This is a genomic window from Segatella copri, from assembly GCF_019127135.1.
In the GTDB taxonomy this organism is placed as follows: Bacteria; Bacteroidota; Bacteroidia; order Bacteroidales; family Bacteroidaceae; genus Prevotella.
The window spans coordinates 1-103,664 of the sequence record NZ_JAHOEA010000004.1 but is presented as its reverse complement, the minus strand read 5'-3'; the positions used below and the strand labels follow the sequence as shown (position 1 = coordinate 103,664).

Here is a 103,664-nt window from a genome sequence, read left to right as displayed (position 1 = left end):
TCGCACACGTATTTTAAATATGCGTGCAAAGATACAAAATCAAATCGAATACACTATAAAAAGTCCGTAAACTTTTGAGTATTAATAACTTATTTAATAATCGTCTCGTTTTAACGGGACACTAGTGTAAACATTTATAAAAGAAAATAGAAAGAATGGAAATTAAGAAATCAGAATTTACAATATCGGCTCCACGAGTGAGCATGTGTCCGAAAGATACGAAGGCTGAATATGCTTTCATCGGCAGAAGTAATGTGGGAAAATCGAGCCTCATCAATATGCTCTGCAACCATAAAGGTTTGGCTAAGACTTCTGCCACACCGGGCAAGACGCTACTTATCAACCACTTTATCATCAACAACGAATGGTATCTGGTTGACCTTCCGGGCTATGGTTTCGCAAAGCGCTCGAAGACCGTACAAAAACAGCTGGAACAGATGATAAGCAGTTATATTCTGCAGCGCCAGCAGTTGGCTAACGTCTTCGTGCTCATCGATGTGCGCCACGACCAGCAGAAGATAGACCGCGAGTTTGTTGACTGGCTGGGCGAGAGCGGCGTTCCCTTCTGCATCGTCTTTACCAAGGCCGACAAGTTGGGTCCGGTCAAGGCTCGCATGAATGCAGAGAAATGGATGCATGCGCTGGAAGACCGCTGGGAAGCGCTTCCACCTTATTTCATTACCAGTAGTGAGAAGAAGACGGGACGCGACGAGGTGCTCGACTATATTGACGAAATCAACAAATCGCTCGCCGGAGAATAATCTTTCGGGAGAGAATAAACCAACAGAGAATGAAACAGATTAATTGGGGATTTATCGGCTGCGGAGAAGTAACCGAAAAGAAGAGCGGACCGGCTTTCAACGAGGTGGAGGGTTCGCAGGTAGTGGCTGTGATGAGCCGAAGCGAGAACAAGGCACGCAGCTATGCTGAGCGCCATCATGTGCGCAAATGGTACACGGATGCATCGGAGTTGATAGAAGACCCCGATGTGAATGCTGTTTACATCGCCACGCCACCATCTTCTCACGCCACCTTCGCTATCATGGCGATGCGTGCAGGCAAACCTTGCTACATAGAGAAACCGCTGGCTGCGAGCTACAACGACTGCATCCGCATCAACCGCATCAGCGAGCAGACGGGTGTTCCATGCTTTGTGGCTTACTATCGCCGTTATCTTCCTTATTTCCAGAAGGTAAAGGAGATTATCGAGAGCGGAACCATCGGTAATGTGGTAAATGTGCAGGTACGCTTCTCGGTTCCTCCACGCGATCTCGACTTTCAGAGCGGTAAGGAAATGCCTTGGCGACTGCAGCCGGATATTGCGGGCGGCGGCTATTTCTACGACCTGGCTCCTCATCAGATAGATTTGCTCCAGAATCTGTTTGGTGTGATTACCCGTGCGCACGGCTATCCTGCCAACAGAGCGCATCTTTATCAGGCAGAAGATACGCTTTCGGCGTGCTTCTTCTTTGAGAGCGGAATTCCGGGCAGCGGAAGCTGGTGCTTCGTGGGACATGAGAGTGCGAAGGAAGACTGCATCGAGGTGATTGGCGAGAAAGGTTCGCTCTCGTTCTCGGTGTTCACTTACCAGCCGATAGAAGTGATTACGAGCGAAGGAAAGAACTCGATTACGGTTCCGAATCCGCCTTACGTGCAGCTGCCACTCATCAAGAGTGTGATTGAGCATCTGCAGGGAATAGGCAAATGCGACTGCACCAGCGTTTCGGCTACGGCTGTGAACTGGGTGCTGGACCGTGTGTTGTGGAAGAACTGATTTTTTTACAAAATCATCTCGAAAGCATACATCAAGGAAGCATCATCATCTGGAATAGAGAGTAAGTTATGAAGAGAAGTTTCTGTATAGTTGCAATCATCTGTTCTCTTGTCTGCACTTCGGCAAGGGCAGGGGAGCCTGTGGATTCTACCATGCTGGGAACGCTCTTCAACAAGACGATGTTCATGCACAATTCCAAGGACAGCCTTGTGAAAGAGCGCCATCGAAAAACTTTCTTCCATCAGGTAGGAAATGTATTCACCCGGTTCTTCAGAGAATTCAACAGTACGGATTCTTCTTATATCGAAGACCAGCACTACAATTATACGGTGATGCTGCAGAACACCAATACCTACGAGAAATATACGCTCAGAAACCGCGAAGGACAGAGCATTTCCTTTGCTCCTGATCCTTCTTACCGACTGGGGCCTTATCTGGGCTGGCGATGGGTGTTCCTGGGTTATACGTTCGACCTGAAGCACATCAATTTCGGAAACAACCACACCAACAAGAAGGAGTTTGACCTGAGCCTCTACAGCAGTCTGCTGGGAATAGACCTGTTCTGGCGACAGACGGGAAATGACTATCATGTTCAGCGGATGAATCTGGGTGAGCACATCAATTGCGCCCCTATCCACAAAACTCCTTTCGACGGTTTCAAATCGAGTATCAAGGGATTCAATCTTTATTACATCTTCAACCATCGCCGCTTCTCTTATCCTGCTGCCTATTCGCAGAGTACGGTGCAGCGGAGAAGTGCCGGTTCCATGCTTCTGGGAATCGGTTACACGGAGCATGAACTGGAGGTGAACTGGGATAAACTGACCAATCTTGTAGATGAAAAGTTGAACAAAAATCTGACAGACGGGGGAACTCCTGAAGCCAAGATAGACAGTTCGCTGATGTTCAGCAAGGTGAAATACAGCGATGTGAACGTAACCTGCGGCTATGCTTACAACTGGGTTTTCGCCAAGAACTGGCTCTTTAATGCTTCGCTCTCGGTAGGTGTGGCTTACAACAGCTCGAAATCGGATAATGAAAGTGAACATCTGGACATTATCAACTTCAGTTTCAAGAATGTGAACCTGGATGGAATCGGGCGCTTCGGCGTGGTGTGGAACAATACGCATTGGTACGCGGGCGCCAGCACCATCAACCATTCTTACAACTATAAGAAAAAACAGTTTTCTACCAACAATTCGTTTGGCTCACTCAATATTTATGTGGGCGTGAACTTTGGCAGGAAACGTCATCATTAACATATAAAAAAGAAGAGATGAAAATATTTACGAAAATGGCAGCCGCCATACTGGCTTGTCTGCTGGCTGTTCCGGGAGAAGCCAGGGTGAATGTGGTTTATCAGCGGCAGGACAGTCTGCGGATTGTGGGGCTGCTGCAACAGGCAAGGGCGATGAAGAAGAAGCCAGCCAGTTGGACGCTCTGGTTTGGCAAGCAGATGGCGGGCGTTCCTTATGTGGGCGGCACGCTGGACCGGACGAAGGAAGAGGTGCTCATCGTGAACACCCGTGAGCTGGACTGCACCACATACGTAGAGATGGTTACGGCGCTCACCCTATGCGCCAAGAAAGATGAGACTTCTTTCTCGGCTTTCTGCAAACATCTCCGGAATGTGCGTTATGTGGGCGGAGAGGTTTCCTATGTTAAACGCCAGCATTATTTCACGATTTGGATGGATGCAAACGAGCGCGAGGGAATCGTGAAGAATATTGCGCCCAATCCTCCTTTCTCGGCCGTTCAGACCGTGAACATCAACTGGATGAGTACACATGTTTCGAGTTATAAGATGCTCAAGGCTCATCCGGAATGGCAATCAGGAATCAGAAAACTGGAACAGAGTGTGAACGGCAAGCGTTACCGTTATGTTCCGAAGGGCAAGATTGCCAACACGGCAGTTTTCCGCAACGCCATCCACGACGGCGACATTATCGCCATCATCACCAACAAGAAGGGGCTCGACACAACCCATATCGGTATTGCCTCCTGGCACAAAGACGGTTTGCATCTGCTCAACGCCAGCAGCATTCACAAGAAGGTGATTGATGAACCGATGACACTTTATACTTACATGCACAAACATCCGGTACAGATAGGAATCAGGGTTTGCAGAGTTCAGTAATTTACGCCTCTCGCCCTGAAAGGGCAGAAGCTCCTAGCCCAGGGCAACACCCTGGGTATAAGAGAAAATCAGCAAGGCGCCCTATAAGGGCAAAAGCTTTATATAAATAATATTCGAAAAAGATAAATGGAAGAGAAAAAGAATTTTGAAGCGATCTTCAAGGAAGATCTTTATCGATATCTGCTGGGTATTGATAAGGTAGATGCTCATTTGCCGGAGGCTCCGGATTTGGAAGAGCTGTGGCAGAAAGTAGGCGAGAGTTATCTGCCTGATGCGATTCGCGAGTTTGCCAAATATCCAACGGTTTCATTGGGTTGGATCATGTATGTAGGAATGGCACTTGCCAAGTATTGGGATGAAGATTGGGAACTCTACAGCAAGGTAGAAAATCATTATGAATATCTCCGTGACAGAATAGATTTCGACCACATGGATGATTACATCTGCGAAAAGGTTCTGCTGCTGAACGGGGAAGCGCATAAGGCTGTGACGAATGTGGTTGCAGAATGTGCTTCGCGTTCTTACAGCAAGCTGATTCATCTGAATCTGCAGCCTGGAAGCGAGGAGGCCTTCCGTGGTTTCGTTGCTGCCCTCCACCAGATGTTCCTCATGGGAATAGCTGTAGAATTAAAAATGCTGGGTTACCACATGACAAAAATGTAAAAACTGAACTTTCGCATATCAGGAAGTTAAAGGAGTTAAGGAAGTTAAGGAGTTAAGGAAGTTAAGGAGTTAAGACGTATGTCTTGCTGCGTAAAAAAATACGCCAAAAAGACTGTTGTCTTAACTCCTCAGCGACCGTAGGGAGCGATAACTTCTTTAACTCCTTTAACTTCTTTTACTCCTTTAACTCCTGAACTTGCGAAACTTGAACACCTATCTATTATATATGGTACTTATTCTGGTAATGGCGCTTTGATTTAATAGGAGCTCCATGGAAGGAGCCGCTGCCCATACCGCTGCCTCTAAGACTCTCATGGAAGCCCGAACCACCGCTGTATTCACCCCAGCGGGCTCTGATTCTATCCACATAATCTACCGTCTCCGTGCCTCGCATGTAACCATATTTCACCACCGGGTCTGTGTAATAAGCCGGTTGCGAAAGGCGCAGAATATAACCGCGGATCACGCCCCAGTTGTGCGGATTCTGACCATGTTTGCGAGCCAGCGACATTGCATCTCTGATGTGGAAATAGCCACCATTATAAGATGCCAGGGCAAAAAGCATGCGCTGGAACGGGTCGCCTACATCCGCAAAATGGCCTTGCAGTTCCGCCATATATCTGGCTGCCGCAGCCACATTCGCCTCTGGTTCATGAATCATACTCATAGGCAAACCCAGATGGGCAGCCGTGCTTGGCATAATCTGCATCAGTCCGCATGCTCCAGCCCATGACTTCGCATTCGGGTCGAAACAACTCTCCTGATAACATTGGGCAGCCATCAGGCGCCAATCCATGCGAGCCGTTCCACTATAGCGCTGGAAGAGGTGGTCGTAGCGTGAAATAACACCCTTGGAACGGTTCAGGAATGGTGAATAAACGTGGCGACGCACGCTGGCAGAAGAAAGCAGCCACGATTCTTCCTGCTTGACCTGAGCAATCAGCTTGGGCTTAAACCAGCCGTTCAAGGTGTCGGCAAGACTCTTGTTGCCGTTCTGCACAGCCCATTGGGTTCGGGTGCTGTCGGGCGTAACTCCACAGAACAGCAGGTTGCCTCTGGTCAGTTTTCGGGGAAGGGGCACGGCAATCACATCGCCTTCTCCCTTCTCCAACTTGCGCACCATTTCAGCCGTATCCTTACATTCTTCTACACGTAACGACACGCCAATCTGCTGGGCAAACTTCTCGCAGAGCAGATATTGAAGTCCCATTCCGTGGCTGTGATAATCATAATAGGTAGTAGGACCATTAACGGTAAGCATGATGAGCTCACCATTGGCCTGAATATCTTCGAGCGAAAGCCCTTTGTTGGTTGAAGCAGGTTTCTTTTCATCGCCATCAGCCCCATCAGAGTTATCCGCATACTCCATTTCGCCTACGGGAGTTCCCCATGGCGTAAGCTCCTGCTGCGGTTTCTTGTCGGCACAGGCAGAGAGCAAAAATAGTGCATATAATGCGTATAAATATCCTTTATTCTTCATTTCAGCTGCAAAAGTACGAAATATTTTGCACATAAGTGAAAAATTATTTGTTTATTCTAATAAAAATGTGTACTTTTGCAATGTTTTTCAAACAAAATATAGAAATATGTTACGAATAGCAGTACAAAGCAAGGGTCGTCTTTTCGACGACACCATGAATCTTTTATCAGAGGCAGACATCAAGGTAAGTGCCTCTAAACGCACCCTCCTGGTGCAGTCAAGCAACTTTCCTCTCGAGGTTCTCTACCTTCGTGATGATGATATTCCTCAGAGCGTAGCCTCTGGTGTGGCAGATATCGGTATCGTGGGCGAGAACGAGTTTGTAGAGCGTGGAGAGAATGCGCAGATTATCGACCGTCTGGGTTTCAGCAAGTGCCGCCTGAGCCTCGCCATTCCTAAGAAGATTGATTATCCGGGATTGCAATGGTTCAACGGCAAGAAGATTGCCACTTCTTACCCTAACATCCTACGCAAGTTTATGAAGAAGAACAACATCAATGCCGACATCCATGTTATTACGGGTTCTGTAGAAATCAGTCCAGGCATCGGTTTGGCTGACGGCATTTTCGATATTGTAAGTTCAGGTTCTACTCTGGTCAGCAACAATCTTGCTGAGGTTGAGGTGGTGATGAAGAGCGAGGCTCTGCTCATTGGCAACTGGAACATGGACGAGGAGAAGCATGAGATTCTGAACGAGATGCTGTTCCGCTTCGAGGCTGTACGTTCTGCACAGGACAAGAAATACGTGATGATGAATGCACCTAAGGCAAAGGTTCAGGAGATTACTGAAGTATTGCCAGGCATCAAGAGTCCTACGATTATCCCATTGGCTGATGAGGAATGGTGCTCTATCCACACCGTGCTTGATGAGAAGCGTTTCTGGGAAATCATAGGCAAGTTGAAGGAACTCGGTGCACAGGGCATCCTGGTAACACCAATCGAAAAGATGATATTGTAACTTGATTACTTTGAACTTTGAACATTAAACATTGAACTTTATGAATAGCCCTGCTGTTGTAATACAGTTATAAATGTATATCATACAGTTCTAAGTTCAAATCTCAAAGTAAAAGTAATCATACAGTTCAAAGTTCAAATCTCAAAGTTCAATGTATAATAATTAAACATTAATAAAAGGAATGAAGGTAATAAAGTATCCTGCAAAGGAGGAATGGAGCGAGATTGTAAAACGCCCACACCTGGATGTTTCGCAGCTTAATGCGACCGTACAAGGTGTACTCGACGATGTGAAAAACCATGGCGACGAAGCCGTGAAGCGTTACGAGGAGAAGTTTGATCATGCCGATCTCGATTCTTTGGCTGTGACTGAAGCTGAAATCGAAGAGGCTGAGAAAATGGTTTCTCAAGAACTGAAAGACGCTTTGCACCTCGCCCATCATAACATTGCCGCATTCCATCATAGCCAGAAGTTTGAAGGTGTAAAGGTTGAAACTTGCCCTGGTGTAACCTGCTGGCAGAAGAGTGTGGCTATTGAGAAGGTGGGATTGTATATCCCGGGAGGTACTGCTCCTCTCTTCAGCACCGTTCTGATGCTGGCAACTCCTGCCAAGATTGCAGGATGTAAAGAAATAGTACTCTGCACTCCTCCTAACAAAGAAGGCAAGGTGAACCCGGCTATTCTCATGGCGGCAAAGATTGCAGGCGTGAGCAGAATCTTCAAGGCGGGTGGCGTTCAGGCTATCGGAGCCATGGCTTACGGTACGGAGAGCGTGCCTAAGGTTTATAAGATTTTCGGTCCGGGCAACCAGTTTGTCATGGCTGCCAAGCAGCAGGTTTCCCTGCACGATGTGGCTATCGACATGCCTGCCGGTCCGTCTGAAGTTTGCCTTATCGCCGACGAAACAGCCAACCCTGTGTTTGCTGCAGCTGACCTCTTGTCGCAGGCTGAACATGGCTTCGATTCTCAGGTTTTCTTCATCACTACATCTGAAAAGGTGTTGAACGATGTAAAGAATGAAGTTGAAGCACAACTTGAACGTTTGCCACGTAAGGAAATGGCACAGACCTCATTAGACAACTCTAAGTTTATCCTTGTAAAGACCGAAGAGGAGGCAATAGACCTCTGCAACACTTATGCGCCGGAGCATCTGATTATCGCCACAGCCGATTATGAGCAGCTGGCAGAAAAGGTAGTGAATGCAGGTAGTGTATTCCTCGGCAACTATGCGTGCGAAAGTGCTGGCGACTATGCAAGCGGCACGAACCATACGTTGCCAACCCACGGTTATGCTTTGGCTTACAACGGAGTGAACCTGGACAGTTATAATCGCAAAATCACCTTCCAGCATCTTACAGAAGAAGGTATTCGTAACATTGGAAATGCTGTAGTGACCATGGCAGAAAATGAGCAGCTAGAAGCTCATGCCAACGCGATGAGGCTGAGAGTGAACAGTTTGAAATAATAGGGTGAAACGGGAAGTAGTAAAGATACTTCTTAATAGCTTTTGAAAGAAAAATGAAAGAATTGAAAGATTTGTGCCGAGAGAATATCTGGAATCTGGCACCTTACAGTTGCGCCCGTACGGAGTTTGCAGGCAGAAATGCCCGCGTCTTCCTCGACGCCAACGAAAATCCATATAATGACCCTTACAATCGCTATCCTGATCCGCTGCAGGTTGAACTGAAGAAGCAGATCAGCAAGATTAAGGGTGTGAGTGAAGAGAAAATCTTCCTGGGCAATGGTTCAGACGAGGCCATTGATTTGGTTTACCGTGTATTCTGCCGCCCGGGCAAGGATAATGTAGTGGCGATTGCGCCTACTTACGGAATGTATGAAGTATGCGCAGACATCAACGATGTGGAGTATCGCTCTGTGCTGCTCGATGAAAACTATCAGATTTCTGCAGAAAAACTGCTGGCAGCCTGCGATGAACAGACGAAAGTAATCTGGATCTGCAGTCCGAACAATCCTACAGGCAATCACATCAACCGCGAGGCAATCGTAGAGGTTTTGCAGAAATTCCAGGGTATTGTCATTATCGACGAAGCCTACGCCGATTTCTCTTCGGAGCGCACATTCCGCAGCGTACTCGACAGATTTCCTAACATGATTGTACTCAACACCATGAGTAAGGCGTGGGGCTGTGCAGCCCTCCGTTTGGGAATGGCTTTTGCAAGCAAGGAGATTGTTGACATATTCAATAAGGTGAAATATCCTTATAACATCAATCTGCTTACTCAGGAACATGCGCTGGAAGTGATGAAGAATCCGCTGAAGGTTGACGAATGGGTGAAGAACATCCTGCAGGAGCGTTCTAAGGTAATGGCTGCGTTCCTGGATCTGCCTATCTGCGAGAAGGTTTATCCTACTGATGCAAACTTCTTCCTGGCTAAAATGACCGACGCCAACGCCATTTACAATTATTTGGTGATGCAAGGCATTATCGTAAGAAACCGCAACAAGGTTCAGTTGTGCGGCAATTGTCTGAGAATTACTATCGGAAACAAGAGCGAGAATGCAGAATTGCTCGGTGCTTTGAGACAGTACTAAACTATTTTGGAAAAGTTAAGTATATAATATGAAAGAGGGTGAGTCATAAATATATGATTCACCCTCTTTTTGGCTTTAAAAGTATAAAGCAGGCTAGCAGTCCACTAATTACTTCATTTTCTTGAGATACCCTTCAGCACGTGAATCGCCGAGTTCCTGGGCTTTCTTCAGGTTCTTGATGGCCTCTTCCTTATTTCCTTTCTCCTTCTGGAGCAAACCTAAGAGAAGGTAGCCGTCAGCATATTCAGGAGCCAACTCAATACAATGGGTGGCTGCGCTGATTCCCTCATCATAACGCTTTACACGCAAGTCGAGACTTGCCCATTCTGCAAAATATGTAGGCTCTTTAGGAGCCAGGTAACAGGTGCGGGCAATATCGAGCAGGGCTGGCTGCCACATGCGCAACTTGGTTTCACATTGGTAACGGGTGTAGAAGAAGGCTGGCGAAACAGGACGGGCAATGGAATCGTACATATTATAATCCTGAATTGCACGACGGAATTCACCCTGCTCTTTCAGAAATTCTGCACGAGCCAGATAGTAATTCGCAACCATTCCGGTCTTGTTTCCAACGCTTACCGCACTATCGAGCAAAACTTCAATCTCCTTGGCAGGAGCCTTGAGATTCTTCTTGGCCTGGGCAGCCTCTAAATAGAGTTCGCCGCTGAGAAGTGAAGTGTTAGTAAGATCCATGAAAGTATCGTAAGCTTTCTGATACTCACCCTTTAAGAAATTAATCTGCGCTTCCTGATGGCGGTAAATAGGCTGTGCCTTGATTTCGTAAGCCTTCTGAGCCTCAGCAATCGCCTTGTCGAGCGTCCAGTCTTTATAAACAGAATCGCCCTTGTAAATAATCTTCTGATAAATCAGGTCGGCATAGTTGGAATGAGCCTCATCCTTGGCAGCCGATTTCTTAATGCCTTCTTCCATCAGTTTGGCAGCTGCATCATATTCTGCCTTATCCGTCAGATAAGTGGCTTTCTCCTTGTAACCGAAGGCTGAAGTAGGGAATTTGCTGATAAACTCATCGCTATATTTCTCATACTCATCAGCTGTAGTCTGGCCCTTCTTCAGAGTCATCATCGTCATCGCTTCGTTCTCTGTATCAGGAAGAGCTGTACGGATGGTGGTTTCGCGAAGTGCTGCGTCAAGACTAGAAAGACCGGTTACCTTCAGCTGCTTGGCGTAGTTGGCGTCGATGGCCGTAACCTGACCATTGCTGTGCATCAGACCGATGACCTGGCCGTTCTTGTTGGCAAACGGACAACCTACTGCATTTTCGGGAGCACTATTCGAGAAGATGTAATAGTTGTACGTAGTCTTGAACTTCTCTACGCTACTGATGTCCTCCTGCTGGTAAGCCGGCTTCTTGATAGAATAAGGAACCAGCCAGACTTTGTCGCCAGCAGCCGATTCCTTGGTTGCAATAGGGGCGGCAACTGTAGAGGCGTTGATGCGGAATTTAGCCACATCATAGAGTTCATCGGCTCCCATGATGGCCTCAACAGGAATCGATTTGCCGGAAGCGTCAACAACGCTTGCCTTTACAGCTCCGACAAATGGTTTGAAGGTACTGATAGCCGTTCCCTTGTTGTCGATAAAAACACCTTGGGTAGAGGCGATAATGTCGCCTTTCTGATTGAAAGTAGTCAAGGTGAAAACGCTCTTAGCCAGTTTCTGGACCGAACCCGGCTGGGCATAGAGGGACGATGCTCCGAGCATCAGTCCCATCATGATCATATTTATTTTTTTCATAATCTTATTTTTGTTGCTTGTGCTTATTGAGCAACTCCTTAGCATTTGCCAGGGCAGCAGGCGTAATGTCGCTTCCGCTGAGCATCTGGGCGATTTCTTCTATGCGCTGCTGCTCGCTGAGTTCCTTCATGTGAGAAAGAGTTCCCTCTTCGGTTTCTTCTTTCAGAACCTTGTAATGATGGGTTCCCATGGAAGCAATCTGCGGCAGGTGGGTGATGGAAATAACCTGACGGTTCAGGTTGCCCATCTCTGTCATGATTTCAGCCATCTTTTCAGCAATCTTACCGCTTACTCCCGTGTCGATTTCATCGAAGATGATGGTTGGCAGTTTTACGGCTCCGCTGATCATGGCCTTCAGAGAAAGCATGACGCGGGCGATTTCTCCACCGGAAGCAACCTGACTCACCGGCTGGAGAAGCGTGCTCTTGTTGGCGCTGAACAGGAAATTTACCTTGTCAACACCATCAGGACAGAGCGGCTTGGCGGAGAATGAAATTTCGAAGCGGACATTCGGAATTCCCAGAGGAATGAGACGTTTCTTCATTTCTTCTTCTATCTTTCTGGCCGATTTTGTTCGGATGGCAGTCAGTTCACCAGCCAGCTTTTCAGCCTTGGCAAGCAGAAGGGCAACTTGCTTTTCCTGTTCTTCTATGTCTTCATCACCATTATCGATGTGCTGCAACTGTTCGTTGATTCGCTCGCGAGTGGCGATGAGTTCTTCTACATTTTCCACATGGAATTTCTGCTGGAGCGAGTAGAGCTGGTCGAGACGGGAATTGATGGTTTCAAGCCGGTTCGGGTCAAACTCAACATTGTCAACGCTTCCGCTTATTTCCTGGGCAATATCCTTGAGCTCTATATAGCTGCTCTGCATTCGCTCAGCCACCTCTTTTACATCCGGATAAACCTCCTTGATATTGTCAATCTGCTGGGCTGCATTCTTCAGCTTGTCGAGGATACTGCCGTCTTCGCCCGAGAGTGCATTATCTGCCTCATAGAGCGCAGTCTTGATGTCTTCAGAATGGCTCAGGGTTTCTGCTTCCTGTTCCAGTTGCTCAAGTTCGCCTTCCTGCAGGTTAGCGTCATCCAGTTCCTTAAAGTGGAAGCGCATGAATTCCTCGTTCTCCCTGTTCTTTGCGATTTCCGCTTTCAGGTCTTCCAGCTGCAGCTTAGCCTTTTTATAGTTCTTGTATTCGTCAAGATAAGCCTTCTTCTGCTTTTCATCGTGGGCAATAATATCAACCACGCTGAGCTGGAAGTCTTCCTTCTGCAGCAGGAGATTCTGATGCTGCGAATGAATATCGACGAGCTGTTCGCCCAGTTCTCTCATCTTGGTCAACGGAACAGGCGTATCGTTGATGAAGGCACGGCTCTTTCCGGCAGCAGTCAGTTCGCGGCGGATGATGGTGTCTTCTGCATCATAATCAATATCGTTAGCATCGAAGAAATTCTGCATTCCGTATTTTGACAGGTCGAAGTGGGCTTCTATCACGCATCGGTCTCTTCCAGCCTTGATGGCTTTGCTGTCTGCACGGTTGCCCAGAAGCAGTCCGATGGCTCCGAGAATGATGCTCTTTCCGGCACCCGTCTCGCCCGTGATGACTGAGAATCCTGGATAAAAAGGAATGTCCAACTCGTCAATCAACGTGAAATTCTTGATGTATAATTGCTTGAGCATAATTTCTTATCTTATTGTTTTAAAGGAACTTAATCTAAAAGAACCAGCTTTTATTCCATCATTTGGATTTTCCCGAATGATAAAGCATGTAGGCTTATTCCTTGATTTTGTCCCAATATGAGTTTTGAGAAGGATTGATGGAGAAGAGCAATTCATAAATGCTTTCTTTCTCCTTCTGAGTGCCATGTTTCTGATAGATGTTAGCAAGCTCGTCCTTCTTGTAGTCTGTCCAGATTTGTGGCAGCAGACTGAGCGGTCTGTCCGTACGGGCTTTCTTCAGATCCTGGAGCAGAGTGTTGGTGATTTCAGTTCTGCCTCGTTCCACATTATTCGCCATTTCATCGAGCCCTTTTCTGTAATAGTTGTATTGCAGCATTCTGAAAGGTTCCATGGCTCCGTCGAGATAATCGGAAATGATAGCGAAACGGTTTCTGTTGTCACTAAACGCTTTCCAGCCCGGAAAATCAAGATTCTGGGCGTTGTTGGTGAGGTTCATGCAACGTTGCAGAATGTCCTCCCCACCTTTAGGCGCAAAACTGTCAAGATCTAAACCGATGATGAGGTAAGCATAGTAGGCAAGCAAAGCCGTAAGCTGGTTGTCAATCCGCTCTTCGGTAAACTCCAGCTGGTCGAACTCAGCAAACTTGAACGTGAAGTTTTCATCCACATTATTATATAAGGTGGACGTATAGGCTGAATTGTAGACGGGACGGTTGGCCTGGATGAGCGCCTTGCAGGTAAAGATATTCTGGTCTTTATCATACTTGCTTACCGTGATGTTGAAGTTGCACACGATGCGCTCGTTCTTCCTGAATTGAAGATTCGTCCATTGCCTGTCGTTCACAAACTGCTCAAGAGTTTGTTGCAGATTATCGAATACACGTTTTTCCGTGCCTTGAATCTGGGCATGGTTGATGGTAATCTTAGCCTGCAACTCCTGAGCGGCTGATGTGATGGGACTACAAGAGATGAGCCAGCTCGTTGATAATGTCACGAGCCACTTCAGTTTTCGGTTTCTTCTCATATTCTTTCTTACCCTCTTCAGAAATAATCGTTATCTGGTTATCATCCGTACGGAATGTGGTTCCCGGATTGCGAGTAGAGTTAAGCACGATGAAATCGGCATTTTTCTTTTTGCGCTTTTTCTGTGCGTTAGCCTCTTCGTCGTTGGTTTCCAGGGCGAAAGCCACGATTCGTTGATGTTTTTGTTTCATTTTGCCAAGGGCTGCGGCAATATCGTGAGTAGGGACGAGTCGGAGTTCCAGATCATCTTTCTCGCGCTTGATTTTCCTGTCAGCAATCTCACTTGGCTTGAAATCAGCAACAGCAGCACAGAGAATGGCTGCATCGGTAGAGGCAAAAGCTTTAGTGGCTGCCTGATACATTTCCTCGCAACTTTCTACATCGATGCGATGAATAGCTTCAGAACAGCTGAGCGAAACCGGACCTGCAACCAGCGTAACCTCAGCACCACGGCGGCAGCACTCTTCAGCAAGGGCAAAGCCCATTTTGCCGGAAGAATAATTACCGATGAAACGCACCGGATCAATCTTTTCGTAAGTCGGTCCGGCTGTAATCATAATCTTCTTGCCTTTCAAATCGAGCTTATCGCTTTCTTTTTCCTCGCAGTTTTCTGCTTCATCGGGTTCTGAATTCTGCTGAGCCTGTTCATCGAAAAATCTGTCAAGGCATTCTACGATAATGTCAGGTTCTTCCATGCGTCCCTTTCCTTCCAGTCCGCTTGCCAGGAATCCCACTTCCGGTTCTATAATATGATTTCCGTAGCCCAGAAGTGTTTTCATGTTGGCTTGGGTAGAAGGATGCTTATACATGTCGAGGTCCATAGCTGGAGCGATAAAAACTGGCGCTTTCATCGACAGATAGGTCGTGATGAGCATGTTGTCAGCAATTCCGTGAGCCATTTTTCCCAGGGTAGAGGCTGTGCAAGGAGCGATGAGCATGGCGTCGGCCCACAGACCTAAGTCTACGTGCGAATTCCAGGTTCCATCGCGCTGCGAGAAAAATTCGCTTACCACAGGCTTATGGGTAAGAGCCGAAAGGGTGATGGGAGTGATAAACTCCTTTCCTGCAGGTGTAATGACCACCTGCACTTCTGCTCCTCGCTTGATGAGACCTCGTATGATGAGACAAGACTTATAAGCAGCAATAGAGCCCGTAATGCCCAATACGATTTTTTTTCCTTTTAACATGAATTTTTCTAACTGTTAAGTAATAAATCCGAGTTTCGCAAGCCTGTTATTCTGCGACTTGCGAAAGCCCGGTAACAATTATTTACCCATTCTCTTGTTGAATTCACGAAGGCGGATGCGGGTAAGCACCTGCTTGGTATTATTGGTGAAATCGCTTCCCAAGACCCATGTAAAGTAACCCGGGTCTTTGGTCAGAATTTCAGCCACATCCCATCCTTTGTATTTACCGAAGTTGAATACTTCGTGCTTCAAAGGATTTCCGTTCTCATCGTTGACGATATTGCCTTGGGCGTCTTTTACCTCTTCCCAAACGATGCGTCCGGCGAAATCGACATTATCCTTCTGCTTAGAGAATTCGGCAAGTTCATCCATATTGTTGTTGAGCACGCGCTCAGGTTCATCCTGTACACCTGGAGCATACTTATCGAGCTCGCCCATGAGCACGCGGTAAGTAGCCTCTGTATCCTGATCAGCCCGGTGAGCCTCGAAATCTTCCTCCATCTTTCTGCCGCAATAGAACTTGTAAGCAGCAGCCAGGTTACGGCGTTCCATCTTCATGAAGATGGTCTGCGCATCGATGAGACGGCACTTGTTGAAATCGAAGTCAATTCCAGCGCGCAGGAATTCTTCTGCGAGCATAGGAACATCGAAATGGTTGGAATTGTAGCCTGCGAAATCACAACCTGTAAATTCCTTCTCCAATGTGGCAGCCAGCTGCTTGAAGGTTGGCGCATCTTTTACATCTTCGTTACTGATGCCTGTAAGGGCAACTACTTCGGCAGGAATCTCCTTGCAAGGATTTACGAAGAGGTTCTTGCGGTCTTCTGTTCCATCAGGCATTACCTTGATGTAAGAAATCTGTATAATACGATCCTTGATCATGTCAAGACCCGTTGTCTCCAAGTCGAACACAATCAGAGGCTTTGTCAAATTGAGTTTCATTTTTATAGAAATACTTTTCTTTTTGTTGTTTCAGAGAAAGCCCTTGCTCCTTTAATCATTAAGGAGCATAGGCATGATGAGCATCAGAATATCTTCGTTCTCAGGCTGTTCTGCAGGAACGATGATTCCGGCACGGCTAGGGTCTGCCAGCTGGATGATGATGTTGTCGCTGGTGATATTGCCCAGGATTTCCATCAGACTGCTTCCCTTGAAGCCAATGCTGATAGGAGAGCCGTTGTATTCGCAAGACAACTGCTCCTTTGCAGATGTTGAGAAGTCAATATCCTCAGAAGAAACCTCGAAACGACCTGACTCGATGTGGAAACGGATAAGCTGGCTGCTCTCGCTTGCAAATGGCAATACGCGGCGCAAAGCACTCTGTAAGCCTCTGCGGTCTACAGTAACCTCGTTAGGGTTGTTTGGAATGACAGAGTTGTAGTTAGGGTAACGGCCGTCAATCAGTCTGCATCTCATGACGCCATCTGTAAACTGGATTTCTGCGCTTCGGTCATCAAACTTGATGATTGCGTCGTCGCCGTCCTTGCTCAGAATGTTCTTCAGCAGAGAAGCTGGCTTCTTAGGCAAGTTGAATGCAGAAGGAGATTCGCTCTTGATTGTGAAGTTCTTGCTGCGAACCAGTTTGTGACCATCGCTTGCTACAATAGCGAGTGCATCTGCTGTCAGGTCGAAGTAAATACCGTTCATGACAGGACGCAACTCATCGTTGGCAGTAGCGAAGAGCGAGCGTGAAATGTTATTGATCAGCATTTCTGTAGGCAAAGAAACGGTGGTACAAGCATCAGTCATGCTCTGTGTGCGAGGATATTCCTCTGCGCTCTGACCTGTGAAGTTGTAAAGACCGTTCTGGTAAACAATCTTGATGGCAATGGCTTCTCCGGCAGCATCCACATCGAAGTGAAGAGGCTGTTCAGGCAGTTCCTTCAACGCATCGAGGATTACGCGGTTAGGCACACAAAACTCACCTTCTCCATCGTGGTCGGTAAGAGCGAGTGTACTCTTGATGACATTATCACTATCGCTAGCTGTGATGCTCATTTCACCGTTAGCAACTTGGAAAAGGAAACAATCGAGGATTGGCAACGAATTCTTGCTTCCAATCACTTTTGCGAGCATGTTGAGCTTGCTGCTCAATGCAGAACTTGATACTGTAAATCTCATGAGTATTTTATTTAAATTTTATTTTGTTTTCTGTTTCACCTTATTAAATTAGGCAATATCACCTAATTGAGCACAAAAATACAAAAAATATCGCTGATAAGCAAAAATAATTGGAGAAAAGTTCTAGTTTTTGAACTATTTTTAGTAATTTCGCAGTCAGAAAGAAAAAAACACCCTTTAAACAAAGGAAAAACTTTAAATATTATCATATGGAATTACAAGGAAAAGTTATTGCCGTTTTGCCTGAAAGAAGCGGCGTCTCTGCAAGAGGAGAGTGGAAAGCTCAGTCGTTCGTAATTGAAACCCACGAGCAGTATCCAAAGAAATTGTGCTTTGATGTTTTCGGAGCAGATCGTTTGGCTCAGTTCAACATTCAGAGTGGTGAGGAACTTCTGGTTTCTTTCGATATTGATGCTCACGAGTATCAGGGCCGTTGGTTCAACAGCATCCGTGCCTGGAACATCCAGCGTATTGACCCTAACGCCGTAGCTGGTGCTATGGGCGGAATGCAGCCAGGTGCGTTTCCTCCAGTAGGTGCTCCTGCAGCTCCTGCTCAGCCAGCAGCTCCTGCTAATGGCGCAACTGCAGCATTCCCTCCAGTTCAGCCTGCAGCTCCTGCAGCAGAGGGTGGCAGCGCCGATGATCTTCCTTTCTAAAATAGCAAAGTAAGATAAAAAATAAGAGCACTTCGCCTGAGACTTTCTTCTGTCTCGGATGAAGTGCTCTTTTTTTATTCATAATCTTATATTTCTCTTTTTATCAACCGTTTTCTATTCTCTGCGTCTCTTCTCAAAGAATTGTTTCGAAGCGGCAAAGAAGAGGAGAACAGAAGCTGCATTTTCTATCGCAACCATCCAGAATGTTCCGTTGTAACCGAAATGTTCTGCCACAACTCCGCCTAGCAGACAGCCGATTCCGAAGCCCAAATCCCAACCTGTAAGAATGCTGCTGTTTGCCGTTCCACGCTGGTTGTGACGAGCCACATTAATAAACATGTTGAGGAAGGCTGGGTAAAGATGACCATTGCCCAGGCCGATGAGACAAGCCGAAAGATAATAAGCTACCGGGTGCTTGACGGCAACAAAGATGATGAAACCGACAAGCGAAAGCAGCATTCCTTCGGCCGCATTCTGGGTAAGTTTGCCCTGGCTCAAGGCTTTTCTGCCTTGAAGTCTTGAGAGGAACAGACCCATGGAAAGAAGGGCGAAATAAGTGCCCGTTCCACCCGTAATTCCGAGTTCCTCCTTGCTGTAAATTGCAAGATAATTGCTCAGAACGCCCCAGCAGAAACCGAACATGGCGATATTGATGGCAAGGAGCCAGGCACGCGTCAGGAAGAAGCGGTCGAGAGAAAGCTTCTCCTTGTTCTTTACGATTTCCTTTTCGGGAAGGCGGATGGTTCCTGCAATCACAACAGAGGCTATCGCCACGATGAAAGCTATCCAGAAGAGAATCATATAACTGTCTACCGCATTATGCAAATAGATTCCGATGGATGGAGCAATCGCCATGGCAAAATTGTTGCTCAGTCCGTAGAGTCCGATTCCTTCATTTCTCCGGCTTGCCGGAAGAACGTCGATGGCGCAGGTGCTATTGGCAACCGTTACGGCTCCGAACGGACCTCCGTGCAAGGTTCTGCAGATGGCAAACATCAGGATGGTGCTGGCTGCAATATAGCCGACAAAGAAGATGGCGAAGGCCGAGAGACAGACCATCAGAACCTTCTTGCGCGAAAAGCTGTCAACCACATATCCGCTGAATGGACGAATGATGAGGGCGGCAACCGTATAGCCGCTCAGCACAATTCCAATCACATCTTTCGTGGCTCCAAAATTTTCGCTCAGATAGAGTGGGAGCAAGGGTGTGAGCAGATAGAAGGCGAAATACAACAGAAAGTTGGTGGTCATCACCTTGATGTAATTTGCATTCCAAAGTTTCTCTTTCATCATTTTTTAGAGTTTATCCTCACTTTTAGAGTTTGTCCGCATTTTTAGAGTTTGTCCGCCAGCCAGGCGTCGATGAGTTTTCGGGCGATGGAAAGTTTCTCGGGGAGAATAGGGAGATTCTCCTTCGTAAACCATTTACCACGCGAAAGTTCTTCTTTCTGAAGATGAATTTCTCCATCTACATATTCTGCCGAGAAGCCAATCATCAGACCGCTCGGGTAAGGCCAAGGCTGGGAACCGAAATATTTCAAATTCTTGATAGTCAGACCGGTTTCTTCCATCACTTCACGATGAACCGCCTCTTCCAGATTCTCACCAGTCTCTACGAAACCAGCCACGAGACTGTCGAAATTTCCCTTGAAATTACGGGCGTGAACCAGCAATACCTGATCATCTTTCTTAATCAGTACGATAATGGCTGTGGCAAGCGAAGGCCAGACCTGTTTGCCGCATTCTGTACATTTCTTACTGATGTCAGTTGCCATTTTCATCGGAGCTCCGCAAACGCCGCAGAATTGGGTATTCATATCCCAATAGTTGAGTTCCTGACACTTTCCTGCTTTCTGGTAAAGGGCGGGAGAGAGTTTGTAGAAACTAGGGCGCAAGCCGCACATTTCGTACTTCGGATTGTCGGTAACAGGCTCAGGAATGGTGAAGGTCTTCACCTCTGTTCCATCTTCCATCGGAGTAATGTTGAGAATGTGAGTCCAAGGCTTTGTTGGGATTGGACTCTCTTCTGAACAAGGAATCGTATAGGTTCCGTCTTCTTTCTTTTCGAGCAAGAGATCGGTCTTGCAAAATATAAACCAATACTTCATTCTTTATTTTGAACTTCTTTATTTTGAACTTTATGATATGCTTTTCTTAATGTGTTCTGAGGGGCTATTGCTTCTTTCCGAACAGCAATTCGAAATCGCGCTGGGCAGCAGGCTTGGTCCATGCTTCCGGCACAAACTTCCAGTTGTTGTTTGGTTTCGCATCTACCGTTCCCATCTTTTCGATTTCTTCCATCAGATAGTAACGCTGGTCGCGCTTGCTGCGATAGATGATACGGCTTTCAAGACTGTCTTTCGGGATTCCGGCACCCTTGGTAAGGAGTTCGCCGCCACCATTTCCACGATAGCTGTTAACCGCCACCTTGTACCATTTTTTCTCATCGAAAGGCTCGCCGTTGCTCATGCGCAGAATCTTCACCTTCTCGCCATCTGGCTTCGTTACGTCAACTTCGTAATCGATTCCGGCAGCACTATCAAAGTTGAACGAGAGATTCTTGAAACCGAGTCGTTGCTGGTCGCCAACGGTCTTCTCATCGAGCAACAGGAGATGGTCGTCCGGACTCTTCATGGTGTTCACCCAGAGGTCGTAACTCATTTCCAGATGCTTTCTGATTTCTTCGCCCGTCATGCGCATTACGTAGAGCTGGTTCTCGTATTTATAGAGATTGAACATGTCGCTCACACAGATTGGGCCGGCTTTCAGAATCGCGTTGAACTGAAGAGGAGCGTTGAACGAAATGTCGGCTTTTGTAATCTGCAACTGGAGGTTGAGGATGAAATCGTTGAAGGCAGAACTGCCGAAGAACTGGTCGCGGCTGTAGATGGTAGTCTTGAAGTTACCAATCTGCTTGCCCACATATTCCTTCACTTCCGCAATCTGAGGTTCGAAAGTCTTCATGAAATCCTCGTCGATAGGACAATCTGTCACATCCACAATCTTGCCTGTCACCTTTTTGTCAGTTACCACCATCTGCTTCTTTCCGTTCACCTTTTTCTTGTTGAGGGTGAGGGTAATTTCTGCATCTGCCACGCTAATGGCGTTGTTGGCAGGATCCAGACAAACCACCTGCTTTCCATCAGTATTGGTTACGGTTTCGTTGTCGCGCGTATGGTCGTGGCCGAAGAGAATCAGGTCGAAGCCCGGCACTTTTTTTGCCACCTTGATAGAGGCGTCTTCATCATATTCGGCAGTCTGGATACCTCCGTCTTTTCCGCTATGGAAAAGGCCGATGATGACATCCGGTTTCTCATTCTCCTGAAGATACTTCACCCATTTACGGGCGTTTGTTACCATGTTCTCAAATTTCAGTCCGCTCCAGAGATTCTCCGTGAGCCAGTTTGGAATGGCAGGAGTAATCATTCCCAAAACAGCCACCTTCACGCCCTCGCGGTTCAAGATGAGATAAGGCTTAACGTATGGCTCGCCTGTAGAAGTGCTGATGATGTTGGAACCCAAGACTGGGCAGTTGAGTTCTTTTATCCATTTGTCGTAAACCGGATGACCCGTTTCAACATCATGATTTCCAAATACTTGCGCATCATACTTCAAGTAGTTTACCACATCGGCAGCCACGTTTCTAGCCTCAGTATTTACATAATTATAATAATAGCAGGTAGGCTGGCCCTGCAGAATATCGCCATTCTCCAAGAGGATGAGGTTATCCTTGTAATCTTTTCGCAAATTGTTTACGTAGGAAGAAACGCGCGCCAGAGTTCCTGCTTTTGGCTTACGGTTGATGAAATCGTAAGGGAAGAAAGAGCCGTGCACATCGCTTGTCTCTATCACTCTCAGTTTTACGGTACGTTGTTGTGCCATCGCTTGTGAATTGAAAGTTAGCGCCAGAAGAAGCGCAGCAAATAATTGTTTCATATTAATAATATATTACTTTTGAGTAATGAAAGCCCATCTGATGAGCTCTGTTTCTTATTTTCTCTGCAAAAGTACAAAAAAGAACTTAAATAGGCATACTTTTTGTTGGATATTTTTTAAAAACTAAAAAATAGGAGGTTTTATAATATGGCATTTGTTGATTATTACAAGATTCTCGGCGTAGACAAGAACATTCCGCAGAAGGATGTGAGAGCTGCGTATCGTAAACGTGCAAAACAGTTTCACCCAGATTTGCACCCTAACGACCCGAAGGCGAAGGCTAAGTTCCAGGCGCTGAACGAGGCGTATGAGGTGATTTCTGACCCAGATAAGCGTGCAAAATACGACCAGTATGGCGAACAATGGAAGAATGCTGATGCATTCGGCGGTTTCGGCGGAGCTGGTGGTGCAGGCGGTTCTGGAAGCTATGGTGGAGCAGGTGGAAATCCATTCGAGGGTTTCGACTTCAGCCAGTTTGGCGGAGGCGGAGGTTTCTCCAGTTTCTTCGAAAATCTCTTCGGAGATCGTGGCAGAAGTCAGCAGTCGGCTGATGGATTCGGTTCCGGCAATTTCGGCGGATTTAATGGTTCTGCCGGTTTTGGTAGCGGCTTTAATGGGGCAGGCTACGGAGCTGGTGCTGATTTCGGTACTGGTGGTTGTAGCGGCGGTTGCGGTCAGAACGGGCGTGCCAATAACGGCGAAATGAACATGAATGTGAACATCGACCTTTACACGGCTCTGCTAGGAGGCGAAGGAATCATCAAACTGAGTAATGGTTCTAAAATCAAACTGAAGATTAAACCGGAAACGCAGAATGGTACGAAGGTTCGTGTTCGCGGAAAAGGATACGACCGGGGTGATGGAACCTTTGGCGACCTGATGATTACTTATAACGTGAAGTTGCCAACCGGGTTGAACGAAAAGCAGAAAGATTTGCTCCGTCAGATGAAGGATGCAAAATAATTTCTAAAAGAAGGGATTGGTTTCTCAGACATGGGAACCTTCCTGAAACATGAAGGTAAAAAGAAACGCCCTGCAAGAAGGGAACATTCAGAAATGAAGTTCCTGATCTTGCAGGGCGTTTTTTTATTCTATTTAATCTTGCAGGGCGTTTCTTATTCTATTCTGCGGCATTAATTTTCGACATGTTGAACGCAGAAACCTTACCGTCTGGCGAAACGGTTGAGTTGATTTTGAAAAGGTTTGTTTTCTTAGTACCGTCGGTAAGTTGAACTTCCTCACGTGCAGAGAACTGAACCTGATATTCATAATTTTCGTCACCCACCTCGCGCTTCTTAATCTTATAATCGTTGGTGAGGAACCAATTCAGGTTGGTCACATCGTCCTTATAAAGCTTATTCATAAAGGTAACAACATCTGCCTTGGTGGCAGAATTCTTACCCAGGAGCGAAGAGAGAATGTCTTCGCATGAAGCCTGCAAGCCATCTGCATCGCGGGTGTTGATGCTTTGGAAGAAATGGCGGAACAGACTGCTTACCATTTCTTTCTCTTCTGGTTGCAGATCTCTGCTCTTGGCTTTCTTCATCGCATTCTCAGCCTCTTCGATATGGGAACCGTCAGCATGAGCGGCAAGATAAGCCTGATAAGCTTCCACATTATCAGCATTCTTGGCCACATTCCAGTCGATGGAATCTATCTTGTTCAAAACCTCCTGCTTGTGCGGACTGTCTGGGTATTTATCGAGATAAGCCTGTAGAGCCTCTTTCGAACCGCTGACTACGGCGTTGGTCCAGTCCTGATCCGTCTGTTTCAGGAGTTCGAGGTGAGCCATGATAGAGTCACGATGCGCCTCGTCTGCATCTTTGTAAGTATCGAGGTAACTCTGCAGAACCATCGGGTCGCTACTCTGCATCGCATATTCGTAAGCTTCCAGCTCCTTATTCTTATTGGCATTATCATAGAAATAATAGAAAATGCCACAAACGAGGAAGGCGAAAATCAGAGAGATGATGATGACGCCACGAGCGCTCTTTTTCTTTGCCTGCGTTCCTTCTCCGTTTCCGCCGTTCTGAGAATGGGTTTGCTGTGGCCGAACAGGTGGAGTAGGAGGAGTTGTGGTTCTGACAGATGTCTGAGGACGTTCCTGCTGTCTGAGAGCCTCCTGTCGGCGGATTTCTTCTTGTCTGATAGCATTCTGTCTGGCTACATTTTCAGCATCTTGCTGCTGAGTCATAGAAGGAGTCTGCTGGCTCATTCCTGCCGAAGAAGTCATTTTTGTGAGCGAAGGATTCAGCTCGTGGCAGTTTGGACACATTTCCAGATTGCTGAAATAAACCTCGCCGCAATTTGGACATTTGGTAATTTTGCCTGCTATTTCTACTCCGCAACTAGGGCAAGTAGGTGCTTTATCGCTAATTTGGCGTCCGCATTCCGGACATTTAATAATTGCCATAATTCTATTTTGTGTTTATTAATTTACTTATATTATTCATGTTTCTATACTTCCAGACCTTATCCACTCTTTACCTTGAATCTAATCATAAAGTTCAAAGTAACTATCGATGCCTGAATCTGATTTCTCTGAGTTTGTGGCGCCCCATGAAACGGCTCTTGTCCACATAGCCGTTTATTCCGTTGAGCCTGCCCTTACCCGTATATTGCCACATTTCGAAATCTCTCCCATCTCGCAGCACAGGGATGCGCTTCGTATACTGGGCAATCATCAGCTTGTAGCTGTCGAGCTTGCCCAGAAGATAGTTGTCATAGAAATTGGCTCCTGTATAGATAAGGGGTTTTTGCTTGTATGCCTTCTCTACGAGATGCAGAAACTTGAAGAGCGAATCGCAGAATTCTTCTGTATTCATGCCGCTTTTCGTCTCCACGTCAATCATAGGCAAGAGGTCCTGATCTCCCGGTCGGCATTGGGCCATGAAATTTTCCAGCTGCCTCTGCTGCGGGATGCGTGCTCTGTAGAAATGATAAGAACCTACTTTCATTCCGTAGCGATGAGCCAGGTCGATATTCTGCTTGTATTTGCTGTCGATGTTGGATCCTCCCTCGGTAGCTTTGAGATAAACGTAAGCCATCTTAGAGTTGTCGCCCACGGTTTCCCAGAACACGTTGCCCTGATAATGACTCAAGTCGATGCCGTGAACGTGCCGACAAGTGTCTTCGCATTGCACCTGGGCATGGGCTCCCAAGGCAATAATGGATGCTATAATAGAGATAAATAACTTTTTCATAGATGCAAAGATACGAAAATCAGATGAAAATCGTACTACTAGGAGATTAATTTTATAGATATTTTACTCTTCGTCCTGATGAATCCCAGATTAACCCCTTCAATCCTTTCTGAAATTTACTCTTCAATCTCAGATAACGAACGGAAGAAATTGTTCATGAAATTGCTCATGGTTTCTATCGGAGCGTATTGCAGATAGCGCATGCTACGGCGCAGATTCTTGCGCATGGTTCCACCCGTGGTGCGTACAAAGCCGCTGCTGGTCTGCTCAAACTGAATGGCCTGCTGGTCCATGATGTTATAGTAGAGCGAGCGGAGCGTCAGCTTGTAGGCGCCTCTTTCTATATGATGAACGAATGGGATTTCGTCCTGTTCGAAATCGAAGAAGGTGATGAGAACGCTTCCTTCCAGCTGGGCGATACGCTGGATGCGGAGCTTGGCAATCCACTTCTCCAGTTTTACGAAATCTACCTTGTCACCTCGGGTTCTCAGGTAGTCTCCCAACTGGATGATTCCTCTGAGATTGATTCCGTTAGCCAGCATTCCATTTACGTTTGCCACGATGATGCGCAGCAGATAAATGGTCTCGATAGAGGTATCGATGGCGTGGCGTTCGTCTTCCTGAATCTTGCTGAGACGCCGGTTCAGAAAACTGTTGTTCATCTTCACCTCTCCGGCAGGAACACCATTCACGTTCTTGAGCATCTGAGCTATCTTTTTCTTCTTAAAGGTAGTCATCGGTTCCATTTCTTCCTTGGTGCCGAAGTTATCGGCACGGAGCTTAGTAAAAAGGTTACGCTGAAGAAAATTCATATGCCTTGATAATTAATAGTCAATAATAAAGTTTTGTTCTTCCTAACTGAATCTCTTAGGATAGCGGAAGAGGATGGCCAGCAGGGCTGCCACACCTATCGCCAGCGGATAGTAGAGATAAGGAAGAATATCCATCGGACTGAGATTGGCAAGACCGGCTGCCAGGAGCATCTGCACGCCATAAGGAATCAGTCCCTGAACCATGCACGAGAAGGTGTCGAGAATGCTGGCTGCCTTGCGGTTGTCTACGCCAAACCGGTCGCCTATTTTTTTCGAAATATTTCCTACTGTCAGAATCGCTACCGTGTTGTTTGCCGTACAGATGTTTACCATCGAAACGAGGGCGGCGATAGAAAGTTCGGCTCCACGCTTGCTGTTCACGTGGGCTGTAATCTTGTTGATGATGAAATCGATTCCGCCGTTTTCGCGGATGATTTCGAGCATACCACCTGCCATCATGGCGATGATAATGAGTTCGCCCATGCCGATAATGCCGTTGCCCATGGCTGCAAACCAGCCGAAAAGGTCGTAGCTTCCGGAGGCACCCAGAAGATGACTGCCTATGCCGATGGCGCCGCAGAGTAGGGTGCCCAGGGTGAGAACAGCCATTACATTCATGCCGGCAATAGCGGTAATGAGGACGATGAGGTAAGGCAATACTTTCATGTATTCTACCTCGTTGATGTGGGTAGGAGCCTGAAGACCGATTCCCATGACAGAATAGGCGATGAGCACGAGTACGGCGGCCGGAACCACAATCATGGAGTTGACCTTGAACTTATCGCTCATCTTGCAGTTCTGCGTCTGCGTAGCAACAACAGTCGTATCGGAGATGAACGAGAGGTTGTCGCCGAAATAAGCGCCACCTACGATGATGGCGGTCATCATGCCTACGTTAGCATCCATTGAGTGGGCCAGTCCGGCGGCTATCGGAACCAGAGCCACAACGGTTCCCACACTTGTTCCAATGGATACGGAGATAAAGCAGGCAGCCAGGAAGAGTCCTGGCAGAATCATGCTGGCTGGCAGGATGCTGAGCGCCAGGTTGACGGTTGCATCAACGGCTCCCATCGCCTTGGCTGATGCGGCAAACGAGCCAGCCAGTACGTAAATCCAGAGCATGAGCATCAGGTTGTTGGCGCCGGCTCCCTTGCTGTATGTGTCCACTCGTTTCTTGACAGGCATTCCGCCGGATATAGCCACGGCATAAATGCTCGAAATCATGAACGCTACTGTGAGCGACAGACTGGTGTCCTTATGGCTGCTGTCTACCGAATAGGCGGTAAAAGCCACGATGAGGACAATCAGCAAAAACAATGGCGACAACGCCAGCAAACCTTTTTTGTTACTCATACTTCTTTTTCTTTCTTATTAAAGAGTTACTCCATTCTTGAAGATGGAGATTTCACGATAGCCATTATACTCGTTGCGAGCTTCCTCGCCACTTGCTACGGCTATAATCTTATCAATAAACTTACTTACCAAGTCTTTCATTTCAACACCCTCTACCAGAGGGCCGGCGTTGAAGTCAATCCAATTTGGCTTGTTCTTTGCCAGATTGCTGTTGGTAGAAATCTTCATCGTTGGCACGAAGGTTCCGAATGGGGTTCCGCGACCTGTGGTGAAGAGAACGAGCTGGCAACCTGCTGAAGCCAGAGCTGTGGCTGCAACGAGGTCGTTACCCGGAGCTGAAAGCAGGTTCAAACCTGTTGTCTCCAAACGGTCGCCATACTGGAGCACGCCGCTTACCGGAGCACGACCGCACTTCTGGGTACAACCCAAAGCCTTATCTTCGAGGGTAGAAATACCACCAGCCTTGTTACCTGGAGAAGGGTTCTCGCCAACTGGCTCACCATGGCTCAGGAAGTATTCCTTGAAGTCGTTAATCAGGTGAACAGTCTTGTCGAAGAGTTCCTTGTTCTCGCAACGGTTCATCAGAATGGTTTCTGCGCCAAACATTTCAGGCACCTCTGTCAGGATGCTTGTACCGCCCTGTGCTACGAGCCAGTCGCTGAATTCACCTACCAATGGGTTGGCTGTAATTCCGCTGAAGCCGTCAGAACCGCCACACTTCAAACCTACGCGCAGCTTGCTTACCGGAACATCCTCGCGCTTGTCTTCCTTAGCCAGGGCATAGAGATTGCGCAGAATCTTCATGCCTTCCTCCAGCTCATCACCTTCAACCTTCTGTGTTACAAGAAGTTTGATGCGGTCATGATCATAATCGCCGAGCATCTTCATGAAATCATCTGGCTGGTTGTTCTCGCAGCCGAGAGAGAGAACGAGCACGGCACCTGCGTTTGGATGCAGACAGATGTCGCGAAGCACCTTGCGGGTATTCTCATGGTCGCCCGAGAGTTGTGAGCAACCGAAGTTGTGGTGCCATGCGTGGATGGCATCGATGCCTTCGCAGCCTGTTTCTTTCTTGAGGAGTTCTACCAGTTTCTCAGCCACGCCGTTAACGCAGCCTACGGTAGGAACTACCCATACTTCGTTTCTTACACCTACTTCGCCATTCTTGCGAACGTAGCCCTTGAAGGTGCGGTTTTCCTTAGCGATATTCAACTGCTCGTCTACCGGGTTGTAGGTATATTCGAGTGTACCTGCAAGATTGGTCTTGAGGTTGTTCTCGTTAACCCATTCGCCCGCCTTGAGGCTGGTCTTTGCGTGACCGATAGGGTAGCCATACTTCAGGATGTCTGTACCCTCGGCTGCATCGTTGATGAGCACCTTGTGTCCTGCAGGAGTATCCTGCAATAATGTGATGGTCTTGCCATCTACTTCAATCGTTTCACCCTTCTTCATAGGGCGCAAGCAAACCACTACCGAGTCGGCAGGGTTAATCTTGATAAAACTTGATTGTTCCATACGTAGTCTGTCTTTTATTTATTGTTTATAATTTATAATGTTCCTGTATGAATTGTCTTCCATGCAGAAGCCCCGTTCTGCCAGGTTGCCTTAGAGCTGGGTTCTGCGATAGAAATCTACATTTTCCTTCATCAGCAGCTCGATAGGCATATAGTTTACCGGCGTAACTTTCTTCTTCAGCACGATGGCCTGGAAGAGCGTATCTACGCAGGAGTACCCTTGCATGTAGGCGTGCTGGGCGATGAGGAAGGAGATGCTTCCTTCGCGCAGACAGCGGGCATTTTTCTCCACCATATCGTAGCCCATAATCTGTACGTCGCGGCGGTTGGTCTTCAGCAGGAAGTCGCCCACGATGTGCGCCTTCGAAGTCATGGTGATACAATGGTGGATGTTCGGATGCCCGGCAAAGAACTTCTCCAGCATTTTGGCGAATTCAGCACGTGTGCCGCTCAACGGCAGGTCGAGCATGGTAATCTTCACGTTAGGGAAGTGGTCGTGCATGTAATGGCGGAATCCTACCTCTCGGTTGTCCTGCTGCTTGCTGACCACTCTTCCGTCTTTGGTTTGCCTCATGAGCATGATTTCATCTTCCTTTGCGGCAAGCATCATCAGCATCTTGGCTGAGAAGAAGCCCGAACAGAACGAATCCTGACCGAAGAAAGAGAGCGGACGCAGATCGGGCATGTAGGAGTCGAGCAGGATGAACGGGATGCCTTTGTGGTGCAACGCCCCGGTAAACTCGCGGGTCACGTCGAGCGATGAAGGCACCACGATAACTCCTTCCGGACTGGCCTCAAGAATCTTGTTGCCTTCTTCGCGGAACGATTCCTCGCTGGAACGCTCATAGAAACGAATCTCTACATCGATGTGGAAGTCACGTCGGATATCTTCACATTTTCTTGCGCCTTCCTCTATTTCCTCCCAGTAAGCCTCCGATTCGTGTTTCGGAATCAGCAGGTAGAAGGTATAGGATTTGTTGTAAGCCAGAGCGCTGGCGTACACATTAGGCTGATAATTCATTTCCTTGAGGGCTTTCTCGACCTTGTCGCGTGCAGGTTTCGACACGTTTGGGCGGTCGTGCAGAACTCGGTCTACGGTTCCAACGGATACGCCAGCTCTCTCGGCAATATCCTTGATTCTGATTTTTTCGGCCATTGTTTTTTAGCATTACGGGTCTGGTTGCCTCGCGTGTACTTATTATATAAGGAGCCTCTCCTGGGGGCTACGATAGATAAAAACGTCGCAGGTACTTCCTAGCTGTGCACAGACCACAATTAGTATTAAGCAATTCTGTTGTGTGCGACCACAAGTACGAATTTTGCCGCAAATATACAACAATTTTTTGAATTGTGCGAAGACACAGCAACTTTTTTGCACGAAAAACAAAAAAAAATGCGATTTTATTTCGTTATTCGAGAAATTATGGTTATTTTTGCCCCCGAAATTGAATGACAACTGAAAATTGAACTTCATTTCTTGACTGAAAAGTGAAATTTAATTTGTTACTCATAACAAACAAAATAAAAACAAAAAAATTAAAACTATCAAACATGGCAAAAATTGTAACATTAGGCGAGATCATGCTTCGTTTGTCACCAGAAGGCAATGATCGTTTCATTCAGAGTGAATCACTTCGTATCATCCCTGGTGGTGGTGAGGCTAACGTAGCTGTAAGCTTGGCTAACTATGGTCATGATGCTTACTTCGTATCTAAGCTCCCTAAGCACGAGATCGGTCAGATTGCTGTCAACGGTCTCCGTCGTTACGGCGTTAACACAGAGTTCATCGCTCGTGGTGGCGACCGCGTAGGTCTCTACTATGCAGAGACAGGTGCTTCTATGCGCCCATCCAAGGTAATCTACGACCGTGCACACAGCGCAATTGCTGAAGCTGACCCATCTGATTTCGATTTCGATAAAATTATGGAGGGTGCCCAGTGGTTCCATTGGAGCGGTATTACTCCAGCTATCAGCGACAAGGCTGCTGAACTTACAAAGTTGGCTTGTGAGGCTGCTAAGCGTCACGGCGTAACAGTTTCTGTTGACCTCAACTTCCGCAAGAAGCTCTGGACTTCAGAGAAGGCTATCTCTGTTATGCGTCCTCTGATGAAGTATGTTGATGTTTGCATCGGTAATGAGGAAGATGCTCAGCTCTGCCTGGGCTTCAAGCCAGATGCTGACGTAGAGGGCGGTAAGACTGATGCTGAGGGTTACTACGGAATCTTCAAGGGCATGATGAAGGAGTTCGGTTTCAAGTATGTTGTTTCTACTCTCCGCGAATCTCTCTCTGCTACACACAACGGCTGGAAGGCTCTTATCTATGATGGCAAGGAATTCTATCAGAGCAAGCACTACGACATCAACCCAATCATCGACCGCGTTGGTGGTGGCGACTCTTTCTCTGGTGGTCTGATCCACGGTCTTCTTACTAAGGAGACTCAGGGCGAGGCTCTTGAGTTTGCGGTAGCTGCTTCTGCTTTGAAGCATACTATCCCTGGAGACTTCAACCTGGTATCTGCTGACGAGGTAGAGAGCCTGGCTGGTGGTAACGCTAATGGTCGCGTTCAGAGATAATTATAGTTTAAAGTTTATAGTTGATAGTTTATAGGCAGTCTTGCTTACGGCGTAGCTCCTATAAACTATAAACTATTCATTGTTAATTAATATAAGGTAATGGCAAAGTTTAGCAAAATGCAGGTTATGGCAGCCATGAAAGAGACTGGTATGGTACCTGTTTTCTTCAATAAGGATGTTGAAATCTGCAAGAACGTCATCAAGGCTTGTTACGAGGGTGGCGTACGTGTTTTCGAGTTTACTAACCGTGGTGACTTCGCTCACGAGATTTTCGGTGAGTTGGTAAAGTGGGCCGACAAGGCTTGCCCTGAGATGATTCTGGGTGCCGGTACAGTTGTTGATGCCGGTACTGCTTCTCTGTATCTCCAGCTCGGCGCTAACTTCATCGTAGGTCCTAACTTCAACCCAGAGATTGCTCCAGTTTGCAACCGTCGTCTGGTTCCTTATTCACCAGGTTGCGGTTCTGTAACAGAAATCAATAATGCTCAGGCTGCCGGTTGCGACGTAACCAAGGTATTCCCAGCAGGTAACGTAGGTGGTCCTTCATTCGTCAAGAACGTAATGGCACCTTTGCGTTGGAGCAACATCATGGTAACAGGTGCCGTAGAGCCAACAGAGGAGAATCTTACTCCTTGGATCAAGGCTGGCGTTCTCTGCGTAGGTATGGGCTCTAAGCTCTTCCCTAAGGAGACAGTTGCTGCTGGCGACTGGGCTGCCATCACAGCCAAGTGTCAGGAGGCTCTCGGTTACATCGCGAAGGCTCGCGCTTAATTTAGACTATTTTTCATTAGAGATGCAACTTTTCGCATCGTTTTGTTTCAAGTCGCCATCATCAATTCTGGTGGTGGCGACTCTTTTTCTTTCAACTTGTTCTCCTGCGAATAAGGCAAGGGTAGATGAGCTGAACGAGCAATCCTATGCTTATCATTATCGCAATCTAGATTCCACTAAAGTGTTGGCTGAGAGGGCTTTGAAGCTTTCAGAAGATTATTCATCAGGCCGTGCCGAAGCCTATAACAACCTTGCCTTCGTATGTATAGCCAAGATGGATTACAAGGGTGCCAAGGGATGGCTGAAGAAGATTGAAAAGGAGAGCGATAATCAGATTGAACTCGCCATTGCCGATGTTCAGAACATGCGACTCTGCCAGAGAGAATCGCACAACAAAGATTTTTATGCTTATCGCGAAAAGGCGATGAGGCGTTTGCGCAGAATTCGCGAAGAGGTGAATTCCATGCCCCCGAGGGAAAGCAAACGTGTGATTTATGCGAAATCTGAATTCAGTATTGTTGCCGCCACCTATTTTTATTATGTGGGCTTAGACGAGCCGATGTTTCAGGAGCTTAACCGTCTGGACCCAGATGAGCTGGAACAGGATTCGGCACAATATCTCAACTATCTTTATAATATAGGTTCGGGCGGAGCTATCGTCAAGGGAACCGAAAACGAAATCAATCAGGCGGAATTCGACCGGCTGATCAGCTGCTACATGCTGGCTAGCGACCCTGCCCATCCTTATCCTTACTGGCAGGCTAACGCCCTGCAATCTATAAGCGAGCACCTCAGAAAAGGAGAGGTGAGCGAATTCCTCATCCGTAACAACCTGCCTGCTTTCCAGTATCTCAACATCGAACAGATGCCGAACAATCTGCTGGCTGGCAACTTTGCCCAGCGTGCCCTCAACCTCTTTTCGAGCTACGGCGATGTTTATCAGACCGCCGGAGCCAACCGTACGCTGGCAGAATGCTTTTGGGATATCCATGATTATTCTTCCGCACTCGACTGCCTGAATCATGCCCTGAACGACAACAAGGCGATAGAGCAGGCACCCGACCTCGTAGCTTCGATACGTGAAAGACTCTGTCTGGTTTATTCGGCTATAGATGATAAGCAGCAGAGCGATTACAACCGCAATATCTATCTGGATTTGCAAGACCGTTCGCGTCAGGACCGCCAGCTTGAAGCACGTGCGGCTGCGCTCGACGAAAACGCCCAGCAGCTCAACGTGATGATTGCTGCCGTGGTGGCGATGATTGTACTCGTGGTGGTGCTGCTCTACGTTTTCGACCATATGAAGCGCAAGAAGATGAAGAACCAGTCGATGGACGAGCTGCTTGCACCTTTGCGTGAATGGAGCGAAAGTAACACTAAGAAAATCAACGAATTAAAAGATAAGCAGGAGGAAGTTCAAGATGAGCTGAGCGTAACCCGTCTGCACATCGAAGAAAACAAGAAACGCAATCTGGAACAACGGGCTAAAGTTTCGCTCGTAAACAGTATTACGCCTTTCATCGACCGCATGATTCATGAGGCAAACCGACTCTCCGAAGGGGGCGAAAGCGATGAGGTGCGGCAAGAACGCTACCAGTATATCGCCGAACTCACGGATAAGATAAACCAATATAACAACGTGCTTACGGAGTGGATTCAGATGCGTCAGGGCTCACTCAGCCTGCGTATCGAAAGTTTCCCTCTCCAGCAGCTTTTCGATATTGTTGCTAAGGGCAAGATGAGTTTCCAGATGCAGGGCGTGAAACTGGAAGTAGAGCCGACCGATGCCGTGGTCAAGGCCGACCGCATCCTTACGCTCTTCATGATCAATACCATCGCCGATAATGCCCGGAAGTTTACACCCGAAGGCGGAAAGGTAACCATTAGCGCCAAGGTTTCAGACTTCGTGGAAATCAGCATCTCTGATACCGGAAAGGGTATGGACGAGGAGCAGCTGGCTCATGTCTTCGACCGGACCTATACGGGCGGTCATGGCTTCGGACTGCTCAACTGCAAGGGCATCATCGAGAAATATAAGAAGGTGAGTTCGCTCTTTGCCGGCTGTCAGATTAAGGCAGAAAGCAAGTTGGGCGAGGGGAGCCGCTTCAGTTTCCGTCTGCCTAAGGGCATCGCCCGCCGAACCCATCAGCTGTTGGGCATCATCATCATGCTCTTCGTGCTGCTGTCGGCTTCGGTCCAGCCTTGTGAGGCAAAGAAGACCAACGGCATCCGCCATCGCCACAATCATCTCAAGACGAACGTAGATGCCAATCTCCAGCGTGCCGACGATTTTGCAGATAGTGCCTACTTCAGCAATATCGCCGGCACCTACCAGCGCACCCTGGCTTTTGCCGATTCTTCGCGCCATTATCTCAACGCCTTCTATCTCTCGAAGTATCCCGACGGAAAATATCTCATGGTGGCTCATCCGGAGGTAGGAATGGCGGCAGAACTCTATTGGATGCGCGAAGGGCTTAGAACCAATTATCACGTCATTCTCGACCTGAGAAACGAGTGTGCCGTGGCTGCCCTGGCGTTGCACCAATGGTCGCTCTATCAGAGCAACAACAAGGTTTATACCCAGCTGTTCCGCGAGATAAGTGCCGATAATACGCTCGATAATTATGTGCACACCATGCAGCAGAGCGAGAACTCCAAGACCGTGGCCGTGGTGCTGCTCATCCTGTTGCTGCTGCAGTTGCCGCTGGCTTATTATCTGCTCTATTACCGCCACGTGCTGAGCTACCGGTTTGCCATGATTGAGCAGACCAAGGCTAAGCGGACAGATGAGGCTGAGCAGGAATCCCTGAAACTGGAGCTGATGACAGATGAGCTGCATCGGGCTGAATATGAGAATGATAAGCTTCATATCTCCAATTCCGTGCTCGACAACTGCCTGTCCACGCTCAAGCACGAAACGATGTATTATCCGTCGCGCATCCGCCAGCTCATCGATTCGCAGCCCGATGATGTTGATTCGCTCAAGGAACTGGTAGATTATTATAAATCGCTCTATTCTCTGCTTAGCGCCCAGGCGATGGAGCAGGTAGAAGGCAACATCAAGGCAGATGATTTTCTGAACCACTATCTTGTCTCTCTGATGCGCGGTAATTCCAAGGATTATCATGCCGGGGTGGCTGAGATTCCGGGTTCTGCCTACGTGCGCTATTGGGTTGACCAGCAGGATGTGGCTTATGATGCTGCGCTCCATGCCCAGCTCTTTACCCCTCTGACGGGCGATTTGCGCTATCTCCTGTGCCGGCAGATTGTGAGGGAACTGGGCGAGATAACCAATCTCCGCGGCTGCGGCATCAAGGCTTGCCAGAGCGATAAGGGCTACCTCAGGATAGAGGCTGTACTGCCGGCACGCATGAAGTGGGAAAGCTTAAAATCATAAGAAAAAGAATAAAGAATAAAAATATCAGAAAAATGGAAAATTTTAAAGTCATCATAGTAGAAGACGTGCCTTTGGAACTGAAGGGCACAGAGGGTATCTTTAAGAATGATATTCCCGAGGCTGAAATCATAGGTACTGCCGAGAGCGAAATAGCCTATTGGAAACTCATCAAGCAGCAGTTGCCTGATCTGGTTCTGCTCGACCTCGGACTGGGTGGTTCTACCACGGTTGGCGTAGAAATCTGCCGCCAGACCAAGGAGAAATATCCTAACGTGAAGGTGCTCATCTTTACAGGAGAAATTCTGAACGAAAAACTCTGGGTAGATGTGCTCGATGCGGGCTGCGACGGTATCATTCTGAAGAGTGGCGAACTCCTTACGCGTGGCGATGTGGCAAGCTGCATGGGCGGTAAGAAACTGGTGTTCAACCAGCCTATCCTTCAGAAGATTGTAGACCGTTTCAAGCGGAGCGTAAACAGTCAGCTGATGCGTCAGGAGGCTCTGGTGAACTACGAGATTGATGAGTATGACGAGCGTTTCCTGCGCCATCTTGCGCTGGGCTATACCAAGGAGCAGATAACCAATCTGCGCGGAATGCCTTTCGGCGTAAAGAGTCTGGAGAAGCGCCAGGCAGAACTGGTTCAGAAACTCTTTCCTGACGGCAACCACGGCATGGGCATCAACGCCACCCGTCTGGTGGTGAAAGCCTGCGAGCTGCGCATCCTCGACATCGACCATCTGCAGGCAGATGAAGAATAAAGTTTATATATAAGTTCATTTTAAAGAATGTATAAGAAAGTATTGGCCTATCTGGCATTAACATTGGGAATTGCCGAAGTAGGGGTGGTTCTGGTTTCGTGGCTGCTTACAGCCGCGATGCCCGAGTCGTTCACCCATTCGCTTACTAGCCCCGAGGGCATCCGCTGGTTTACGGGCCATTTTGTAGACCATCTCACCTCTGCCTGGCTCGTATGGCTGGTGCTCATCAGCATCAGTATCGGGGTGGTAAGGCAGAGTAGGGTGCTCCATTTCGACCATACCCAGTATCGCCAGCGCACGGCCTTGCGCCTGATGCTCTTCGAGCTGGTCTTTTTTGTGGGCATCCTGCTGGCGCTCACCCTCATGCCCCATGCCATTCTGCTGAATGCCGTAGGCACCCTCTTTCCGGGTCCATTCACGCAGAGTCTCATTCCGTACATCTGTTTTTCGGTTGTGGTGATGAGCATGAGCTATGGCATCATGAGCGAGAGCATCAAGGGCATCTGTCAGGTTTATGATGCGATGAATCAAGGCATCCGTCTCCTGTCGCCGTGCTTTCTTTTCTACATTCTCGTGATGCAGCTCTATACATCCGTTCTCTATGTGATGGGATAAAATAAAAGCCCCCGATGCATTTTTTCTTTGCATCAGGGGCTTCTTTTATCTAGGTAGAATCTGGGTTCTTAATCCTTGCAGATTTGCTAGCCCATATTTCCACCCTGGTTATCGCCTTCTCCGGTAGTTCCACCGCCTTCAGTAGTTCCACCGCCCTGGCTGGTACCGCCGCCTTCGGTATTCGAACCGCCGCCACCACCTGGGGTGTTGTCTGGGTCTTCCACATCGCCCTTGTCGTCGGAGGTAACGTTTTTCAGCACCTTGCCGTTGCGGTCGTAACAGGTAATCTGGATAGAGGTATCCTGCAGCTCGCGCTTGATGTCAACGCTTGGGGTGAAGATGACGCGGCGGTTGGTAATCAGACTGGTTGCCACTTCGCCTACGGTAGGCACACTCTTGGCTCTTACGCCGAATCGCATGGTTCCCAATCCCGGAACGGCTACGGAATGGCCCTCGGTACACCATGCCTTGATAACCTCGCCTGCTGCATCCCAGCAAACCTGCATCACGCCCACGCTTACGCCGCTTCTGAGGGCAGCCTCCTTGATAACCTTGTTCTCGGAGAGCTTGTTGTAAAGTTCGGTACCGAGGATGAATCTGTACTGACCCTTCATTTCGCCTACCTGGATAAGGGTCTCTTTTGCTTTCAAATTAATTGCCATAATCTCAATAAATTTTAATGGTGAATACTATAAACTATTAACTATCAACTGTTAACTCTAAAATCACCTGATGGTGATGGTTGGCACGCAGTAGGTAGAATCAACTTTGGTGGAGATGTTGTTCTCCTGATGTTGCCGCTGGTTCTTTCCGATCACGAGTCCCGCCGTGCAGGAGCTGGATAGGAAGGTGACGATGGCTGAGCAAATCGCCACGATAAGATACCGGATGAATGCCTTCATGTTCTGGTTCATGATTTTTTCTGCCCCCTGTTAAGTTTCGTTTTTCCTCTTTCCTCAGATTTCTCTTATTTCCTCAGATTTCTCTTAGAAGAAGTACTTTGCGAAACGACTCGTTTCGAGGCTTGGAGTCTTGGTTTCATTACTCTTGTTTTTCTGAAAAGCCTTGCTGTGAGAATCGTGGCTGTTGTCTTATTTTCCTGTGCTCCATCTTTCTCTTTCCGAGGCCTTTTTATTTTCCCAATTAGGGAGATATTTTTCTCCAACTGGGCAAGTGATTTTGCGCGCTTTCTGAATCACGATGCAAAGATACGAAATCCCGATTTGTCAGGTGTGCGATAGCATGCGATACCATGCGATAGCGGAACATTTTTACTCTAAACACTTAACATTCAACATTGAAAAAGCCTCCGTTTCCAGCGATTCTATCGCTGGTCCGTCACCCGCCAAGTTAACACTAATCACTAATAACTCCCCCTTATCCCGGTTCCCCGAGGTATTCTATGATAGCCTTAACCTGTTTGGGAGTAAACGACTTGCAAGTCTTGTCATATTCCATCTGCTGCAGCTCATCCCAGAGCGGCCGGCAACGGCGAATCCAACTCATGAGATGATTCACGGCCGTGCGTGGCATACTCTCAGGAAAGTACATCAGGCTCAGTTCCTTCTTCGTATACGTGCGGTTTATAAAATCTTCCATAATCTCAATTTTTAAATCATTTGTTCTTCGGCTCCTTGCTCCCTGAAGGTGCAGCAGCCCCTAAAAGATAGTATTCGCTGAAGTCCTTGCATCCTGGTGGCAACCGGTGGTGCACCAGCTGGGGTAGCATCTCCCTGAGTTGCATAAAGAGGCTTTCGCCCGGCACATCCTGATCAGGAAACATGTGGAATTCCACCTGATAATGTCTTCCGATATCTACCAGCAGCTGCTTATCCTCGGGTTTGAGGAGTGTGGCAGAAGGAATGGCTATCGCCTTATGACCGGCAGAAAGCATCGCCCAGCAGTCGCTACATCCCTCCGTAATAAACAGCCTCTCGCCCTGTTTCAGTCTCTTCACTACCGGCAGATTATAGATGCTGCATCGGGCGCCATAGGGAAAGCGGAATCGGGGAGCATCCTGCTCCTTTTCTTCGCCCGGACTTTTTTCTTCAGAAGAAACATTCCCCTCAGAAGAACAACCTCCCGATGAAGATTTTTTCTTCGTGTAATCCAGATTTCTGTTCTGGATTCCGATAAGCCACCCATCAGTATCGAAGTAAGGAATCTGCAGCCAGTTGATGCCCTTCTTATCCGTCCAGGAAGTCAGTCTGCACCAGTTCACCACTCTCCAATCAATCTTCCTCTCCTCGAAGAGAAATCTTTTAGCCGCCTGGTTAAGCCAGGGATGCTCGAAGAATCTCGCATACCTGCTAGCATCGAAGGAAGATTTCGCCGAATTGTCACCCGAAGAAGAACTGCCAGATGAAGAGCCCGAAGAAGCCCCTCTGCCCGAAGAGCCCCCAAAGGAAGAGTTTTTCCCCGAAGAAGAATCCTTTTCCAGCTGAATCTGATGTTCCCCTGCGAGCCATCGGCAAGCCGCCGGAAAATCCTTCCCCAGGTATCGCATCACCAGGTCGATGGTGCCGATGGAGTTCCTCATGCAGACATAACATCTGCAGCTGTTCTTGGTCTTGTTGAACGTGAGGCTGGCGTGGTGATCGTCATGGAAGGGGCAGAGCGCCTTATGGTGCTCCACCTTCATCCCCATCTCTTTCGCAACCTTCTCTATCGGAAGCTCGCGCAGTTTCTGAATTTCATATTTCTCCATCATATCTTATTCCCTTTCTTTTTTCCAACCGGCATACCTGTAAGATATTCCTTCGTTTTGGTATAGAGTTTCGTCTGGCTGTTATAAGTAATAAACTGGCGGTTCTTCCATACGTTGAGCTGATGCTTGGTACCTTCCTGATTCTTGCCCAGACTCAGGCGCAGGGTTTCCAACTGCAGTTCGTTGAAGGAATTCTCCAGCTGGTCGAGCATGTTTTTCGGACCGCTTCTCTGAGCCTCTTCCTGCCCATCGCCCGCTTTAAACATGTCGCCGAACACCTTAACCTTCGACCACAAATCGTAGTAGCAGAACCATTCAACGAAGTCGCCGATGGATTTCGACCAGTTCTGATCGTTCAGAATCCACAGCACGGCTCCCTTCTTCCATGCCGAGAAGATGCTGCGGTGGGAGAGTTCCCAGAGCGTATCATCATCAGCAAGGTCGGCAAGGCGTGCCATATCCTCTGCCAGCTTATCGGCTATTTTGTTGAGCGGCTTCACCACAAAACTGCCCTTGCAGTTGTCCAGCCTCAGCAGATAGCCATCGAGCTTTTCAAGGAAATCTTTGTTGTACGTTCCCTGTCTCGGAATCTTTCCGCTTCGCTCGCCACGGGCTTTGTAGGCGAAAGGTATGCGCCCGAAGAAACCATTGGTCAGGTCTTTCTTGTAGAAGAGTCGGGCCGCCTCAGGAGTAGAGGTAAAGGTGAGGTTCACACGGAGCAGAGGGTTGCCCGTTACGCCATCAGCCGTGGCGCGCAAGGCTCCAGCCCTCTGACAGTCGAAGATATTTCTTACCATCTGGCTCACCTGCTTATGCCCACCACACATTCTGTCGGCCATCTCCACCTCAGGCAGATTGATGTACTGGGTTCTGCCGCCCAGCTGTTCGCAAGCCATAGCGTTCTGGATGAATGCAGGATTGGTAACATCAGAAGGTGGAAACCAGAAACTCACGTCCGGGCGCTCCGGTTTTTCCTTGTTGGCGCCCTTGGTTTTCATCTGTCGCTGCCAGTCGACCAGTTTCTTGAACTCAGTCTCATCATGCTTTCTAAAAGGTCTCATGATGGCCTCTACAAGATGACCCAACTGTGCCTTTCCGATACCCGACGGACCTATCAGATGGCCCATTTGCCCGCACATTTCGTAATATTTGTTGTCGGAATACATGAATCTTACGTCTGTGAGATGAGCTGCTAATGCCGGAATTGCCATCGGAATGAGCACTTCCTGCATGTCTTTTGATGCCTGAGAGATGGCAAATTTTACAAATTCAGTACCCTTGCTGGGTTTTGGCATCGCCGGAGCGATGTTGCTAAAAATATTATAATCCATTGCTTTTTAGAGAGTTAAATCAAATTTCATGTTCATTTTTTCTTGCTTGCAGTCTCAGTCTCAGAGTCTCAGTTGTTTTTTTATGGTCTCGCTTCCTATATATATTATATATAACTAATTAATAATCAATAAGTTATAAAGACTTAAGAAGCGGGTTTAAAGTTGGATTGTGACATTTATCCTAACTGAGACTGAGATTTGAGACTGTTTTGAAGAGGAAATGAGGGTAGGGATAATCCTGTTACCGGCACCCCCGAAGTCCCCATTTCCTCTAGAAAGCCTCGACTCCGTTTATCTGTCATCACTCTTGCCGCTAATGATGCGCAGCTCGTTGGCGGCACCCTGGCAGAAGTCCTGGAAGGTGAAGCGCTCTGAGAACTGCGGGCGGTTGAAGGTAGGGTAGAGCGTACCGTCTTTCTTGCGGTTCACGTTGATGTATTTTCCTTCATACACATGCGGATTTCTCTGCACCACCTTCTGCAGTTTCTTCTCTTGGTCATTCTGCACAAAGGTGAAGTGGTCTTCGCCGTCGTGCGTAATGGCTCCATCCAGATACTCGCCAACAGCCATGCGCCCTGGCTCCTTAGTCATCAACTTGAGGTCGATACCCAATTCTGTGTTTGGGTAGAAATTATTGAAATTAAAATTCTGTGCCATAAGCTTATCAGAATTTGGGCGGTTTGACCATCTGCTTAGCCCATAGCGTAAGATGGTCAAAAACTGAATTGTTCAGCTTCTGACAATGGGGTAAAGAATGCCGATTTTGTTACCAAAAAACTATAAAATGGTAACAAAAAAGTGGTAACATAAAAAAACAAACCCGAAACTCCGTATGACGCACACAGAATTCCGGGATAAAAAAAATAAAAATAATATCGATATGGTAACACAAATTGAAACCTTATTTATTTATATGTTCGATGAAGAGTTTTTTTACATGCAACTCTTTTTTATACGCATCTCTTTTTTATACACATCTTGAAGGACTGCGTCTCTAATGTCAATATCTTCATCATTTTCTTTTCGTAAAAGTGGTAGCTCTTTTTTGTAATCTAAAATATATAAAATAGTGTTGATTTGCTTCTCTGCATTCTCATCCAATCTGTCGGTATTGCTACTACGGTTTTTCCCAAATTGTTTTTGAACGATAGATGAGGCCGAAACGCCTTTCTGCTCATCCATATAAGATTGCTTGAGAAGACGCTTAGTTAATTCGGTTAGAATAACCAAAGGTTTCCCTATCCATTTAATGTTACAATTTCTGTTTTCTCCATCAAACAAATGTTCGAAATCTTCAGCATATCTTGGCTCTTCTATCCATTCCCACTCTTGCATTTTTCTCATAACAAGATTTATCCGTTTCACTCTAGTTTCTTGATTCTTACAATTATAATAGAACGTAGGATACTCTTCTGAACTTTTACAATTCTTCTTCGGATGATTTTTTTTCTTGGAAGATAGAGTTTCATTAATTTCTTCTGTTAGATTTGATTGCGAAACAAAATACTCGTTCATCCATCCCATCATCTCCTCTGTATATTGATTTACCGACTCCTTCAACTTGATTTCTATTGCAATACAGGTTGATTGGTTATTACATTTCCACATTTTATGAATACTTTCATGCAGAGTCCTTTGAAGTTTTCCTCTATAATGAGAATGGTTGACAGCATTAATACCAAACATAATGGTATATAATAACATAGCAACCTCTGCTTGACTTGTTGCGACTTCGGCAAGAGTATTATCTTGTTCTCGATAAATAGCTAAAGAATTGGTCCACATATCTTTACAATAATCTGCGTCGATATCGCCATCACTTAGTATTATGTCTAGTTCTTTTGCTGCATCAACAAACAAATTCTCGGTAGAGATAATGATTGCAGGATATTGCTGAAGAAACACATCACGAACTTCACGACATAGCCTGTAAAAGATGTGATTTTTGAAATGTTCTTTCAGTTTATCTCTTTGGTTTTGTTGGAATCTCTTTGTCATCTTTTCTTTCTTTTACTTTGTAAAACACCTCATCTAGCCATTTGGTCAAATCAAAATCGCTAGTTTCAATTTCTGGAGTCATATATTCCTTATAATTGCTGATAACTATATCATTCATCGGATATTTGGCTATGATATTTTCGTTGCATGTATACTCGCCATAATTGCGAAATTTCACAACCAAATCAAACGCATTATCGCTGCTATAACCTACTACAGCAGAAAGTTGTTTCAGCTTATCAGTTTTAGAGCCTGTACCTAATTTCATAGTTGTGGTGGCACTTAGAGCTCCATATGTTTCTAATATCTTTGAGCGCATTTCCATCTCCTCCGTCAACTCTTTTGGAATTCTTGTCGTAGGACAATGTTTAGTATTTACATATTTGAATGTAAACTCTTCAATTATATCTCCGTAATCAATAGTTCTACAATCAATAAAATCTTCAAATTGAGTTCTTATAGTTTTTTCTTTTATCGTAGTATGTATGCCCATGCTGCTATATAATTTATCATTAAAAAAAATCTCTAGACCATTCCTAATGGTTTTTGTGTTTCTGTCCCATGCCGATGATTTTTCAATGGCAATTTGGCATCTCTCATTGCGATAATCTACGATTACATAAGCATATGGATAACTATACTGAGAAGTACCAATACAATCCTGTACTTCTTTCTCAGTACTATCAGGCAAATCATAGATTGTAAGATTTTCCTTATTATGGATTCTTATTAAGGCAATACCATTTTCGTTTCTTAGAACACAATTGGGAATATGTTCTTCTCCTTCTCCACGTCTGGTTCTATTTATACTCAATTCGCTTCCCTTTTTCCCAATGATTTTGCCCAGGTAAAAGTTAGGAAACAAGGATACTGGCTTATCTTTCTCTTCGTTTTCATCAAAATCAAACTGTGGGACGACAGTTAAACCAATGTTGTGAATAATGTATTCGCTCATTCTTTTTAAGATTTTAAGATTTTATCAATATATTAATATCTCTCCTTGAAGAAGGATAGGGGATAGAATTATTCTATTTCCCCCATCACTCTTCCTAGAACTGTGTTTCTATAGGTGTTGAAGATATTAGGCTTCAGCATCATGTAGTTTGGCAAGCTCTCTAAATATTCCAGTTCGAACACAAGGCGTGGGTCTTTATCATTTGACTCTGGATGAATCTCTGCCTTGCAGCCTATGCGAGCTATGCGGATGAGATACAAATCCTTGACACCCTTGCCCTTGATATAAGGCATGAAATAGTAAAGCTTGTTGAGCGCAACAGTCGATGGGAAAGACTTGGTCTTACCGGTATAGTAAATCTTTGTCTGACCACCATCTAGGAAATAATCTGTATTATCTTCCTTGACAAAGCCTACCAAGAGACTTTTGTTCATATCCAAGGTGTAGCTTTTCTTCGGCTTATTTATTTTCAACTCAGGATTCAATTCTGAGAATAAGCCAAAATTCAGCTTTGGTTGAGAGTCACGCTTAATATCTATCGGATGGGTAGAAACCGGTTCCTTCTCATAGATGAAGCGGTAAAGGCTCTTGCCAATCTGCTGAATGATTCCGCACACCAAAGCATTTCCCATCAGGAAGGCCCGACGAGCATCCGTAACATCGGGATGCAAGGTGTGGTTGTCTGGGAACATATTCAGACGCTCCAATTCTATAGGTATCAGTCGGCGATAGCGACCTGATGCAGTCTTGATGACATGTTTGAAGCGTGATGCACCAGCCCCTCCTTCACCTGTAATGATTGTACGTGAAGGCTTATCCAGGGAATCAGGGAACGCCATTCCGCCCTCAGAGAAAAGATACTTGAAACCTTCCTTGGTAGTGCGTTCTATTTTCTTTGCACCCTTTTCGTATTCCCATCTTGCAACTTCATCTTGCGGAATAAAGAACTCCTCTGGTACCAGGGACTCATCAACGATATTGCCGCCAAGTGTCATAACTGGGCCATCATAAACCGCCTCAGCATCTACCGAATATACGCAACGGTTGCGCATGATACCGGCATTTCCAAATGGACTGTCTTTTCCTTCCTTGTTGAAATTATCCGAAACCTCCTTAATAGTTCCTTTAATCTCAAATTCAGAGAGGGTTTTGTCCTTCGGTTTAAAAGGAAAAGCCTTTGCCAGCACGCCTTCATAAAGCACCCAATCCTTCAACTCTTGTACTTGCCTTGAAACATTTGAATTCTCACGGTAACCGACAATATAAGTACGGCGTCTGCGCTGAGGCATTCCGTATTCTGCTGCGTTGATTACTCGCCATTCTACCGTATAGCCCAAATCTGCGAGTGAAGCAAGAATGATTGCAAAATCACGTCCACGTTGCTTGGCAGGCGAACCGAGCAAACGGTCGACATTCTCAAAGAAAATGTAGCTTGGACGATTATCACCCTTCTCGTTTAAGATGCGATAGATTTGCCACCAAAGCACACCCTTCTTACCCTCAATTCCACCAGAACGGCTAAGAGTTGAAGCTACAGAATAATCTTGACAGGGGAAGCCGCCTACCAACAAGTCATGATCAGGAATATCAGCTGTTGGTACTGTATTAATATCTTGGTTGCTATGACCTTTTGAACCAAAGCGTGCTGTATATACGAGCGAAGCATCTTGGTGTTTGGTTGATGGTTCCCATTGGTTGTTCCAAATGGTTTCATAGGCATCAGAAGCTCCCTCTAAACCTATGCGGAAACCTCCTACACCTGCAAATAGTTCTACTACCTTTATTGTATTTTTAGACATATTTATATGTATGGAATTTCTTGTAATTTTTTAGCAATATATGAACCCTTGAGCCAGAAAAACTGCGGAAGCATTCTTATGCCGTTCACACTTTCTGTTCTTGTTTTCTCTGTCGAAACATTAGCTCCTCCTCGGAAGAATACTTTATATTCGGAACACTTAGGAAAGTTTGGGGCTCCCATATAAGAACCGCTATTGTTCATACGTTTATTACCCTTTTTGTCATAAACGTATTCCCATTCCAACTCATTCCTATGAATCAGATTTCTGGAATCCTCCCAGGTACGCCGAACTTCATTCTCGATGAATTCTTCATCAAATGCAAAGCGTTTAAAACCTTCAAAAACGGTCTTGCTCGGGTCTTTACTATCATGCTCACAGAAGATAGGGCAGAGGAAGCTGTGCTCACAGAAGTAATCGTACACATCGGAATCTTCAAAGTCTGCATCTCTATCTGCCCATTCTTCAAAGTCGATGTGCTTGAGCTTCATATCCTCTGTTCTTCCACCTTGGGGCGTAATCGTGATGGTCTTCGCTATGATACCAGCTTTGTTAAAGTCTGAAATCTGATTTAACCTATTACAATCGGTTCCGAACATACGGATAACGCATTTAGCTGAAATATCCTTGACCTTAGCATCTATTCCGAGCATTTCTCTTAGCTCAGGCAGAGTCTTACCCTTATACTTTAATGTAAGTGCATGGCAACGAGCATCCAGCTGGGCGAAACTTGAAAAAGATTCTTTCAGTACGATTTCGTTCTTTGCTCTGCTTTTGTCAAAATGTCCTCGTACGATGTAATCAACAAAAGTTTGTTTCAATCTATATCGGGGCTTTTGGTAAGAGCCTGTTGCTGTACGCTTGAATCCTGGTACTAATTCTATCAGCAAGAGATTTGGACGAAGAAGGTGAGTGAAACCAACCAGTTGTTCGTTACGCTTTTCTGCATCCTGATAATCATGATAAACCTGTTGCAGGTGACTACTTACAATCTCCCAGTCATTTTGTAATTTGTCTTTTTCTTCTTGTGAGAAAGAATTGTAGCAGTAGTCAACAATAGGGAACTTAGCATAGCCGGAAGCAGGTACAACCTCGTAAGATTTATATTCATAGAAGATGATTAAAAGCCGTTCTGTTTTTTCCCAAAAATGAGATGTATCGAAGTCAGTCTGAATCGGCGGTTCAAAGGTAACATGTGTAATACTGATACCTTCCTTTGCACCTAGGTAAACATTATAAGCTTCACCAGTCTTTCCATTAGCATTCTTTTGGTCTCTTTTGGGAACACGTACTCCGGTGGTCTTAACTTCCGTAAGAACACCATCAATCTCAATATCACATTCCTGTTTGCTGTCTTTTTTGTAACCAAAAACAGATTGTTCTATTACGTCTCCAGCGATACCTGTAATCTTTTTACTTTCTAAGGTACGAGCAAACTGGTGGGATTTATCAACCTCACCAAGAGTCTTGCCCTTTGCTCCTTCAAGTAGAGTATAGACTTGTTCTTTCGTAAATTTTCTATCTTCTGATACAGCCATCTGCTAAGTTTTAAATTGTTTTCATCGGTTTATGCATATGTTGACCGAAGTCAATTTGCAAAGGTACTAAAACTTTTCATAAACTTGGCGTCTGATCACGATCTTTAACTCTAATCCTTAGAAAAATTCTGATCTTTTGATTGACATTTTTCTGTTTTCTACTAATCTTTATCTTGATGTTGGCTTCCTAGGGATGGTAAATTTATCTAATCTCTTTCGTATTCCCATCTTGCAACTTCATCATCTTTCGAAATAAAGAACTCCTCTGGTAGCTAGGCGTAATAAGTAACGGAAAAATTCCTCCTTTTTTATTTTCCTCTTTTTAATTCTAACAGGTATTATGGTAAATAGGCGTTATAAGATAAAGAAAGAGGTGAAATTTGGAGCCTGAAAATGGAACCTGTTCACCCCTTTCTGATCATTTCATTCTTTTACTTCCTTTCTGCCTGTTCTGAGATTAATTCTCATTTCAATCAAAAAGAAATATCTCAGAACAGAATCTTACATCATGCCCGTAAGCCGCTGGATGGCGATGACTGCCTGGTTGTATTCATTAATCGCATCAGCATGCTTCATCAGAACATCGATGGTTTCCTCGATGGCATTCACGTATTCTACATACGAAATTTCGCCATTTTCATATTCTATCGCACTCAACTTCGAAATCTGCGCAGAATGAGCCTGGTTGTTCTGCTCGTAATATTTCAGACGGTTGGATGCTGCCTGCAGGCGCTTCGTACAGAGACGGTAATCGCGCTCTTTTTCTGTCTGCTCCTGGCGCATTTCGATTTCAGCCAATTCGCGGTCTTTTTGGGCTGCCTTGACCTTCGCCTTCGTAGAACCATAAAATAAAGGAATGCCTACGCCAATCTCAAAACCGAAGAAATTGCCCTCGGCAAATCTCGAACGGTCTATGTTGTATGGATTCCAACTGGAAATGACACATTGGGTGCGCAAAGATAAGGATAAACTCGGAGCAAAACCTGTCTTGGCTGCCTTGATTTCCTTATCGAGAGCGATGAGTTTATCCTGCCGGTAAATGCCGTCGGCAGACTGCTGATAATTATAGGAACTGAGATTCTGGGCTGCGATGGCCGAGAGATTCTCTTCTGCCGGTTTTACGGGCTCCTGCGTGTTGAGTTGCGACATGAGGTCGATTTGCAGACGCTCGATTTCGCTCTTCACATCAGCCATTTCCAAGCGGTTTTCGTTGCATTTGCGGTCGGCTGAGAGATATTCCAGCTGGCGGCTCTCTCCAGCCTTGTAACGCATTTCTGCTATTTTGCTGTAACGTTCTAATACAGAGTCGATTCGCTGCAATATCCGGAGTCTGTGAGACTGATAAAGCATCTGATAATAGGTGTTGGCGATTTCAGCCTTCAGTTGCTGGTTGACCACATTCAAGCGGCTCTTTTCTGCCTGGGTTTCAGCCTTGAGCTGGTTGCGGCGCGAGGCGTAGACGGTAGGAAAATCGAGGCTCTGGGTGAAGGTAAAGCCGTTGTCCGATTCGCCTCCCGTGGCTGGGTTTTGCGAGAAGGAAACCTCGGTTTTATCCAGCTCCCAAGCCGTGCCTTGCATCACCTGCGCACGCTCTACCGACTTCTTTCCAGCCTGCATCTGAAGGTTCTGTCGGGCAGCCAAATCGAAACATTCCTGCAGGGTAACTTTCCTGCCCGCAATATGAGCATCAAAATGCTGGGCTCCAGCTGTGACTGGCAGCAGGAGAAGGATGGCGGCAAAGCAAGCCACCACCCTATTTTCTGTTATTTTTATTCTGTTCATTATTTTCATATCTTGAAATCTTACTTTTTCGTAAACATCTTGTAGATGGCTGGCAGAACCAGGAGCGTGAGAAGCGTGCTGGTAATGAGACCGCCAATTACAACCGTGGCAAGAGGACGCTGGACTTCTGCTCCGTCGCCATGAGATAAAGCCATCGGGAGGAAACCCATAGAAGCTACCAGAGCCGTCATCAGAACCGGACGGAGACGTATCATGCAACTGTCAATAATTCTTTTCTGAATAACAGCCGACCTATTTACGTCATCTTCCGCAGAAACCGCAGCCGTCTGCTTCTGCATCTGGTTCATCTGACCTATCAGCACGATGCCGTTGAGAACCGCCACACCAAAGAGGGCGATGAAACCTACGCCCGCCGAAATACTGAAAGGCATTCCGCGCAACCAGAGAGCCCAGACGCCACCTATCGCGGCAAGCGGAATGGCGGAGAACACGAAGAGTGATTCGCGCAGATTCCTGACCGTGGCATAGAGCAGCAGCAGAATGATGATGAGCGCTACCGGAACCACGATGAGCAGGCGCTGGGCGGCACTCTGAAGATTCTCAAACTCGCCACCATAATTATAATAGTAGCCCTCAGGCAGCTTCAGTTTCTCATCAAGAATGGACTGAATATCCTTCACGGTACTCTGCACGTCCCTACCCTTCACGTTGAAACCTACGTAAATGCGACGGGCGCCATTCTCATGAGAAACCTGAGCCGGAGCCGGTTCGTAAACCACATCAGCCAACTGGGAAAGCGGAATGCTCTCGCCACCAGCCAGCGGAATACAGAGCGACTGAAGCGACTGGAAGTTGCGTTCCTTAGGATCAAGACGCAGAACGATGTCAATTTTTTTATCGCCTTCGTAAACTGCTCCAGCCGTAGCGCCCGCAAAGGTGGTTTCAAGAATGCGGTTGATTTCGTCAACAGTTACCCCATAAGCCGCCATGCGTTCATGGTTGTATTTTACCTGAATCTGAGGCAATCCGGAAACCTCTTCAACGAAGATTCCACTCACGCCCGGCACATTCTTTATCATACGAGAAACCTTATCAGCCTGCTGGATAAGCACATCTAGATTGTCACCAAAAATCTTAATCGCCACATCCTGCTTGATGCCCGTAAGCAACTCGTTGTTACGCATCTGGATAGGCTGCGAAATCTCAGCCTCCAAGCCCGGAATCGTCTTCAGGGTTTCTTCCATCTTCTCCATCAGCTCGGCGGTAGTTTCTGCCGAAGTCCATTCGGCTTTCGGCTTGAGCGCCACCATGATGTCGGCTCTTTCTACCGGCATCGGATCGGTAGGAATCTCGGCGCTACCTATGCGGCTCACCACCTGCTTGATTTCAGGATATTCAGCCTTCAGAAGTTTCTCCGCCTTGGAGCAGCTCTCTACCATCTGCGAGAGCGACGTGCCTTGCGACATGGTCATTTCTACCGCAAAATCGCCCTCTTCCAGGCTCGGAATGAATTCTCCACCCAGAAAATGGAAGGCTACGGCACTCATGCAGAAGAGCGAAACGGCGCCGGTAATCACATCCTTATATCGCGCCAAGACCCATTCCAGAACCGGTCGGTACCAGCCCTGCAACTTCCCTATCATTCTATCGCTGAAAGTTTTATGCACATGTCCCTTCTTGCTCAGGAAGAGCGCACTTGCCATCGGAACATAGGTGAGCGAGAGGATGAAGGCACCCAGGATGGCGAAGAAAACGGTAAGCGCCATCGGACGGAACATCTTGCCCTCGATGCCCACAAGCGTCATCAGCGGAATGTAAACTATCATAATGATGATTTCGCCAAATGCCGCACTCTTGCGGATGCGCGAAGCGGAATCATGAACCTCCTCATCCATCTCTGCCTGAGAGAAACGGATGGGAGTATCGGAAGAATTTCTCGCTCTCCGCTCTATACTCTTCACGCCCAGATGGGCCACAACAGCCTCTACGATAATGACGGCAGAATCGACTATCATACCGAAATCGATGGCTCCGAGCGACATCAGATTGCCGTCGATTCCGAAGGTCTTCATCATGCCGAAAGCAAAGAGCATGCTGAGCGGAATGACACTCGCCACAACCAGTCCGGCCCGCCAGTTGCCCAGGAAAATAACCAGCACGAAGATGACGATGAGTCCGCCCTCAATCAGGTTTCGGGCGATGGTTCCCTCCACACGGTCAACCAGGTTGGTTCGGTCGATAAACGGTTCGATAACCACGCCCTCGGGCAGAGATTTCTGAATCTGCTCTATACGCTGCTTCACATTCCTGATAACCTCCTGAAAGTTTTCGCCTTTCAGCATGATGGCAATTCCGGCTACCACTTCGCCCTCGCCATTTCGGGTAACGGCTCCGAAACGGGTGGCGTGACCCAGCTGAACCTTCGCCACATCACCTATCTTAACAGGAGTGCCGTTCACGGTCTTGACGGCGATGTTCGCCACATCTTCCAGAGTCTTCACCACGCCAATGCCGCGGATGAAATACTGGTTGGAGTTTTCCTCTATGTAACTTCCGCCCGTGTTGGCGTTATTCTTTTCGAGCGCATCAAACACCTCGCTCACGGTAAGATTGCTGGCGTTGAGCTTATCCGTATTGATGGCCACTTCGTATTGCTTTACGTAGCCTCCCCAGCCGCTCACTTCCGCTACGCCCGGGGTTCCCGAGAGCTGCTTTCTCACAATCCAGTCCTGGATGGTTCGCAGCTGGGTTAGCGAATATTTGTGCTCGTAACCCTTCTCGGCGCGCACGGTATAATGGTAAATCTCGCCCAGTCCGGTAGCAATCGGTCCCATCTCGGTTTCCACATTCTTGGGCAAATCTTTCTCCACCTGGGTCAGCATCTGGCTCACCTGCGAACGTGCCCAGTAGATATCTACATCATCATCAAAGACGAGGGTGATGACCGAGAGTCCGCTTCGCGAGATGCTTCTTCGCTCCTTGAGTTCGGGGATGTTGGCAAGCGCCATTTCCACCGGAGTAGTAACGTATTGCTCCACCTCCTGCGCTCCAAGCGAAGGCGCCTGAGTGATGACCTGAACCTGATTGTCGGTAATATCTGGCGTAGAATCGAAAGGAAGATGGATGAGCGAAACGATGCCCCAGATGATAAGGGCTATCGTGAAAACTCCCACAACCAGCTTGTGGCGGATGGAGTAAGTAATCAGTTTCTGAAACATAATCTGTCTTTCTTTTAAAAGCTCTTTATTGATGAAAAAGCTTACCTTATATTAATGCTCATCTGCATGCTCGCCCGTGAGCGAAGCCAGATAATACGCGTTTTCTGTCACAATCTTCTTTCCTTCCTGCTTCAGGTGCTTGCAGAGTTTTACCTCGGTATAAGTACCGTCCGAAACGCCCGTAATGACCTCATGGCGGGAGAAACTGTACTCGCCCTTCTTTGGTTTGCCATTCAGAGCAAAGACAAACTGCTTGCCGTCGGTAGTGACGATGGCCTTGGATGGAAGGGCGATGCACGACTGGCTGCCCGTAGCTATCTTGCCGCTTACATACATTCCGTCGAAGAGTCGGGCTGAGCCGTGGACACCACTTGTTTTAAGAGACTGCGCATCAATTTTTACGTGAACAGCAACAGATTTCGAATTATCGTTAAAGTATTGGTTTAAGCCGTAAACATGACCTGCGAGTTTTACGCCCGGCTGATTGGTAAGCGAGAGATAAACCTTATCGCCCGGCTTTACCTTCTGCAGATCTTTCTCAAAAATGTTCAGATCGCACTCTACAGCCTGGTTGTTCTGAATCTTCATGAGCGGCGTCTGCATATCGGCAAAGCTGCCCAGGCTGGCTGTAATCTGCGAAACCGTACCCGCAATCGGAGCACGCAAAGGGAAGGCTGTGGTAAACTTACCCCTGGCAACGGCGGCGGTAGAAATGCCCATCTGGGCGAGCTGCTTGCCGATGCCGATGAGGTTGGCGTGGGCCACATGATACTCCTTGGCAGCCTGTTGCGCATTCTTCTTGACGCCAGCTCCTGTCCTATTCAGCAGTTTCTGTCGTTCCAGGTCGGCAAGTGCCAGTTCGCACTCCTTGCTGGCAGAATAATATTCGCGTTGCAGACTGACCACATCGGTATTTTCAACCAGAGCCACAACCTGTCCGCGCTTCACATTCTGTCCTTCCTTTACATAGATAGCCTTTACTACACCCCCCATGAGCGAAGCCACATCGCCCTTGTTCTGGGCGCGCAAAACGAGCTGACCGTTGGCTGCAATCGTAGCATCCATCACACGGTCAACCGCCTCGCCCATCTTCAAATCTACAGCATCTACCTGTTTCTGAGAGAGCGGAATGTTGTCGAAATCCACCTCTTCATGTTCATGCTCATGTCCGTGTCCGGCAGCATGAGCCTCTGCTCCGGCGTGGTTTGAGAAAAAGGTGAAACCACACCAGGCCAAGATTGCCGCAACGGCAACCACCAATATTCTTTTCATTTTTTCTTCTTTTTATTGATTAATAATTTCGGGTGCAAAAGTACGCAACTTTCCCTGCAACCCGGTTGCAAAAGCTGCATCCTGGTTGCTCTAGCTACAGAAAATCAACAAAAAAAGGAGGTCCTCGCCTACTGAAAGGCGCTTCATCTACGCAAGGAAGGCTGGCTGCAAACTGCTGCCAACGCACGCTAATGAGCGACGAGGTTGGGACAAACAAATACTCAGAAGAAAGCATGGAAAGCAGATGGTTGCCATCGAAAAGCTGTTTCTGAATGCCCTTCATAATCTTGCCGTTGGTTACGAAATGGTGCAGCTGATGCACGCGGCAACTATCGGCTTCTTTCTCATGATGCTCAGTATGCTCATCGTTGAAATTACCATCCTGCTGACAACGTTCTACAACCATACAGATACGCCCCATGTGGTGATGATGCATCACCACCGTAGAGAGCAGCACACTCATCGTGGCCACAAAGAGGCTGAACAAGTATAGTTTCTTCTTTGCCATTTTATTCTGTTTCCAAATTTTAGGATTGCTTTATTCCGTCCGCAAAATTACATTAAAAGTACGAAAGAGCCAAGTAAAACAAAGAAAATTAGCATTTTTTCTTAAAAATATTAAAACCATGTACCCTTAAAGCCCTTTGAATACGTAATATGATTAGTTTTTAGTAACTTTGCAACATAAAATTCAAAAATAGAAATGAAAAAAGTATTTTTAATCTTTCAATTACTCCTTGTAGTAATGTTGGCCCAGGCGCAGATGATGAACCCTGTGAAGTTCACCAGTTCGCTGAAAACAGACGGAAGTGCTGTGGCCGAAATCGTGTTTAGCGGAAAAATCCAACCGGGATGGCACGTCTATTCTACCGGATTGGGAGGCGACGGACCTATTTCCGCTTCGTTCAACGTAAACAAGCTTGAAGGAGCTGAACTTGTAGGAAAACTTCAGCCACGCGGCAGAGAAATAGCAAAGTTCGACCCTCTCTTCGAGATGAAACTCCGTTATTTTGAGGGAAGCGTTACCTTTGTGCAGAAGGTGAAGTTTACCCAACCTAATTATCATATTGACGCCTATCTGGAGTATGGCGCCTGCAACGACCAGAACTGTCTGCCACCAAGCGAGGCTGGTTTTAAGCAGAGTGGCAAATCGCCAGCCGTTGATGCTCCTGCAGCTGGAGCAAAAGACGCCCTGAACACGAAGGCGATTGATCCTGCTCTTGCAGCCAAGATGAAGGCCGATTCGCTGGCAAAGGTTGCAGCTCTGGCTCAGACCGACAGCGCTACTCAGCCTGTAGATTCCGCAGCTTTGGCATCAGCTATGGAAAATCTGAACGTCAAGGACTTATGGAAACCTGTCATTAAAGAACTTCAGGCATTTGGCGGAGCTAACGACATCGCCAACCATTCGCTCTTCTATATCTTCTTCATCGGTTTCGTGGGCGGTCTGCTTGCGCTCGTCATGCCTTGCATCTGGCCTATCATCCCGATGACCGTAAGTTTCTTCCTGAAGCGTGCTAAGAACGATAAGAAGAAAGGTATCCGCGATGCGATTACTTATGGTTTGAGCATCGTCGTCATCTATCTGGTTTTGGGTCTTGCCGTAACAGCCATCGCAGGTCCTAGCACCCTGAATGCGCTCAGCACAAGTGCCGTGTTCAACATCATCCTCTTCCTCCTGCTGGCAGTTTTCGCCTTCTCGTTCTTCGGTTGGTTCGAAATCAAATTGCCTGACAGTTGGGGAAATGCTGTAGACAACAAGGCTTCCAGCACCACGGGTATGATTTCTATCTTCCTGATGGCTTTCACCCTGGTATTGGTCAGCTTCTCCTGTACAGCTCCTATCATCGGTTTGCTGCTGGTTCAGACCGTTACTTCCGGCGACTGGCTCGCTCCTACCGTTGGAATGTTCGGTTTCGCGCTTGCTCTGGCGCTCCCATTCACCCTCTTCGCCCTCTTCCCATCATGGTTGAAGTCGGCTCCTAAGTCGGGTTCGTGGATGGAGACCATCAAGATTGTGCTCGGCTTTATCGAGCTTGCCTTCTCTCTGAAGTTCCTCTCTGTAGCCGATCTGGCTTACGGCTGGCACATTATGGACCGCGAGGTATTCCTCTCTCTCTGGATTGTCATCTTCGGCCTGTTGGGTCTCTATCTCATCGGCAAGCTGAAGTTCCAGGTTGATGCAATCGGCGGCGACATCAACAAGCCTATGCCTGTAGCCTGCATCATGTTGGGTCTCTGTTCTTTGGCATTCTCGGTTTACATGATTCCGGGTCTCTGGGGCGCTCCTTGTAAGGCTGTGAGCGCATTTGCTCCACCTATTAATACACAGGACTTCAACCTCAACACCAAGACCGTAGAGCCTGCTTACAAGGATTACGAGCTGGGAATGGCTGCGGCAAAGGCTGCCGGCAAACCGGTATTGCTTGATTTCACGGGTTATGGTTGTGTAAACTGCCGCAAGATGGAGGCTTCTGTCTGGACAGATCCTTCGGTTGCAGATAAGCTGACAAAGGATTATGTTCTCATCTCTCTTTATGTAGATGACAAGACTCCTCTTCCTGAGCCTATGGAGGTTACGTTTAATGGCGAGAAGCGCACCCTGCGTACCGTTGGCGACAAGTGGAGTTATCTGCAGGCAAGCAAGTTTGGAGCCAATGCTCAGCCATTCTATGTGGCTATTGACAACGATGGCAATCCTCTTGCAGCAGCCTTCAGTTTCAAAGAAGACGTTAGTGCTTATCTCGACTTCCTGAACAAGGGTCTTGATAATTACAGAAACAAATAATATGATTTGATTTAGCAAGATAGTTCATTAAGGTAAATTTTTTCAGGATTAATATTCCCCCGACAGGTATGGTTTCCAAGCCATCCTGTTGGGGGATTTTTTTTGTAAAGGCACAAACGAAAATAGGGCCTGTTTCACAACAGACCCTAAACATACTTACTAAAACTAAATTAACCACTAAAAAAACTAATATTTCTAAATTAGAAGATGAGATAATAACCTCCCATCTTGAAATCTAACCTATGACACGAAATCATCCCGATTTCTTGATTGCAAAGGTAGGGCTTTTATATGAAACTACCAAATTTTTGCCCAACTTTTTTTCTAAGAACGGGCTTTTTTATATGGATTTCACATTATTTAATTAATAAGCCCCCTACCTTCACATTTTAGAACTTATAACCAACAGTCATCAGCAACTGATGGCGCTTGTTGTCAACCTTGGTTGCAGGAGCTGCTTTCGCACCAAGTTTCTCCCAGGCTGCAAATGGATAGAAGTCACCATTCTGACAACTGTACTGGTAAGCCACATCAATAGAAAGCTTCTCGTAGTTGAAACCTACGCCGGCTGTAAATCGGTTAGTCGCCTTCCAGTTGGTGTAATCTGTAGAAGTGGCATAGATAGTTCCCTGAGAAGGGATTGTCTGGTCACGGTCTGCGCTCTCCTTGAACATCGGAGAAACGTAATTGTAACCCAGGCGGAGCGCCAACATACTAACAGGCTTGTATTCCAGACCCAGCTTCAGCGTGCTCACGCCCTGCAACGACTGCTTGGTATGGTCATTCATGAGGTCATCGCTTGAACTGGTTTCATAATATTCGTCCCAATATCCATCATAATAACCGCCATCCTTCACACGATTATCCATGTGATTGTACCACGCATACTCGTAAGTAGCACCCAGGGCAAGATTGCTGCCAATGGTGTGACCCAAGCTGATACCCGTCTTCCAAGCCGTATTCAGACGATAATCGAGACTGGAACTGTTCGTATTGCCAGCCTCAGCATAATTGCCGTTATCGTCCGTTATGTTCTCGTCAACGAGTTCCAGGTCAGCTGTTCCATCCATCGACAAATCATAAAATACTGGCGAATTGACATAAGCACCAATACGGAAAGGAGAATCTTCTACCGGACGGAAGATAATACCCAGTTTTGCATCATAACCCGTACCCGTGATACGCTGGCTTTCCCAAGCTGTTCCGTAAGCCTCCTTATCTGCCACATAATTCTCTGTATAAACAGAATTGCTGCGGTAATGAACATCATGAATGCCCAAGGTGAAACCCAACCATACGCGGTCGTTGAAACCCACGCTAATATTGAAATCATATTCGCCTATGTAGCCCTTCTGATACTGGCCAAAGAGGAATGAACGGCCATCGTAGGTCATCTGGTTTCCATCCTCGTCTTTACCCATCAACGCATTATAGTTGGCGTCTACAGCATTCCAAATCTGATCACCTGCATCTTTACCATGTTTCTCTTCCAATTCTTTAGCGTAAGCCGTCTTGGCAGAAGCCCATTTGGTTTGAGATGCTCCGTTGAGATAATTGGCTGCAGAAAGAATCTGAGAGAAATTCGTGCTCTTATGATAGTTGAAACCGAAGTTGAGCTTTACATTCGAATCGCCATTTGTAGCAGCCCAAACGAAACCAATCTGGTCGAAACTAGGAACCGATTTCTTTCCGTCGAAACCGAGGCGTGTATTATCAAAGTTGAGTTCCGTATCTGCTCCAGGCTGAGCCACAACGCCAGCAGAGAAACTTGCCATGCTCTTTCTGAACAGACCCAAACCGGCAGGGTTGCTGGAAATGGTAGAAATATCTGCGCCCAGGGCTTCCATAGCTCCACCCATACCTACATAGCGTGCAGTACCCGTGAGGGAATTTTCTGCAAACTTAGTATCCTGATAAGTTTCCTGAGCCAACATTGGGGCTGACATGAGTCCCAATGAAGCCAGGAATAAATATTTTAAATTCTTCATAATCTCTTAATTCTTTACCTAATTCTTAAGGTCTTCATTCCCAGAACAAAGCCCAAGCTATTAACTATTAACTTCAGAACTTTCGCAAGTTTTGTTCCATACGCCCTGAAAGGGCAGAAGCCCCTAGCCCAGGGCATCGCCCTGGGTAATTACGGACGCAAAACTGTCGCCCTGTAAGGGCAAAAGCTTTAAAACTCCAGACAAAACATAAAGCTTTTGCCCTTACAGGGCGCCTTGCTGATTGCCATTATACCCAGGGCGATGCCCTGGGCTAGGAGCTTTTGGGCCTTCAGCCCGTTCTTGAACCACATGCGAAAGTTCAGTAAACTATTAACTATAAACTTTAAAAGCGGCTATCTTCTTCCGCCAAAGCCGCCGCCACCTGAGCGACTGCCGCCTCCGAAGCTACCGCCTCCTCCGCCAAAGCTTCCGCCACCGGAATGCGATCCGCCTCCGAAACTGGCTCCACTACGGTTTCCGAAACCGCCAAAGTTGCTGCGGTCGAAGTTGTTGGTATTATTATTGTTGCGAACGCTATTGTAACGGCCATTATCGTTGATACGACCACCGAAATTGCGGTTTCTGTTGCTTCGGTAGGTACTGTTGCCAGCATAGCCTTTATCGCCATTATAGCGGTAAGTTCTGCTTCCTGCATAACCGCCCGAATTGCGACCGCCATAGCTAACATGCCCAATTACCGGACCACCCCAATACCAAGGATTGTAGTAGCCGCCCCAGCCATAATACCAAGGGTCGTACCAGCCACCATACCATCCGCAGTAACCATAATACCATGGATCGTACCAAGGGTCAAACCAAGGATCATACCAGCCGGCATAATAGCCGTAGCGCCAAGGATTGTGCCAGCCCCACATGCGGCTGCGCCAATAGTAAGGACCGTAGCCATAATAATCGTAGAACCACGGATCATAGAATCCATCCCAGCGGCTCATCTCTCGTGTGCGTACAAAATCCTCATCCCTGTCAGCATACTTCTGAGCGAAGTAAGCATCATCATAAATGCTGTCGGGCGCCACACCCTTGCCCACATGGAACATAATGATGTCGTTGCCCAGGGAATCTTTCCCTACATTCTCATAATGGCTGAAGATTCTTCCGCCGCGATTGTATTCATCTACCGAACGGTCGCTTCCGCTCCAATTCAAGCGGTAAATACTATCTCTACGGGCCCTTTGCTCAGCATACTGGCGCTGGAGCAGAGCCCGTCTTTCAGCCTTTTCCCTGGCCTCCTTCTTCGGATTGAAGTAGAGGTCATCGTCCTGTGCCATCGACGTGAATGGCATCGCAGCTGCGATAAGGACTGCAAGAAGATACTTTTTTTTCATATTTCTGTTCTCCTATTTATTTTTTCTCCATTTTTTCTCTTTCCAGACCATCATAAACCATCAGAAAAAATACTCCAGAAAGAGTCCTTTTCTGATGATATAATAATCCAGATGCAAAAATATTGCTTATCTTTATGCAAAAATACAGAATTTCCCTAAATTATTGTAGGTTTTCCCCTATTTTTTTATAATTTTGCAGAAGATTTAAAACAAATCTAGCTTTTTTGAACATTCGAAGGCGTTTTTAGACAAGAAATTAATACAAATTAAATATGAAATATTTAGTAGCAACATTCACTATTGAAACGACTGCCGACTTGATGCAGGCCTGTCAGGATCTGCTTGCTGATGGTGCAGCCGAAGCCGGATTCGAATCTTTTGAGGAAACAGAAACCGGACTGGAAGCGTATGTGCAGAAAGACCTCTTCGACAAGGAGGTGCTGGATGCCTATATTGCTGATTTCCCTATCGAGGATACGAAAATTACCTACGAGGTGAAAGATGCAGAAGATAAGGACTGGAACCAGGAATGGGAAGAACAGGGATTCGAACCAATTTATGTGGACAATCAGGTGGTGATTTACGATGCGAAACATCCCGAACTCTATCCCGATACGAGCAACAGACCCAACATGATTGAAATAGGTATTGAGGCGAAACTGGCGTTCGGAACCGGAAACCACGAAACCACACGCATGATTATTTCACAGCTGCTCAAAATGCCTATCAGAACCAAGCGCATCCTGGATTGCGGAACGGGTACGGGAATACTTGCCCTCACCTGCTCCAAACTGGGCGCTAAAGACGTGGTAGGCTACGATATAGACGAGTGGAGCGTGGAAAATGCCAAGCATAATGCCGTGCTGAACGGCGTAACAAACATGGAAGTACTCTTTGGCAACAGTCAGGTAATCAACCACATCAGCGGCGTTTTCGACCTGGTTCTTGCCAACATCAACCGCAACATTCTGCTCAACGACATGCGTGCTTTCCGTAGCGTGATGAACATCAGCGGAACTCTGGTTCTGAGCGGCTTCTACGAAGAAGACATTCCTGTACTCCTGGAGAAAGCAGAAGAACTGGGAATGCATGAAATAAACAGACAGATTGACAACAATTGGGCCTGCCTTGTTTTAGGTTCATAAAGATTCTTTTCTGATTCAAAAAGATTCAATACGAAAAAAAAATCAGAAATATCAGATAAAAAACATACGAATAAAGGTTGAACTTTCGCAAATTGCCAAAAGTCCAACCTTTATTCCATGAATTTCTTTTCATTATTATTACTTCCTATACAGAGCTGCTTGAGCTCATAATAACTGCCGTTGTAAATATTGAAATCTACGTAGCCTTTAATGCCCGGCAACTTGCCCACATCCGTATGCTGCCAGAACTTCCATTTACCCTTATACTGAACCTTGTCAACATAATAGTGGGCAATCCAGTAAGGATAATCATCAAAGACAGGCGCACTCAGATATTGCTCCTTGAATTTATAATAGGTGTAGATGATAGGTTTAGCATGATACTTATCCTCTACAATATGCAGCCAGGTAAGCACATCACGCTGGAAATCCTCCACACTCTTATCTGCCGGCTTATGTTCTATATCCAGAACCGGAGGCAAATCGCCATCCGTAAGATGCACCTGGTCTAGGAAATAATAAGCCTGTTCGCGGGCTGTCGACTTATTGCTCCAGAAATGATAAACACCCCGGATGAAGCCGAAATCGCGAGCCTGATTAAAGTTCTCGCGGAAATTTTCATCGAGCCGTGAAGAACCTTCCGTACTCTTGATAATGACGAAACGCACAGGACACCCCTTGATCATCGCATTCTTGAGCTGCTCCCAGTCTATCTTGCCCTGATAATGGGAAATATCGATTCCATGAATCTCGTAACCTTCGGGATATTCAGCATCGCCATAAAGCGCACGCCAGCGGAAACCAGTTGGACCCACAAAGAAATGATAGAACAGAAAGACATAGAGCACGATAACCGCCGTTCCGCCTATCCACCACGCCCAACGGGGATAGCGTTGCAAAAAAGAAGACGAACGCCTTCTACCACGGGAGCCGCCACGCCGAGGAGTTTTCTTTCTCGCCATGGCACTCTTTTTCTGTGAAGAAGCCGTTCGTCTTGTTGACATATAAAAAAATATTTATTCTATTTTTTACTTAGCCTGCTCCAACTGGAGAGTCTTTGTGGTCTGGTCGCAAACCTCAGAAGGACCCCAGTACTGGATAGGACCTGGATAAACGTAAGCTGTTTCCTTAGCCCACTCATCGCGCTTAGAAGCGAAGAACTTGAATGGAGCGCCATCCAGCTCAACGAGAGCCTTGCGGATAACAGGCTTGTTAGCACCATTACGACGCTCGATGTTCATCATCATAGTGATTGGCACACCACCTGCAATCCACTCTGCTGCAGGAGCTGTTGTGTTCTTGATGATTGACATGTAACCGGTCTTGCCGTTAGCGATGAGGCGTGAAGCGTTGAAACCGAGTGAGTAGCAGTAGTCAGCATCGTAGTTAGAAGGAGCTGCGCAACGTCCCTCGTAACCGAAGAAGTGGTGCTGTGCAGAGAACTTACCAACGAACTTGCCTTCCTTCTTCCATGCAGCCAACTTCTCAGCTACCATGCGAGAAAGCAACTTCTCTGTCTCGATGAGAGAAACCTGTACGTTTCCGTGAGGGTCGCGGTCGAGGCAAAGCTGGCGAGCTACGTCTGCTGGCAAAGACTCCAATACAGCGAGGTTGTCCTTAGCGATGGCACCCTTAACGAATGCAATCTGCTCCTCAGCACTTGCAAACTCACGGCTCTCGCCTGTTGCAGGGTCTGTAAGAACCTCGTTCAATTCTGCGATGAGCTTCTTGATAGCTGGGATAAACTCGATCAGGCCCTCTGGAATGAGAACAGTACCGAAGTTGTTGCCCTCAGCAGCACGGTTAGCTACTGCAGTTGCAATATAAGTAACAACATCATCGAGTGACATTTCCTTAGCCTCTACCTCCTCAGAAATCAAGCAGATGTTTGGCTGAGTCTGGAGAGCGCACTCAAGAGCGATGTGAGATGCTGAACGACCCATCAACTTGATGAAGTGCCAGTACTTACGTGCTGAGTTACAGTCGCGCTCGATGTTACCGATGAGCTCAGAATATGTCTTGCAGGCTGTATCGAAACCGAAAGAAGTCTCAATCTGCTCGTTCTTCAAGTCGCCGTCGATAGTCTTAGGGCAACCGATTACCTGTACGCCATACTTCTTAGCAGCATAGTATTCTGCGAGAACGCAAGCGTTGGTATTTGAGTCGTCACCACCGATGATGACAAGTGCCTTAATGCCGAGTTCACGAAGAATCTCAATACCCTTCTCAAACTGGTCTTCCTTCTCAAGCTTGGTACGGCCAGAACCGATGATATCGAAACCACCTGTGTTGCGGTATTCGTCCATGAGTTCAGAAGTAATCTCCATGTACTTATGGTCAACAAGACCACCAGGACCGAGGATGAAACCATAGAGCTTGTTAGCTGGGTTAAGAGACTTCACACCGTCGAAGAGACCAGAAATCACGTTGTGACCACCAGGAGCCTGACCACCTGAGAGGATAACACCTACGTTGAAAGCAGGAAGTTCCTTAGCCTCACCTGCCTCGAATGTAATAACAGGCATTCCATAAGTGTTAGGGAACAACGCCTTGATTTCATCCTGATTACCTACTGACTGTGTTGCTGCACCTTCAACTGCCTTTACTGGGCCCTGGAGAGCCTTAGGCAATTTTGGCTGATAAGCAGCTCTTGCAATCTGCAATGCACTTTTTTCCATAATTCGTTTTTATTTTAATTAGTTGAAACTTCAAAAACATCTGCAAAAATAACTCTTTTCTGCGAAATACGGAAAGAAAAATGCTAAAAATGCGTTAATAGATACATTTTTTCCCAAAAAATGATGTTATTTCAAAGAAAATGATTATCTTTGAGCGATATTTTTAATTAATCATTAATTAGGAGAAAAGAATTATGGCTAATAAAAGAGATTTAAAGCGCACGATCAACTACATTACAAGCGAACTTTTCGCCGAAACAGTAGCTGCATCTTTGTATAATGGTAAGCCAACACAGGAAGATGTGGATGGCATTCTTTCAGCTATCGTCATGATCAACGGCGATTACATCAGCCGCGTGTCTCATCCGGAACCTGGAATCACGAAGGGTGAATATTATAAAAAGCTCATAAGCGACTTCAACAAGCAGATGAGCGAAATCATCGACCAGATTTCAAACTTGGCATAATCCTATTATCATCAGAATCAGAAAATACACCTATTTATATATATGGTAAAAGGAATTTGTCAATGGATATTGTATAAGCGCTTGGGCTATAAGAAAATCATCACCCAGGAACTTCCTGAAAAGTATATCATCTGCATGGCTCCGCACACAAGCAACTGGGATTTGATCCTGGGCCAGCTCTTTGCCCATGCTGAGGGAATCAAATGTAATTTCCTCATGAAAAAGGAATGGTTCTTCTGGCCACTAGGTCCTATCTTCAGAAAGATGGGAGGTATTCCTGTGTGGAGAAGCAAACATACTAGCATGACGGATAATCTGGCTGCTGAAGCGGATAAACGGAAGTCGTTCGGACTGTGCATTACGCCCGAAGGTACCCGCTCGCTCAACCCGGAATGGAAAAAGGGATTCTATTTCATCGCCCTCAAGGCGCATCTGCCTATCCATCTCTATGGGCTTGACTACCAGAAAAAGGTCATCCAATGCACCAAGCAGATTATCCCATCAGGAGATGTTGACAAAGACATGCGTGAAATCAAGTTGTACTTCAAGGATTTCAAAGGAAAGAAACCGGAGAAGTTCACGATTGGAAATATTGATTAAACGTTAGCTGATAACGGTTTAATCATCTATTTAAGAAGGAGTATTCGTAAAGTGAAACACCAAAACATAACATATTGTTTGATAAGCAGTTTGCTGTTAGCCGCTGGAGCTCCGCTTCAGGCTAATGGCAAATCGTTTTTTCCTACCTACGACGAGGCGAACAGCGGCGCATGGCAAGGCATCGATTATGATGGAGACCCATGGGTGTTCAATGTTTCACGCCCTTATTTCGTTACGGCGGGACTTCAGAACAGGCACCTTTCGCTATGGGCCTCGCACGGACGGTATTATTATGCTGACAGAGATGTATGGAAATGGCAGCGACCTAACCTGTTTTGCACCAACGAAGATCTCTTCACTCAAACCATCGTAGTGCCCTACCTCATCCCAATGCTTCAGAATGCGGGAGCCATCGTCTTCACACCCCGCGAAAGAGACTGGCAGACGAACGAAATCGTCATCGATAATGATGATGCTGTCAAGTCGGTTTATTATTTCGAAAAGGAGGCGAGCAAAAAATGGAAAAACTGCGATTCACCCGGTTTTGCCAACCGCCCCCGACTGAAGGATGGGGAAAATCCTTTCCTCATGGGAACCGTGAGAAAAGCTAAGGCTACCAAGCGCAAGAAGACCAGCCAGGTTAGCTACCAGCCGCGTTTCAAGGAAGCCGGCAAATACGCAGTCTACGTAAGCTACCAGTCGCTCCCCAAGAGCGTGAGCGATGCAAGATACATCGTTTATCACAAGGGCGAAGCTACAGAGTTTTCCGTTAACCAGCGTATGGGTGGAGGCACCTGGGTTTACCTGGGCACCTTCGATTTCGACAAGGGCTGCAACGAGTTCAACCGCGTGGTCTGCACCAACAAGGCTTCTCGCCGCGGAGTGGTTACCACAGATGCTGTCCGCTTTGGCGGAGGCATGGGAAACATAGAGCGTGGCGATTACACCAGCGGATTGCCCCGTTGCCTGGAAGGAGCCAGATACTACGCCCAATGGGCAGGAGCTCCTTACAAGGTTTACGGCGGCAGAAAGGGAGAAGATGATTACGCCGACGACATCAACGCCCGTTCGCTGATGACCAACTGGCTGGGCGGCGGTTCGGTTTACATGCCTGCCAGGAAGGGCAAGCACGTGCCTATAGAGCTCTCGCTGGCGCTTCATAGTGATGCGGGTTATAATAAGGATGGAAAATCTACCATCGGAGCCCTCGCCATCTGCACCACAGATTATAATGACGGAATGCTGAACAGCGGAATCTCCAGATTCACATCCAAGGATTTCGCCAAGGCTTTGCGCGATAATCTTGTTACAGATCTGACAGCTCAGTTCGGCGAATTCGGCAAGCGCTATGTATGGGACAGAAACTATTCTGAAACCCGTCTGCCGGAAGTTCCGTCGGCTATCCTCGAAATGCTTTCACATCAGAGTTTCCCCGACATGAGAATTGCTCAGGATCCGCTCGGCAAATTCTATATCGCGCGCTCCATCTACAAAACTATCCTGCGCTTCGTAAACAGCAATCATGGAACCCGCTACGTGGTCCAGCCGCTGGCTCCGCAGAACTTCAGCGTTACGCAGAACGGAGGTGTTGCCCTGCTCTCCTGGAGCGCCCAGCTGGACAAGACGGAACCATCCGCCCGCCCTACTTCTTACATTATCTATAAGGCTGAGGGACAAGGCGGATTTGACAACGGAACCATCGTGAACACCACCCGCTGCCAGATGCAGCTGGAACCGGGCAAACTTTATCATTTCAAGGTGGCTGCGGTTAATGCGGGAGGAGAAAGTTTCACCACCGAAACCCTCTCTGTACTCTATAATCCTGCTGCCAGCAAGTCTGTGCTCATCGTGAACAATTTCCATCGCCTTGCCTCTCCGCAGGTCGTGGACGATGGGGAAAAACAGGGATTCGACCTCAATCAGGATCCGGGCGTAAGCTACGGACTGACGGCGGGATGGAGCGGCAAGCAGCAGGTATTCGACAGAAGCAGAATGGGTAACGAAACCAGTTTCGGACTCGGCTTCAGCGGCAACGAAATGATTGGCAAGTTTGTAGCAGGCAACGATTTCAACTATGTTCAGGCGCACGCTACAAGTATTGCGGCTTCGGGAAAATACAATATTTCAAGCTGTTCGAGCGAAGTCATCGCCAGCGGCAGGGTTCAGATGAAAAACTATCAGGCAGTTGACCTCATCAACGGTCTTGAGCGCCATGACGGCTATACTCACGCCTTCTTCAAGTCATTCACACCTGCGCTCCAGAACCGCATCAGGCAGTACGCCAGCCAAGGCGGCAGAATCCTGATAAGCGGTTCTTACACCGGAAGCGACATGCAGACAGAAGAGGAGCAGGCGTTCCTGAGCGATATTCTGAAACTCAGCTACGAGCCTACAGGTTCTACGGACATCATCAGGGACATCAATCCCGAAGATTCAACCGTAACAGAACGTGAAAGTATAGTCTATACTTCGCCTAACGTTACGGGCTTAGGCCTGCAGTTCAGCTATTATAACGAGCTGAATGCCAAGCATTATGCGGCAACCCATCCCGAAATATTGAAGCCGGTTGGCAATTACGCCTTCACGGCGATGCAATACGATACGGGAACAAGTGCGGCTGTTGCCTACAAGAGCACTACTTACCGCAGTTTCGTCATGGGATTCCCGCTGGAATGCATCATCGACGAAAGTACCCGCACAAGCGTATTGTTAGGCATTCTCAAATTTCTGACAGATTAAATTCAAAGTAAAACAGATAAAAAAATTTTAAGCTTATGTATAAGATTCAAGCCAACCAGTCTGGCACTCGTTCTATCGAAGTGAGCGACCAGCATTTAGAGACAATCGAAAAGTATCAGTTACTCCGCAACCTCGTAGACAGCACAGGCATTATCGACGAGGAAGTGCTCGATAAGCTGAAACTCAATGTGCGTTCACTCCTCGAGAGCAGCGACATCAAAGACAAGGAGTTGCTCGATCTCTGTCTCGACGTCATCTACAATCAGAACATGAAGGCGCTCGGTCTTCACAACCTCGTTCTGCTCTACGTAGACTGGAAAGACAAGAAGCAGGCTGAGGCTGCAGCTGATGCAGAACCAGACGCAGTAAATGATTAAAAAATATTGAATGGATTATAAGTTAACAGATTTCTTACCTACCACCAAGAAAGAATGCGAGTTGCGCGGATGGGACGAGCTTGACGTCATCCTCTTTTCAGGAGATGCTTACGTTGACCACCCATCCTTCGGTCCTGCCATCCTCGGACGAATACTGGAGGCCAACGGCTATCGGGTAGCCATCGTTCCACAGCCCGACTGGCACGGCGATTTCCGAGACTTCAAGAAACTCGGTCGCCCTCGCCTCTTCTTTGGTGTTTCTCCGGGTGCCATGGACTCTATGGTGAACCGCTACACGGCAAACCGCCGCATGCGTAGCGAGGATGCTTTCAGTCCCGACTCCCGCCACGACATGCGCCCAGACTATCCATCTATCGTCTATACACAGATACTGAAGAAACTCTTTCCCGACGTACCTGTAGCACTAGGCGGTATTGAGGCGTCGTTGCGTCGCATCAGCCACTACGACTATTGGAAAGACGAGCTCCGCAAGTGCATTCTCTGCGATTCGGGTGCCGACCTCATTCTCTACGGAATGGGCGAACGTTCTATCGTAGAACTTGCCAATGCCTTTGCAGAAGGCAAGACGCTGAACGAAATCCACGAAATGCCGCAGGTGGCTTTCTACAGCAAGGAGAATGAGATTCCGGGCGGTTTCAAAGACGATGACATCATCCTCCACAGTCACGAAGAATGTCTCCACAACAAGAAGGGACAGGCTGAGAACGTGCGCCATCTGGAGGAAGAAGCCAACAAGATGCATGCTCAGCGCATGATTCAGGAAGTTGACGGCAAATACGTGGTGGTGAATCCGCCTTTCCCGCTGATGACAACCGCAGAACTGGATGCGGCTTTCGACCTGCCTTATACGCGTTTGCCTCATCCTAAATACAAGGGCAAGACTATTCCTGCCTACGAGATGATCAAGTTCTCCGTGAACCTTCATCGTGGCTGTTTCGGCGGCTGTTCTTTCTGCACCATCTCTGCCCACCAGGGCAAATTCGTGGTTTGCCGCAGCAAGGAGAGCATTCTGAAGGAGGTGAAGAAAATCATCCAGATGCCTGATTTCAAGGGCTATCTGAGCGATTTGGGCGGTCCTTCTGCCAACATGTACGGAATGCACGGCAAGAATCAGAAAGCCTGCGAAGTGTGCAAGCGCCCGTCGTGTGTAAACCCTCAGATTTGTCCGAATCTCAATACCGACCACAGTAAGCTTCTGGAGATTTATCATGCGGTAGATGCTTTGCCGGGAATCAAGAAGAGTTTCATTGGTAGTGGTGTGCGTTACGACCTTCTGCTGCATAAGAGCAAGGACGAAAAGGTGAATCAGGCGGCTAGAGAATACACGCGCGAACTGATTACCAAGCACGTGAGCGGCCGACTGAAGGTGGCTCCTGAACATACGAGTCCGGAGGTCTTGAAGTTCATGCGCAAGCCATCGTTCGACCTCTTCTACGAGTTCAAGCGCATCTTCGACAAGATTAATAAGGAAGAAGGTCTTAACCAGCAGATCATTCCTTACTTCATCAGTTCGCATCCGGGCTGTCATGAAGAAGACATGGCTGAACTTGCCGTCATCACGAAGGGACTGGACTTCCATCTGGAACAGGTGCAGGATTTCACCCCTACTCCTATGACCATTTCTACCGAGACCTGGTATACGGGTTACGATCCTTACACCCTGGAGCCGGTTTTCAGCGCCAAGACCCAGAAAGAGAAGCTTGCCCAGCGCATGTTCTTCTTCTGGTACAAGCCTGAAGAGCGCCGCGCCATAGAGAGTGAACTTCGCCGGATAGGCAGAGCCGACCTCATCGACAAGCTCTACGACAGGAAGAGCATGGGTGGAAGTTTCAAGGGCAAGAAGACGCATTATGACGACAAGCCGATTGGTTCTACCTACGATAATCCTGGTGTAGGAAAAGGTGCCAAAGGCAAGCGTGGAACTGGCAGAAATGCACCTGAGCCGAAGGCAGGAAGAGGTCGTGGCAGAAATGCTTCTGACCGCTTTGCACCAAAGGGTTTTGGAAATGTAGGCTGTTATGATGAAGATAAATATCTGAACGAAGGCCGTCCGTTAAACGGAAAATCTTCAAGAGGCAATCATTCACAGAAAGGCTCTGCTCAGAATATTTCTCAAGGCAGAAGCAACAACGCCAACGCTAATATCCGTGATGCGGTAGCTGCGGCAAGAGCCGAACTCCGCAGCCAGAAAGAGCAAGGTGCGGGCTTCTTCAAGGATAAGAAGAAAAAGAGCTTCAACCCTAATTTCGACAACGACAACCATAACCGCAAGAACCGCTACAATAGCGGGGATAAAAACAATCGCGGCGGTCGTGAAAATCAAGGTCGTGGAAACCAAGGAAGAAATGAAGGAAGAGGCAGAAGAAGATAAAAATATCGCCGGTTATCTCAAAAATAATGAGATAACCGGCGATTTTCATAACATAATCTCACACAATATATCAGGCAAAAATAGGCTACAATCCGAAAAAAATAAAGAAAATCAGATGTATAATAAGCCAAATCGAGGAACTGCTGCCAGTAAGATTCAAACATAAGCGGATGGGGATATGTCAATATATTTTCTTGCATTAGGCCTTGCCTAAGAATATGAGAATTAGGCTTAAGTGTTATATATGTAAAATATCATTACTATTTCATACAGAAACGGAAGAGATGCTAATTCAAGCGAAATTTTGTGTTTTTCGAAGAAAATGTGCAAAAATACAGGGTTAGGAAAGTATTTTACCCCCTCTAGTAGGGGTGAAAAATGCTCCTCCTCGCATCAAAAACAGCCTCCCAATTGAGGTATTTTGAGCTAAATTGAAGGGACAGAAGAGGTAAAAATGTATGGTAGAGCGATGGGAACACGACAATCAGATGCAGATTAATGTAGATTATCCTTATACAGAAAGTATTCAACAATCACTTCATACTAAGCGATACAACTAACTTATATACAGAAGGTTAAGCTATTTATTAATATCTCTTATCTGTATTAAACCAATTCATTTCTATCCGGTCATTAAGGTCAAGGTCATTAAGGTCATTAAGATTTTCGGGAGAAAATATTTTCCCTATAGTATATATAAATAATTATTTATATATACTATAGCTCAAAATGACCGAATCCAATTTTCTTAATGACCTTAATGACCTTGACCTTAATGACCTTAATGACCACTTTTACTTTTTCAGCTGTATCAATCCAATGCACTCTCCTTCATACTCCTCCTGTACCCCAAACTTCCAATAGAAAATCAACAGAAATTATTATCAATCAGCTTCTTACGTTATTTCTCCGAAAGAAAGTTGGGGTAAAGACTTGCATTCTGCCGAAAAATGTTGTATCTTTGCACCGGCAATCGAAGGAACAGCCTTTTGTGCCTCGTTCCGGTCTTCTATTAAGACCAGCAAGGGTCATAAATGATGGCAGGCGCCGGTCATCAATGAAGCCCCGAGGAAGTAAGGTCAAGAGGTCAGCACGGTCATTAAGGTCAAGGTCATTAAGGTCATTAAGCACGAAAAGGTTATTAAGGGTCAAAGTCATTAAGGGTCATTATCGTTTTCGGAACCCATTATGAAACATTAACCAAACCATCAGAAAGATAAGCCGGCAAAAAGAACAAGATTCTGAATATTATTTGTACCTTTGCAACTGATTTGCCAAGAAATTATAATTTTAGAAAATTCTTACACACAAATATGGGAAATAACATAACGACAATGGAGCGGGGAATGCAGCGACGTACAGAACTGCTCCTGGGAAAAGATAATCTCGAGAAACTGCAGGCAGCACGCGTGCTCATCTTCGGAATTGGTGGCGTAGGCTCATGGTGCGCAGAAGGACTGGTACGAAGCGGAATCCGTAACATCACCATCGTAGACAGCGACCGTGTCTGTGTAACCAATTGCAACCGCCAGCTCATGGCAACAAGCCGCACGATAGGACAGGTAAAAGTAGATGCGCTACGCGAACGACTGCTTGAAATCAACCCCGATGCCAACATCACGGCTTATCAGAAAATCTATCAGGCAGAAACAGCCGATGAGTTCCACATGGAAGAATACGATTTCATCATCGATGCCATCGACTCGCTGAAGGATAAGGCCGACCTGATTCTCCGTGCCACAGCCCTTCCTAAGGAAATCACCTTCATTTCTTCGATGGGTGCAGCCCTCCGCCGCGACCCCTTCATGGTGAGAAAGGCTGAGTTCTGGAAGGTGGATGGAGACCCGCTGGCAAGAGCCCTGCGCAAGAAATTCAAGAAAAACAAGACCTTCCCTCGCCGCAAGTTCCAATGCGTTTATAGCGAGGAAAAGCCAATGCAGAACATGGGTGTGAACAAGGCCTGCGGTACAGGCGGTTGCCTGTGTCCGAAAGCCAAACTGCTCAGCGGAGAACGAGGAACAGATACAGCCGTATATGATGCACCTGGCGACCAGCAACTCGTGGAACATGAATGGTGCTCAACCAAGGCACAGATCAACGGCTCGCTCTGCCACATTACCGCCTCCTTCGGAATGGCAATAGCAGGAATGGTAATCAACCACATCGTAGACTGATATTCTACAAAATACCGTTAATAAAACAAACATTAGAACAAGAAGAAAATAATATGATTACAGTTGATGGATTGACCGTAGAATTTGGCGGCACCACCCTATTCAAAGACATTTCCTTCCAGATCAACGAGAAGGACCGTATAGCCCTGATGGGCAAGAATGGCGCAGGAAAGAGCACCTTGCTCAAGATTATCGCCGGTGTGAGAAAAGCCACACGTGGCTCCGTTTCCGCTCCCAAGGACTGCGTCATCGCCTATCTGCCTCAGCATCTGATGACCGAAGACGGCAGAACCGTATTCGAGGAAACCTGCCAGGCGTTCGCCCATCTGCACGAGATGCAGGCTGAGATTGACCGCATCAACAACGAGCTCACTACCCGTACCGACTACGACAGCGATGACTACATGCAGCTCATCGAGAAAGTATCTTCTCTGTCAGAGAAATTCTACGCCATCGACATGACTCATTTCGAGGAAGATGTAGAGAAGACGCTGCTAGGCCTAGGTTTTGAACGCTCTGATTTCAACCGCCCTACCAGCGAGTTTTCGGGAGGATGGAGAATGAGAATTGAGCTGGCAAAACTGCTCTTGAAATCGCCAGACGTGCTACTGCTCGATGAGCCTACCAACCATCTCGACATCGAATCTATCGGCTGGCTCGAAGACTTCATCATCAACAGTTCGAAAGCGGTAGTTGTCATCAGCCACGACCGAAAATTCGTTGACGACATTACAACAAGAACCATCGAAGTAACCATGGGCCGCATCTACGACTACAAAGCCACCTACAGCCAGTATCTGGAACTGCGAAAGGAACGCCGCGAACAGCAGATGAAGAAATATGAGGAACAGCAGAAGATGATTGCCGAAACCAAAGACTTCATAGAACGTTTCAAAGGCACTTATTCTAAGACCTTCCAGGTGCAGAGCCGCGTGAAGATGCTTGAGAAACTGGAACTCATCGAAGTGGATGAAGAAGATACAAGCCGCCTCCGACTCAAATTCCCGCCGAGCCCACGAAGCGGTGCTTATCCGGTTCAGATGAGCGATGTGGCGATGTCGTTTGATGGCAAGAAGATTTTCAGCGACGTGAATCTTACCGTAGAAAGAGGTGACAAGATTGCCTTCGTGGGTAGAAACGGCGAGGGTAAGTCTACACTCGTGAAATGTATCATGGGTCAGCTTCAGAACGAAGGTAAGTTGGAGTTGGGACATAATGTACAGATAGGTTATTTTGCCCAGAACCAGGCTTCTCTGCTCGATGGCGAACTTACCGTATTCCAGACGATTGATGATGTTGCCAAGGGTGAAATCAGAAACAAGATACGCGATTTGCTCGGAGCCTTCATGTTTGGCGGAGAGGATTCTACCAAGAAGGTAAAAGTATTGTCGGGAGGCGAGCGCACCCGCCTTGCCATTCTCAAGCTGCTGCTGGAGCCGGTGAATCTGCTGATTCTCGATGAGCCTACCAACCACCTCGACCTGAAGACCAAGGATGTGCTGAAACAGGCACTTCTTGATTTCGACGGAACGCTCATCGTGGTTAGTCACGACCGCGATTTCCTCGATGGTCTTGTCAGCAAGGTTTATGAGTTCGGTCATGGTCGCGTTCGCGAACATCTCTGCGGAATTTACGAATTTCTGGAATCGAAGAAGATGGAAAATCTTCAGGAACTGGAAAAGAAACAATAACCCCCTATTCTATTGTTTCCTTATCAAAAAATATTTCAAGCATAAAATAAAAAGTCCTGATGTTTCAAACATACGAAACATCAGGACTTTATTTTTTCTATCTATTCGGGGAAACCATTCCCGAAAAAATCTATTCGGAAAAATTTCCTCTGGGAATTACCAAAGCTCCAGGCGCTGGTTCTTAGGAATGAACAGCTTATCGCCCTGCTTTACACCAAATGCCTCATACCATGCATCGATGTGAGGAAGCGCACCATCAACACGCCACTTGCCGAGAGAATGAGGATCATTCTTTACGCGGTTGCGGATTTCCTTATCAGTAATGTTCTGTCCCCATACACCTGCATAGGCGAGGAAGAAACGCTGGTCAGGAGTGAAACCATCCTTGTTCTTCAATGGCTTCTTGGCTGTAGCATTCTTGAAGGCATTGTATGAAACCATCAAACCACCGTGGTCGGCAAGGTTCTCGCCGAGGGTGAAACGACCGTTGGCATTCAGGTCAGGCAACACCTTGATGTTGCTGAAGAAATCAGCATACATATCAGCACGCTTGTTGAAACCTTCTGCATCAGCAGCAGTCCACCAGTCCTTCAGATTACCGCTAGCATCATACTGACGACCCTGATCATCGAATCCGTGAGTCATCTCATGACCAATTACTACGCCGATAGCACCATAGTTGAATGCAGCATCAGCCTTAGCGTCAAAGAACGGATACTGGAGAATACCGGCTGGGAAGCAGATTTCATTGGTAGTAGGATTATAGTAAGCATTCACGGTCTGAGGAGTCATGTACCACTCATCCTTATCTACTGGCTTTCCTGCCTTCTTTGCAATCTCCTTATCGTTGGCAAACTTGCGGCAAGCCAATACGTTCTCATAATAGCTCTTAGATGGATCGATGCTGAGCTTGCTGAAATCAGTCCACTTGTTAGGATAACCAATCTTTACATAGAACTTGTCGAGCTTGTTGTGAGCAGCTTTCTTTGTAGCATCGCTCATCCAGGTCTGAGCATCGATACGCTGACCGAGGCTGATCTGAAGATTCTTCACGAGTGTCTCCATCATCTTCTTAGAGCTTTCTGGGAAATAGCGCTTGCAGTAGATGCGACCGAGCGCCTCGCCCAACTGAGCATCAACCTGAGTAGTAGCGCGCTTCCAAAGAGGATAATCCTCCTTACGGCCACTCATAGTCTTGCCGAAGAATTCGAAACGGGCTTCGCGAATCTCATCGCTGAGGTAAGAAGCAGAACTATTAATGATGTCCCACTCCATCAAAGCCTTCAATGTGCCTGCACATTCTGCAGCTGCCACCTTGTCATAACCGGCGAAGAAAGCAGGCTGACCTACGATCATCTCCTTGAGATTTTCGCTCTTGATTCCCTCGGCGTTGGCAAGTGCCTCGAGAGGAATGTTAGGATAATTCTCCTTGAATTCTGCCAAGGTCATCTTGTTGTAGTTGGCCTGAGGATCACGAAGTTCGGTACGGCTCTTTGAGAAAGTAGCGAGCGTTGTTTCGTGAAGGAATACGGCAGAAGCCTTCTTGGCAGCTTCATCAGCAGAGAAACCATAGAGCTGGAACATCTTGCTGAGGTAAGTCTTATAAGCCTCACGGATAGCTACGGTTGCAGCATCGTTGTTGAGGTAATAATCCTTGGCACCGAGAGTAAGACCACCCTGCATCAGGTTGTAGATGTTCATGGTTACGTTCTTCTCATCGGCAGCGAAACCTGCGCCATAGCCCAAACCGAGACCCATCCATGCATACTTAACCTGAAGCTTCTGAAGCTCGTCCTTGGTCTTGGCAGCTTCTATCTCATCCATCAGAGGCTTTACTGGAGCGATTCCAGCCTTGTTGCGGCTGTCAACATCCATAGAGAGTTTGTAGAAGTCAGACAATTTCTGCTCGATGGTTCCAGCCTTGTAAGTCTTCTTCTGGAGTTCAGAAAGAATGGTGTTGATGCGCTTGTTGTTGTTCTCAGACAACTGGTCAAAACTGCCATAACGGCTGTAAGCGGCAGGAAGAGGATTGTTCTTCTGCCATCCGCCTGTAGCAAACTGATAGAAACTGTCTGCTGGCTTTACTGTCTTGTCGAGATTGCTCATGACAAGACCCGATTTATTCTGAGCATCAGCGCCTAATGGCAAAGCTGCAATCAGCATCATCGGTAAGATCAGTTTAATTTTCATTTTCTTCTCTTTTTATATATTAATGTTAATATTATTTCGAAACTTCTTCCAGTTCTTCCGAAAGGAGCATCCAGCGCTCGTTCTCCTCATCGAGACCCTTCATGAGTTCGGTGTATTCGGTCACGAGTTCCATGTTAGTTGCATTTTCCGGTTTCATCAGGAGTTCATCAATCTCTTTTTTTCTCGCTTCCAGCTTCTCTATCTTCGCCTCACATTCCTTCACGGCTTTCTCAGCCTTGCGAATCTTCTTCTGCTGTTCCTTATGCTCAGCGTAGCTCTGCTTGCCGGATGTGGCTGAGGCAAGACTGTCGGCTGTAGAACCTGATGCGACAGAAGAACCGGAAGTGCTGGCTGAAGGCGAACCGGCAGAAGCCATACTCTGGTTGGCAAGAGCCTGATTAATGTTCTCGGCATTATGGGCACGGAGATAATCGTAAATACCACCGAGATGCTCACGAACCTTGCCGCCGCCAAACTCATAAACCTTATCAACAAGACCATCGAGGAATTCACGGTCGTGGCTCACGATGATGGCTGTTCCATCGAAAGCCTTGATGGCTTCTTTCAGCACATCCTTCGACTGCATGTCGAGGTGGTTGGTAGGCTCATCGAGAATGAGGAGATTCACCGGTTCGAGCAGGAGCTTGATCATCGCCAGTCGGCTACGTTCGCCACCACTCAGTACCTTGACAAACTTCTCTGAAGTCTCGCCGCCAAACATGAAGGCGCCCAGGAGATCGTTCACCTTCAGACGCATTTCGCCTGTAGCTACATTGTCGATAGTCTGGAAGATGGTAAGATTCTCATCCAAGAGCTGCGCCTGGTTCTGGGCGAAATAACCAATCTGCACATTATGACCAATCTTGAGAGTTCCGGTAAAAGGAATCTCACCCATGATACATTTTACCAGGGTAGACTTACCTTCGCCGTTCTTACCCACGAAAGCCACCTTCTCGCCACGCTTGATGGTAAAGGTAACATGGTCGAAGACGGTGTGTGCGCCGTAATCTTTGCGCACCTCATCGCAGATGATAGGATAATCGCCACTTCTGAGACAAGGAGGGAATTTGAGGTGCATCTGCTTGTTGTCAACCTCATCTACCTCGATAGGCACGATTTTCTCGAGCTGCTTGATTCTGCTCTGCACCTGAACCGCCTTGGTAGGCTTGTAGCGGAACCGCTCGATGAAATCCTTGATGTCGGCAATTTCCTTCTGCTGGTTTTCGTAAGCACGGAGCTGCTGCTCGCGGCGTTCGGCACGCAACACAACATACTCATCGTATTTCACCTTATAATCTTCTACCCTTCCGCAAGTAATTTCGAGGGTACGGTTAGTTACATTGTTGATGAAAGCACGGTCGTGGCTCACCAGAACCACAGCCTTTGCACTCTGCGCCAGGAACTGCTCCAACCACTGGATACTTTCAATATCAAGGTGGTTGGTAGGCTCATCGAGGAGCAGTACATCAGGCTTCTGCAACAGAATCTTGGCAAGTTCGATACGCATTCGCCAACCACCGGAAAACTCCTTGGTTGGGCGCTCGAAATCATCGCGCGTAAAGCCAAGACCGCTCAAGGTGCGCTCTATCTCAGCCTCATAGTTTTCGCCACCCATCATCATGTAGCGTTCATGTTCCTGGGTAAACTTCTCTACGAGCTGAGCATAGCTTTCGCTCTCATAGTCGGTGCGGTCGGCCATTTCCTGCTGCATCTTGTCCAGACGCGCCTTCATCTCGGTATTATGGGCGAAAGCCTTACGGGTTTCCTCTTTCACTGTCGTATCGTCCTGCAGTTTCATCACCTGTGGCAGATAGCCTATTGTGGTTTCGTTAGGAATAGCCACTACGCCGTCAGTAGGTTTCTGCAAACCGCAGAGAATCTTGAGCATCGTAGATTTTCCCGCACCATTCTTACCCACCAGGGCAATGCGGTCGCGGTCGTTGATGACGAAACTTACATCATGAAAGAGAGGCTTAACGCCAAACTCTACTTTCAGTCCTTCTACTGAAATCATATTTTTACTTTAAACTTTGAATTTTGAACTTTGAACTTTATGATTAGCAAAGCAAATGAATCGGCTTACCCTTCGGCCGCCGAACGTTGTTTCTTCACTCTTCGTTCTTCACTCTTCACTTTTTCTATGGAATGAGCAGGGATGAATCACCATAGCTCAGGAAACGGAAATCATGCGAAAGAGCATAATCGTAAATCTTCCTCCAATCGCCCTTGAGGAAAGCACTCACCAGAAGCAGGAGTGTGCTCTGAGGCTGATGGAAATTGGTGACCAGCATCTTCACAATCTTATACTGATAGCCAGGAGCAATGATAATCTGCGTGCTGGAATGGAGAGCCTCCAAGCCGTTGCGGTCCAGATAATCGATGATTGCCTGGATAGCCTGCATCGGAGTGATTCCATCTACCAGATTGCCATCTTCAGAAAGCTCGTAAGGATCCCACTGTTTTACGTGCAGATCTTCTTCATTTGCCTCAGGATGCTTCAGCAGATGAACGCCCATGTAATAGAGACTCTCGATGGTACGGACGCTGGTGGTTCCTACGGCAATGACCCGGCACTCGTGCTTGATGAGTTTTTCCAGACTGCGGCGATGGACAACAATGTATTCCGTATGCATCTGATGGCCTTCGATTTCAAGACTCTTCACCGGTTTGAATGTGCCGGCTCCTACATGCAGGGTTACTTCTTCGCGGTCGATTCCATGCGCATCAAGATCCTTGAGAACCGCATCGGTAAAGTGAAGTCCGGCAGTTGGAGCAGCCACACTTCCCTTGATTTTAGAATAAACCGTCTGATAGGTGGTCTTGTCGCTCTCCTCAGTCTTGCGGTTGAGATATGGAGGAATAGGCAACTCGCCTACTGCTTCGAGAATCTCTGCGAAAGACACCTTGTCGTTGTCCCAATCGAAGTCAACCCAATAGTTGGTTCCTCCGCCTTTGGCAACCATTTTCTGCGCTTCAGAGCCAAGCGCATCACCGCGTCGCATAGTGGCGCTGAGCGTAAGCTTATTGCCCTTGATTTCGAAATCACGCTTCAGGCTGCCCTCTTTCCATTTCTTCAGATTACCGATCATGCAGAGCCAGGAACAATGTCCTGTGGTCTGGAACATGAGTTCATAATCAGTAGGTTCTGCAGGCTCCATCAAGAAAACCTCAATAAGCGCACCTGTTTCCTTGCGGAAGTGCAGACGCGCTTGTATCACCTTGGTATTGTTGAATATCATCAAGGCTCCTTGAGGGAGATATGTGGGAAGATGATGGAAAACATCATCGCTTACTTCGCCGTGCTTATAGACCAGCAGTTTGCTGTGGTCGCGCTGAGCAATAGGGAATTTTGCGATGCGCTCATCCGGTAAATCATAGTTATAATCACTAATCTTAATGTGTTTTGTATCCATTATTTATTTTTACTTTAACTTTCTATTTTGAACTTTCTATTTTGAACTTTTATGCTTGTACTAAATACTGGCCATCTTGCAGGTGGCATAAAACACAACCATGATAAGGGTAAATATCACTATGGTCATGATTTTATCTACATCATCATAGTCGTAACCCGTACTTGTATACTGGTTGGAAATATACTTAATCTTTGGGGAGATGCGGTAATACATCCTGATGTAGATAAGATAAACGACAACTCCCACCACAGCTCCAATAGCCAGACCGCAAAGAATGTCGACCGGATAATGAACACCCAGGTAAAGACGGGTCCAACAGTTCACGAGCGACCATAATAACAGGGTCCACGTAACCAGTTTGCTGCGGATAAGCAACGAGAAGAAGATGGCTATAGAAAGCGTATTAGCCGCATGAGCCGAACAGAAGCTGAAACTCTTGAGGCGCATATTGTCAACCACCTGAACCGTATACTTGAACATCGGGTCGCTAGAAGGTCGCCATCTTTCAGCCAGCGGTTTGATGATTCCATCCACCAATCCATCAGCCAGAAAGATACAGAGCACCGCTCCTCCAACCACGAGCGCAATCTGCCCCATCATCTCGTTGTTTCTTATCACAACAACGAAGAGGACGATATAAAGCGGAATCCATGTCCAGCCCGATGTAAGCGCCATCGCCATCTGATCGAGCCAGACATTCTCGCTGCCGTTAAACACATGCAACAGCTGCATGTCAAAATCTTGTATACTACTAAAATCCATTCTCCTTATTTTAATCAGATTTTATCTTAATCAGATTTTATTTTATAATCAGATTTCCTCTATAGCCTTGGTTTCAATCCAGCCTTCTCTGCCGTCTCCAACCTTGATTCCACGCCAGCCTTTCATCGCCTTATCGGTAATATCAACGCGGGTTCCTTCATGCAGCAGGAAGAGGTCAGCACTCGTCTTGGCTGGCGTCTTCTTCACATTGACAGAAGGAGCGATGATGATGGCTCCCGTACGGTTGATGAGCATCTGCCGCTGCTGGTAAGCAAAGAGATTGCTCAGCAGGAAGACAGCCAGGAAGAAGATTCCACCGAAGAAACCAATCTTGCGCAACACGATATGCGGACCGAAGAGATAAACCAATACCAGAACCAGTGCCATGATGATGGCAATGATGCCTGTCTTAGCCCAACAGTCAACACTCGTAAAGTTAACCAGCGCCTTCCACCAGGTTACGAAGAACATCTCGCTTTCAGGCGTAATCTTATCGATGGTCTTGCTACGTGCAAACTGCAGGTTGAAGCTGATGTCTTCATCGCCTGGCGAGAGCAGATGGGCACGCTCATAATTGAGCACAGCCTTGGTAATATTGTCTGTACGGTAATAAGCATTGCCCAAGTTATAGTAAACTTCGGCAGAAACACCATAGTTGTTCAATATTTCCTCATAGTCGCGTATGGCCTGCTGATAGTTACCTTTCTGATATTCCGTATCAGCATTGTTCTTGGTTACAGCGCATGCAGAAACAGAGCAGCCCAACATCACCATGATCATCATGACGAACGAATATCCGGTTGCACTCTTCTTGCGCTGCTTACGCGTTGCATTGATAGCATTTTCTATATTCATAATAGCAGTCATTGCTGAGTCGAATGTACGGTTCATATTGCCGGCAGGGTCGCCCGGCGCATAGCGTTCAAACTCACATTCATCGAGCGCAGTTGTAAACTTCTCAATAGTTCTCTCCTCTACACAATGTTTTTCGAGCATAGCCTGAATGTTTTCACGTGAGAGCTTTTCGGCTGGTATGTTGAGCTTGTAGCTTACATAGCCCCACAAAGCACGGAGCACTTCATCATAGAATTCTTCCTGCTTTCCGGCGAGCATCAGCAGATGAGCCTTCTTCAGGCGCTTGGTTGCTATCTTGTTTGCCTTGTTGGAACGGACCTTTACAAGGTCGGCATTCTCAAGAGCACGGCGGCGGAAGACTATGAGCAGGGCAAAGAAGGCTACCAATGGAACCAGCAGACTGGTCCAGTAGCCGAAGCTTCCGTAGAACATATCGTCAATATCATGGAGGTTAGACTTGCCCAGTTTCAGCGCGTGAATGTCCTTATCCTTGTTGCTGAAATCTGAGGTTTCATTGTCTGAAGTTCCATCGCCCTTCTCTACGTTCAGCGTAAACGGCTGGGTCTTGATTGTCTTGTACTTGTTAGCCGAAGTATCATAATAAGTGAATTCTACCGCAGGAATTGTATAATTTCCCTGATTACGAGGCACAGCCAGGAAGTCATAAATCATATTGCCTTCTACTCCATTGGCTGTGAGACGGGTCTTGTCTGTCACCTTCGCATCGTACTTGTCAAAATCCTTAGGGAAGGTAATGACAGGCTGCTTGAGCAGCTTCAGGTTTCCGATTCCTCCTACCACTACACGAATGGTGATAGGTTCGCCAGCCTTTACTTCCTTCTTGTCGATGGAAGCAGTAATATTGAATTTACCTACACCGCCCGAGAAGTCGGCAGGGCGCTGAGGCAATGGATCAACCTGAATTTTCACACTAGGAGCTATAATATCTTTCTTTACTTCAACATAGCCAGAACCACCATTGAAGAAAGCTTCCATCGGGTCAACGTTTCTGTTCTGCTGAACTACGATTCCCTTGAAGGTAATGGCTGGAATGGTGAGGCTTCCCGTCATCTGCGGATACATGACATACTGGCTCCATTTAACACATCGGTAAGGTCGGCCGTTTACGGTTTCAGTATGGAAGGTCTTCTGCTGAGGCAGCGGAACTTCCTGGTTGTGGAATCCCTTCAGGTCAGGCATCTTGCCTTCCAACTGGGTAAGGTCTACCTGCGTGTAAACCTTATAAGTAAGGAGCACCGGTTCCTGTTCGTGAACACGTCGCTTGTTGGCTGTCACCTTGATGAAGAGGTCGCTGCCTGATATTCTTGATCCGGCTGTTCGCATGCGTGGTTCATTATAATCATTCTGTCCGTGCATGGAAGGAGCACCGTTGTTGCGTGCAGCATGGCCAGAAACCGTAATCTTAACCGGATGGGAAGAGAGTTTCCTACCATTTACGATGGCATGAGAGGCACCAATGCCAAAGGTTCCGTTCTTAGCTGCGTAGAGCGTATAGGTAATGGTTACAGACGATGAAGAGGAAGTATGGCCATTGATCATCTGATAACTGGACTGCGATGAGGTGTAAGGACCTGCGATTACCTCAAGTCCTTCTCCTACTCCGCCCAGGCGGAATTCCTCAACATCACGTGTATTGATGGTATAGGCCACACGGAAGTTTTCTCCCGCCGCCACGTGTGTTGGTGCCGACACACTGATATGCTGGGCTTTCAGCTGCAAACTGAAGCCCAGAAGCATTGCCCATATAATAATAAACCAACCTATATGTTTCATGTTCTTAATATATTATGCTCGTTGTATTATTTTACTTTTTACCAGTTTTTCTCATATTGCTTGCGGCGAGGCTGACTCATCGCTTTCTGCATCTTGCGCTTCGTATCCTTCTCCTGCTGGATGGCAGCGTTCAAGAGTTGTTCAGCATTATCTTTGCTCATCTTGTCCTGATTGTTCTGATTCTGCTGATTGTTCTTGTTCTGGTTGTTCTTATTTTTATCGTTCTTATTCTTGTCCTTATTCTGATCTTTGTTCTGATCCTTGTTCTGCTTGTCTTTGTTCTTGTCCTTGTTTTTATCCTTATTGTTCTTATTCTTATCGTTCTGCTTGTTCTGCTTCTGGTTTTTAAGCAGTTTCTTGCAGAGGGCAAGATTATATCGGGTTGCATTGTCCTGCGGATTGCAGCGCAGGGCATTCTCATAACATCCTATGGCCTGCGCATATTGCTGATGCTGCTGCATGACCACACCCATGTTGTGGTAACTTCTGGCGCGTCGAATCTTGTTCGTTTCCAGTTTCGAAGCATTCTCAAACTGTATCATCGCCATCGAATCCTTCTGCTGCATCATCAGGGCGCACCCCAGATTATAGACAGCCTGCGCATTCTTCTGGTTCTTGGAGATAGCCTTGCGATATTGCGTTTCGGCTGCAGCCCACTTCTGTTTATGATAGGCGCGGTTTCCCTGGTGGATGAAGTTGCGGTCGTTCTGCGCTCCCACCTTCGCCAAGCCCAGCACCATCAGGGCAAAAACCAATATATATCTTAAATATCTCATTCTTATTATATAATAATGTATAAACGTTTATCAGAAAGGCTTCCTGATGTCTTTCTTAAAAAACTTGATGTTTCTGAGCAGAGGATTCTTTACCTCAAGCAGACAGATTTCGATGATAAGCAACAGGATGACAAGAATACCTACAGCCTGGAACTGTTCATCATAAGCGCTGTAAACCACACTCGTCACATCGCCTTTCTGCAATTTGGCAATATCATCATTCAATGCTCTTTCCGCATCGCTGGTATTATCTACATGAATGTACTGACCCTTGCCTGCCTGGGCAAGTTCCTTGCACATCTGCTCATTCAGGGCGGTCATTACGGTGTTGCCCGCATTGTCCTTCAGATAAGAGCCGTCGCCCATAGGGATTGGTGCTCCCTTGGTGTTACCTATGCCCAGGATAAAGACATTGATTCCTTTCTTGTTGGCTGCAGCCGCTGCCTCCTGTGCGCCAGGCTCATGGTTTTCGCCATCAGTAATTACGATAATGGCTCTGCCTACATTCTCCTGCTGAGTGAAACTCTTGGAAGCCAAATCGATGGCTTCGCCGATATTGGTTCCCTGGGTCTGGATAAGACCAGGGGTTATGTTCTGAAGAAACATCTTTGCCGAAACATAATCGGTGGTGATTGGCAACTGCACGAAAGCATCGCCTGCAAAGACGATGAGTCCAATCTTGTCGTTGTTAAAGTTGTCGACCAGATTTTCGATAAGCATCTTACTCTTGTCCAAACGGGATGGAACCACGTCCTGACAGAGCATGGAATTTGAAATATCGAGGCAGATGATGGTTTCAATACCATGTCGCTTATCGTGAGAAATCTTGCTGCCCATCTGCGGGCGAGCTACCATCACGATGAGAAGCGCCAAGGCTGCGAGCATCAGCACAAACTTAACTGTAGGGCGATATTTGGAGATGTTGGGCATGAGCTGTTTCAGAAGTTCCGGATCGCCGAGCTTCTTCAGTTTAGCCTTTCTTCTTCTCCATCCTATCAGTCTGATCAGAATCAGTACTGGTATAATCCACAACAGCCAGAGAAATATAGGATCTTCAAATCTTAACATTTTCTATTCTAATTATATCTTCTATTCGATTATCCGATAATCAGTAAAATATCTCCGATAACTGGTAAAATATCTCCGAAAGATAGCAAAATATCTCCGAAAGATAGCGGAATATCTCCGATAATCAGTAATGGCTCAGTATCCGGATTACGGAATTCTTCTGAACCAGGTGATGCGGAGCAGGATTTCTACCAGCAATACCAGGAGAGCTGCCAGGGCGAATGGCTGATAAGCTTCATATCGCTTAGCGAAATGCTTGACATTAAACTTGGTTTTCTCCAGTTTATCAATGTCCTTGTAAATCTTCTTCAGCTCATTATTGTTCGTTGCGCGATAGAAATTACCATCGGTTGTCTGCGCAATGTCGCTCAGCGTCTTCGTATCTATCTCTACCGGAATATTGACGTACTGTACTCCTCCTGCCACAGGCATTGGATAAGGAGCCACCTTGTTGGTTCCTACACCAATGGTGTAAACGCGGATTCCGTAGCTTTTGGCAATCTCTGCTGCGGTCATTGGCGAGATTTCACCCATGTTGTTACTGCCGTCGGTAAGAAGAATCACAACCTTCGATTTTGACTTAGAATCCTTCAGGCGGCTCACGGCATTGGCCAGTCCCATTCCCACTGCAGTTCCATCGTCAATCAGTCCCCGGGCGGCAATATCCGTACGGGTTGCCTGCAAGAGGCGCAACAGACTGGCATGATCGGTTGTCATCGGGCACTGGGTGAAGGCTTCACCGGCAAAGATAGTCAGACCGATGTTGTCGTTCGGTCTTCCCGAGATGAATTCTGTTGCCACATCCTTAGCCGCTTCCATACGGTTTGGTCTCAAATCTTCGGCAAGCATAGAGGTGGAAACGTCCATCGCCAACATAATGTCAATGCCTTCCACCGTCTTGTTGTCCCAAGCTGTATGCGTCTGCGGACGAGCCATCGCACAGACGATGAGCACGAAACAGATGCATCTCAGCACCATTGGCAGATGGATGAGACGCACACGCAGGCTCTTCGGAGCATATTGATACTTTTTCGTGTCGCTCATGCGCATGGTTGGCGCATTCTTCTTCCTGTAGAGGAAATACCATAATATATAAGGTATCAGCAACAGGAGCAACAGAAAATAGCCTTTACTTGCAAATTCCATTTCTTTATTTTTCTATTTATAGCCAGGCAAAGAGTTTCGGAATAAACCGCTTTGCCCGGCGAAACGTTTCATAAGAACACCCTGCCTTACATCAGCAGCATGGCTGACTGGTAAATGATGTAACCCAAAAGAGCCAGACCTACGATGGCTCCTATCCATAGGAGCGACTTGATGAGGCGGCGCTGAGATTGCGTCTTCTGCTCTTCGTTGGTCAGTTGTGGAACCACCTTTTCTTCAGTAGGTTTCTCATCTGTCTTCGTCTGGTCGATGAAGTTGATGGCATTCACCAGGTTTGCGTCGTTCTCATTCACCAGGGTTTCATATTTGGCAAACTTCACGAGGTCGGCAGTCTGGAAGAGTTCCTTCAGTTCATCTATCATCTTCTGGTCGCCTGCTTCGCGCAAACGTTCGATGATTTCCATACTGGTCATTTCCATCGCATTGAATCCGAAACGGCTCACGATGTATTCTCTCAGCGTATTGGTAAGCTGGGTGTAGTAAGCCTTCTGTGTTTCCTGATTCTCAACGTGCTGCTGCTTGATGACGTTGATTTGATTCAGCGCCTTTTCATGAGCCGGAACACGTTTTACGATGCGAATATGGGTGATGATTGGCTTGTTGTTCTTCAGTCTGTTACGCAGATAAAGCCATGAGCCACAGAGGATTAACAGCAATAGGCTCAACCAGAACTGCGCACTCCATTCACTCCAGGAGAAAGGATTGTCCTGAACATCCTTGGGCGGATAGAACTGGTTGGGATGAACCGTATCTACGGGCACGGTGAGCACCTTCAGCGCAAGCTGGTTGCCATGACAGTTCTTGCCGTTTACCTTCACATTGAGCGCAGGAATCGCATACACCCTTTCATCAAACGAAGTCAGCGTATAGTCGCGGCTCACCACCATGCGGTCGTCGCCTATGTGCGAAGTGTCGCCTTTACTCTGCTCAACCACTTCCACTCCCGGCGTAATTTGCTGCTGCGGCTTGAAAGATGGCAAATCCACCTTATCGCCCTGCTTTACCGAAGCCTTCAGATGCAGCACAGTCTGCTGTCCTATCAGTATCTGCAGCGAGTCGATGCGTTGCTCTACCTGCTGGGCTTGAGCCAAGCCTGAGCACCCCAGAAGAGCGAGCGACAATATGATATTCTTTACTTTAAACATAGTTTCTTTACTTTGAGCTTTCGGTTTATCAGCCCCTCTGCTTGAAAAGCATCAGGAGCGCCTTCGAGAAGTCCTCGTTAGTGGCAATCGAAGTCCAGTCGACCTTGCTTTTGGCAAAGTCGGTTTTCAGATTTTCCTGCTGCATCAGCCATTGCTGTGTATGGGCCATTCGCAGTTTCTTCGAACTCGTATCAATATACATTTCGTGTCCGGTTTCTGCGTCCATCACCTTGAGCAGTCCTACGTCAGGCAGCACTTTGGCACGCGGGTCGTAAACCTGGATGGCTACTACATCATGTTTCTGGTTGGCAATCTGCAGCTGATGCTGGAAATCCTTATGATCGTAGAAGTCGCTGATTACGAAAGCTGTGCAGTGGCGTTTCATCACGCGGGTGAAATATTCCAGGGCGCAACCGATGTCGGTACGCTGGCTTTGCGGCTGGAAGTTGAGCATTTCTCTGATAATATAGAGAATATGCTTTCTTCCTTTCTTAGGCGGAATGTACTTCTCTATACGATCAGAGAAGAAGATGACACCTATCTTGTCATTGTTCTGAATGGCACTGAAGGCGAGTGTGGCAGCAATCTCAGTAGCCAGATCGCGCTTCATCTGCTTCATCGTACCGAAATCGAGCGACCCGCTGACGTCTACGAGCAACATCACCGTAAGTTCCCTTTCCTCTTCAAACACCTTGACATAAGGCTTATGAAAGCGGGCGGTCACGTTCCAGTCGATGTCTCTCACATCATCGCCATACTGATATTCGCGCACCTCGGCAAAGGCCATTCCCCTACCCTTGAAGGCAGAATGATACTGACCTGCGAAGATGTTCTGACTCAGTCCGCGAGTCTTGATTTCTATCTTCCGAACCTTTTTTAAGATATCTTGTGTATCCAACTTATTACTTTGAACTTTGAATTTTGAACATTGAACTTTATGATTAGTGAAGCAAGCGAATTTTTCACTCTTCGTTCTTCACTCTTCACTTACATCATCAAGGCACTTCCACCTTATTAATGATGCGGCTTACGATTTCCTCGCTTGTCACATTGCTTGCCTCAGCCTCGTAAGAAAGGCCGATACGGTGGCGCATTACGTCATGGGCTACAGCTCTTACATCCTCAGGAATCACATAGCCGCGATGCTTGATAAACGCATAGGCTCTGGCTGCCTTGGCAAGAGAGATGCTGGCACGAGGACTGCCACCGAAGGTAATCATGTCTTTCAGTTCGCCCAGTCCATAGCGGTCTGGATAACGCGAAGCAAAGACAATATCGGCAATATACTGCTCAATCTTCTCGTCAAGATAAACCTCGTTTACTATCTTGCGAGCCTTCAGAATCTCCTCAGCTGATGTTACAGGTGTAACCTCAGGAAGTCCGCCCTGAATATTCTCACGGATGATGAGCTTCTCCTCTTCCAGTGTAGGATAATCGATGATTACCTTCAACAGGAAACGGTCTACCTGTGCTTCAGGCAACTGATAGGTTCCTTCCTGCTCGATAGGGTTCTGTGTAGCCATTACCAGGAACGGACTAGGCAGTTTGAAGGTTTCGTCGCCAATGGTAACCTGGTGTTCCTGCATGGCTTCGAGCAGCGCACTCTGCACCTTGGCTGGGGCACGGTTAATCTCATCTGCCAAGACGAAATTGGCGAAGACAGGACCGCGCTTTACATGGAAAGCCTCATCTTTCTGTGAATAAATCTGAGTACCCACCACATCGGCAGGCAACAAATCTGGAGTAAACTGAATGCGGCTATAGTCGGAGCTGATAAGCTGTGACAATGTCTTGATTGCAAGTGTCTTCGCCAGACCAGGCACACCCTCAAGCAGGATATGACCATCGGAGAGAAGACCGATAAGAAGGCAATCTACGAGGTGTTTCTGACCTACGATTACCTTATTCATGCCCATTACCAAATTGGTAACAAACTGACTTTGTTGTTCTATCCGGATATTCAATTCGCGGATATCAATAGCTTCTGCCATAATTCTATATTTTTACGTTTAATTTCTTAATTCAAACAATATATTTCCAAAACCAAACGCAAAAGTACTCAAATTAAGCCACAAAAGCGAAAAAACCTATCTAAATAATATTAAAAATGTTTCATAAAAGCTATTTTTAGATTCTTTTAAAGAATAGCTTTTATGAAACAAACGAGATTTCAAATATTTTATCTGTTTTTATGCTTCATGTACCAAGGATGAACCAAGAAATTGTACACCAGCAACGATACGATTGTAAAAAGAAGTGCATAGTGCAACATCCCTGATTCAACCATATTATATACAGGATGATCTACGTCAAAATGCGCTCTCGCCGGAAGATTATGGAACATGAATCCGAGACCGATTCCCAAGCTCAATCCCAATTCCCAAGCCAGGAAGAACGAATTCACGCTCGTGCCGCGCTGGCAATGTTTGGCAAGCTTGATATAGAAGAGCAGAAAACGGCTTCCGATGATTCCCAAGCTGAAACCCAGCAAGGTTGGAACCACGATTTCTACAGCAAACTCCTGAGTTCCGAACGAAATCAGTTCAGCAGAAGCCAACAATATCAGACCTACGATTATCTGACTCTTCAGATCTGCATCTGCAAAGACAAACTTTTCTGCCAGAAACGCCAAGGCCAATCCTCCGAAAATCATCAGAAAAATGCCAGTAGGATGAGGCACAGAAAAGTATAATCCCGCAGAAAAAGTAATCAGGATGATGTTGACAAACAGCGGAGTTCCCTGTGGCAGATAGAAGCGGTCGAGGCTAAAAGTCTTAATTCCTTCGGCAGGTGCCTTAAAAGGAAACTTGGCGCGAGAAACCAGCACGAAGGCTCCCAAAGCCAGCAACGAAGCCGTAGGGAAAACATAGTCCATGCCGAAATAGTTGTAAACAAAACATGACACCAAGGGTCCTACAGCTATCGAAAAGCGGGCAAACCAAGAGGTAATGTAATTAGCCTCGGTGCGCTGGAAAGACTCGCAGGAATCAATAACCAGCGTACTGGCAAGCGACATCTGAGCCAGCCCCAGAAATGCTCCCAACAGGAAACGGACCGCCAGGAGAATCTCAAAAGGAAATCTGATGTTCCAGAACGTATCCAGATAGTAAAGAACCGAAAGGCAAAAAACCACACCTAAAATGGAAAGCTGACAGACCATATTCCTGCGGTAGCGCTGCACCAGATAAGAGCAGAAGCCGCCAAACAGGAAAAGTCCAAAGCCGTATGCAAGAAGCACACACCCTATCTGCCACATCTGATACTTCTCCTGAATCAGGAAATAAGGAATGGCAAAAACGAGCATGTACACACTCGACATCAGCAAGAGGTTGGCAAAGCATAATCGCCAGAAGTCCTTGTGCCACAGCTTGATATGTACTGGTGTATTTTGTGTATCCATTATTCTAAACTCTTTTATTCAAGTTTCGCAAGTTCAGAATTTAAAGGAGTTAAAGAAGTTATCACTCCCTACGGTCGTTCGGGAAGTGAAGAGACAATAGTCTTCTAGCTTAAACTTAGGACATTTGTCCCTTAACTTCCCTCTAACTTCTCTAACTTCCCTTAACTTCCCCACTTGCGAAACTTCAGTTAGTAACTCTCTTCAGCGCTAGGATATTCCACGGTTTTCACCGCATCAATATAAGCCTTCACACCCTTGGTCATTTCCTCGCCTACCTGAGCAAAGTGGCGCAGGAACTTAGGCTTGAAGCCCTGTGTCATTCCGAGTGCATCAGCATAAACCAGAACCTGTCCGTCGCAGCCGTTACCTGCACCGATTCCGATTGTTACAGCCTTTACCTTCTTGCTTACTTCTGCAGCGAGCTTAGCAGGAACCTTCTCCAGCACGATGGCAAAGCAGCCTGCTTCGTCCAGCGCAATGGCATCGCTGATAAGCTTCTGTGCCTCAGCTTCTTCCTTGGCACGAATACCATAACCGCCAAACTTGTTTACGCTCTGCGGGGTAAGTCCGAGATGACCATGAACTGGAATACCTGCATTAACCAGCGCCTTAACCGTGTCGCAGATTTCTACGCCGCCTTCCAGTTTCAGAGCATCTACACCCGTCTCCTTCATCATGCGGCAAGCATTGCGCAGCGCCTCTTCCTTGCTGATCTGATAGCTGCCAAAAGGCATGTCGCAAACCACGAAAGCATGCTGGCAGGCACGTGCCACGCTGCGGGCGTGATAAATCATCTGATTAACGGTAATCGGCAATGTGTCTGCATTTCCTGCCATCACATTGCTGGCCGAATCACCTATTAATATAGAGTCAATTCCTGCAGCATCTATAATTCCGGCTGTTGTAAAGTCGTATGCTGTCAGCATGGTTACTTTCTCGCCAGCCTTCTTCATTTCTGCGAAGGTCTTGGTGGTAATTTTCTTCTTGTCAGTAGATAAATATCCCATTTTTTATTTTGATTTATTTATTGTTCTGCGTTGAATCTATTTTGCATCCTCCACGATGCGCTGCAAGTCAGCAAAGCTGAAACCTCTGTAATCATCTATCACATAGTCGGATAGCGGCTGGATGGCTTCTCTGCTGTTCGTTGTGGCGAGTCCTAGGGTGAAGGCTCCTGAAGCTCTCACCGCCTTCAGTCCGTTGAAGCTGTCTTCCAGTCCTACACAGTCCTCCGGTTCCACACCGAAATAGGCTGCACCTTTCAGATAGCAGTCTGGATGAGGCTTGCTCTCAGCGAAATCCTCGCTGGTCAGCACGCGGTCAAAATAGTCTTTGAATTCCGGGTGGCGTTCATAGACATTCAGCATCTTCTGAACGTTGCTGCTCGTTACCACAGCGCATTTTACGCCATGCTTCTTCAAGTCGCAGATAAAGTCTTCGAACCCCGCAATATATTCATACTGCATGTTCTTTTCAAACTCATCCAGTCGGGCTGTAATCTTAGCCTGTTCCTCCTTTGCGCCTGTAAAACCTTCGATGTGGGCGAAGACGGCTTCATCGGTGAAATACTTGTCGTAAATCTGAACCAGAGTCTGTCCTTTGATGCGATATTCGAAATCGGGCATTTCCGGATGATACTCCCTGCCTATCATTCCCCAGAAGATGGAGTACTGTGATTCTGTGTCGAATACCACGCCATCCAGATCGAAGAGTGCTGCTTTTATCATATTTCCTTGTCTGTTTTTATCAATTTTTGCTTAAATTATATTGAAAACGGGTGCAAAGTTACGCAAAAATCTTAATATACGAGCATAATCTGACAGATTTTGATGTTTTTATTGCGTGTTTTCCGATTTTTTACACTACCTTTGCAGAAAAATAGCAGAAAATCAGTAGAAAACAAAGAAGAATACATATAATGATATGATAGAAATAATAGAGAAATACTTCCCGAACCTCACAGAAGAGCAGAAAAAGCAGTTCGAGGCACTCGATGCATTATACCGCGACAGGAACAGCAAGATCAATGTCATCAGCCGCAAGGACATCGATAATCTGTACGAGCACCACGTGCTCCATTCTCTGGCAATAGCCAAAGCCATCCATTTCCGTCCGGGCACGGAGATTCTCGATTTCGGCTGCGGTGGAGGTTTCCCGGGCATTCCGCTCGCCATCCTCTTCCCTGAATGCAAGTTCAAGCTGATAGATGGAACGGGCAAGAAAATCAGAGTCTGCAACGAGGTGGCTACGGCAATCAATCTGCAGAATCTCAAGGCTGAACACCTGCGCGGAGAGGACGAAAAAGGCAAGTACGACTTCGTGGTAAGCCGTGCGGTAATGCAGCTTCCTGACCTGATGAAGATTATCAAGAAAAACTTTAAGCAGAAGGGGCAAAACGCTCTGCCTAACGGACTTCTGTGTCTGAAGGGCGGCAATCTGAAAGAAGAACTGAAGCAATACTTCAAGATTTCAGAAATCACTCCGCTCAGCACTTTCTTCGATGAAGAATGGTTCAGTCAGGACAAGCAACTGGTTTACGTTCCGGCATAATGGAAGTGAAGAACGAAGAGTGAAGAGAGAAGAATTCATTTGCTTTGCTAATCATAAAGTTCAAAGCTCAAAGTTCAAAGTAATCATAAAGTTCAAAGTAAGAAATGTTACATATAGAAAGATTTCAAGTAAACATGTTGCAGGAAAACTGCTACGTGGTGAGCGATGAGACCAAAGAATGCGTCATCATCGATTGCGGCGCCTTCTATCCGGAAGAGCGCAATGCTATTACACAATATATTAAGGAGAACCAGCTCAAGCCCGTTCACCTGCTCGTAACCCATGGCCATCTTGACCATAACTTCGGCAACAACACCATCTACCAGGAGTTCGGACTGAAACCGGAAGTATCAGCAGCTGATGAAAACCTGATGAAGGGACTCGCCAAGCAGGCAGAAACCTTCTATCAGATGCAACTCGATTACCAGTTTCCGCCTATTGGCAGATTCTTCGAAGATGAAGAGGTCATCAAGTTCGGCAACCACGAGTTCCAGGTCATCGCCACTCCGGGCCACAGCAGCGGTTCCGTCACCTTCTATTGCGAGGCAGAGCACGTAGCCTTCACCGGCGACACCCTCTTCCACAACTCTATCGGCAGAACCGATTTCCCTGGAGGCAGCATGTTCCGCATCATCAACAGTCTGCGCCACCTCGGTCAGTTGCCTGACGAAACCCAGGTTCTCCCGGGTCATGGCGAATACACCAGCATAGGCGAAGAGCTCGCTCACAATCCTTATATGGACCGTTAAAACAAGCATTTTTCAAAAAAGTCAGGAGATTTATCAGCGATGATCAAGAAATCGAATACAGAGAAAATCATTCTCGGCATTGACCCCGGAACCAACGTGATGGGCTATGGCGTAATCCGCATCATCGGCAACAAGGCAGAACTGGTGGTGATGGGCGTCATCGACATGCGCAAAGAGAGCGATCCCTATCTCCGGCTGGGCAAGATCTTCGACCGCGTAACCGGCATCATCGACAGCTATCTGCCCGATGAGATGGCCATCGAAGCCCCCTTCTTCGGCAAGAACGTGCAGTCGATGCTCAAGCTGGGCAGAGCGCAGGGAGTAGCCATCGCAGCCGCCATTCATCACAGCGTTCCTATCCACGAATATGCGCCGCTCAAAATCAAGATGGCCATTACAGGACAGGGACAGGCTTCGAAGGAACAGGTGGCGGGAATGCTGCAGCGACTGCTCCACATCCAGCAAGACGAAATGCCGAAGTTCATGGATGCTACCGATGCGCTGGGGGCAGCCTACTGCCACTTCCTGCAGATGAACCGCCCGGAAACCGACGCCAAGCACTACAGCAGCTGGAAAGACTTTGCAACAAAGAATCAGAGTAGAATAAAAAAATAAGAGAGATGCAAAAGATTATTAGCATTAAAAACGGTGTTACCCGTATGCCCGAATGGCGTATGGCAGAACCCGTAAACTTTGAGGCGTGCGATGGTGAACACATCGCTGTCGTAGGTCCGAACGGTGGAGGAAAATCAATGTTCGTCGACATCATCGTAGGTCGCCACCCACTCCTGATGCACGACCCTGATTACGATTTCTCACCTAGTCAGAAAACAATGGTGAGCGACAACATCAAGTATATTACCTTCCGCGACACCTACGGAGGCGATAACGACCGCACTTATTTCCTGCAGCAGCGCTGGAACCAGCTCGAGATAGACGAGAACACCCCTATCGTAAAGGACAAGCTGGACGAAGCCTACCAGATGGCCGGCGAAGACACACCGGAGCGCAGAGCCCTGCAGCAGCACATCTACGAACTCTTCCACATGCAGCACCTGATGGACAAATACACCATCCTGCTCTCAAGTGGCGAACTCCGCAAGTTCAAGCTTGCCTCTACCCTCTTCTCAGAGCCTCGCGTGCTCATCATGGACAATCCGTTTATCGGACTCGATGCTGAAACCCGCGACCAGCTCAAGGAACTGCTCAAGACCCTCTCTTCAGAGCGAGCCCTGCAGATTATCCTCGTACTGAGCAAGAGCGATGATATTCCCGACTTCATCACCCACGTGGTAGAAGTGAAGGATATGAAGGTTCTGCCTAAGGTAACCCTCGCCGAATATCTTGCCGGCAGAGAATCCGTGCCTGCCCATGTGCTGAGCCCGGAGTTGGAACAGGCCATCGTAGACCTGCCTTACAGCGACCGCGAATACCACACCCAGGAAGTGGTGAAGATGAACAAGGTACGCATACAGTATGGCGAGCGAATCATCCTCAAGGACCTCGACTGGACCGTGATGAACGGCGAGCGATGGGCTTTGAGCGGACAGAACGGAGCCGGAAAGAGTACGCTCCTCAGTCTGGTCTGTGCCGACAATCCGCAGAGTTACGCCTGCGACATTACCCTCTTCGACAATCCTCGAGGCAGCGGCGAAAGCATTTGGGACATCAAGAAACACATCGGCTACGTATCGCCTGAGCTTCACCGCTCTTACCAGCGCGACCTGCCAGCCATCCGCATCGTGGCAAGCGGCCTGATGGATTCCGTAGGCCTCTATGTAAAGCCGAAGGAAGAAGATATGGACAAGTGCCGCTTCTGGATGAAAGTATTTGGACTGGAAGGTCTTGAAGACCGTGGTTTCCTGAAGCTCTCCAGCGGCGAACAGCGCCTCGTTCTCCTGGCACGTGCCTTTGTCAAGGATCCGGAACTGCTGATTCTCGATGAGCCGCTCCACGGACTCGACAACCGCAACCGCCGTCTTGTAAAAGACGTCATCGAAGCCTTCTGTCGCCGCCAGAACAAAACCATGATCATGGTAACGCATTATAAGGAAGAATTGCCAGCGTGCATCGACCACAGCATCTTCCTCCTGCGCCACACCAATGATTAAAAAGAATTGATAATCAATAATTTCAGAAAGATGAGATACATAATATTATTATTCGCACTCAGCCTCAGCATAGCTAAGGCAAGCGCCCAGGATGTATTAAACGAGGTGCTCCGCACTTCTGATGCAGCCCTCAACGACACCACGAAGAGCATGGACGAGCGCCGTACAGCCCTCTTCAAGTTTGACGCGATGACCTACATGCGCAGCAAGATTCTGCCACCGTATGTTATGCTCGACAAGAAGCTGAACAAGGACACCTTGAACATAAAGGTTCGCTATCTCAACGAGCAGGCCTACGCCATGAGCGTATATATTACGCTCTACCAGAAGCGACTGAAGGAGGCTTCTAAAAAGAATAAGCCGCTCGTAACTCAGTTTTTTAAGCAGGCAACCATCGATCACAAGGCATTTAAGGACGAAGATACAGAGTTTACCCTGGGTTATTACAACACCCCGGATGCTCCAATCCCATTCTGCCTCGACTGCGATTGGGTTTCAACCTTGGCTTTCATCCGCAGCATCGACTGGTCAAAGCTTTAAAAATCAAAGCATATTTCAAACGAATATGGTCTTCATAAGACCAGCTAAAACAGACCTCTTCCTTAGCGAATGACGCGTTGGGGAAGAGGTTTTCTACAAAAATTACGCTAAAATCAACCGAATAGCTAAAAATGAACTATTTATGAGTTTTTCACCTCAACAGAGGTAATGATTTAGCAACAGTTCTAAATTCTGCAATCTGCATACGTTTGCTGCCTAACAACTCTTTTCGGCTGCAAAAATACAAAAAAATAATGAATCTAAGAATTTTATTAAACAAAAAATATCAAACAGAGAAATATGTTGCAAAAAGCACTGTCTTACTAGTGGTCTGTAAAGTCTAAAAGTTGAGTAAAACGTCGTTCGTCACATACTGATGATTGATGAAATATCACACGTGCCTTACTAAACTTTTAGACTTTACAATCTACTAGTTGTTTATTTTGCGAAATACGTATTTACAACATTTGTTGTTGTATTTTGCAATTTTAGCAACTTGTCGGTAAATTCTAAAACTTTAAACTTAACAGAGAAAGTTTTTGTACCCTTTCCTTCTGATGGAAAAATAACATAAAATGTTTCTACGTTTTCCTGCTGTATTAAGTATGGCTTCTCTATAGTATGAGTCTGTCCATTAAAGGAGAAACTAGTTGTGTATGTCGTATCTTTGAATATAAGACTCGAAGTATAAGACTTTCCTTTTGGCAATTGCAACTCCCATTTTTTACCTTTTAAGCTGTCGATTTTAAATGATTGTGCATGAACTAATTGCCCATTTAGGAACAATAGAGAAATAAAAAAATATTTAAAAATCAACTTCATATTTATTTAATTACTTTATACCTGTTAATACTATATTATAATCTTGTAAAAAATACCCAGCATTAACTGAGTACATACAAGCAAGCTCAGGGTCCATATAAATAGCAGCACCCGTATTGGAGTTATATCCTACACATAACACATTATGGGCAGAGCTTTCTATTTGGCTATTTACATCAGTCATGACGGGATGCTTGGCATCTATTGCAGACTTATAATTTGTAAATGTTTGAGTTTTAAAGAAATGTGTTACAAAAGGCTCGATATAATCCAAAGAAACACCATCAATCAAAGGATTTGAATTATATGTCTGTGTATAATATAGAATATACGCTCCCTCATTTACTGTTCCACCAAAAACTTTATTGTTTGCATACTCCATAATTGATGTTACGCAGGCATTAGGTATTTGCTTTGCCATTGTTGTTGGCAAACTGCTTTTGACAAAGACATCACCTTTTTGTTTTGAATATTTTGTCGGGTTATAAATTATTTGAGTGGAAATCTGTTCTTTCGACACATTGTCTGGCTCGATTAAATCAGTCCCTTCACATGCGACCAAAAAAATCACAGGAATAAAAAATAACAAATGTTTTATCTTCATATACATTTTCCTTTCCAAATGGTTTCGTCATTCAATTCTTGCACTTGTAGCAACCATCTTTAAATCTACAAGATTCTATATTTTTTTGCAAATTTACAAAAAAAATATTTTAAGTGTTGAAAAATTAAAATTATTTATCCTTTTTAACAATATATCTTTGTTTGCCTAGAAATATCTTTTTAAATTTTGACGCTACAAAGATAGCGTGATTTTTCTGACATATCCAAATCCTGAGCAACTTTTTGTTGCTCAGGTCTTTAGATTTTTTCTTCTTTATTTATCTTCGGATTTAAGGTTCTTCTATCTTTTGAGATATTCCATTGCTCCTTGAACCATTCAACAATAGGCTGTCTATTGATACACAGAAACAATTGGTTCGGTTTGGTAGAATCAGAGAACACCTTGATTTCTGCATTCTCCACATTGAACTTTCTTCTGTGCTTCTCGGAATAGAGTGAACCGCTAAAGTTGAGTGCCTTTCCAGCAAGGAGCACACTAATTTGTTCAGCCGTGAAGCCTATCCTCTTGCACAAACTTTCTATTTGCAAGTATGCCTCCAACATCGGGAACCAACGCTTGGCTTTGCGGATGATGTTGTTGAGCATCGTTACCTCCGTGGAGTGCTTGCTTTTCAAATCAACGACCTCTGCTTGGTGTTTCTGTTGCATCTCGCCGAGTTGTTGGGTGTGGCTGTCCTCCATTCGCTGCATTTTCCCATGGAGTTCGTCAATGTATTGCTCTCTGTCTGTCACAAGCTCGCACAACTTTCGGTTGTGTTGCTCCACCTCTTTCAATTTTCCACTGCCCAAAAGAGAACCAATCTTCGACACAAGGGCTGTCTTGGCTGCCGTCTTGGCTGCCTGTAGTTTCTCCGTGTTGATTTCGCTCTTGGTCTGTTTGAGCAGTCGCTCCGCTTCCTCCACATCAGATTGCAACAGTTTCATGCAGTTTTGAAGTCTCTCCGTCTCTCGCTTGATGTTGCGGTAATACTGTGCCGTGGTGGTATGCCTCGCATCCGATCCACGGACACCTCGCTTCAAGCCATACTTGCCCATGGCTTCCGCATAACTGTCGTGATAGCCAACCATCTTGTCTCGGTTGAGCACATCATCGGCACACAGCCTCACGGCATTGGCTTTCTTGCGGTATGTCCGCTTGCCCTCTTCCGTTGTCTTACTCCTTGCCTTTCTTCTCTCGCCTGTCACTATCGGAATGATGGAGGCATGGAGGTGTGGTGTATGCTCGTCCATGTGGAGAATCACCGACACAACATTCTCCTTGCCGAATGTGTCCTGCAACCACTTTAAACTGTCATTGCACCAATCGTCAAGCTGTCCTTTTTCTGTGATGTTCATCATGTCCTCGTGCGTTCCCGAAAGAACTGTTCTTATCACCCTAACCTGGTCATTGGTAATCTTGCGCTTGATGCCTGCCGTCTTGATGCGGTGGGCGATGGCTTCGTCACGCCCATATACGCCACTCGGCATATTGACAAGCTCACGGTTGAGGTGCGTTCTCGTAGGGTCTGCGTTGTCGGGAATCACCTTGCGCTCTATGTGGTCTGATTCCCTTGCGTCAGAACTGCCCTTTGCCTTCTTGAAATCCAAACTGAAATGTCCCATAATAGACTTGTTTTTGAGTTGTACAATTCCGCTTGCCGCATTGCGCCCTGCGCATGGCTCACGGGGTTTCAAAAGGGGATGCCCCTTTGCTCAAATGGGTGTTTTTAGCGGTGGTGTGCCACTGCGTCAAGAAAACGCCCTATTGAGCTATGGCTTTTCCGTTCAGAATAGCCATTGGAGCAGGAGCCACATCACATGCCCAAGGCTGCGCCTCTCTTCCGAGGTGGAACGGTTCGCTTAACAGGCTGTACTTGGTGTACCGACTGTTTGGATTTAACTCCGCACAGATAGTCGTTCAAGTCATTGTACTCGCTGTACAAGTGGGATGCGTCCCTCACATGATAGCCGAGGGCGTTCTCGATGGCAAGCGTTGCCTTCCGCCCTGCCTCGTCGTTGTCGAGCAGACAACTGATGCGCTCGTAGCCGTGGAGTGCGTCAATAGCCTTGTCAACGTTGCTTGTTGAGTTGAGTATCACGTAGTCTTGTGCTTCCAATGACGGACAAGACGGAAACTTTTCCATGCGTAACGAGAGAAAGGAAAGATAGTCCATCATGCCCTCGAACACATAGCAAGCGTATCTTGGCTCGCCTTGCTGTCGGATATGTGTGATGTCTTTGGGGGACATGCAACCCTTGAAGAATCGGTTACGAACCTCGTAACCGCCCGACTTGTTCTTGAAGCCGATGGCGAAGTAGTTCTTGCCATTATGCGAGAAGTGGAGTTCCACACATTCCTTTCGGGCGATGCACAGGTCAATATTCCGCTCGCTCAGATAGCGCAGGAGTGCAGGGTGGTTGAGTTCCCTAACCTCCAATCTCTCAAAACTCGGCTCGGAAGCTTGCTGAGGGAAAAAAGAGTCGATCGGGCGTACATGGGGTGCTTGCTTCTCCATCTTGTCCAAGAGATATGGCAAGCTGTCTGATGCGTAGAGGTATGACGCAAGGGTGATGATGTTGCCGCCCTTGCCCATTCCGAAATCGAACCAACTGTTCATCATGGTGTTCACCTTGAAAGATGCCTCGCTCTCATTTCTCAGCGGTGACTTGTACCAAAGGTTTGCGCCCTGCTGCTTGACAGGACGGTGTCCCAAACTTTGCAGATAGTCTGCAATCTTGATTTGCTTTGCTTCTTGAATATTCATGTCTTACTGTGGATTAAGTGGTGTATGTATTTCTGATGAATTGTTGAGGATAGTATGTAATTGGTATGATAATCAAAGACTTATCTTCTCAACAATCTCTCAACAAATGGTTCTTTTCAACAAAATCACTGGGCAAAAGAGAAAGAAAGGCATGAGCCGTCATATTTTCTCTTTTCAACAGTTTCTTTCTTTTGTTGAGAGATTTGTTGAGAAAATGTTGAGCCGTAATTGCCTGGTATTCAACGCTTCTTTCATCATATTCAACAATTCAACAAAATTATATGCTATTTAGCTTGTCTCTTGTTACTGTGTAGAACCTGCCCACACGTTTTGTTGGCGAGTAGCGACCGCTGCTGTTATAGTTGTACTCGTATGAGGTGTAGGTGAGGGCGTTCTCGGAAGGTTGCAGCTTCCAGCTGTCCTGCACTATCTTTCGCACAAGGTGCTTCTCCGCTTTCACGTGGTTGCACTGCAACAAGGCGATTGCGTCATTAAGGCAGAACTGCAAGCTGTCGGTCTGGGTGTTCTCCATGATCTCAAGGAACAGCTCCGACATTTCCACCTCAAGCCTGTTGCGGTTGCAACGTATGATTCTTCTCAGTGCATCAGTAGCTATCTGTTCGGGAGCGAACCACATTCGGCTCTTGTGCTCGGCGGACAGCGTTCTGCCTTGCAGATGAAACAGAAAAGCGGGTATCTCCGCCTTTAGTTTTTCCAAGAAGTTGGTATCATCCGCTTGCAGTGATGAAATCTTCCTCACCCAATATCGGGTCTCTCCCTCGTCAATGATGACAGGGAGTGATTCGTTGTTGGAGCACAGCACGAATTTGGCAAAGAAGGAAATCTCGTTTCTGTCCTTGCCCTTGGCTTCCACCTTGTACGAGAGGGTGGTGCTGAGGTTCTTCAACCGCTCGGAATCCTCCCTGCGGCTGAGCAAAACCTCGTCTACGACAATGAGCAGCTTGCCAGCCCAATCAGAGTTAAACTGACTGCGGAAGTCCTCGTTGGTGTTGAAAGTCACGTTGTCTAGGAACAATGCCTTCAGAAAGTTCAAGAACGTGGTCTTGCCTGTGTTCCTCTCCTCTGATACAAGTAGCAGAATTGGTAACTTCTGCACAGGTCTGAGATAGAGCAGTTGCAGGTAGTCCATGCCAAGCTCGTATTGTTCACCGAAGATGTGACTTACCAATTTCTTGATGTTCGGGAAGTCACCTTGAATCGGCTTGTGTCCTATCGGTTCGTAAAGGTTGAGAAAACCATCTATCACCGTGCGGTGGTTCACATGCTCGGGAACGGTACAGAAGCCGTCATACTTGTGAACGTACTTGACGAACTCTTTGCCGTAGTCCTGACGCAAGGTCTCCATGTTCCAAGGGATGCGCTTTCTTACCTTTCCTCCTGTGATGGTAGGTTGGTCAACCACCTTGTACAAGGTAGTGCCAACACGGATGAACACCTCGTTTGTCGGAGGTGCTGCCTGTAGCTGTTTTCTTTCCACAACCACAGGCTGATTGTTGTCGTTTGTCTTGCTCATAATCTAACCTTTGTGAGTTGATAAAATTAAAGTTGCAAAGGTAAGGGCGGAAAATCAAAATGCAAAACACAAACTTGCGCAGAATGGAGAAGTTTGCACCGACAGTGTTAAAAGATTGGAAATTAAGGTGCTTGATGTAGCCTTTCGGGATAAGATAGAACGAAAAATCCCGAAGAAAGGCTTGCTGGTGAACCTTTCCTCGGGATGAACAAAAATGTATTCCTGCATGTCATACGTTTTATATGTCATACGATAAATATGTAAAACGTTTGACATCGGCAGCTCCGCATTCTTCATAGAAATGCCTGATACGACAATGAATCAGTACGTAGGCAAGTCAATACGACAGTGAATAACCGAAGCGTTAAAGATGCGACCATTCTTAGCTAAAGGCATTTGTCCCTCCGTAGATTTGCAGGACAATGGCTGTTTTCTCTTTTGCTCCGTACAGCCTCTTGGTGATGTCATCACGAAGTTGCGCTGCACCATTGGAGTTTAGACGGAAGCAAATGGCAACAACCATAGGGAATCCATACAATGTTTGCCAAATGCCTTTGGAGGTTTCTTGCTTCTGTTGGACTTCCGACATCAACAACATACCTTCTTTATATATGGCTCTTATCACGGCTGTGAGCTTCGGGGCTGTGACATATAGCATATCAATCAACTCGCTCTCACTCATCCACAAGTTCTCCAAGTTGGACGGAATGGATAGCATTCCATTTCCGTCCACGGTGATTACAGTCCTTTTCATGCCATTCCTCCCATTGTTGGCAAATGCCCCTTGATTCGACTTTCAAAGACTGATATGTCATGGTCAAGCTTTGTGCTTGTCACCTTGGCATATATCTGTGTCGTGGTGATATTCGTGTGACCAAGAATCTTGCTCACGCTCTCTATCGGCATTCCGTACTCCAAGGCTAAAACAGCCCAACTATGACGAGAGACATGAAACGAGACACGCTTCTTGATGCCACACATTGTTGCTACCTTCTTGATGCGCTTGTTGATGCTGTCAAGATTACCGATATTGAACAAGTGGTTGTCTTTTCTGAAAGACTTGTATCTCTCAATAATCTGCATGGGAATATCCATCAGCTTGATTTGGAAAGGCACACCTGTCTTCTGACGCTTGGAAACAATCCAAGGAGCACCGTTTATCATGCTGATGTTGTCTTCCGTCAAGTTCTTGATGTCGATGAAAGATATACCTGTCCAACAACCAAAGATAAAAAGGTCTCTCGCAAATGCTATATTTGGGTCTTCCAACGTTATCTCGGTCATGGCGGTAAGCTCGTCCAATGTCAAGAACTCACGTTCCTTGTGGTCTGGGTCAACGTGGTACATGGCAAATGGATTTCTCGGTATCTTGCCGTTGTAGTGAGCTGCCGTTACGATATGCTTCAGTGGTATGGAGTAAATCCAAATGGAGGACTGCGCAAGTCCGACGACATTCTTCAGATACAGGCAATAGTCGCGGATGAACTCCTCAGTAAGCTCGTTCATGGACATATCGCTGCGCTTGTACTGATACTTGATGAAATCGGCAACATACT

The 103,664-nt window shown here is 46.8% G+C and carries 85 protein-coding genes; 30 read left to right on the top strand and 55 right to left on the bottom strand.

Annotation, left to right across the window (positions count from 1 at the left end):
• Positions 1-155 precede the first annotated feature (155 nt).
• The 5 genes from yihA to KSW37_RS02200 all read left to right on the top strand — a co-directional run bounded on the left by yihA (position 156) and on the right by KSW37_RS02200 (position 4,574).
• The gene (gene yihA, locus KSW37_RS02220) at positions 156-761 is read left to right on the top strand and encodes a ribosome biogenesis GTP-binding protein YihA/YsxC (protein ID WP_217313968.1); all 606 of its coding nucleotides are present in this window, start codon (positions 156-158) and stop codon (positions 759-761) included.
• A 29-nt stretch (positions 762-790) separates the two neighbouring features.
• Positions 791-1,774, top strand: a complete 984-nt coding sequence (locus KSW37_RS02215) for a Gfo/Idh/MocA family protein (RefSeq protein WP_217313967.1) — start codon at positions 791-793, stop codon at positions 1,772-1,774.
• A 185-nt stretch (positions 1,775-1,959) separates the two neighbouring features.
• Positions 1,960-3,033: a DUF4421 domain-containing protein gene (locus tag KSW37_RS02210; RefSeq protein ID WP_217313970.1), complete on the top strand. Its 1,074-nt coding sequence runs from the start codon at positions 1,960-1,962 to the stop codon at positions 3,031-3,033.
• Between the two features lie 17 nt (positions 3,034-3,050).
• A complete protein-coding gene (locus tag KSW37_RS02205; RefSeq protein WP_217313966.1) occupies positions 3,051-3,911 on the top strand; it encodes an N-acetylmuramoyl-L-alanine amidase-like domain-containing protein in 861 nt (286 codons plus the stop codon).
• A 126-nt stretch (positions 3,912-4,037) separates the two neighbouring features.
• Positions 4,038-4,574 carry a hypothetical protein gene (locus KSW37_RS02200; protein ID WP_217313965.1) on the top strand — a complete coding sequence of 179 codons (537 nt, stop codon included), beginning with the start codon at positions 4,038-4,040 and terminating at the stop codon, positions 4,572-4,574.
• 220 nt (positions 4,575-4,794) lie between these two features.
• Here the strand turns inward: KSW37_RS02200 and KSW37_RS02195 are convergent, their stop codons facing one another.
• A complete protein-coding gene (locus tag KSW37_RS02195; RefSeq protein ID WP_217313969.1) occupies positions 4,795-6,054 on the bottom strand; it encodes a transglycosylase SLT domain-containing protein in 1,260 nt (419 codons plus the stop codon).
• 106 nt (positions 6,055-6,160) lie between these two features.
• Here KSW37_RS02195 and hisG point away from each other — a divergent pair, with 106 nt between their 5' ends.
• From hisG to hisC, 3 genes are all read left to right on the top strand, one after another.
• On the top strand, positions 6,161-7,012 hold the full coding sequence (gene hisG / locus KSW37_RS02190; protein WP_119230206.1) for an ATP phosphoribosyltransferase: 852 nt from the start codon (positions 6,161-6,163) through the stop codon (positions 7,010-7,012).
• 181 nt (positions 7,013-7,193) lie between these two features.
• Positions 7,194-8,477, top strand: a complete 1,284-nt coding sequence (gene hisD, locus KSW37_RS02185; protein WP_217313964.1) for a histidinol dehydrogenase — start codon at positions 7,194-7,196, stop codon at positions 8,475-8,477.
• A gap of 53 nt (positions 8,478-8,530) precedes the next feature.
• Positions 8,531-9,565, top strand: a complete 1,035-nt coding sequence (hisC, locus tag KSW37_RS02180) for a histidinol-phosphate transaminase (RefSeq protein WP_217313963.1) — start codon at positions 8,531-8,533, stop codon at positions 9,563-9,565.
• Positions 9,566-9,673: 108 nt separating this feature from the next.
• Here hisC and KSW37_RS02175 read toward each other — a convergent pair whose 3' ends face one another.
• From KSW37_RS02175 to dnaN, 6 genes are all read right to left on the bottom strand, one after another.
• Complete coding sequence (locus tag KSW37_RS02175) at positions 9,674-11,320, bottom strand: tetratricopeptide repeat protein (RefSeq protein WP_217313962.1); 1,647 nt, start codon at positions 11,318-11,320, stop codon at positions 9,674-9,676.
• Positions 11,321-11,324: 4 nt separating this feature from the next.
• Positions 11,325-12,998, bottom strand: coding sequence for a DNA repair protein RecN (gene recN / locus KSW37_RS02170; protein WP_217313961.1), 1,674 nt, complete (start codon positions 12,996-12,998; stop codon positions 11,325-11,327).
• 94 nt (positions 12,999-13,092) lie between these two features.
• Positions 13,093-14,022 carry a DUF4835 family protein gene (locus KSW37_RS02165; RefSeq protein WP_437183112.1) on the bottom strand — a complete coding sequence of 310 codons (930 nt, stop codon included), beginning with the start codon at positions 14,020-14,022 and terminating at the stop codon, positions 13,093-13,095.
• Positions 13,958-15,208, bottom strand: a complete 1,251-nt coding sequence (coaBC, locus tag KSW37_RS02160; protein ID WP_217313960.1) for a bifunctional phosphopantothenoylcysteine decarboxylase/phosphopantothenate--cysteine ligase CoaBC — start codon at positions 15,206-15,208, stop codon at positions 13,958-13,960. The genes KSW37_RS02165 and coaBC overlap by 65 nt, the downstream gene beginning before the upstream one ends.
• A 78-nt stretch (positions 15,209-15,286) precedes the next feature.
• Complete coding sequence (locus KSW37_RS02155; protein WP_217313959.1) at positions 15,287-16,150, bottom strand: 3'-5' exonuclease; 864 nt, start codon at positions 16,148-16,150, stop codon at positions 15,287-15,289.
• A gap of 51 nt (positions 16,151-16,201) precedes the next feature.
• Positions 16,202-17,329 (bottom strand): DNA polymerase III subunit beta, encoded by a 1,128-nt coding sequence (gene dnaN, locus KSW37_RS02150; RefSeq protein WP_217313958.1) that lies wholly within the window; start codon positions 17,327-17,329, stop codon positions 16,202-16,204.
• Between the two features lie 209 nt (positions 17,330-17,538).
• On the opposite strand from dnaN, the gene KSW37_RS02145 reads away from it, so the two are divergent.
• A complete protein-coding gene (locus KSW37_RS02145; protein WP_217313957.1) occupies positions 17,539-17,985 on the top strand; it encodes a DUF3127 domain-containing protein in 447 nt (148 codons plus the stop codon).
• A gap of 114 nt (positions 17,986-18,099) precedes the next feature.
• Here KSW37_RS02145 and KSW37_RS02140 read toward each other — a convergent pair whose 3' ends face one another.
• The 3 genes from KSW37_RS02140 to KSW37_RS02130 form a co-directional block, all read right to left on the bottom strand.
• Complete coding sequence (locus KSW37_RS02140; protein ID WP_254368585.1) at positions 18,100-19,275, bottom strand: MFS transporter; 1,176 nt, start codon at positions 19,273-19,275, stop codon at positions 18,100-18,102.
• A 44-nt stretch (positions 19,276-19,319) separates the two neighbouring features.
• Entirely contained in the window at positions 19,320-20,093 is a 774-nt protein-coding gene (nudC, locus tag KSW37_RS02135) for an NAD(+) diphosphatase (RefSeq protein ID WP_217313955.1), read from the bottom strand.
• A gap of 64 nt (positions 20,094-20,157) precedes the next feature.
• Positions 20,158-21,921, bottom strand: a complete 1,764-nt coding sequence (locus tag KSW37_RS02130; RefSeq protein WP_217743419.1) for a bifunctional metallophosphatase/5'-nucleotidase — start codon at positions 21,919-21,921, stop codon at positions 20,158-20,160.
• Between the two features lie 147 nt (positions 21,922-22,068).
• On the opposite strand from KSW37_RS02130, the gene KSW37_RS02125 reads away from it, so the two are divergent.
• Positions 22,069-22,884: a DnaJ domain-containing protein gene (locus KSW37_RS02125; protein ID WP_217743418.1), complete on the top strand. Its 816-nt coding sequence runs from the start codon at positions 22,069-22,071 to the stop codon at positions 22,882-22,884.
• 157 nt (positions 22,885-23,041) lie between these two features.
• Here the strand turns inward: KSW37_RS02125 and KSW37_RS02120 are convergent, their stop codons facing one another.
• The 6 genes from KSW37_RS02120 to KSW37_RS02095 form a co-directional block, all read right to left on the bottom strand.
• Positions 23,042-24,334, bottom strand: coding sequence for a zinc ribbon domain-containing protein (locus tag KSW37_RS02120; RefSeq protein WP_217743417.1), 1,293 nt, complete (start codon positions 24,332-24,334; stop codon positions 23,042-23,044).
• A 103-nt stretch (positions 24,335-24,437) separates the two neighbouring features.
• Complete coding sequence (locus tag KSW37_RS02115) at positions 24,438-25,124, bottom strand: glycoside hydrolase family 25 protein (RefSeq protein ID WP_217313951.1); 687 nt, start codon at positions 25,122-25,124, stop codon at positions 24,438-24,440.
• A 116-nt stretch (positions 25,125-25,240) separates the two neighbouring features.
• Entirely contained in the window at positions 25,241-25,936 is a 696-nt protein-coding gene (locus KSW37_RS02110) for a hypothetical protein (RefSeq protein WP_217743416.1), read from the bottom strand.
• Between the two features lie 42 nt (positions 25,937-25,978).
• Entirely contained in the window at positions 25,979-27,289 is a 1,311-nt protein-coding gene (locus KSW37_RS02105) for a Na+/H+ antiporter NhaC family protein (RefSeq protein ID WP_217743415.1), read from the bottom strand.
• Between the two features lie 18 nt (positions 27,290-27,307).
• Positions 27,308-28,804, bottom strand: a complete 1,497-nt coding sequence (locus KSW37_RS02100) for a UxaA family hydrolase (protein WP_217743414.1) — start codon at positions 28,802-28,804, stop codon at positions 27,308-27,310.
• Positions 28,805-28,894: 90 nt separating this feature from the next.
• A complete protein-coding gene (locus tag KSW37_RS02095) occupies positions 28,895-29,959 on the bottom strand; it encodes a LacI family DNA-binding transcriptional regulator (protein WP_217313948.1) in 1,065 nt (354 codons plus the stop codon).
• A 395-nt stretch (positions 29,960-30,354) separates the two neighbouring features.
• Here KSW37_RS02095 and KSW37_RS02090 point away from each other — a divergent pair, with 395 nt between their 5' ends.
• The 5 genes from KSW37_RS02090 to KSW37_RS02070 all read left to right on the top strand — a co-directional run bounded on the left by KSW37_RS02090 (position 30,355) and on the right by KSW37_RS02070 (position 36,918).
• Positions 30,355-31,377, top strand: coding sequence for a sugar kinase (locus KSW37_RS02090; RefSeq protein ID WP_022121227.1), 1,023 nt, complete (start codon positions 30,355-30,357; stop codon positions 31,375-31,377).
• Between the two features lie 99 nt (positions 31,378-31,476).
• Positions 31,477-32,148, top strand: coding sequence for a bifunctional 4-hydroxy-2-oxoglutarate aldolase/2-dehydro-3-deoxy-phosphogluconate aldolase (locus KSW37_RS02085; protein ID WP_022121226.1), 672 nt, complete (start codon positions 31,477-31,479; stop codon positions 32,146-32,148).
• Positions 32,149-32,170: 22 nt separating this feature from the next.
• A complete protein-coding gene (locus KSW37_RS02080; protein ID WP_217313947.1) occupies positions 32,171-35,545 on the top strand; it encodes a DUF5112 domain-containing protein in 3,375 nt (1,124 codons plus the stop codon).
• 32 nt (positions 35,546-35,577) lie between these two features.
• Complete coding sequence (locus KSW37_RS02075; RefSeq protein WP_217313946.1) at positions 35,578-36,303, top strand: DUF5932 domain-containing protein; 726 nt, start codon at positions 35,578-35,580, stop codon at positions 36,301-36,303.
• Positions 36,304-36,330: 27 nt separating this feature from the next.
• Positions 36,331-36,918 carry an AbgT family transporter gene (locus KSW37_RS02070; protein WP_217313945.1) on the top strand — a complete coding sequence of 196 codons (588 nt, stop codon included), beginning with the start codon at positions 36,331-36,333 and terminating at the stop codon, positions 36,916-36,918.
• An 86-nt stretch (positions 36,919-37,004) separates the two neighbouring features.
• Here KSW37_RS02070 and KSW37_RS02065 read toward each other — a convergent pair whose 3' ends face one another.
• The 14 genes from KSW37_RS02065 to KSW37_RS02000 all read right to left on the bottom strand — a co-directional run bounded on the left by KSW37_RS02065 (position 37,005) and on the right by KSW37_RS02000 (position 53,987).
• On the bottom strand, positions 37,005-37,580 hold the full coding sequence (locus KSW37_RS02065) for a DNA-binding protein (RefSeq protein ID WP_217313944.1): 576 nt from the start codon (positions 37,578-37,580) through the stop codon (positions 37,005-37,007).
• Positions 37,581-37,643: 63 nt separating this feature from the next.
• Positions 37,644-37,832 (bottom strand): hypothetical protein, encoded by a 189-nt coding sequence (locus tag KSW37_RS02060; RefSeq protein WP_118065068.1) that lies wholly within the window; start codon positions 37,830-37,832, stop codon positions 37,644-37,646.
• 463 nt (positions 37,833-38,295) lie between these two features.
• Positions 38,296-38,517 (bottom strand): DUF4248 domain-containing protein, encoded by a 222-nt coding sequence (locus tag KSW37_RS02055; RefSeq protein ID WP_217313943.1) that lies wholly within the window; start codon positions 38,515-38,517, stop codon positions 38,296-38,298.
• A gap of 16 nt (positions 38,518-38,533) precedes the next feature.
• Positions 38,534-39,628 carry a CHC2 zinc finger domain-containing protein gene (locus KSW37_RS02050; protein ID WP_217313942.1) on the bottom strand — a complete coding sequence of 365 codons (1,095 nt, stop codon included), beginning with the start codon at positions 39,626-39,628 and terminating at the stop codon, positions 38,534-38,536.
• The gene (locus KSW37_RS02045) at positions 39,625-40,956 is read right to left on the bottom strand and encodes a hypothetical protein (RefSeq protein ID WP_217313941.1); all 1,332 of its coding nucleotides are present in this window, start codon (positions 40,954-40,956) and stop codon (positions 39,625-39,627) included. Before KSW37_RS02045 ends, KSW37_RS02050 begins: the two co-directional genes overlap by 4 nt.
• 291 nt (positions 40,957-41,247) lie before the next feature.
• Positions 41,248-41,613 (bottom strand): hypothetical protein, encoded by a 366-nt coding sequence (locus KSW37_RS02040; RefSeq protein WP_217313940.1) that lies wholly within the window; start codon positions 41,611-41,613, stop codon positions 41,248-41,250.
• Between the two features lie 276 nt (positions 41,614-41,889).
• Positions 41,890-42,954, bottom strand: coding sequence for a hypothetical protein (locus tag KSW37_RS02035; protein ID WP_217313939.1), 1,065 nt, complete (start codon positions 42,952-42,954; stop codon positions 41,890-41,892).
• Entirely contained in the window at positions 42,920-43,909 is a 990-nt protein-coding gene (locus KSW37_RS02030; protein WP_217313938.1) for a hypothetical protein, read from the bottom strand. The genes KSW37_RS02035 and KSW37_RS02030 overlap by 35 nt, the downstream gene beginning before the upstream one ends.
• Positions 43,910-43,977: 68 nt before the next feature.
• Positions 43,978-45,708, bottom strand: coding sequence for a DNA (cytosine-5-)-methyltransferase (gene dcm, locus KSW37_RS02025; RefSeq protein WP_217313937.1), 1,731 nt, complete (start codon positions 45,706-45,708; stop codon positions 43,978-43,980).
• A 2-nt stretch (positions 45,709-45,710) separates the two neighbouring features.
• Positions 45,711-47,246 carry a MutH/Sau3AI family endonuclease gene (locus KSW37_RS02020; RefSeq protein WP_217313936.1) on the bottom strand — a complete coding sequence of 512 codons (1,536 nt, stop codon included), beginning with the start codon at positions 47,244-47,246 and terminating at the stop codon, positions 45,711-45,713.
• A 501-nt stretch (positions 47,247-47,747) separates the two neighbouring features.
• Positions 47,748-49,028 carry a TolC family protein gene (locus KSW37_RS02015; protein ID WP_217313935.1) on the bottom strand — a complete coding sequence of 427 codons (1,281 nt, stop codon included), beginning with the start codon at positions 49,026-49,028 and terminating at the stop codon, positions 47,748-47,750.
• 20 nt (positions 49,029-49,048) lie between these two features.
• Entirely contained in the window at positions 49,049-52,207 is a 3,159-nt protein-coding gene (locus tag KSW37_RS02010) for an efflux RND transporter permease subunit (protein ID WP_217313934.1), read from the bottom strand.
• A 51-nt stretch (positions 52,208-52,258) separates the two neighbouring features.
• Positions 52,259-53,479, bottom strand: a complete 1,221-nt coding sequence (locus KSW37_RS02005; RefSeq protein WP_217313933.1) for an efflux RND transporter periplasmic adaptor subunit — start codon at positions 53,477-53,479, stop codon at positions 52,259-52,261.
• A 94-nt stretch (positions 53,480-53,573) separates the two neighbouring features.
• Positions 53,574-53,987 (bottom strand): hypothetical protein, encoded by a 414-nt coding sequence (locus KSW37_RS02000; protein ID WP_217313932.1) that lies wholly within the window; start codon positions 53,985-53,987, stop codon positions 53,574-53,576.
• A 195-nt stretch (positions 53,988-54,182) separates the two neighbouring features.
• Between KSW37_RS02000 and KSW37_RS01995 the strand changes: the two genes are divergently transcribed.
• Positions 54,183-56,267, top strand: coding sequence for a protein-disulfide reductase DsbD family protein (locus KSW37_RS01995; RefSeq protein ID WP_217313931.1), 2,085 nt, complete (start codon positions 54,183-54,185; stop codon positions 56,265-56,267).
• Between the two features lie 389 nt (positions 56,268-56,656).
• Here KSW37_RS01995 and KSW37_RS01990 read toward each other — a convergent pair whose 3' ends face one another.
• Complete coding sequence (locus KSW37_RS01990; protein WP_217313930.1) at positions 56,657-58,255, bottom strand: OmpP1/FadL family transporter; 1,599 nt, start codon at positions 58,253-58,255, stop codon at positions 56,657-56,659.
• 353 nt (positions 58,256-58,608) lie between these two features.
• The gene (locus KSW37_RS01985; RefSeq protein ID WP_217314335.1) at positions 58,609-59,601 is read right to left on the bottom strand and encodes a hypothetical protein; all 993 of its coding nucleotides are present in this window, start codon (positions 59,599-59,601) and stop codon (positions 58,609-58,611) included.
• A 272-nt stretch (positions 59,602-59,873) separates the two neighbouring features.
• Here KSW37_RS01985 and prmA point away from each other — a divergent pair, with 272 nt between their 5' ends.
• Positions 59,874-60,746, top strand: a complete 873-nt coding sequence (prmA, locus tag KSW37_RS01980; protein WP_217314334.1) for a 50S ribosomal protein L11 methyltransferase — start codon at positions 59,874-59,876, stop codon at positions 60,744-60,746.
• A gap of 110 nt (positions 60,747-60,856) precedes the next feature.
• Here prmA and KSW37_RS01975 read toward each other — a convergent pair whose 3' ends face one another.
• A complete protein-coding gene (locus tag KSW37_RS01975; RefSeq protein ID WP_217314337.1) occupies positions 60,857-61,708 on the bottom strand; it encodes a glycoside hydrolase family 25 protein in 852 nt (283 codons plus the stop codon).
• A gap of 66 nt (positions 61,709-61,774) precedes the next feature.
• Entirely contained in the window at positions 61,775-63,424 is a 1,650-nt protein-coding gene (locus KSW37_RS01970) for a diphosphate--fructose-6-phosphate 1-phosphotransferase (RefSeq protein ID WP_153082063.1), read from the bottom strand.
• 194 nt (positions 63,425-63,618) lie between these two features.
• On the opposite strand from KSW37_RS01970, the gene KSW37_RS01965 reads away from it, so the two are divergent.
• The 8 genes from KSW37_RS01965 to KSW37_RS01930 all read left to right on the top strand — a co-directional run bounded on the left by KSW37_RS01965 (position 63,619) and on the right by KSW37_RS01930 (position 73,864).
• Positions 63,619-63,891 (top strand): hypothetical protein, encoded by a 273-nt coding sequence (locus KSW37_RS01965; protein WP_217314333.1) that lies wholly within the window; start codon positions 63,619-63,621, stop codon positions 63,889-63,891.
• A 42-nt stretch (positions 63,892-63,933) separates the two neighbouring features.
• Positions 63,934-64,491, top strand: coding sequence for a 1-acyl-sn-glycerol-3-phosphate acyltransferase (locus tag KSW37_RS01960; protein WP_217314332.1), 558 nt, complete (start codon positions 63,934-63,936; stop codon positions 64,489-64,491).
• 90 nt (positions 64,492-64,581) lie between these two features.
• Positions 64,582-67,230 carry a fibronectin type III domain-containing protein gene (locus KSW37_RS01955; protein WP_217314331.1) on the top strand — a complete coding sequence of 883 codons (2,649 nt, stop codon included), beginning with the start codon at positions 64,582-64,584 and terminating at the stop codon, positions 67,228-67,230.
• 35 nt (positions 67,231-67,265) lie between these two features.
• Positions 67,266-67,607 (top strand): hypothetical protein, encoded by a 342-nt coding sequence (locus tag KSW37_RS01950; RefSeq protein ID WP_117727774.1) that lies wholly within the window; start codon positions 67,266-67,268, stop codon positions 67,605-67,607.
• A gap of 10 nt (positions 67,608-67,617) precedes the next feature.
• Positions 67,618-69,999, top strand: coding sequence for a YgiQ family radical SAM protein (locus tag KSW37_RS01945; RefSeq protein WP_254368613.1), 2,382 nt, complete (start codon positions 67,618-67,620; stop codon positions 69,997-69,999).
• Positions 69,974-70,165 (top strand): hypothetical protein, encoded by a 192-nt coding sequence (locus tag KSW37_RS01940; protein WP_217314330.1) that lies wholly within the window; start codon positions 69,974-69,976, stop codon positions 70,163-70,165. The genes KSW37_RS01945 and KSW37_RS01940 overlap by 26 nt, the downstream gene beginning before the upstream one ends.
• Positions 70,166-71,312: 1,147 nt before the next feature.
• Complete coding sequence (locus KSW37_RS01935) at positions 71,313-72,173, top strand: tRNA threonylcarbamoyladenosine dehydratase (RefSeq protein ID WP_217314329.1); 861 nt, start codon at positions 71,313-71,315, stop codon at positions 72,171-72,173.
• Between the two features lie 53 nt (positions 72,174-72,226).
• The gene (locus tag KSW37_RS01930) at positions 72,227-73,864 is read left to right on the top strand and encodes an ABC-F family ATP-binding cassette domain-containing protein (RefSeq protein WP_217314328.1); all 1,638 of its coding nucleotides are present in this window, start codon (positions 72,227-72,229) and stop codon (positions 73,862-73,864) included.
• A 156-nt stretch (positions 73,865-74,020) separates the two neighbouring features.
• On the opposite strand, the gene KSW37_RS01925 is transcribed toward KSW37_RS01930, so the two are convergent.
• From KSW37_RS01925 to KSW37_RS01860, 14 genes are all read right to left on the bottom strand, one after another.
• Complete coding sequence (locus KSW37_RS01925; RefSeq protein WP_217314327.1) at positions 74,021-76,054, bottom strand: M13 family metallopeptidase; 2,034 nt, start codon at positions 76,052-76,054, stop codon at positions 74,021-74,023.
• A 31-nt stretch (positions 76,055-76,085) separates the two neighbouring features.
• On the bottom strand, positions 76,086-78,068 hold the full coding sequence (locus KSW37_RS01920) for an ABC-F family ATP-binding cassette domain-containing protein (protein WP_217314326.1): 1,983 nt from the start codon (positions 78,066-78,068) through the stop codon (positions 76,086-76,088).
• 124 nt (positions 78,069-78,192) lie between these two features.
• Entirely contained in the window at positions 78,193-79,467 is a 1,275-nt protein-coding gene (locus tag KSW37_RS01915; protein WP_217314325.1) for an S-adenosylmethionine:tRNA ribosyltransferase-isomerase, read from the bottom strand.
• A 60-nt stretch (positions 79,468-79,527) separates the two neighbouring features.
• Positions 79,528-80,232 (bottom strand): phosphatase PAP2 family protein, encoded by a 705-nt coding sequence (locus tag KSW37_RS01910; protein WP_217314324.1) that lies wholly within the window; start codon positions 80,230-80,232, stop codon positions 79,528-79,530.
• Positions 80,233-80,280: 48 nt separating this feature from the next.
• Complete coding sequence (locus KSW37_RS01905) at positions 80,281-82,881, bottom strand: BatD family protein (protein WP_217314323.1); 2,601 nt, start codon at positions 82,879-82,881, stop codon at positions 80,281-80,283.
• Positions 82,882-82,919: 38 nt separating this feature from the next.
• Positions 82,920-83,657: a tetratricopeptide repeat protein gene (locus tag KSW37_RS01900; protein ID WP_217314322.1), complete on the bottom strand. Its 738-nt coding sequence runs from the start codon at positions 83,655-83,657 to the stop codon at positions 82,920-82,922.
• Positions 83,658-83,687: 30 nt separating this feature from the next.
• Positions 83,688-84,725: a vWA domain-containing protein gene (locus KSW37_RS01895; protein ID WP_118080391.1), complete on the bottom strand. Its 1,038-nt coding sequence runs from the start codon at positions 84,723-84,725 to the stop codon at positions 83,688-83,690.
• Between the two features lie 147 nt (positions 84,726-84,872).
• Positions 84,873-85,871 carry a vWA domain-containing protein gene (locus KSW37_RS01890; RefSeq protein WP_118254723.1) on the bottom strand — a complete coding sequence of 333 codons (999 nt, stop codon included), beginning with the start codon at positions 85,869-85,871 and terminating at the stop codon, positions 84,873-84,875.
• An 86-nt stretch (positions 85,872-85,957) separates the two neighbouring features.
• Positions 85,958-87,034 carry a BatD family protein gene (locus KSW37_RS01885; protein ID WP_217314321.1) on the bottom strand — a complete coding sequence of 359 codons (1,077 nt, stop codon included), beginning with the start codon at positions 87,032-87,034 and terminating at the stop codon, positions 85,958-85,960.
• A gap of 28 nt (positions 87,035-87,062) precedes the next feature.
• A complete protein-coding gene (locus tag KSW37_RS01880; RefSeq protein ID WP_006846686.1) occupies positions 87,063-87,932 on the bottom strand; it encodes a DUF58 domain-containing protein in 870 nt (289 codons plus the stop codon).
• Between the two features lie 97 nt (positions 87,933-88,029).
• A complete protein-coding gene (locus tag KSW37_RS01875) occupies positions 88,030-89,025 on the bottom strand; it encodes an AAA family ATPase (RefSeq protein ID WP_119229464.1) in 996 nt (331 codons plus the stop codon).
• Positions 89,026-89,213: 188 nt separating this feature from the next.
• On the bottom strand, positions 89,214-90,434 hold the full coding sequence (locus KSW37_RS01870) for an MFS transporter (RefSeq protein ID WP_217314320.1): 1,221 nt from the start codon (positions 90,432-90,434) through the stop codon (positions 89,214-89,216).
• A gap of 188 nt (positions 90,435-90,622) precedes the next feature.
• Complete coding sequence (gene panB / locus KSW37_RS01865; RefSeq protein WP_217314319.1) at positions 90,623-91,441, bottom strand: 3-methyl-2-oxobutanoate hydroxymethyltransferase; 819 nt, start codon at positions 91,439-91,441, stop codon at positions 90,623-90,625.
• Positions 91,442-91,477: 36 nt separating this feature from the next.
• Positions 91,478-92,161: an HAD family hydrolase gene (locus KSW37_RS01860; RefSeq protein WP_217314318.1), complete on the bottom strand. Its 684-nt coding sequence runs from the start codon at positions 92,159-92,161 to the stop codon at positions 91,478-91,480.
• 196 nt (positions 92,162-92,357) lie between these two features.
• Here KSW37_RS01860 and rsmG point away from each other — a divergent pair, with 196 nt between their 5' ends.
• The 5 genes from rsmG (at position 92,358) to KSW37_RS01835 (ending at position 96,384) form a co-directional block, all read left to right on the top strand.
• Positions 92,358-92,984, top strand: a complete 627-nt coding sequence (gene rsmG / locus KSW37_RS01855) for a 16S rRNA (guanine(527)-N(7))-methyltransferase RsmG (protein WP_217314317.1) — start codon at positions 92,358-92,360, stop codon at positions 92,982-92,984.
• Positions 92,985-93,088: 104 nt separating this feature from the next.
• Entirely contained in the window at positions 93,089-93,733 is a 645-nt protein-coding gene (locus KSW37_RS01850) for an MBL fold metallo-hydrolase (protein WP_217314316.1), read from the top strand.
• 39 nt (positions 93,734-93,772) lie between these two features.
• Entirely contained in the window at positions 93,773-94,348 is a 576-nt protein-coding gene (ruvC, locus tag KSW37_RS01845; protein WP_006846693.1) for a crossover junction endodeoxyribonuclease RuvC, read from the top strand.
• Between the two features lie 5 nt (positions 94,349-94,353).
• On the top strand, positions 94,354-95,844 hold the full coding sequence (locus KSW37_RS01840; protein ID WP_217314315.1) for an ATP-binding cassette domain-containing protein: 1,491 nt from the start codon (positions 94,354-94,356) through the stop codon (positions 95,842-95,844).
• Between the two features lie 30 nt (positions 95,845-95,874).
• Positions 95,875-96,384, top strand: coding sequence for a hypothetical protein (locus tag KSW37_RS01835; protein ID WP_217314314.1), 510 nt, complete (start codon positions 95,875-95,877; stop codon positions 96,382-96,384).
• Positions 96,385-96,822: 438 nt separating this feature from the next.
• Here KSW37_RS01835 and KSW37_RS01830 read toward each other — a convergent pair whose 3' ends face one another.
• The 7 genes from KSW37_RS01830 to KSW37_RS01800 form a co-directional block, all read right to left on the bottom strand.
• Positions 96,823-97,206, bottom strand: coding sequence for a hypothetical protein (locus KSW37_RS01830; protein WP_089544302.1), 384 nt, complete (start codon positions 97,204-97,206; stop codon positions 96,823-96,825).
• A 10-nt stretch (positions 97,207-97,216) separates the two neighbouring features.
• The gene (locus KSW37_RS01825; RefSeq protein ID WP_217314313.1) at positions 97,217-97,810 is read right to left on the bottom strand and encodes a C39 family peptidase; all 594 of its coding nucleotides are present in this window, start codon (positions 97,808-97,810) and stop codon (positions 97,217-97,219) included.
• 257 nt (positions 97,811-98,067) lie between these two features.
• Positions 98,068-99,432 (bottom strand): MobV family relaxase, encoded by a 1,365-nt coding sequence (gene mobV / locus KSW37_RS01820; RefSeq protein WP_217314312.1) that lies wholly within the window; start codon positions 99,430-99,432, stop codon positions 98,068-98,070.
• A gap of 191 nt (positions 99,433-99,623) precedes the next feature.
• Entirely contained in the window at positions 99,624-100,574 is a 951-nt protein-coding gene (locus tag KSW37_RS01815; protein ID WP_217314311.1) for a toprim domain-containing protein, read from the bottom strand.
• Between the two features lie 277 nt (positions 100,575-100,851).
• Complete coding sequence (locus KSW37_RS01810) at positions 100,852-102,111, bottom strand: primase-helicase family protein (RefSeq protein ID WP_437183123.1); 1,260 nt, start codon at positions 102,109-102,111, stop codon at positions 100,852-100,854.
• A 379-nt stretch (positions 102,112-102,490) separates the two neighbouring features.
• Positions 102,491-102,862, bottom strand: coding sequence for a hypothetical protein (locus tag KSW37_RS01805; protein WP_217314310.1), 372 nt, complete (start codon positions 102,860-102,862; stop codon positions 102,491-102,493).
• Positions 102,859-103,664, bottom strand: an 806-nt coding sequence (locus KSW37_RS01800) for a site-specific integrase (RefSeq protein ID WP_217314309.1), incomplete at its 5' end; no start/stop codon positions are given. The genes KSW37_RS01805 and KSW37_RS01800, both read right to left, overlap by 4 nt.

Bases quoted from the DNA above. Each gene is read 5' to 3' on its own strand.
- yihA (WP_217313968.1), top strand. From the start codon at position 156: ATGGAAATTAAGAAATCAGAATTTACAATATCGGCTCCACGAGTGAGC.
- KSW37_RS02215 (WP_217313967.1), top strand. From the start codon at position 791: ATGAAACAGATTAATTGGGGATTTATCGGCTGCGGAGAAGTAACCGAA.
- KSW37_RS02210 (WP_217313970.1), top strand. From the start codon at position 1,960: ATGCACAATTCCAAGGACAGCCTTGTGAAAGAGCGCCATCGAAAAACT.
- KSW37_RS02205 (WP_217313966.1), top strand. From the start codon at position 3,051: ATGAAAATATTTACGAAAATGGCAGCCGCCATACTGGCTTGTCTGCTG.
- KSW37_RS02200 (WP_217313965.1), top strand. From the start codon at position 4,038: ATGGAAGAGAAAAAGAATTTTGAAGCGATCTTCAAGGAAGATCTTTAT.
- KSW37_RS02195 (WP_217313969.1), bottom strand. From the start codon at position 6,054: ATGAAGAATAAAGGATATTTATACGCATTATATGCACTATTTTTGCTC.
- hisG (WP_119230206.1), top strand. From the start codon at position 6,161: ATGTTACGAATAGCAGTACAAAGCAAGGGTCGTCTTTTCGACGACACC.
- hisD (WP_217313964.1), top strand. From the start codon at position 7,194: ATGAAGGTAATAAAGTATCCTGCAAAGGAGGAATGGAGCGAGATTGTA.
- hisC (WP_217313963.1), top strand. From the start codon at position 8,531: ATGAAAGAATTGAAAGATTTGTGCCGAGAGAATATCTGGAATCTGGCA.
- KSW37_RS02175 (WP_217313962.1), bottom strand. From the start codon at position 11,320: ATGAAAAAAATAAATATGATCATGATGGGACTGATGCTCGGAGCATCG.
- recN (WP_217313961.1), bottom strand. From the start codon at position 12,998: ATGCTCAAGCAATTATACATCAAGAATTTCACGTTGATTGACGAGTTG.
- KSW37_RS02165 (WP_437183112.1), bottom strand. From the start codon at position 14,022: ATGAGAAGAAACCGAAAACTGAAGTGGCTCGTGACATTATCAACGAGC.
- coaBC (WP_217313960.1), bottom strand. From the start codon at position 15,208: ATGTTAAAAGGAAAAAAAATCGTATTGGGCATTACGGGCTCTATTGCT.
- KSW37_RS02155 (WP_217313959.1), bottom strand. From the start codon at position 16,150: ATGAAACTCAATTTGACAAAGCCTCTGATTGTGTTCGACTTGGAGACA.
- dnaN (WP_217313958.1), bottom strand. From the start codon at position 17,329: ATGAGATTTACAGTATCAAGTTCTGCATTGAGCAGCAAGCTCAACATG.
- KSW37_RS02145 (WP_217313957.1), top strand. From the start codon at position 17,539: ATGGAATTACAAGGAAAAGTTATTGCCGTTTTGCCTGAAAGAAGCGGC.
- KSW37_RS02140 (WP_254368585.1), bottom strand. From the start codon at position 19,275: ATGAAAGAGAAACTTTGGAATGCAAATTACATCAAGGTGATGACCACC.
- nudC (WP_217313955.1), bottom strand. From the start codon at position 20,093: ATGAAGTATTGGTTTATATTTTGCAAGACCGATCTCTTGCTCGAAAAG.
- KSW37_RS02130 (WP_217743419.1), bottom strand. From the start codon at position 21,921: ATGAAACAATTATTTGCTGCGCTTCTTCTGGCGCTAACTTTCAATTCA.
- KSW37_RS02125 (WP_217743418.1), top strand. From the start codon at position 22,069: ATGGCATTTGTTGATTATTACAAGATTCTCGGCGTAGACAAGAACATT.
- KSW37_RS02120 (WP_217743417.1), bottom strand. From the start codon at position 24,334: ATGGCAATTATTAAATGTCCGGAATGCGGACGCCAAATTAGCGATAAA.
- KSW37_RS02115 (WP_217313951.1), bottom strand. From the start codon at position 25,124: ATGAAAAAGTTATTTATCTCTATTATAGCATCCATTATTGCCTTGGGA.
- KSW37_RS02110 (WP_217743416.1), bottom strand. From the start codon at position 25,936: ATGAATTTTCTTCAGCGTAACCTTTTTACTAAGCTCCGTGCCGATAAC.
- KSW37_RS02105 (WP_217743415.1), bottom strand. From the start codon at position 27,289: ATGAGTAACAAAAAAGGTTTGCTGGCGTTGTCGCCATTGTTTTTGCTG.
- KSW37_RS02100 (WP_217743414.1), bottom strand. From the start codon at position 28,804: ATGGAACAATCAAGTTTTATCAAGATTAACCCTGCCGACTCGGTAGTG.
- KSW37_RS02095 (WP_217313948.1), bottom strand. From the start codon at position 29,959: ATGGCCGAAAAAATCAGAATCAAGGATATTGCCGAGAGAGCTGGCGTA.
- KSW37_RS02090 (WP_022121227.1), top strand. From the start codon at position 30,355: ATGGCAAAAATTGTAACATTAGGCGAGATCATGCTTCGTTTGTCACCA.
- KSW37_RS02085 (WP_022121226.1), top strand. From the start codon at position 31,477: ATGGCAAAGTTTAGCAAAATGCAGGTTATGGCAGCCATGAAAGAGACT.
- KSW37_RS02080 (WP_217313947.1), top strand. From the start codon at position 32,171: ATGCAACTTTTCGCATCGTTTTGTTTCAAGTCGCCATCATCAATTCTG.
- KSW37_RS02075 (WP_217313946.1), top strand. From the start codon at position 35,578: ATGGAAAATTTTAAAGTCATCATAGTAGAAGACGTGCCTTTGGAACTG.
- KSW37_RS02070 (WP_217313945.1), top strand. From the start codon at position 36,331: ATGTATAAGAAAGTATTGGCCTATCTGGCATTAACATTGGGAATTGCC.
- KSW37_RS02065 (WP_217313944.1), bottom strand. From the start codon at position 37,580: ATGGCAATTAATTTGAAAGCAAAAGAGACCCTTATCCAGGTAGGCGAA.
- KSW37_RS02060 (WP_118065068.1), bottom strand. From the start codon at position 37,832: ATGAACCAGAACATGAAGGCATTCATCCGGTATCTTATCGTGGCGATT.
- KSW37_RS02055 (WP_217313943.1), bottom strand. From the start codon at position 38,517: ATGGAAGATTTTATAAACCGCACGTATACGAAGAAGGAACTGAGCCTG.
- KSW37_RS02050 (WP_217313942.1), bottom strand. From the start codon at position 39,628: ATGATGGAGAAATATGAAATTCAGAAACTGCGCGAGCTTCCGATAGAG.
- KSW37_RS02045 (WP_217313941.1), bottom strand. From the start codon at position 40,956: ATGGATTATAATATTTTTAGCAACATCGCTCCGGCGATGCCAAAACCC.
- KSW37_RS02040 (WP_217313940.1), bottom strand. From the start codon at position 41,613: ATGGCACAGAATTTTAATTTCAATAATTTCTACCCAAACACAGAATTG.
- KSW37_RS02035 (WP_217313939.1), bottom strand. From the start codon at position 42,954: ATGACAAAGAGATTCCAACAAAACCAAAGAGATAAACTGAAAGAACAT.
- KSW37_RS02030 (WP_217313938.1), bottom strand. From the start codon at position 43,909: ATGAGCGAATACATTATTCACAACATTGGTTTAACTGTCGTCCCACAG.
- dcm (WP_217313937.1), bottom strand. From the start codon at position 45,708: ATGTCTAAAAATACAATAAAGGTAGTAGAACTATTTGCAGGTGTAGGA.
- KSW37_RS02020 (WP_217313936.1), bottom strand. From the start codon at position 47,246: ATGGCTGTATCAGAAGATAGAAAATTTACGAAAGAACAAGTCTATACT.
- KSW37_RS02015 (WP_217313935.1), bottom strand. From the start codon at position 49,028: ATGAACAGAATAAAAATAACAGAAAATAGGGTGGTGGCTTGCTTTGCC.
- KSW37_RS02010 (WP_217313934.1), bottom strand. From the start codon at position 52,207: ATGTTTCAGAAACTGATTACTTACTCCATCCGCCACAAGCTGGTTGTG.
- KSW37_RS02005 (WP_217313933.1), bottom strand. From the start codon at position 53,479: ATGAAAAGAATATTGGTGGTTGCCGTTGCGGCAATCTTGGCCTGGTGT.
- KSW37_RS02000 (WP_217313932.1), bottom strand. From the start codon at position 53,987: ATGGCAAAGAAGAAACTATACTTGTTCAGCCTCTTTGTGGCCACGATG.
- KSW37_RS01995 (WP_217313931.1), top strand. From the start codon at position 54,183: ATGAAAAAAGTATTTTTAATCTTTCAATTACTCCTTGTAGTAATGTTG.
- KSW37_RS01990 (WP_217313930.1), bottom strand. From the start codon at position 58,255: ATGAAGAATTTAAAATATTTATTCCTGGCTTCATTGGGACTCATGTCA.
- KSW37_RS01985 (WP_217314335.1), bottom strand. From the start codon at position 59,601: ATGAAAAAAAAGTATCTTCTTGCAGTCCTTATCGCAGCTGCGATGCCA.
- prmA (WP_217314334.1), top strand. From the start codon at position 59,874: ATGAAATATTTAGTAGCAACATTCACTATTGAAACGACTGCCGACTTG.
- KSW37_RS01975 (WP_217314337.1), bottom strand. From the start codon at position 61,708: ATGGCGAGAAAGAAAACTCCTCGGCGTGGCGGCTCCCGTGGTAGAAGG.
- KSW37_RS01970 (WP_153082063.1), bottom strand. From the start codon at position 63,424: ATGGAAAAAAGTGCATTGCAGATTGCAAGAGCTGCTTATCAGCCAAAA.
- KSW37_RS01965 (WP_217314333.1), top strand. From the start codon at position 63,619: ATGGCTAATAAAAGAGATTTAAAGCGCACGATCAACTACATTACAAGC.
- KSW37_RS01960 (WP_217314332.1), top strand. From the start codon at position 63,934: ATGGTAAAAGGAATTTGTCAATGGATATTGTATAAGCGCTTGGGCTAT.
- KSW37_RS01950 (WP_117727774.1), top strand. From the start codon at position 67,266: ATGTATAAGATTCAAGCCAACCAGTCTGGCACTCGTTCTATCGAAGTG.
- KSW37_RS01945 (WP_254368613.1), top strand. From the start codon at position 67,618: ATGGATTATAAGTTAACAGATTTCTTACCTACCACCAAGAAAGAATGC.
- KSW37_RS01940 (WP_217314330.1), top strand. From the start codon at position 69,974: ATGAAGGAAGAGGCAGAAGAAGATAAAAATATCGCCGGTTATCTCAAA.
- KSW37_RS01935 (WP_217314329.1), top strand. From the start codon at position 71,313: ATGGGAAATAACATAACGACAATGGAGCGGGGAATGCAGCGACGTACA.
- KSW37_RS01930 (WP_217314328.1), top strand. From the start codon at position 72,227: ATGATTACAGTTGATGGATTGACCGTAGAATTTGGCGGCACCACCCTA.
- KSW37_RS01925 (WP_217314327.1), bottom strand. From the start codon at position 76,054: ATGAAAATTAAACTGATCTTACCGATGATGCTGATTGCAGCTTTGCCA.
- KSW37_RS01920 (WP_217314326.1), bottom strand. From the start codon at position 78,068: ATGATTTCAGTAGAAGGACTGAAAGTAGAGTTTGGCGTTAAGCCTCTC.
- KSW37_RS01915 (WP_217314325.1), bottom strand. From the start codon at position 79,467: ATGGATACAAAACACATTAAGATTAGTGATTATAACTATGATTTACCG.
- KSW37_RS01910 (WP_217314324.1), bottom strand. From the start codon at position 80,232: ATGGATTTTAGTAGTATACAAGATTTTGACATGCAGCTGTTGCATGTG.
- KSW37_RS01905 (WP_217314323.1), bottom strand. From the start codon at position 82,881: ATGAAACATATAGGTTGGTTTATTATTATATGGGCAATGCTTCTGGGC.
- KSW37_RS01900 (WP_217314322.1), bottom strand. From the start codon at position 83,657: ATGAGATATTTAAGATATATATTGGTTTTTGCCCTGATGGTGCTGGGC.
- KSW37_RS01895 (WP_118080391.1), bottom strand. From the start codon at position 84,725: ATGTTAAGATTTGAAGATCCTATATTTCTCTGGCTGTTGTGGATTATA.
- KSW37_RS01890 (WP_118254723.1), bottom strand. From the start codon at position 85,871: ATGGAATTTGCAAGTAAAGGCTATTTTCTGTTGCTCCTGTTGCTGATA.
- KSW37_RS01885 (WP_217314321.1), bottom strand. From the start codon at position 87,034: ATGTTTAAAGTAAAGAATATCATATTGTCGCTCGCTCTTCTGGGGTGC.
- KSW37_RS01875 (WP_119229464.1), bottom strand. From the start codon at position 89,025: ATGGCAGAAGCTATTGATATCCGCGAATTGAATATCCGGATAGAACAA.
- KSW37_RS01870 (WP_217314320.1), bottom strand. From the start codon at position 90,434: ATGGATACACAAAATACACCAGTACATATCAAGCTGTGGCACAAGGAC.
- panB (WP_217314319.1), bottom strand. From the start codon at position 91,441: ATGGGATATTTATCTACTGACAAGAAGAAAATTACCACCAAGACCTTC.
- KSW37_RS01860 (WP_217314318.1), bottom strand. From the start codon at position 92,161: ATGATAAAAGCAGCACTCTTCGATCTGGATGGCGTGGTATTCGACACA.
- rsmG (WP_217314317.1), top strand. From the start codon at position 92,358: ATGATAGAAATAATAGAGAAATACTTCCCGAACCTCACAGAAGAGCAG.
- KSW37_RS01850 (WP_217314316.1), top strand. From the start codon at position 93,089: ATGTTACATATAGAAAGATTTCAAGTAAACATGTTGCAGGAAAACTGC.
- ruvC (WP_006846693.1), top strand. From the start codon at position 93,773: ATGATCAAGAAATCGAATACAGAGAAAATCATTCTCGGCATTGACCCC.
- KSW37_RS01840 (WP_217314315.1), top strand. From the start codon at position 94,354: ATGCAAAAGATTATTAGCATTAAAAACGGTGTTACCCGTATGCCCGAA.
- KSW37_RS01835 (WP_217314314.1), top strand. From the start codon at position 95,875: ATGAGATACATAATATTATTATTCGCACTCAGCCTCAGCATAGCTAAG.
- KSW37_RS01830 (WP_089544302.1), bottom strand. From the start codon at position 97,206: ATGAAGTTGATTTTTAAATATTTTTTTATTTCTCTATTGTTCCTAAAT.
- KSW37_RS01825 (WP_217314313.1), bottom strand. From the start codon at position 97,810: ATGAAGATAAAACATTTGTTATTTTTTATTCCTGTGATTTTTTTGGTC.
- mobV (WP_217314312.1), bottom strand. From the start codon at position 99,432: ATGGGACATTTCAGTTTGGATTTCAAGAAGGCAAAGGGCAGTTCTGAC.
- KSW37_RS01815 (WP_217314311.1), bottom strand. From the start codon at position 100,574: ATGAATATTCAAGAAGCAAAGCAAATCAAGATTGCAGACTATCTGCAA.
- KSW37_RS01805 (WP_217314310.1), bottom strand. From the start codon at position 102,862: ATGAAAAGGACTGTAATCACCGTGGACGGAAATGGAATGCTATCCATT.